General features: G+C 75.1%; 96 protein-coding genes and 3 pseudogenes (1 of these 99 running past the window's edge). 40 read left to right on the top strand and 59 right to left on the bottom strand.

Going from position 1 to position 114289, the window contains the following annotated elements; all coding sequences use genetic code 11:
• Nucleotides 1-603: the 3' portion of a hypothetical protein gene (locus AB0D10_RS04710; RefSeq protein ID WP_360251223.1), read on the top strand. The gene continues 306 nt to the left of window position 1, outside the view; 603 of the gene's 909 nt are visible here — the last part of the coding sequence; its start codon lies off the left edge, out of view; the stop codon is at nt 601-603.
• 332 nt (nt 604-935) lie between these two features.
• Here the strand turns inward: AB0D10_RS04710 and AB0D10_RS04705 are convergent, their stop codons facing one another.
• Nucleotides 936-1253, bottom strand: coding sequence for a zf-HC2 domain-containing protein (locus AB0D10_RS04705; protein ID WP_360251220.1), 318 nt, complete (start codon nt 1251-1253; stop codon nt 936-938).
• A 55-nt stretch (nt 1254-1308) separates the two neighbouring features.
• On the opposite strand from AB0D10_RS04705, the gene AB0D10_RS04700 reads away from it, so the two are divergent.
• The 4 genes from AB0D10_RS04700 to AB0D10_RS04685 all read left to right on the top strand — a co-directional run bounded on the left by AB0D10_RS04700 (nt 1309) and on the right by AB0D10_RS04685 (nt 6226).
• Complete coding sequence (locus AB0D10_RS04700; protein WP_360251217.1) at nt 1309-1872, top strand: sigma-70 family RNA polymerase sigma factor; 564 nt, start codon at nt 1309-1311, stop codon at nt 1870-1872.
• Between the two features lie 347 nt (nt 1873-2219).
• Nucleotides 2220-3593, top strand: a complete 1374-nt coding sequence (locus tag AB0D10_RS04695; protein WP_360251214.1) for an MFS transporter — start codon at nt 2220-2222, stop codon at nt 3591-3593.
• A gap of 33 nt (nt 3594-3626) precedes the next feature.
• Complete coding sequence (locus tag AB0D10_RS04690) at nt 3627-5042, top strand: cytochrome P450 (RefSeq protein WP_360251211.1); 1416 nt, start codon at nt 3627-3629, stop codon at nt 5040-5042.
• Between the two features lie 158 nt (nt 5043-5200).
• On the top strand, nt 5201-6226 hold the full coding sequence (locus tag AB0D10_RS04685; protein WP_360251208.1) for an isocyanide synthase family protein: 1026 nt from the start codon (nt 5201-5203) through the stop codon (nt 6224-6226).
• Nucleotides 6227-6365: 139 nt separating this feature from the next.
• Here AB0D10_RS04685 and AB0D10_RS04680 read toward each other — a convergent pair whose 3' ends face one another.
• From AB0D10_RS04680 to AB0D10_RS04670, 3 genes are read right to left on the bottom strand one after another with little or no spacing between them, the layout of a single operon-like run.
• Complete coding sequence (locus AB0D10_RS04680; RefSeq protein WP_360251205.1) at nt 6366-7166, bottom strand: ABC transporter ATP-binding protein; 801 nt, start codon at nt 7164-7166, stop codon at nt 6366-6368.
• Nucleotides 7163-8200, bottom strand: a complete 1038-nt coding sequence (locus tag AB0D10_RS04675; protein WP_360251755.1) for an iron ABC transporter permease — start codon at nt 8198-8200, stop codon at nt 7163-7165. The genes AB0D10_RS04680 and AB0D10_RS04675 overlap by 4 nt, the downstream gene beginning before the upstream one ends.
• Before the next feature lie 57 nt (nt 8201-8257).
• A complete protein-coding gene (locus AB0D10_RS04670; RefSeq protein WP_360251202.1) occupies nt 8258-9346 on the bottom strand; it encodes an ABC transporter substrate-binding protein in 1089 nt (362 codons plus the stop codon).
• 161 nt (nt 9347-9507) lie between these two features.
• Here AB0D10_RS04670 and AB0D10_RS04665 point away from each other — a divergent pair, with 161 nt between their 5' ends.
• Entirely contained in the window at nt 9508-10383 is an 876-nt protein-coding gene (locus AB0D10_RS04665) for a helical backbone metal receptor (protein ID WP_360251199.1), read from the top strand.
• Nucleotides 10384-10922: 539 nt separating this feature from the next.
• Here the strand turns inward: AB0D10_RS04665 and AB0D10_RS04660 are convergent.
• From AB0D10_RS04660 to AB0D10_RS04650, 3 genes are all read right to left on the bottom strand, one after another.
• On the bottom strand, nt 10923-13295 hold the full coding sequence (locus AB0D10_RS04660) for a hypothetical protein (protein WP_360251196.1): 2373 nt from the start codon (nt 13293-13295) through the stop codon (nt 10923-10925).
• Nucleotides 13296-13501: 206 nt separating this feature from the next.
• Entirely contained in the window at nt 13502-15088 is a 1587-nt protein-coding gene (locus AB0D10_RS04655; RefSeq protein WP_360251752.1) for a lipase maturation factor family protein, read from the bottom strand.
• A gap of 402 nt (nt 15089-15490) precedes the next feature.
• A complete protein-coding gene (locus AB0D10_RS04650) occupies nt 15491-16567 on the bottom strand; it encodes a GAF domain-containing protein (RefSeq protein WP_360251193.1) in 1077 nt (358 codons plus the stop codon).
• A gap of 416 nt (nt 16568-16983) precedes the next feature.
• On the opposite strand from AB0D10_RS04650, the gene AB0D10_RS04645 reads away from it, so the two are divergent.
• From AB0D10_RS04645 to AB0D10_RS04625, 5 genes are all read left to right on the top strand, one after another.
• A complete protein-coding gene (locus tag AB0D10_RS04645) occupies nt 16984-18246 on the top strand; it encodes an acyl-CoA dehydrogenase family protein (protein WP_360251749.1) in 1263 nt (420 codons plus the stop codon).
• 539 nt (nt 18247-18785) lie between these two features.
• Complete coding sequence (locus AB0D10_RS04640; RefSeq protein ID WP_360251189.1) at nt 18786-20972, top strand: ATP-binding protein; 2187 nt, start codon at nt 18786-18788, stop codon at nt 20970-20972.
• The gene (locus AB0D10_RS04635; protein ID WP_360251186.1) at nt 20972-21403 is read left to right on the top strand and encodes a roadblock/LC7 domain-containing protein; all 432 of its coding nucleotides are present in this window, start codon (nt 20972-20974) and stop codon (nt 21401-21403) included. Before AB0D10_RS04640 ends, AB0D10_RS04635 begins: the two co-directional genes overlap by 1 nt.
• On the top strand, nt 21400-21783 hold the full coding sequence (locus AB0D10_RS04630; RefSeq protein WP_360251183.1) for a DUF742 domain-containing protein: 384 nt from the start codon (nt 21400-21402) through the stop codon (nt 21781-21783). The genes AB0D10_RS04635 and AB0D10_RS04630 overlap by 4 nt, the downstream gene beginning before the upstream one ends.
• Before the next feature lie 111 nt (nt 21784-21894).
• Nucleotides 21895-22470 (top strand): ATP/GTP-binding protein, encoded by a 576-nt coding sequence (locus AB0D10_RS04625; RefSeq protein WP_360251180.1) that lies wholly within the window; start codon nt 21895-21897, stop codon nt 22468-22470.
• A gap of 186 nt (nt 22471-22656) precedes the next feature.
• Here the strand turns inward: AB0D10_RS04625 and AB0D10_RS04620 are convergent, their stop codons facing one another.
• From AB0D10_RS04620 to AB0D10_RS04585, 8 genes are all read right to left on the bottom strand, one after another.
• Nucleotides 22657-23109, bottom strand: coding sequence for a MarR family transcriptional regulator (locus AB0D10_RS04620; protein ID WP_360251177.1), 453 nt, complete (start codon nt 23107-23109; stop codon nt 22657-22659).
• A 107-nt stretch (nt 23110-23216) separates the two neighbouring features.
• Nucleotides 23217-25193, bottom strand: coding sequence for a hypothetical protein (locus AB0D10_RS04615; protein WP_360251174.1), 1977 nt, complete (start codon nt 25191-25193; stop codon nt 23217-23219).
• Nucleotides 25194-25195: 2 nt separating this feature from the next.
• Complete coding sequence (locus tag AB0D10_RS04610; RefSeq protein ID WP_360251171.1) at nt 25196-29008, bottom strand: DUF5682 family protein; 3813 nt, start codon at nt 29006-29008, stop codon at nt 25196-25198.
• A 4-nt stretch (nt 29009-29012) separates the two neighbouring features.
• Entirely contained in the window at nt 29013-30209 is a 1197-nt protein-coding gene (locus tag AB0D10_RS04605) for an AAA family ATPase (protein WP_360251168.1), read from the bottom strand.
• Nucleotides 30206-35290 (bottom strand): hypothetical protein, encoded by a 5085-nt coding sequence (locus AB0D10_RS04600; RefSeq protein WP_360251165.1) that lies wholly within the window; start codon nt 35288-35290, stop codon nt 30206-30208. Before AB0D10_RS04600 ends, AB0D10_RS04605 begins: the two co-directional genes overlap by 4 nt.
• Nucleotides 35287-36135 (bottom strand): DUF4132 domain-containing protein, encoded by an 849-nt coding sequence (locus tag AB0D10_RS04595; protein WP_360251746.1) that lies wholly within the window; start codon nt 36133-36135, stop codon nt 35287-35289. Before AB0D10_RS04595 ends, AB0D10_RS04600 begins: the two co-directional genes overlap by 4 nt.
• A gap of 339 nt (nt 36136-36474) precedes the next feature.
• Nucleotides 36475-37257: an ABC transporter ATP-binding protein gene (locus AB0D10_RS04590; protein ID WP_360251162.1), complete on the bottom strand. Its 783-nt coding sequence runs from the start codon at nt 37255-37257 to the stop codon at nt 36475-36477.
• 26 nt (nt 37258-37283) lie between these two features.
• Nucleotides 37284-38285, bottom strand: coding sequence for an iron-siderophore ABC transporter substrate-binding protein (locus tag AB0D10_RS04585; RefSeq protein WP_360251159.1), 1002 nt, complete (start codon nt 38283-38285; stop codon nt 37284-37286).
• A gap of 117 nt (nt 38286-38402) precedes the next feature.
• Between AB0D10_RS04585 and fhuB the strand changes: the two genes are divergently transcribed.
• The 3 genes from fhuB (at nt 38403) to AB0D10_RS04570 (ending at nt 42681) form a co-directional block, all read left to right on the top strand.
• Nucleotides 38403-40583, top strand: coding sequence for a Fe(3+)-hydroxamate ABC transporter permease FhuB (fhuB, locus tag AB0D10_RS04580; protein ID WP_360251156.1), 2181 nt, complete (start codon nt 38403-38405; stop codon nt 40581-40583).
• 21 nt (nt 40584-40604) lie between these two features.
• On the top strand, nt 40605-41732 hold the full coding sequence (gene fes, locus AB0D10_RS04575) for an enterochelin esterase (protein WP_360251153.1): 1128 nt from the start codon (nt 40605-40607) through the stop codon (nt 41730-41732).
• A 94-nt stretch (nt 41733-41826) separates the two neighbouring features.
• On the top strand, nt 41827-42681 hold the full coding sequence (locus AB0D10_RS04570; protein ID WP_360251150.1) for an MBL fold metallo-hydrolase: 855 nt from the start codon (nt 41827-41829) through the stop codon (nt 42679-42681).
• A gap of 24 nt (nt 42682-42705) precedes the next feature.
• Here AB0D10_RS04570 and AB0D10_RS04565 read toward each other — a convergent pair whose 3' ends face one another.
• From AB0D10_RS04565 to AB0D10_RS04550, 4 genes are read right to left on the bottom strand one after another with little or no spacing between them, the layout of a single operon-like run.
• Nucleotides 42706-43299: a Uma2 family endonuclease gene (locus AB0D10_RS04565; RefSeq protein WP_360251147.1), complete on the bottom strand. Its 594-nt coding sequence runs from the start codon at nt 43297-43299 to the stop codon at nt 42706-42708.
• A gap of 25 nt (nt 43300-43324) precedes the next feature.
• Nucleotides 43325-44725 carry a DHA2 family efflux MFS transporter permease subunit gene (locus tag AB0D10_RS04560; protein ID WP_360251743.1) on the bottom strand — a complete coding sequence of 467 codons (1401 nt, stop codon included), beginning with the start codon at nt 44723-44725 and terminating at the stop codon, nt 43325-43327.
• Nucleotides 44725-44910 carry an MbtH family protein gene (locus tag AB0D10_RS04555; protein WP_360251144.1) on the bottom strand — a complete coding sequence of 62 codons (186 nt, stop codon included), beginning with the start codon at nt 44908-44910 and terminating at the stop codon, nt 44725-44727. The genes AB0D10_RS04560 and AB0D10_RS04555 overlap by 1 nt, the downstream gene beginning before the upstream one ends.
• Nucleotides 44907-52358, bottom strand: coding sequence for an amino acid adenylation domain-containing protein (locus AB0D10_RS04550; RefSeq protein ID WP_360251141.1), 7452 nt, complete (start codon nt 52356-52358; stop codon nt 44907-44909). Before AB0D10_RS04550 ends, AB0D10_RS04555 begins: the two co-directional genes overlap by 4 nt.
• A gap of 120 nt (nt 52359-52478) precedes the next feature.
• Between AB0D10_RS04550 and AB0D10_RS04545 the strand changes: the two genes are divergently transcribed.
• Nucleotides 52479-53621, top strand: a complete 1143-nt coding sequence (locus tag AB0D10_RS04545; RefSeq protein WP_360251138.1) for an amidohydrolase — start codon at nt 52479-52481, stop codon at nt 53619-53621.
• 79 nt (nt 53622-53700) lie between these two features.
• Here the strand turns inward: AB0D10_RS04545 and AB0D10_RS04540 are convergent, their stop codons facing one another.
• The 8 genes and pseudogenes from AB0D10_RS04540 to AB0D10_RS04505 all read right to left on the bottom strand — a co-directional run bounded on the left by AB0D10_RS04540 (nt 53701) and on the right by AB0D10_RS04505 (nt 61586).
• Nucleotides 53701-54510 carry an AMP-binding protein gene (locus AB0D10_RS04540; RefSeq protein WP_360251135.1) on the bottom strand — a complete coding sequence of 270 codons (810 nt, stop codon included), beginning with the start codon at nt 54508-54510 and terminating at the stop codon, nt 53701-53703.
• Entirely contained in the window at nt 54510-54734 is a 225-nt protein-coding gene (locus AB0D10_RS04535; protein WP_360251740.1) for a phosphopantetheine-binding protein, read from the bottom strand. Before AB0D10_RS04535 ends, AB0D10_RS04540 begins: the two co-directional genes overlap by 1 nt.
• Nucleotides 54735-54739: 5 nt before the next feature.
• Entirely contained in the window at nt 54740-55471 is a 732-nt protein-coding gene (locus AB0D10_RS04530) for an isochorismatase family protein (protein ID WP_360251132.1), read from the bottom strand.
• Between the two features lie 30 nt (nt 55472-55501).
• The gene (locus tag AB0D10_RS04525; RefSeq protein WP_360251129.1) at nt 55502-57160 is read right to left on the bottom strand and encodes a (2,3-dihydroxybenzoyl)adenylate synthase; all 1659 of its coding nucleotides are present in this window, start codon (nt 57158-57160) and stop codon (nt 55502-55504) included.
• Nucleotides 57157-58359 carry an isochorismate synthase DhbC gene (dhbC, locus tag AB0D10_RS04520; RefSeq protein ID WP_360251738.1) on the bottom strand — a complete coding sequence of 401 codons (1203 nt, stop codon included), beginning with the start codon at nt 58357-58359 and terminating at the stop codon, nt 57157-57159. The genes AB0D10_RS04525 and dhbC overlap by 4 nt, the downstream gene beginning before the upstream one ends.
• A gap of 243 nt (nt 58360-58602) precedes the next feature.
• On the bottom strand, nt 58603-59385 hold the full coding sequence (locus AB0D10_RS04515) for a 2,3-dihydro-2,3-dihydroxybenzoate dehydrogenase (RefSeq protein WP_360251126.1): 783 nt from the start codon (nt 59383-59385) through the stop codon (nt 58603-58605).
• Between the two features lie 559 nt (nt 59386-59944).
• Nucleotides 59945-60334 (bottom strand): annotated as a pseudogene (locus AB0D10_RS04510) (hypothetical protein); the annotation flags it as partial.
• Nucleotides 60335-60437: 103 nt separating this feature from the next.
• Nucleotides 60438-61586 (bottom strand): CapA family protein, encoded by a 1149-nt coding sequence (locus tag AB0D10_RS04505; protein WP_360251123.1) that lies wholly within the window; start codon nt 61584-61586, stop codon nt 60438-60440.
• A gap of 250 nt (nt 61587-61836) precedes the next feature.
• Between AB0D10_RS04505 and AB0D10_RS04500 the strand changes: the two genes are divergently transcribed.
• The 4 genes from AB0D10_RS04500 to AB0D10_RS04485 all read left to right on the top strand — a co-directional run bounded on the left by AB0D10_RS04500 (nt 61837) and on the right by AB0D10_RS04485 (nt 65988).
• The gene (locus AB0D10_RS04500) at nt 61837-62754 is read left to right on the top strand and encodes a universal stress protein (protein WP_360251120.1); all 918 of its coding nucleotides are present in this window, start codon (nt 61837-61839) and stop codon (nt 62752-62754) included.
• 134 nt (nt 62755-62888) lie between these two features.
• Complete coding sequence (locus AB0D10_RS04495) at nt 62889-64181, top strand: M48 family metalloprotease (RefSeq protein ID WP_360251117.1); 1293 nt, start codon at nt 62889-62891, stop codon at nt 64179-64181.
• A 30-nt stretch (nt 64182-64211) separates the two neighbouring features.
• Nucleotides 64212-64634, top strand: coding sequence for a MarR family transcriptional regulator (locus AB0D10_RS04490; RefSeq protein WP_360251114.1), 423 nt, complete (start codon nt 64212-64214; stop codon nt 64632-64634).
• A gap of 97 nt (nt 64635-64731) precedes the next feature.
• Nucleotides 64732-65988, top strand: coding sequence for a PP2C family protein-serine/threonine phosphatase (locus tag AB0D10_RS04485; protein WP_360251111.1), 1257 nt, complete (start codon nt 64732-64734; stop codon nt 65986-65988).
• An 84-nt stretch (nt 65989-66072) separates the two neighbouring features.
• Here AB0D10_RS04485 and AB0D10_RS04480 read toward each other — a convergent pair whose 3' ends face one another.
• Together AB0D10_RS04480 and AB0D10_RS04475 are read right to left on the bottom strand one after the other, a co-directional pair.
• Nucleotides 66073-67491 carry an ABC transporter substrate-binding protein gene (locus AB0D10_RS04480; protein WP_360251108.1) on the bottom strand — a complete coding sequence of 473 codons (1419 nt, stop codon included), beginning with the start codon at nt 67489-67491 and terminating at the stop codon, nt 66073-66075.
• Nucleotides 67482-68075, bottom strand: a complete 594-nt coding sequence (locus tag AB0D10_RS04475) for a hypothetical protein (RefSeq protein WP_360251105.1) — start codon at nt 68073-68075, stop codon at nt 67482-67484. Before AB0D10_RS04475 ends, AB0D10_RS04480 begins: the two co-directional genes overlap by 10 nt.
• A 105-nt stretch (nt 68076-68180) precedes the next feature.
• On the opposite strand from AB0D10_RS04475, the gene AB0D10_RS04470 reads away from it, so the two are divergent.
• From AB0D10_RS04470 to AB0D10_RS04450, 5 genes and pseudogenes are all read left to right on the top strand, one after another.
• Nucleotides 68181-68861 (top strand): hypothetical protein, encoded by a 681-nt coding sequence (locus AB0D10_RS04470; RefSeq protein WP_360251102.1) that lies wholly within the window; start codon nt 68181-68183, stop codon nt 68859-68861.
• Nucleotides 68862-68867: 6 nt separating this feature from the next.
• Nucleotides 68868-71963: pseudogene (locus AB0D10_RS04465) on the top strand (ATP-binding cassette domain-containing protein).
• Nucleotides 71963-72655 carry an ATP-binding cassette domain-containing protein gene (locus AB0D10_RS04460; RefSeq protein ID WP_360251099.1) on the top strand — a complete coding sequence of 231 codons (693 nt, stop codon included), beginning with the start codon at nt 71963-71965 and terminating at the stop codon, nt 72653-72655. Before AB0D10_RS04465 ends, AB0D10_RS04460 begins: the two are co-directional and overlap by 1 nt.
• A 130-nt stretch (nt 72656-72785) precedes the next feature.
• Complete coding sequence (locus tag AB0D10_RS04455) at nt 72786-73313, top strand: ferredoxin (RefSeq protein ID WP_360251096.1); 528 nt, start codon at nt 72786-72788, stop codon at nt 73311-73313.
• 300 nt (nt 73314-73613) lie between these two features.
• Nucleotides 73614-74060: a hypothetical protein gene (locus tag AB0D10_RS04450; protein ID WP_360251093.1), complete on the top strand. Its 447-nt coding sequence runs from the start codon at nt 73614-73616 to the stop codon at nt 74058-74060.
• A gap of 322 nt (nt 74061-74382) precedes the next feature.
• On the opposite strand, the gene AB0D10_RS04445 is transcribed toward AB0D10_RS04450, so the two are convergent.
• Nucleotides 74383-75159, bottom strand: a complete 777-nt coding sequence (locus AB0D10_RS04445) for a GNAT family N-acetyltransferase (RefSeq protein ID WP_360251090.1) — start codon at nt 75157-75159, stop codon at nt 74383-74385.
• Nucleotides 75160-75163: 4 nt separating this feature from the next.
• Nucleotides 75164-75652 (bottom strand): MerR family transcriptional regulator, encoded by a 489-nt coding sequence (locus AB0D10_RS04440; protein ID WP_360251087.1) that lies wholly within the window; start codon nt 75650-75652, stop codon nt 75164-75166.
• A 70-nt stretch (nt 75653-75722) separates the two neighbouring features.
• Between AB0D10_RS04440 and AB0D10_RS04435 the strand changes: the two genes are divergently transcribed.
• Entirely contained in the window at nt 75723-76700 is a 978-nt protein-coding gene (locus AB0D10_RS04435) for an NAD(P)-binding domain-containing protein (protein WP_360251084.1), read from the top strand.
• 311 nt (nt 76701-77011) lie between these two features.
• Here the strand turns inward: AB0D10_RS04435 and AB0D10_RS04430 are convergent, their stop codons facing one another.
• The 3 genes from AB0D10_RS04430 to AB0D10_RS04420 all read right to left on the bottom strand — a co-directional run bounded on the left by AB0D10_RS04430 (nt 77012) and on the right by AB0D10_RS04420 (nt 79751).
• Complete coding sequence (locus AB0D10_RS04430) at nt 77012-77647, bottom strand: 3'-5' exonuclease (protein ID WP_360251082.1); 636 nt, start codon at nt 77645-77647, stop codon at nt 77012-77014.
• A 126-nt stretch (nt 77648-77773) separates the two neighbouring features.
• The gene (locus AB0D10_RS04425) at nt 77774-78565 is read right to left on the bottom strand and encodes an SDR family NAD(P)-dependent oxidoreductase (RefSeq protein ID WP_360251079.1); all 792 of its coding nucleotides are present in this window, start codon (nt 78563-78565) and stop codon (nt 77774-77776) included.
• Between the two features lie 256 nt (nt 78566-78821).
• Nucleotides 78822-79751, bottom strand: a complete 930-nt coding sequence (locus AB0D10_RS04420) for an NADP-dependent oxidoreductase (RefSeq protein ID WP_360251076.1) — start codon at nt 79749-79751, stop codon at nt 78822-78824.
• 148 nt (nt 79752-79899) lie between these two features.
• Between AB0D10_RS04420 and AB0D10_RS04415 the strand changes: the two genes are divergently transcribed.
• The 3 genes from AB0D10_RS04415 to AB0D10_RS04405 all read left to right on the top strand — a co-directional run bounded on the left by AB0D10_RS04415 (nt 79900) and on the right by AB0D10_RS04405 (nt 84928).
• A complete protein-coding gene (locus AB0D10_RS04415; protein ID WP_360251073.1) occupies nt 79900-81357 on the top strand; it encodes a helix-turn-helix transcriptional regulator in 1458 nt (485 codons plus the stop codon).
• A gap of 80 nt (nt 81358-81437) precedes the next feature.
• Nucleotides 81438-81947 carry a protein phosphatase gene (locus AB0D10_RS04410; protein ID WP_360251070.1) on the top strand — a complete coding sequence of 170 codons (510 nt, stop codon included), beginning with the start codon at nt 81438-81440 and terminating at the stop codon, nt 81945-81947.
• Between the two features lie 5 nt (nt 81948-81952).
• The gene (locus AB0D10_RS04405) at nt 81953-84928 is read left to right on the top strand and encodes a HEAT repeat domain-containing protein (protein WP_360251067.1); all 2976 of its coding nucleotides are present in this window, start codon (nt 81953-81955) and stop codon (nt 84926-84928) included.
• A 104-nt stretch (nt 84929-85032) separates the two neighbouring features.
• On the opposite strand, the gene AB0D10_RS04400 is transcribed toward AB0D10_RS04405, so the two are convergent.
• The 11 genes and pseudogenes from AB0D10_RS04400 to AB0D10_RS04350 all read right to left on the bottom strand — a co-directional run bounded on the left by AB0D10_RS04400 (nt 85033) and on the right by AB0D10_RS04350 (nt 93682).
• Nucleotides 85033-85440: a hypothetical protein gene (locus AB0D10_RS04400; protein ID WP_360251064.1), complete on the bottom strand. Its 408-nt coding sequence runs from the start codon at nt 85438-85440 to the stop codon at nt 85033-85035.
• Between the two features lie 307 nt (nt 85441-85747).
• A complete protein-coding gene (locus tag AB0D10_RS04395; protein WP_360251735.1) occupies nt 85748-86710 on the bottom strand; it encodes an urease accessory protein UreD in 963 nt (320 codons plus the stop codon).
• 44 nt (nt 86711-86754) lie between these two features.
• Nucleotides 86755-87375, bottom strand: a complete 621-nt coding sequence (gene ureG, locus AB0D10_RS04390) for an urease accessory protein UreG (RefSeq protein WP_360251061.1) — start codon at nt 87373-87375, stop codon at nt 86755-86757.
• Between the two features lie 63 nt (nt 87376-87438).
• Nucleotides 87439-88119 (bottom strand): urease accessory UreF family protein, encoded by a 681-nt coding sequence (locus AB0D10_RS04385; protein ID WP_360251732.1) that lies wholly within the window; start codon nt 88117-88119, stop codon nt 87439-87441.
• Between the two features lie 122 nt (nt 88120-88241).
• Nucleotides 88242-89966 carry an urease subunit alpha gene (ureC, locus tag AB0D10_RS04380; protein WP_360251058.1) on the bottom strand — a complete coding sequence of 575 codons (1725 nt, stop codon included), beginning with the start codon at nt 89964-89966 and terminating at the stop codon, nt 88242-88244.
• A complete protein-coding gene (locus AB0D10_RS04375) occupies nt 89966-90403 on the bottom strand; it encodes an urease subunit beta (RefSeq protein WP_360251055.1) in 438 nt (145 codons plus the stop codon). Before AB0D10_RS04375 ends, ureC begins: the two co-directional genes overlap by 1 nt.
• Nucleotides 90404-90426: 23 nt before the next feature.
• Complete coding sequence (locus tag AB0D10_RS04370; RefSeq protein WP_360251052.1) at nt 90427-91269, bottom strand: cobalamin biosynthesis protein CbiX; 843 nt, start codon at nt 91267-91269, stop codon at nt 90427-90429.
• 3 nt (nt 91270-91272) lie between these two features.
• Complete coding sequence (locus AB0D10_RS04365; RefSeq protein WP_360251049.1) at nt 91273-91578, bottom strand: urease subunit gamma; 306 nt, start codon at nt 91576-91578, stop codon at nt 91273-91275.
• A gap of 57 nt (nt 91579-91635) precedes the next feature.
• Nucleotides 91636-91782: pseudogene (locus AB0D10_RS04360) on the bottom strand (urea transporter); the annotation flags it as partial.
• Nucleotides 91783-92014: 232 nt separating this feature from the next.
• On the bottom strand, nt 92015-92749 hold the full coding sequence (locus AB0D10_RS04355; RefSeq protein ID WP_360251046.1) for an alpha/beta hydrolase: 735 nt from the start codon (nt 92747-92749) through the stop codon (nt 92015-92017).
• Between the two features lie 177 nt (nt 92750-92926).
• Nucleotides 92927-93682, bottom strand: a complete 756-nt coding sequence (locus AB0D10_RS04350) for an alpha/beta hydrolase (RefSeq protein WP_360251043.1) — start codon at nt 93680-93682, stop codon at nt 92927-92929.
• Between the two features lie 223 nt (nt 93683-93905).
• On the opposite strand from AB0D10_RS04350, the gene AB0D10_RS04345 reads away from it, so the two are divergent.
• From AB0D10_RS04345 to AB0D10_RS04335, 3 genes are all read left to right on the top strand, one after another.
• Nucleotides 93906-94439 carry a SigE family RNA polymerase sigma factor gene (locus AB0D10_RS04345; protein ID WP_360251040.1) on the top strand — a complete coding sequence of 178 codons (534 nt, stop codon included), beginning with the start codon at nt 93906-93908 and terminating at the stop codon, nt 94437-94439.
• On the top strand, nt 94436-95338 hold the full coding sequence (locus AB0D10_RS04340; protein WP_360251037.1) for a hypothetical protein: 903 nt from the start codon (nt 94436-94438) through the stop codon (nt 95336-95338). Before AB0D10_RS04345 ends, AB0D10_RS04340 begins: the two co-directional genes overlap by 4 nt.
• A 139-nt stretch (nt 95339-95477) precedes the next feature.
• The gene (locus AB0D10_RS04335; protein ID WP_360251034.1) at nt 95478-95957 is read left to right on the top strand and encodes a hypothetical protein; all 480 of its coding nucleotides are present in this window, start codon (nt 95478-95480) and stop codon (nt 95955-95957) included.
• 78 nt (nt 95958-96035) lie between these two features.
• Here AB0D10_RS04335 and AB0D10_RS04330 read toward each other — a convergent pair whose 3' ends face one another.
• Nucleotides 96036-97271 carry a glycosyltransferase gene (locus AB0D10_RS04330; protein WP_360251031.1) on the bottom strand — a complete coding sequence of 412 codons (1236 nt, stop codon included), beginning with the start codon at nt 97269-97271 and terminating at the stop codon, nt 96036-96038.
• A gap of 153 nt (nt 97272-97424) precedes the next feature.
• Here AB0D10_RS04330 and AB0D10_RS04325 point away from each other — a divergent pair, with 153 nt between their 5' ends.
• Nucleotides 97425-98231: a nucleotidyltransferase domain-containing protein gene (locus AB0D10_RS04325; RefSeq protein WP_360251028.1), complete on the top strand. Its 807-nt coding sequence runs from the start codon at nt 97425-97427 to the stop codon at nt 98229-98231.
• 72 nt (nt 98232-98303) lie between these two features.
• Here AB0D10_RS04325 and AB0D10_RS04320 read toward each other — a convergent pair whose 3' ends face one another.
• On the bottom strand, nt 98304-98429 hold the full coding sequence (locus tag AB0D10_RS04320; protein ID WP_360251025.1) for a hypothetical protein: 126 nt from the start codon (nt 98427-98429) through the stop codon (nt 98304-98306).
• Between AB0D10_RS04320 and AB0D10_RS04315 the strand changes: the two genes are divergently transcribed.
• Nucleotides 98406-98981: a hypothetical protein gene (locus AB0D10_RS04315; RefSeq protein ID WP_360251022.1), complete on the top strand. Its 576-nt coding sequence runs from the start codon at nt 98406-98408 to the stop codon at nt 98979-98981. The genes AB0D10_RS04320 and AB0D10_RS04315 overlap by 24 nt on opposite strands.
• A 7-nt stretch (nt 98982-98988) precedes the next feature.
• Here the strand turns inward: AB0D10_RS04315 and AB0D10_RS04310 are convergent, their stop codons facing one another.
• Nucleotides 98989-99486, bottom strand: coding sequence for a hypothetical protein (locus AB0D10_RS04310; RefSeq protein WP_360251019.1), 498 nt, complete (start codon nt 99484-99486; stop codon nt 98989-98991).
• 126 nt (nt 99487-99612) lie between these two features.
• On the bottom strand, nt 99613-100098 hold the full coding sequence (locus tag AB0D10_RS04305) for a YbaK/EbsC family protein (protein ID WP_360251016.1): 486 nt from the start codon (nt 100096-100098) through the stop codon (nt 99613-99615).
• 162 nt (nt 100099-100260) lie between these two features.
• Between AB0D10_RS04305 and AB0D10_RS04300 the strand changes: the two genes are divergently transcribed.
• Nucleotides 100261-100704: an FCD domain-containing protein gene (locus tag AB0D10_RS04300; RefSeq protein ID WP_360251013.1), complete on the top strand. Its 444-nt coding sequence runs from the start codon at nt 100261-100263 to the stop codon at nt 100702-100704.
• Nucleotides 100705-100843: 139 nt separating this feature from the next.
• On the opposite strand, the gene AB0D10_RS04295 is transcribed toward AB0D10_RS04300, so the two are convergent.
• Nucleotides 100844-101083, bottom strand: coding sequence for a hypothetical protein (locus AB0D10_RS04295; RefSeq protein WP_360251010.1), 240 nt, complete (start codon nt 101081-101083; stop codon nt 100844-100846).
• A gap of 431 nt (nt 101084-101514) precedes the next feature.
• On the opposite strand from AB0D10_RS04295, the gene AB0D10_RS04290 reads away from it, so the two are divergent.
• The 5 genes from AB0D10_RS04290 to AB0D10_RS04270 all read left to right on the top strand — a co-directional run bounded on the left by AB0D10_RS04290 (nt 101515) and on the right by AB0D10_RS04270 (nt 107466).
• A complete protein-coding gene (locus AB0D10_RS04290) occupies nt 101515-104700 on the top strand; it encodes a nitrate- and nitrite sensing domain-containing protein (RefSeq protein ID WP_360251007.1) in 3186 nt (1061 codons plus the stop codon).
• Nucleotides 104700-105164 carry a roadblock/LC7 domain-containing protein gene (locus tag AB0D10_RS04285; protein WP_360251004.1) on the top strand — a complete coding sequence of 155 codons (465 nt, stop codon included), beginning with the start codon at nt 104700-104702 and terminating at the stop codon, nt 105162-105164. Before AB0D10_RS04290 ends, AB0D10_RS04285 begins: the two co-directional genes overlap by 1 nt.
• Before the next feature lie 119 nt (nt 105165-105283).
• On the top strand, nt 105284-105649 hold the full coding sequence (locus AB0D10_RS04280; RefSeq protein ID WP_360251729.1) for a DUF742 domain-containing protein: 366 nt from the start codon (nt 105284-105286) through the stop codon (nt 105647-105649).
• Between the two features lie 2 nt (nt 105650-105651).
• Nucleotides 105652-106272, top strand: coding sequence for an ATP/GTP-binding protein (locus tag AB0D10_RS04275; RefSeq protein ID WP_360251001.1), 621 nt, complete (start codon nt 105652-105654; stop codon nt 106270-106272).
• Between the two features lie 60 nt (nt 106273-106332).
• Complete coding sequence (locus tag AB0D10_RS04270) at nt 106333-107466, top strand: FAD-dependent monooxygenase (RefSeq protein ID WP_360250998.1); 1134 nt, start codon at nt 106333-106335, stop codon at nt 107464-107466.
• Nucleotides 107467-107499: 33 nt separating this feature from the next.
• Here AB0D10_RS04270 and AB0D10_RS04265 read toward each other — a convergent pair whose 3' ends face one another.
• The 7 genes from AB0D10_RS04265 to AB0D10_RS04235 form a co-directional block, all read right to left on the bottom strand.
• Nucleotides 107500-108192, bottom strand: coding sequence for a DUF4328 domain-containing protein (locus tag AB0D10_RS04265; RefSeq protein WP_360250995.1), 693 nt, complete (start codon nt 108190-108192; stop codon nt 107500-107502).
• Nucleotides 108193-108212: 20 nt separating this feature from the next.
• Nucleotides 108213-109436, bottom strand: a complete 1224-nt coding sequence (locus AB0D10_RS04260) for a transferase (protein WP_360250992.1) — start codon at nt 109434-109436, stop codon at nt 108213-108215.
• An 80-nt stretch (nt 109437-109516) separates the two neighbouring features.
• Entirely contained in the window at nt 109517-110281 is a 765-nt protein-coding gene (locus AB0D10_RS04255; RefSeq protein WP_360250989.1) for a serine hydrolase, read from the bottom strand.
• A 24-nt stretch (nt 110282-110305) separates the two neighbouring features.
• Nucleotides 110306-110488, bottom strand: a complete 183-nt coding sequence (locus tag AB0D10_RS04250; protein WP_360250986.1) for a DUF397 domain-containing protein — start codon at nt 110486-110488, stop codon at nt 110306-110308.
• Nucleotides 110489-110553: 65 nt separating this feature from the next.
• Nucleotides 110554-110739, bottom strand: coding sequence for a DUF397 domain-containing protein (locus AB0D10_RS04245; RefSeq protein ID WP_360250983.1), 186 nt, complete (start codon nt 110737-110739; stop codon nt 110554-110556).
• A gap of 2 nt (nt 110740-110741) precedes the next feature.
• Entirely contained in the window at nt 110742-111395 is a 654-nt protein-coding gene (locus tag AB0D10_RS04240; protein ID WP_360250980.1) for a DUF5753 domain-containing protein, read from the bottom strand.
• Between the two features lie 2 nt (nt 111396-111397).
• A complete protein-coding gene (locus AB0D10_RS04235; protein ID WP_360250977.1) occupies nt 111398-111613 on the bottom strand; it encodes a helix-turn-helix transcriptional regulator in 216 nt (71 codons plus the stop codon).
• A 130-nt stretch (nt 111614-111743) separates the two neighbouring features.
• Between AB0D10_RS04235 and AB0D10_RS04230 the strand changes: the two genes are divergently transcribed.
• Nucleotides 111744-112205: an ATP-binding protein gene (locus AB0D10_RS04230; protein ID WP_360250974.1), complete on the top strand. Its 462-nt coding sequence runs from the start codon at nt 111744-111746 to the stop codon at nt 112203-112205.
• 216 nt (nt 112206-112421) lie between these two features.
• On the opposite strand, the gene AB0D10_RS04225 is transcribed toward AB0D10_RS04230, so the two are convergent.
• Both AB0D10_RS04225 and AB0D10_RS04220 read right to left on the bottom strand, forming a co-directional pair.
• Nucleotides 112422-113270, bottom strand: coding sequence for a class I SAM-dependent methyltransferase (locus AB0D10_RS04225; RefSeq protein WP_360250971.1), 849 nt, complete (start codon nt 113268-113270; stop codon nt 112422-112424).
• Nucleotides 113271-113480: 210 nt separating this feature from the next.
• Nucleotides 113481-114149 (bottom strand): TetR/AcrR family transcriptional regulator, encoded by a 669-nt coding sequence (locus tag AB0D10_RS04220; RefSeq protein WP_360251726.1) that lies wholly within the window; start codon nt 114147-114149, stop codon nt 113481-113483.
• Nucleotides 114150-114289: the final 140 nt, after the last annotated feature.

Below are 114289 nucleotides of genomic sequence, written 5' to 3'. Positions count from 1 at the left end.
TGGACCTCCCTGCTGCTCTGCAACCCGGACCACGCACCCGGCGGACTCTCGCCGGTCGAGCTGGCACGGATGGCGGGCCTCGACCCGGCCACCCCGCCGGCCACCGGCGGCCTGCGCCCCATGGCGGGGATGCACCACGGGGCCGCGGGGGCGGGCGCCTCCGCCGACGGGGCGGCCGTGGACACGGGCCTGTCGGGGATGGCGGGCATGCCCGGCATGTCCCACCCGATGCCCGGCGGGATGCCCGACGCAACGACGGTCGGCACGGCGCACGACATGGCGGGCGGCGTGGCGGGCGACCTGTCCCACGGCATGGCGCCGGGAATGGCCGTCGCCCACGTGCTGGCCGCGCTGGCGTGCGCGCTGCTGCTGTGGCGCGGCGACGCGGCACTGGTCCGGCTCTTCGACCTGCTCTCCGCGCTCGGCACCGTCCTCGCCGGAGTGCTGCTGCTCCCGCTGCTGGCGCTGTTCGTGCGCCCCCTCGGCCACCGGGCCCCGACACCGCCCCGGCCCGCCGACGACCGGGCCCGGCCACCCCGCTCGGTGCTGCTCACGCACGCCGTCGTCCGGCGTGGACCGCCGGCGTTCGACCTCGCCTGCTGACGCGCCCGCCGCTGCGCTCCCCCGGCCACCTCCGGCCACCGGAACCCCCGCGACGGGCAGGTCGCCCTGCCGTACGGCCGCACCCTCCGCCGCCGTACCGCCAGGGTGCGGGCCCGCGCCCGCCGCCGTGCCACTCCCGTTCCCCGGGAGGTTCGGTGCGCCGCGCGGCTGCCCACGGACGCCGACGGTGCCGCCGTGAACGGTGCCGTCCCCAGCCCTCCCCTCGGGACCTTTCCATGCCTGACTACGACGGCGCACCGGCTGCGGCCGGCGCCACCGTCCTGCCGCTCCACGCCCGGCGGGCCTCCTGGAGCGCGACCGCCGGCCTCGCCCTACGGCCCGATGCGTTCCTGCCCGGCGCTTTCCTGCCGGATGCCCTTCGGTCCGGCGACTTCCTGCCGGATTCCCTTCGGTCCGGCGTCCGCGCGCCCGACGGCCGGGAGCCCGGCCGGCAGGCGGGCCGACCACTCGGGCGACGGCCCGTCGGCGGCGACCGCCCGGACGTGGCCGCTCAGCCGCTCGGCCCGGTCCAGCCAGTCCCGGCAACCCGTGCAGCGCGCGACGTGCTTGTCCAGCCGGGCCTCCGGCAGCCCGCTCGGTTCGCCGTCGAGCCGGGCGGACAGAGCGGTACGGAACTGCGCGCATCTCATAGGACCATCGTCCCGCACAGCCGTCTTGGCGGGACCGGCCGGGTCGGAGGCCGCCGTGGATGACGAGCAGCTCACCGCACTCGCGCTGACCGCCCGCGCCGGCCGGGCCGCGGACGTCGAGGCCTTCGTCCGCGCGACCCAGCGCGACGTCTGGCGCTTCGTCGCCCACCTGACCGACGTACAGTCCGCCGACGACCTCGCCCAGGAGACCTTCCTGCGCGCACTGCGCAGCCTGCCGGCGTTCGCGGGGCGCTCCTCGGCCCGCACCTGGCTGCTGTCGATCGCCCGGCGCACGGTGATCGACCGGTACCGGATGGCCGCCGCCCGGCCTCGCTGCGCGGCGCTGCCGGACTGGCAGGAGGCGGCGGAACGGCAGTGCGGTGCGCCGGAGGCCGGGTTCGAGGACGGCATCGCGCTCGACGACCTGCTCGACCGGGTGCCCGCCCAGCGACGGGAGGCCTTCGTGCTGACCCAGGTGGTCGGGCTGAGCTACGCCGAGGCGGCCGAAGTCGCCGGATGCCCCGTCGGCACAGTCCGCTCCCGGGTCGCCCGGGCACGGGAGGAGCTGGTGGCGCGCCTGCAGGCGGCGGAGGCCGGGGAACTCGCCACCGCCTGCTGAGCGGTGACGCGGCAGCCGACCGACAGGCGCCAGGTCGGCGGTGGGCGGTCGGCAGTCGGCAGTCGGCAGTCGGCAGTCGGCAGTCGGCCGGTAACGACTGACAGATGACAGCCGACAGATTTCGAAATCTGTCAGCTGTCATCTGTTCGCCCGCCGACCGCCGCCCGCCGCCCGAACCCGCCATCCGCCTTGCCGCCCGCCACTGCCACCGCCGTCCACCACCGGGCGTCGCGTCCGAAAAATTCCCCCATGTGTTCGGAACCGGAGCCGTCGCGCCCCCGACTGCTGTACCGGACCCCGCCGCCGAGGCGGTGTCCGCTACCGCAGGACGGGAACGGAGGGACTCCATGGCAGCGCGACAGCCCACGGCTTCCGCATCGCTGACGCCCCATCAGGCCGGGCCCGTCGACCGCTGGAGCCTGGTCGTGGCCGCAGGCCTGCTGTCGTTCGTCGCGATGCTCGACATGAACGTGGTCAACCTCGCGCTCACCGACATCGCGACCGGCCTGAAGGTCTCCCCCGGGGTCGCGCAGTGGGCTGTCCTCGGCTACCAACTCCCCCTCGTCGCACTCCTCCTGCCCGCCGGCCGCTGGCTGGACCAGGTCGGCACCCGGTCCGCGCTGCTGCTCGCGGTCGGGTGCTTCGCCGGCTGCAGCGTGCTGGCGGCCGGCGCCCCGTGGGCGGGCTGGCTGATCGCCGCCAGGCTGCTCCAGGGCGCCTTCGGGGCCGTGCTGTTCGTCCTGATGCCGGTGCTCGCCGCGACGTCCGTGCGGCCCGAACTGCGCGGGCGGGCGATGAGCGTGCCGGCCACCCTCGGCCCGCTCGGCGCCGTGACCGGCCCGGTCATCGGCGGCCTGCTGCTGGACCACCTCGGCTGGCGGGCGATCTTCCTGGTCAAACTGCCGGTCTGCCTGGCTGCCGTCCTGATCGTGCGCCGGCACGCCCCGCGGCGCGGCGGGCTGCGTCCGCCGGACCGGGGTTCGCTCGGCGACGCCGCCCTGATCGGCGGCGCGGTGGCCGCCGTCCTGCTGGGGCTGACCCTGGCACCGACGGCGCCCCTCTGGCTGCTGCTGGCGCTGCCCGCCGTGCCACTCGTCCTGCTGTGGCTGCGCCGCCCCGGCGGCCGGCCGGTGGCCGGGGCGCTGCGGGCCGCCGGCACCGCCGGGGTCAACGCCTCGGTGCTGGCGCTCGCCGCCGGATTCGCAGCCTGCCACTACCTGCTGGCCCAGTACCTGCGCGGCCCCCGGGGCGAGAGCGCCACGGCCACCGCGCTGACCATGCTGGCGTTCCCGCTCGGCATGGTGCTGGCCGGGCGGCTCGGCGGCCGGCTGGCCGACCGCTGGGGCGCCCGTCCGACCGCGCTCACCGGTGCCGCCGTCACCACCCTCGGCCTGGCCCTGCTCGTCCCGCTGGACACCGGCTGGTCCGCCGTCGACATCGCCGCCCGGCTCGCCCTGGCCGGCGCCGGGATGGGCCTCAACGGCGGCCCCACCCAGGCCCTGGTGATGACCGCCTCCCCGCCAGGGCAACTCGCCACCGCCGGTTCCGCCGTCCAGCTCGCCCGCAGCCTCGGCTTCGCCCTCGGACCGGCCCTCGCCACCGCGGCCGCGCTCGCCGGCGACCGCGCCGTCACCGGGACCCGCGCCGGGATCGTCCTGGCCGTCCTGGTCGCGGCGACCGCCGTCCTGCTGCTCGCCCTGCACCGCAGACCCCAGACCTGACAGTCCCCGCGCCGCACCGAAGGACCTTCCCGGATGACCGACCCGACCCCTGCCACTGCCCCGGCCCCGGCTCTTGCCCCGGCCTCCGCCCTGACCCCGGCCCCGGTCCCTGCTCCCGTCCGTGTCGATGCCCCCGACCCGGCGGCGACCGACGACGCCCCACGCTGCCCGTACGGGTACGACCGGCTCCCCTCCCCCGTCCCGCTGTACGGTCCGGCGTACAAGAGCGACCCGTACCCGCTGTACCGGCGGATGCGCGAGGCCGGGCCGGTGCACCGGGTGGAGTTCCCGAGCGGCATCCACGCCTGGCTGGTCACCGGCTACCGGGCCGCCCACGCGACCCTGAACGACCCGCGCCTCGGCAAGAACCACGCGCTGGGCAACGAGAACTGGCGCAGACTCGCGTCGATCATGCCCGAGCCGCAGCACTCCCGCCTCCAGGTCCACCTGCTCCACCAGGACCCGCCCAAACACACCTCGATGCGCCGGCTGGTCCTGGACGCGTTCGCCCCGCGCCGGGTGGAGGCCCTGCGCCCCCGGCTGCGGGAACTGGCCGACGCGCTCGTGGACGAACTGCCCGAGACCGGCGGCGCCGACCTGGTGACCGGCTTCGCGGCCCACTACCCCTTCCGGGTGCTCGCCGAAGTCATCGGCCTCCCGCCCGAGTTGGCGGACCGCTTCGACCGCGACTGGGGAAAGGTGGTCCAGCCCGTCGGCCCGCAGGACCCGGGCCGTCCCGCCTACGAGGCGCGGCTGCGCGGCCTGCAGACCTACATCGCCGACGTCGTCACCCGCAAGCGCGCCGACTGCCGGGAGCCCGGCTGGACGGAGTCCGCGGACCTGCTCGGCCGGCTCGTCGCCGCCCACGACGCGGGCGAGTTGAGCCGCGCGGAACTGGACTCCATGGTGTTCCAGCTGCTCGTCGCCGGTCAGGAGCCGGTCACCAACCAGATCACCACCATGCTGATCACCCTGCTGCGCCACCCCGAACAGCTCGACCGGCTGCGCGCCGGACTCGACGAGCCCGGACTGCTCGCCCGCGCGGTGGAGGAACTGCTGCGCCACGACGCCGCGTTCGAGCTCACCACCTGGCGATTCTTCGCCCGGGACAGCGACCTGTTCGGCACGACCGTCCCGGCCGGCGACTCGGTGATCGTCTCGCTCTGCGCCGCCAACCGCGACGACTCGCAGTTCCCCGGGGCCGACCTCCTCGACCTCGACCGCTCCCCCAACGCCCACCTCGCCTTCGGCCACGGCATCCACTACTGCCCCGGCGCCGCCCTGGCCCGGGCCGAACTCCAGATCGCCATCGGCACCCTGCTCACCCGCCTGCCCGGACTGCGCCCGGCCGAGGCCCCGGGGGACGGCCTGGCGGACCTCGCCTGGATCCCCGCCGTGCTGGCACGCGGAGTCAACCGCCTGCCCGTCGCCTACGACCGGCGCCACTGACCCGGACGCCCCGGACCCGCCCGGACCGGCTCGCCCACCGGGACGGGCTCGCTCCACCGGGACCGGCTCGCCCCGCCCGTACCACCTCGGCGTGCCCGGCAACACCGGCTCCGCCTGCCCGTAGCCCGCACCACACCACCATCCGTGGAGGACCCACCATGCCGCCCGTCGGCACCGCGACCGCTCCGACCGCTGCCACCACCTCCGGTACAGCCACCGCTGCCACCGGCACCGACCCCAGCACCGACCCCGGTACCGCACCCGGTCCCTCGGCCGATCCCGGGCGCCTCGCCGCCCGCGTCCTGGGCCTCCTGCTGCCGCACCGCCGCGCCGCCGACCCGGAGTTCGACGCCCGGCCCGAGCACTTCCCGCTCCAGCTCGCACAGTTGGCGGACTTCATAGCCGCCGGTGAGCCGATCGTCTTCACCCTGCCCGGCTTCCCCTGCAAGTCGCCGAACCCGGCGAAGGTCCTCGGCCACCTGCCCGACGAGGGCGAACGGCTGTCGCTGACCTTCCTCGACCGGCTCTGCGCCGAGATCGGCCGCCTCCACCCGCCCGGCGCCCGGATCCTGATCTGTTCCGACGGGCACGTCTTCGGTGACCTGATCGACGTCCCGGACGACCACATCGACGCCTACTCCGACGAGTTGGCAGCGATGATCGACCGCGAGGGGCTCGGCCACCTCGCCACGTTCGACCTGCGGACCGTCCTCGGCGACCTCCCGTACGACGAGAAGCGCGCCCGGGTGCACGCGCGCTACGCCCCCACCGTCGAGGAGTTGCGCGAGCAGGTGCTGACCGAGGAGGAGACCCTGCGGCTCTACCGCGGCATCACCCGTTTCCTCACCGAGGACGCCGTCGGCTTCGCCGGAACCCGCTCGGCCCTGCAGCGGGAGTGCCGCCGCCGCGCCTACGGGGTGATCCAGCGCAGCCGCGCGTGGGGCGAGTTGATCGCCGAGCACCACCCCCGGGCCGTCCGACTCTCCATCCACCCGCAGCCCGCGGGGGTGGCGAAGTTCGGCATCCGGCTGCTGGCGGCGGCCGACGCATGGACCACACCCTGGCACTCCTCGGTGCTCCACCGGGAGGACGGCGCCTGGGAGTTGCTGCGCAGCGAGGAGGCCGCGCGGCTCGGCCGGCTCGTGCTGCGGGACGACCGACCGAGCCACTACGAGGGCCGCTGAGACGCGCGGTCGCGAGGACCGGCGCGAGAACCAGCGGAAGGACCGGCGCGAGGACCGGCGGAAGGACCGGCGCGAGGACCGGCCGGACGAGCGGGCGGACGAGCGGCGCGGAGCCCGCCGGTGGCCTCCGCGGAGCGGACTACGCCCCCACCGCGGAGGCCACCGCGCCGGCCGGGGTGCGGTGGTCGAAGGCGATCAACGGGTCGCCGGTGAGCGGGTGTTCGACGACCGCCGCCCGCACCCCGAAGACCTCCGCCAGCAGCCCGGGGGTCAGCACCTCGCGCGGCGCCCCGGAGGCCACCAGGGCGCCGCGGTGCAGCACGTGCAGCCGGTCGCAGACCGAGGCCGCGGCGTTGAGGTCGTGCAGGGCGACCAGCGTCGTGCGGCGCTGTTCCCGCAGCAGGGCGAGGAGTTCGACCTGGTGCCGGACGTCCAGGTGGTTGGTCGGCTCGTCCAGCACCAGGACGTCGGGCTGCTGGGCGAGCGCCCGGGCCAGCAGCACCCGTTGCCGCTCCCCGCCGGACAGCTGGGCGAAGCGGCGGTCGACGGCATCCGCCATGCCGACCCGCACCAGCGCCTCGGCGGTGATCCGGTGGTCCTCGGCGTCGTCGGCAGCGAAGGCCCGCTTGTACGGGGTGCGGCCCATCGCGACCACCTCGCGGACGCTCAACTCGAAGTCCCCGCCGCGTTCCTGGGGCAGCGCGCCGATGTGCCGGGCGGACTGCGCGGGCCGCAGCTCCGCCAGGTCCCGGCCGGCCAGCAGGACCCGCCCGGCGCTCGGCCGCAGGTGCCGGTAGACGGTGCGCAACAGGCTGGACTTGCCGCTCCCGTTGGGCCCGACCAGTCCGGCGATCTCGCCCTCCTCGGCGACCAGGTGGACCCCGGCCAGCACCGTCCGCCCGGCCATGGCGACGCTCAGGTCCTCGACGGCGATCCTCACGTGCGCTCCAGTCGTCGGTCCAGCAGGTAGAGCAGGGTGGGTGCGCCGAGGACGGCGGTGACCACGCCGATCGGCAGTTCCTGGCCGTCCAGGGCGGTGCGGGCCACGGTGTCGACGACGACCAGCAGCAGGGCCCCGGTGAGGGCGGACAGCGGCAGCAGGCGCCGGTGGTCGCCGCCGAGGAGCAGGCGGCAGACGTGCGGCACCATCAGGCCGACGAAGCCGATCGCGCCGGAGACGGCGACCAGGACGCCGGTGAGCACGCTGGTGACGACGAAGACCTCGCGGCGCAGCCGGCCGACGTCCACGCCGAGCCCGGCGGCCGTCTCGTCGCCCATCAGCATCGCGTTGAGCCCCCGGGCTCGGGCCTGCAGCAGGGCCAGGCCCAGCGCCACGGCCACCGCGGGCACGACGAGTTGGGCCCAGACGGCACCGCCGAGGCTGCCCATGAGCCAGAACAGCACGCCCCGGGTCTGCTGCTCGTCGCGGGTCTGCAGGACGAGGTAGCTGGTGACGCCGCCGAGGAACTGGGCGATGCCGATGCCCGCGAGGACCAGGCGCAGCGGGGAGAAGCCTCCGCCGCGCCGGGCCATCAGCCAGACCAGTGAGAACGCGGCGAGCGCACCGGCGAAGGCCGCCAGGGAGACGGTGAGGCCGAGCGCGCTGCCGAAGGACAGCTGGAGCCCGAACGTGGTGCCGAGGACGATAACGGCGACCGCCCCGAGCGAGGCGCCGGAGGAGATGCCGAGCAGGTACGGATCGGCGAGCGGGTTGCGGACCAGGGCCTGGACGGCGGTGCCGACCAGACCGAGCCCGGCACCCACCACGGCGGCCAACAGGGCGCGCGGGACCCGCAGTTGCCAGACGATGAGGTCACGGGTGCCCGGTTCGACGGCCCGGCCGGTGAGGCGGCGGGCGACCACCGACCAGACCTCGCCGGGCGGGATGTCCACCGAACCGAAGGACACGGCCGCGGTCAGCGCGAGCACCAGGGCGACGGTGAGGGCGGCGGCCAGCGGCCCGGCCCGCAGCAGCGTGCAGGCCGGGCGGCGGGTGTCGACGCCCTTGGCGGGCGCGGCCGACGTCACGGCCTACTGCCCGTTCTTGACGAGGTCGGGGTGGACGGTCGCGGCGATCTGCCGGACGGCCTCGGCGTTGCGCACGCCCGCGATGGTGGTCACCTCGGAGCCGAGCCGGACGAAATGACCCTCCTGGACGGCCTTCAGCCCCTGGGTCGCCGGGAAGCCCTTCAGGAACGCCTCCGCGTCGTCGAAGGCCTTGCGGGTGGCCTCCGCGCTGCCCCGGTTGCGGACCGCGAGCTGGATCCAGTCCGGGTTCTTGGCGACGACGTCCTCCCAGGAGCCGGGCTTGAAGTCGGCGTCGCAGTCGGCGAACACGTTGCGCGCCCCGGCCTGGGTGATCACCGCGTTGGCGACCTGCCGGCCGCAGACCGCCACCGGCTGCTTGGTGCCGGCGTCGAAGTCGAAGACGAAGTAGCTCGGCCGCCGGTCCTCCGGGACGGCGGCGACCGCGTCGCGCACCTCGCCGATCTGCTTCTCCATCCCGGCCACCAGCTCCTCCGCGCGGGCGGCGGTGCCGGTGACGGCGCCGAGGCGGCGGATGTCGTCCTCGATCCCCGCGAGGTCGGTGCGCGGCGCCTTGGCGGCCTTGGGGGTCCCGGCGCAGGCGGTGGAGAGCAGGAAGACGTGCTGGATGCCGGCCGCCGCGTACTCCTCCTCACTCGGCCCGGTGGCGCCACCGCCCATCATCGGCATCGCACTGAAGGTGTCGACGTAGAGGTCGGCGCCGGAGCCGAGCAGCTTCTCCTTGGGAATGACCTTCTCCCCCAACACCGGTATCCTGTCGCCCTGTTCGGCGATGTCCGCGGGCAGGGTGCCCTTGCCGGGCGGGAAGCCGGTGCCGATCACGCGGTCGCCGGCACCGAGTCGCAGCAACATCTCCAGGCTGGACGCATTACTGGTGACGATCTTCGTCGGTGTCCTGGCGATGACGGTCTCCTTGCCCGCGCAGTCGGCGACCGTGACGGGGTGGGCGCCGGCGCCACCGGCCTGGGCGGCGGCGGTGACGGATCCGCGCTGCCCACCCCCGCCCCCGCTTCCGCAGGCCGTGGCGAACAGGGCGACGGCGGCCGCGATTCCGCAGACAACGCGAGGGCGCATGACAACTCTCCTGGTCGGTGATCCGTGCGAGGGCCCGTGCTGCGGACCCGGACCAGGTAGTCGGACGGCCGGAGCGGCGGGTTCCCGGGGATTCACGGACCGCTTCCGCCGGCGCGTACCGCCCTGACCGGCCCGCCGGATCCGGGACGTAGGCTGGCCGGATGGCCGACCCCACCCGCCCGCGCGACGACCTCGACCTCCCCGTCCGGCTCGGGCCGCACCCGCCCCGCCGGGTGGTCTCGCTGGTGCCCTCGCTGACCGAGGCGGTCGCCGCCACCGCAGCCGGACTGCTGGTCGGCGCCACCGACTGGTGCACCCACCCCGCAGACCTGGCCGTCACCCGGATCGGCGGCACCAAGAACCCGGACGTCCCGGGCATCGTCGCGCTCCGACCGGACCTCGTGATCGCCAACGACGAGGAGAACCGGCGCCCCGACCTGGACGCACTGCGGGCAGCCGGCATCCCCGTCTGGGTCACCGACATCCGCGCCCTGGACGACGCCTTCCGCTCGCTCGACCGGTTGCTGACCACCGCCTGCCGACTGCCGCGCCCCGCCTGGCTGGACGAGGCAGAAGCGGCCTGGGCGCCGGTCGGCGAGGACCGGACAGGCCGGGCGGACGGGGCGGACGGGACGGACGGGACCGACGGGACGGACGGGACGGACCCGGAGCCCGGAGGCCCGACAGTGATCGTGCCGATCTGGCGCCGCCCGTGGATGGTCCTCGGCCGCGACACCTTCGCCGGAGACCTGCTGCGCCACCTCGGCCTCCGACTCGTCCACGCCGACCACCCCGAGCGCTACCCCGCCGTCCCCCTGCCCGAACTGCTCGCCGAGCAGCCCGAGTTGGTGGTTCTACCGGACGAGCCGTACCGCTTCACCGCCGACGACGGCCCCGAGGCGTTCCCGGGCACACCGGTCGCCCTGGTCAGCGGACGACACCTGACCTGGTACGGGCCGTCCCTCGTCACGGCACCGGCCGTCCTGCGACAGGCGATCGACCGCCCGTTCACCCGAGGGCGGACCGGCAGCTCGTAGGGTGCCCGCCACTCGCCGGGACCGCCTCTCCGACGCGGACGACGCGGACGGCGCGGACGGCGCCGGACCCGTCTCGGCGAGGTCTGCCGACATCGGCGGCGGTGTACGGCCGGTGCGGCGGAAGGGCGGGGTGGAAGGACGAGCTGAAAGGGCCACCCCGGTCGCACCGTCCAGGACCCTGCCGTCGGCCGCGCCGACGAACAGGCGGCCGGGCTCGGTAACAGTGAGTGCCAGCGGGATGACGGGCACACCAGCCAAGGTCTGCCGGTGGCGCCGGCGAAGGGTGCCGCCGTGGAGGTCACCGAGGACGTGAAGGACGCGCCGCGGGGAGGTCCTGCCGAAGATCCTCCCGGCAGCCGGCATCGGGCCCTCGCCGGGGCGAGGCCCGGCGGCCGAACTGACCGCACGCCGCCCGGCGCGGACGGCGATGTCCGGTCGCCACCGGAACGCATCCGGACTCACCAGGGGCCGCGGAAGACGGCGGGGCCCGGGACGCACGATCGCGTCCCGGGCCCCGCCGGTCGTACGGTGTCCCCTCGTCAGGCGCGCGCCGCGGTGACGGCGGCGCCCAGCGCCTCCTTGATCCGGGGGCCGAGACGGGCGAAGCCCAGCTCCTTCATGGCCGCCCGCAGCAGCTCCTCCTCGGACCGCTCGACACCGTCGCCGTCCACCCACCGCACGACGGCGAGCAACTCGTCGGCCGAGTAGGCGGTCACCGGGCGACCGGGCGTGAAGTCCGGCTTCGCCGGACGGGCACCGGCCTCGGCGACGGGGGCGTCCTCGGCGACGGGGGCCGCCGCCTCGACAACAGGCTCCTCGGTCGGCTCCTCAGCGGGAGCCTCGGGCTCGGCCACCGGCTCGGCTTCGGCAGCCGGCTCCTCGGCCTCGACAGCAACGGCCTCGGCCTCAACGGCCGGCTCCTCGGCGACAGCCTCGGTCACCGGCTCGGCCTCGACGACGGGGACCTCGGCCTCGACGGCCGACTCCTCGACGACAACGTCAGCCACCGGGACAACCTCGGCTACCTCTTCGGCAACAGCCTCGGTCAGCTCGGCAGCGGGCTCCTCGGCCTCAACGGCCGGCTCCTCCAACTCGACAGCAACGGCCTCGACCTCAGCGGCCGGCTCCTCGGCGACGGCCTCGGTCACCGGCTCGGCCTCGACGGCCGACTCCACGGCAACGACCTCAGCCACCGGCTCGACCTCGACGACCTCTTCGGCAACAGCCACGGTCACCAGCTCGGCCTCAGCGGGCTCCTCGGCAGCGACGGTCTCCACCGCCACCTCCTCGGCAGCCTCGTCAACCTCGGCGGCGGACTTGTCGGTGACGACGTCGGCCTCGGCGGCCGGTTCCTCGACGACGACCTCGGTTTCCGTGACCTCGGCCTCGGGCTCGGCCGGAGTGGGCTCCTCGACCTCGACGGCCGGCTCGGTCTCCGCCACGGCGTCGACCGGATCGGCGGTCGCGGCGGCGACCAAGTCGTCGGCGGCCGGGGAGGGCGCGGGGAGCGAAACCACGGCAACCGGGGTCTCTTCCTCCGCCGACGCCTCCTCCGCCACCAGCTCGACGTCAGCGGCGTCCTGGTCGACGCCCGAACCCGTCACCGCCTCGACCTCGGCGACCTTGACCTCGGCGACCTCGGTCCCTGCCTCGGCGCCGGTCCCTGCCTCGGTCCCTGCCTCGGTCCCTGCCTCGGTCCCTGCCTCGGTCCCTGCCTCGGGCTCGGCCTCGACAACGGCCTCGACAACGGCCGCAGCCTCAACCTCGGCCTCGGCACCCGCCGCAACCTCGTCGGTTTCCTCGACCGGAGCCGACACCGGGACCTCCTCCACGAGGCCGTCCCGCTGTCCACCGGCCAGCGCCTGACGCGCAGCTGCTTCGGCCTCGGCGTCAGCCACGGCCGCGTCGTCTGCCTCCGTCGTCGGCGCCTCGACCGCGCTCTCCTCGGCGGCGGCCTCCTGCGCCAGCCCGTCCCGCTGCCCGCCGACGAGTGCCTGGCGGGCGGCGTACGCGGCCTCGGCGGCGCGGCGGTCGGCCTTGGTGGCGGCGAGTTCGGCGAGCAGGTCGCCGAGGCCGGCCTCCTCCAGGCCGGCGCGCAGGCCCCGGATAGTGGGGAGGCGGTAGAGGGTGCCCTCGTCGGCGGCGAGCCGGTCGACCAGGTCGACGAGCTCGGTGAAGGGGAGCCCGTCCAGGTCGTGGTCGGGCAGCAGGCGGGCGAGGTCGCGCAGGCCGCTGTTGATCGCCTCGAAGGCCTGGGCGGTGCGGTCGACCAGGGCGCCGTCGGCGGGCGCGGTCGGGAGGGCGCCGGCCGGGGCGAGGGCGGCCCAGGCGCGGCGCTCGATCTCGGCGGAGGTGAGGGCCTCGTGCAGGTCCTCACGGCGGATGCGGCGGTCGGTGGCGAGGGCGGTGGCCTGCTTGCGCAGCGAGCGGCCGCGCAGCCAGGATAGCTTGACGCCGTTCTCGCGGCGCCAGGTGCTGTCGGCGGTGGCGGCGGCGAGGGCGCCGAGGTCGGCGTCGTAGGCGGCGCTGGTGAGAGTGGCGGAGGTGCGGCGCACCCGCTGGAGCATCTCGACCAGCAGCACGGTCTTGGCGACGGTGTCCGGCTCGTCCAGCTTGGCCTCGGCGGCGAGGGCGGTGACGGCCTCCCAGGTCTGCTGGAGGTCGTGTCCGCGCAGTTCGGCGAGCGCGGTGGAGGCGGCGCGGGCGTCCTCCGGGGTGGCGACGGTGTCGACGGCCGCATACCAGGCGTGGGTGTCGGCGGTGAGGGTGAAGGCCCCGAGTTCGGCGTAGCGGCCGAGGTCTTCGCGGAGGTCGGGCTCCGCGGCGGCGTCCTGGGGGTCCTTGACGTCTGCGGCGTCGGCGACGTCCGCCGGGTCGGCTGCGTCGGCGTTGCGCGAGTGAAGCACTGTCATGTGAGGTCCGGTTCTGGGCGACGACGGCGGGGCTGGCGGCGAGGGGGCGGCGGACCGGTTGCGCGGGGTGCCCCTGGGGCGGGGCGAGGGGGCGCGCGGTCGGGCTGCCGGTTGTGGAGGCCCAGAATACGGGTGCCCGTTCGAGCGTTGCACGCACCCACCGCCCCGACGGGTCGGTGTCGTCTGCCATACCGCCCACCTGGCCGCTACTCGGGTGACCCGCCCGGGTGGTCCGGCGCTGGTCCGGACGGGTGGCCGGGCCGCCGAACGGTGGACGGGCCGGGGCGCCGGCCGGGCTGCCGGGGCCGTTCCAGCGGGACTTCGCGGACGCTGCGGGGCGGTCGGCCCGGCGGTGGCCGGTACCCGGCCCGGCCGAGGGCGGGCAGGTCGACCGGCGCGAGGTACTCGTGCAACGCGGTGCGGTGCCACCACGCTCCGGTCTCCCGCAGTTCGCGCCAATCGGTGAACCGGTAGTGGTAGAGGGTCGCCCGGACGTGGGTCGGCGGAGCGTCCGGGAACGGGTTGTGGCGCAGCAGGCGCAGGGTCGCCGGGTCACCGGCCAGGAGGCGGGCGACGAGGGGCAGGAACCAGGGGCGGGCGTAGCCGGGCGAGATGCCGGCGAACCACATCAGCCAGTCGAGCCGCAGGTGGTAGGGGGCGTACTGGCGGGGGAGCCGGTGGACGTCGCCGGGTTTGCCCTTGAAGCCGTACTCGCGCCAGACGGTCCGCGGGGTGAGGACCGCCTCGTCGGTGCCTTCGACGACGACCTCCTGGCGGAGGCGGTTGACGCTGCCGAAGGCGCCGTAGGTGTTGACGAGGTGGAGCCGGTTGAAGGAGCGGTTCATGACCTGGCCGCGGGAGATCATGTTCCGCACCGGCCAGTAGCTGAGGACGAGGACGGCGGCGGTCAGCGCGATCACCAGGGTCTCGTACCAGAGCGGGGCGTCGGGGTAGCCGCGGGCGTGGACGGGCAGGCCGAGGCGGGCGGGTTCGACGGCGGCGAGGGCCAGGGCGACGGTGAGCCAGTTGAGCCAGGCGAAGTTGCCGGAGGCGATCAGCCACAGCTGGGTGGCGACGACGGCGCAGGCGGCGTAGCTCGCGATCGGCTGCGGGAGCAGCAGGCAGACCGGTACGACGAGTTGGACGGCGTGGTTGGCCGCGGCCTCGATCCGGTGCAGCGGGTCGGGCAGGTGGTGGAAGAACCAGCTGAGCGGTCCGGGCATGGGCTGGGTCTCGTGGTGGTAGCGCAGGCAGGTCAGGTCTCGCCAGCAGCTGTCGCCGCGCAGTTTGATCAGTCCGGCGCCGAACTCGACCCGGAACACCAGCCAGCGCATCAGCCACAGCACCAGGGCGGGCGGGGCGGTGTCGGCGTTGCCCAGGAAGGCGGCGAGGAAGCCGGCTTCGAGCAGCAGGGACTCCCAGCCGAAGGAGTACCAAGTCTGCCCGACGTTGACGATGGAGAGGTAGAGGACCCAGAGCACCGCCCAGAGCACGATCGAGGCCCACAGCGGGACGGCGTCACCGAGCCCGGCCGTGACGGCGGCGGCGAGGGCGGCCCCGCTCCGGGCGACGGCGGCGAAGAAGCGGTCGCTGTAGTGGAGGTGGAACAGGCCGGGCGACTGCCGGAACGGGACGCGGGCGGTGAAGCGCGGCACCGGGAGCATGCCGTCCGTGCCGATGAGCGCGCGGAACTGGGCGGCGGCGTTGAGGAATCCGATCAGGTACAGGGCGGCGAGCAGGCGTTGGACGAGCAGCCGGCTCAGCCAGTAGTCGGGGGCGGCGAACCAGTCCATGCGGCCCATGCCTACCACCGCCGCGCGGCGGGCGGGCCCGGCCGGGACGCGGGCGGCCGACGGTTCACCCACTCGGCCCGGCGAACTGCGCCGCACGGCCCGGACTGCCGTCGGACCACCGTTGGACTGCCGCCGGACCGCCGTCGAACGGAATCGGAACGGAACCGGCCCCGGGCGGCAGCGTGGCGGGGAGCCTCTCCTCGGGGGTGAGAGGCGCCCCGCCACGGCGGTGAGCGGTACGGGTGGTGCGGTGATGCGGGTGATGCGAGTGGCGCCGGTGGCGCGGTGGTGCAGGCCGTACGAGCAATGCGGGTAATTCGGATGATCCGGATGGAGCGGACGGACGGTGAGGACGGTGAGGACGCGAACCCCGGTGCCGCACGCGGGCGGGCGGTCGGCGGTTCAGCCCGGCAGGACGAGGCCGGATCCGCCGGGGATGCCCGGGCGGCCGGTCGCGGTCGCGGTGCCGTTCTGCTGCAGCCGGTCGACCAGCAGGGCGGCCAGCGTGCCGAGTTCCTCCTCCGTGCGGGACTGGGCGGTGACGTCCATGCCGACGGTGAGGACACCGTTGACCTGGCCGGTGCGCGCGGTCCGCAGCGGGGTGCAGGTGAAGCTGAAGATCTGCTGGATGCGCTGGGCCTCGGGGCGGGTCGACTGCACCCGGACCTCGTTGAGGACCGTGGTGCGGCCGGTGCGGTAGGCCTCGGAGACGGCCTGCTGGAGGCCGGCCACGCCGAGTTGCGGGTAGGCCTGCCCGATCGCGCCGTACGCCACCGGGGCGCCGAAGGTGTCGGCGTGCTGGGCGTTGGCGTAGCGGATCTCCTGGCCGGGGCCGTCGGTGAGCATGATGGGGAACGGGGAGCCGTCGAAGGCGGCGAACATCTCCTGCTGCTGGGCGAGGAGGTTGTCGCGCAGCCGGATCTCGGAGAGCAGCGCCTCGGCGAGGTGCTGGATGTCGCGGAGCCGTTCGCGCCCCCACTGCCGGGGTTCCCGGTCGAGGACGCAGACGGTGCCGATGACGGTGTTGGTGTCGTCGACGAGCGGGGCGCCGAGGTAGGCCCGGACGCCGAGTTCGTCGACGACCGGGTTACCGGCGAACCGGGGGTAGGCCAGGATGTCGTCCAGCGCGAGGGGCGAGCGCTGGGCGACGACGTGCGGGCAGAAGCCGTGGCTCATCGGCATCTGACGGGTCGGGAGGTCGAAGGCGATGCCGCGATCCGCCCACGAAGCTCCCTCTTCGGCCGCGACCTCGGCCGAGTTTGGCGGAATGTAGAGCCCCCGGAACATCTGGCGCTCGTCGTTGATGAAGTTGACCATCGCGATGGGAGCGCGGGTGATGCTGGCTGCCAGGTGCGCGAAGCGGTCGAAGGCCTCGTCCGCCGACGGTTCGTTGAGACCCAGGCTGCGCAGCCTGCGAGTCCGCTCGGACTCCCCGGCGGCACCCGGGAACTGGCCTTGAGTGCTCATCACATCAGTCATGGCGCACATGTAATCAGACATCCGGGCCCTTCGGTGCTACCGGTACCAGTCACCACCCTTGCTGATGAACAGTCAAAGCCGCATGTGAACGGCCGCTCAGCCGGATCGTGAGGAGGGGGAAGATCACTCCCCCGTCCGCACGGGAACGAAACCAGTGAGTAACAACGACGACTGGAATCCCGCCAATCCAAGATCAACTAGGTGTGAAGGGGGTGTTCACATATGACAATGAGCCCTGCCGAAGACACGGACGGTATTCCTCTCCCCCCGGGAAGCCGCGCCAGGGTCCGCATGCACCGATTGCAAGGGAGCGATCGGCCGTCACCCCCACCGATTCCCCGCGGGGCGGCCGGAGCGGCATCGACGGCATGGACGGAGGCACGACACCCACTGAAATGAGAGGACCAAGCATGGCTATGGACTACTTCACCGACGAGCGACACGAGAGCCTCCGGGCGGAGGTCCGAGAGTTCGCGGAGAAGGAGGTACGTCCGCAGGTCGCCAGAATGGAGGCCGACCGCGAGGTCGAGTTCGAACTCTCGCGGGAGATCGCCCGCCGCGGCTGGATCGGCGTGACGATCCCCAAGGCGTTCGGCGGCCTGGGGCTGGGTCATCTCGCCAAGACCATCATCGTGGAGGAACTCGCCCGCGTCAGCGGCGCGATGGGCGCCATGGCACAGGCCTCCCAGCTCGGCGTCGCCAAGGTCATCCACTTCGGTTCGGACGCCCAGCGGCGCGAGTGGCTGCCGAAGTTCGCCTCGGGCGAGTCCCTGCCGACCATCGCGGTCACCGAGCCGGAGTCGGGGGGCCACGTGCTCGGCATGGCCGGCACCGCCCGCCGCGAGGGCGACGAGTACGTGCTGAACGGCCGCAAGTGGTTCGTCGGCAACTCCCACATCGGCGACGTGCACGGCGTGGTCTTCCGCACCGACAAGGGCAGTGGGGGGCTCTCCGCGTTCCTCGTCGAGAGCGACCGCCCCGGCTTCCGCACCGGCACCCTCGGCACCCAGGGCGGCCTGCACGGCTTCAGCTTCGGCGAGCTGATCTTCGAGGACTGCCGCATCCCGGTCGGCAACCGGCTGGGCGAGGAGGGCCAGGGCCTGGACGTCGCCTACTCCTCCTCCACCCTGTACGGCCGGCTGAACCTGGGCGCCGTCGCGCTCGGCATCCACGTCGCGATCGTCGAGGACGTCGTGCGCTACGCCGAGGAGCGGGTGCTGTACGGCAAGCCGCTCAACCAGCTGAACAGCGTCGCGCTGAAGCTGGGCGAGCTGCAGTCCAAGCTGATGACCGCCAAGCTGGCCGCGTACCACGCCTCGCACCTGCTCGACCACGGCAAGCCCTGCGACGCCGAGCTGATGAACGCCAAGCTCATCAACACCGAGTACGCGATGGACTCGGCGCGCAGCGCGATGGAGATCCTCGCCGCCCGCGGCACGCAGGAGGAGTTCAACATCATCCGCTACCTGCGCGACGCCACCCACATCTACGCCCCGGCCGGCACCTCGGACGTCCAGAAGCTGCGGCTCGGTCAGGTCGCCTCGGGCACCTACGGGAAGCAGTGGTCGGCCGAGCTGTCCGACCTGGCGAGCTGGGCGTGGACCGAGCTGAACCAGTTGGAGGCCGAGGGCCGCGACGAGCAGGACGGACAGGTGGTGCGGATACCGCTGGCGGGCTGACCACCGGCACCGGAGCGGGCCGAACGCCGGCACCCGGAGCGGGCTGACCGCCGGCACCGGAGCGGGCTGACCGCCGACACCGCGCCGGTCGTCGGCTCCGGACCGGGCCGAACGCCGGTGTCCGCGGTCCGGGCGGGACCCGGCCGGACCGGCCGGCGGCGATCCGTCGGCCCACGACCGCTTGACCTGTTCCTGACGGCTCTCCGGGAGGCGCACCCCACCTCCCGGGGAGCCGTCCGCATGTCACGGTGAAGGCGCTGAGCTGCGGCGATCCGCCGGCGAACGCTTCGCCCTGCAGGACCCGGCAGAGCCATCAGCCGTTCACATATCGTCAGTTGATGTTGCGATGAGGGCACCTGGGACTGATAGGTTTCCTGCCGTCGGCGGCCGTGGCTGTACTCCGCCCGGACGGTGACACCGCGTCACCCCGTCCGGCAACCCCGGCCTCGGCGCCCTGAAGCCCGCCCGGGCCGCACGGGCCGACCCGCCGTTAGGATCCGCGACCCGGCCTGCAACTCGGCCCTGCACCAAGGAATCAGATGCCAGGCATATCGGCCCCCCGCACGGGCCACCGCGCCGGCCGGTCCGGCTCCCTCCGCGGCTCGCTCCTCGCCCTCGTGCTGGTCCCCAGCCTGGGCCTCGCCGCGGCCTGGGGCTACGCCGCCTACCTGCTGCGCGACGCCGGGAACAGCACCGCGGTGCTGATCGGCACCGTCGTCGTCGCCCTCGTCCTGCTGTTCAGCCTGATCCGCGGGATCCGGGCCGCCCGGGCGCTGTCCGGCCGCCTGTCCGGACTGCGCGCCGACACCCTCGCGCTCGCCCAGAGCGAGATCCCCGAGGTGGTCGGGCGGCTGCGCGCCGGCGAACCGGTGCCCACCCCGCCCGCCTGGGCCCCCTCCCGCCGGATCGGCGACGAGGTCCAGCAGACCGCCGACGGCCTCGCCGCCGTCCGCCAGGCCGCCGTCGCGGCCATCGTCCACCAGGCCCAGGGGCGGGAGGGGACGAAGAAGGTCTTCCTCAACATCGCCCGCCGCACCCAGATCCTGATCCACCGACAGATCAGCATGCTGGACGCGCTGGAACGCGAGCACGAGGAACCCGAGCTGCTGCGCGAGCTGTTCGCGGTCGACCACCTCGCCACCCGGATGCGGCGCAACGCCGAGAACCTCGTCATCCTGGGCGGCGCCCTGCCCGCCCGCCGCTGGCGCAACGCCGTGCCCATGGTCAACGTGCTGCGCAGCGCCGTCTCCGAGACCGAGAACTACGCCCGCGTCGTCGTCCAGGGCGTGCCGCGCGCCTCGCTCAGCGGGCAGGCCGTCGCCGACGTCATCCACCTGGTCGCCGAGCTGATCGAGAACGGCACCACCTTCTCCCCGCCGTACACCCAGGTGCAGGTCTCCGCGCAGGAGGTGCCCAAGGGCCTGGCGGTCGAGGTCGAGGACCGCGGCCTCGGCATGACCGAGGACGAGTACGAGCGGCTCAACGAGTACCTGGCCAACCCGCCGGAGCTGGACGTGTCGGCGCTCGGCGACGACCTGCGGCTCGGCCTGTTCGTCGTCGCGCGGCTGGCCGCCCGGCACGACATCCAGGTCACCCTGCGGCCCTCGCCGTACGGCGGCACCCGAGCCGTGGTGCTGGTGCCCTCGGCGCTGCTGGAGCAGGCCGAGCAGGCGGCCGCGGTGCCCGGGCTGCCCTCCGGGGCGCGGGTCACCCGCACCCCGGCGCCGGAGGCCCGGCCGACGGCGGAGAGCGACCCCGGCGAGGTCGACGAGGAGCTGTCGGGCGCGCTGGCCGGAGTGCTCAGCGGACTGCTGGGCACCGGGCCGGGCGGCGGCGGCGCTCCGGAGGCCCCCGAGGGGAGCGCTCCGGGAACGGCCGCCGGGCCCGTCGCGGGCGACGGCGGTGTGATCGCCGGCGAGCTGGTCGTCCCGGGCGCCGCGGACGGCGGTTTCCTCGACGGCGGCCTGCTGGAGGGTGGCCCCCTCGACGGGGTGCTCCTCGACGGGGTGCTCCTCGACGGCGGCCTGCCGGAGGACGGCCCCGCGGGACCCGCCAACGGCGGACTGCCCGTCGGTGCCCAGATCCCCGGACTGCCCGGTGCCGTCGTCGTGCCCAGGCCCGTGCTGCCGCGCCGGTACGACATCCCGGGCGACACCACCGGCGACGGGACTGCGAACGCCCCGGGGAACGGGCCGACGGCCGGCCGCCACGGCGCGGACCTCCCGGCCGAGCTGGCCGCGGCGCCCTTCGACGGGGTCCCCGCCGACCACTCCGCGCCGACCCACGAACGCCCGCAGGAGGACAACGTGGAGCACGGCCCGGACGGCGAGCTGCGCACCCCGCGGGTCCTGCCGCAGCGGGTCCGCAACGCCAGCCTCGCCGAGCAGCTCCGCGAGGCCCACTCGCCCGGTGCCCTGCCGTCGTCCTCCGTCGGCCGCCCCGGCCCGGCCGGGCCCACCGGCCCCGCCGCACCGCCCGCACCGCCCGCCCCGGCCGCGCCGCTCGCGCCCCGGTACGGCGGCGCCGAGGCCGACACCGAGGACACCTCCCCGCAGCGCTCCCGCGCCACCATGGCCGCCATCCAGCGCGGCACCCGGACCGCCCGCGCGGCCGCCACCGAACCGGGCGCCCCGGACCCCACCGCGCCCGCCGCCCCGCACACCCCGGCCGCACCTTCCGCCGCTCAGGAAGCCTCCGCCGCTCAGGAAGCCAAGGAACAGCAGTGATGACGCAGCACACCGAAACCCAGCGCGACCTCAACTGGCTGCTGGACCAGCTGGTCGCACGGGTACCCGAGACCCGGCACGCCATCGTCCTCTCCGAGGACGGCCTGCTGGTCGGCATGTCCCGGAACCTCGACCGGGCCGACGCCGAGCACCTGTCCGCCGTCGCCTCCGGCCTGCAGAGCCTGGCCCGCGGCGCCGGACACCGCTTCAACGGCGGGCGGGTCCGGCAGACCGTGGTGGAGATGGACCAGCTGTTCCTGTTCGTCACCACCGCCGGGCAGGGCGCCCGGCTGGCCGTCCTGACCAGCGAGCAGGTGGACGCCGGACTGATGGCCTACGAGATCAACATGCTGGTCAAGCAGGTCGGCCAGTACCTCACCGCGGCGCCGCGCAGCGATGCCGGCCAGGTCGGCGCGGGTGGCGGTGCGTGACCACCGCCGACGCCGACGAGGGCTGGTTCTACGACAAGGACGCCGGCCACCTGGTCCGTCCTTACGCGATCACCAACGGGCGCACCGGCCCGGTCCGTGACGGCTTCGCGCTGATCACCCTGGTGGTCACCGCCGACCCGCGCGCCGACACCAGCCGGCTCACGCCCGAACCGGCCGCGATCATCGACCTGTGCCGCGAACGCCCGCTGGCCGTGGCCGAGATCGCGGCCACCCTCGACCTGCCGGTCAGCGTGGTCAAGGTGCTGCTGGACGACCTGGCCGAGGCCCGGCTGATCCTCACCCGCGCCCCGGTCCAGCTCGCCGAGGCACCTGACATCTCGCTGATCCAGGCCGTGATCGAGGGCGTCCGCCGGCTCTGACGGACAGGCGTCCCCGTCACGGTCGCACGCGTCCGGCGGGGCGCCGCCCCGTCGGCGCCCCGGTCGCACCCCTTGCCCCCGTTCTCCCCGTTCCCTTCCAGGAGACCCGAATTGACGACCCAGAGCCTGGTGCCGGGCGCGGTCAAGATCCTCGTCGCCGGCGGCTTCGGCGTCGGGAAGACCACCATGGTCGGCTCGGTCAGCGAGATCGAACCGCTGCAGACCGAGGAACGGATGACCCGCGCCAGCATCGGGGTCGACAGCCTCGAAGGCGTCCAGGACAAGTCCACCACCACGGTGGCCATGGACTTCGGGCGGATCACCGTCCGCGAGGACCTGGTGCTCTACCTCTTCGGCACGCCGGGGCAGTTCCGCTTCTGGTTCATGTGGGACGACCTCGCGCTCGGCGCCCTCGGGGCGATCATCCTCGCCGACACCCGGCGGCTCGAATCCAGCTTCGCCGCCGTGGACTTCTTCGAGCAGCGCGGCATCCCGTTCGCGATCGGCGTCAACTGCTTCCATGGGCGCCGCGAGGCCAGCCCCCAGGAGGTCCGCCGCGCCCTGGACCTCGGGCCGGAGGTCCCGGTCGTGCTCTGCGACGTCCGGGAACGGTCGTCCAGCAAGGACCTGCTGCTCGCCCTGCTCGACCGGGTGCACCAGGACGCCCTCGCCGCCGGGCGGCGGTGAGGGCCCGCTTCCGGTCGGGCGGTGCGGGCGGGGCGGGATGACCTTCCGGGGCGGGATGACCTTCCGGGCCGGCCCGGGCCGGTGGCATGGACGGCCCTGCGGGACGGCCCTCCCCACCGGATTCAGGCGTGGCCCCGAATGCCGCTCCCGGGCGTGGGCCTCAGGTACGGGCCTCAGGCGTGGGCCTCAGGTGCGTGCCGGGTGGAGCTCGGCGAGCGAGCCGACCAGCGGGGCCAGTTCCGGGACCTCGGTGGCCTGCGCCAGTGTCGCCTCCAGGGCGGCGTCGTGCACCGGACGGGCGGCCGCCAGCAGGTCACGGCCCTCCTGCGTCAGCTCGGTGTAGATGCCGCGCCGGTCGTCCGCGCAGAGGTAGCGGCTCAGCAGGCCCCGGTCCTCCAAGCGGCTCACCAGCCGGGTGGTCGCGCTGCTGCTCAGCGCCGCCGCGCGGGCCAGCTGCTGCATCCGCATGTGCCAGCCGTCCTGACGGGAGAGCGCTTCCAGCACCGTGTACTCGACCACCGAGAGCTTGCACTCGGCCTGCAGCGCCTTCTCCAGCGCGGTGTCGATCATCCCGTGCAGCGCGGCGAGCGTGCGCCAGCCACGGGCCCGGATCTCGGCCGCGTCGTCCCGGATCCCCATGGCGCGCCGTCCTTTCCGCTGCACCGCGTGTTCGGTGCCTCCCTCGTCCCAAGTATGCCAGTAGGCGCGGATTACCGGTCCCTGCAAACAGTTCGGCGGCCCACGGTTCACCCCTCCCCGGTCCAGGCCGCCGAGCAGAGCGCCGAGGCCAGTTCCTCGGTGTACCAGGCGGCCGCCAGCCAGGCGGTGGCGTAGGCGTCGTGGTCGTCCGCGACGATCCGGCCGAACACGTCCCGTCGGCGGTTCGCCGCGGCCGCCCGCAGACCGTCCAGGAGTTCGGCGGCGGTGGCCAACCCGGCGGCACGCAGCAGGCCCCGGTCGGCCGCCGCCGTGGCCTCGCTCGGGGCGAGGGCGTTCCGGCCGGTGGTGACCGTCTGCTCCACCCGGCGGCCGAGCACGTGCACGGGCGGGCCGTACGGCGCCGAGGGTTCCGGTCGCTCCGGCGGCGTACCGGCGACCCCCTCGGGGGGCGTGGGGCCGGCGGTCCCGAGGTCCGTGGACCCGAGGTCCGCAGTCCGAAGGTCGGCGGTCTGCATGCGTTCGAGACCGAGGTTGACCCGGCCCGCGCGGTCGGCAGGCAGCGCCAGCGGGTCCGGCGTCTGCACGTCGGGCGCCTGCGGGGGCGTGCCGATCGCCAGCAGGCGCAGCTCCGGGCGGTCCGCGCGCTCCAGACGGCCGACCACCCGCAGCCGTAGACCGGGCGCGGTGGCGAGCAGCGCGAGGTTCGCCCGGAACGGCAGGTCGGGGTGCTCGTGCGCCGCACGCAGGGCGAGCACCGGGCCGCCCTCCGTGCAGCGCGCCCGCAGTTGCGGCACTCCGCCCGGGCCGGTGGGGGCCGTGCCCAGCAGCGTGACGTCGAGGAACAACAGGTCGCTCCCGGCCGGGCGGTTCTCGTACGGCAGGTCCTGCACCGCGAGCGCCCGTGCCACCTGGGCGGCCGTCGGTTCGGACCAGAGCCGGGCCGCCGGCTCCGCCGTCCACGCCGCGCCCGCGGCGCGCACGGCCCGGACGGCGGCGCCGGCGCCCAGTCGCCCGGTGGCGGAGCGGGTCGCACCCTGGACCACCAGCCCGGCCCGGCTGAACTCCCGGTGGCTGAGCGCGGTGTCGCCCAGCCGGACCGTCCGGTTGCCGGCCCCGACCGCCTGCGGGACGGCGGCGGCCGCGTCGTCGTGCGGCATGACCTCGGCGATCGTGCTCAGCCGCCCGTCGGCGTCCACCGCCCAGCTGACCGCGCCCGCGTGGGTCGCCGTCAGCACCGGCTCGGCGAAAAGCCCGTGGAGCCGCAGGCCGCCCTCCTCCCGGTAGGCCTGCCGCGCGGTGCCGCGCAGCTCGGCGACCGGGCCGGTGCCGGCCGTCAGGGCCGTGGTGAGGCCCAGCAGTTCGCGCAGGCCGGCCACCAGGTCGGCCAGCCGGTGGTCGGGGGCGCCGGACCGGGCGGCCCGGACCCGGGTCACGACGGCGACGGCCGCCGCGGCCGGGCGGTACAGGCCCGCGACCCGGGCCCGGTGGGCGGCGCGCAGGAGTTCGGCCTGGGAGACGGCGCCCGCGCCGCTCACCCCGGCGGCGAGGACGGCGGCCGCGGCCCGGTGCAGGTGCCGGGCGGCCTCCAGTTCGGCGGCGGTGAGGGAAGCGGGCGCGGTCGGCCCGGCCGCCTCCCGGGCTGCCCCGGTGTCCGCCGCGCCGGCCGCTCCGGTCGGCGTGCTCGGCCCCGCCTCCCCGGTCGGCTCCGTCGGCCCTGGCGGCCCTGCCAGCTCTTGCGGCCCTGGCGGCTCCGTCGGCTCCGGTGCCTCGGCGAGCGGGCAGAGGGTGACGGCCGCGGCCCGGTGCACGCAGTCCGGGGCGAGCAGGCAGCCGCAGCGGACGTCCGCCTGGTCGGTGACCGTCCCACCCGGGGCGTGCAGGACGAGCAGCGTCTCCTCGTCCACCTCGACCCGCCACTCGTCGCCCTCCCGCACCACCGGACGCTCCGCCAGCTTCGCCGCCGCACCGTCCAGCCGCTTCTGCAGCCGGGCGCTCAGCCCGGCCACCACCTCCGCGACCACCTCCGGCCGCACACCGGGCCAGTCGTTCGTCCGATCGGTCACGCTCATCGCACCTTCTCCCCCACCCAGCGGGCCAGTTCCAACGGGCTCAACGCCGCCACGGGCATTCCGGCCGCCACCAGCCGGCCCGCGACCGCCTTCGAGTAGCGGGCCGTGCCGGTGTCGTCCAGCGCCGCGCAGCCGAGCAGGTGCACACCGGAGTCCACCAGCGCGCGGGTCTGGGCCAGCAGCCCGGCGACCGGCCCGCCCTCCTCGAAGTCGCTGACCACCGCGACCAGCGTGCGGGACGGCACCGTCACCAGCTCCCGCGCGTAGCGCAGCCCGCTCGCGATGCTGGTGCCGCCGCCGATCCGCACCTCCAGCAGCAGGCTCAGCGGATCCTCCACGCGCTCCGTGAGGTCGACGACCTCGGTGGAGAACGCGACGAAGTGAGTGCTCAGCGAGGGCACCCCGGCCAGGATCGAGGCGGTCAGCGCCGCCCAGACCGTGGAGGCCTCCATCGACCCGGAGACGTCCACCACCAGGATCAGCCGCCAGTCGTTGGCCTGCCGCGCCCTGGTCCGGAACACCGGGCGCTCGGGCACGATCAGGGTGCCGCCCTCCGGCGAGGGACGGGCGGTGGCGAGATTGGCCCGGATCGTCCGGTCCAGGTCCAGCCCGCCGCCCGGACGGCGGGACGGGCGCGGCACCGCGATGCCGGTCAGGGCCGGGCGCAGCCTCGTCGCCAGCTCCCGGGTCAGTTCCTCCACCAGGCGCCGCACCAGCGGACGCAGCCGCGCCAGCCGGGCCTCGGGCAGCCCGCCCGCGTGCTCCAGGACGGTGCGCAGCAGATCGACGGACGGGCGGACCGCCGACGGGTCGACCGCCTCCAGGACGTCGGTGCGGCCCTGCGCGACGGCGGCTGCCAGCACCTCCTCCCGCAGGCCCGGGCCGAACAGCGACTCCAGTTCCTCCGCCCACTCCCGCACGCCCGGGTAGGGGGCCTCGCGGCCGCCCCGGTTGCCCCGGCTGTCCGCTCCGGGGCCGGAGCCTTCGCCGTGGCCGCTGCCGTACAACTCGTCCAGGGCGGTGGCGAGTCGGGCGCCGCGGCCGGTCAGGCCACCGTTCCCGGGGCGGCCCAGGAGCAGCCGCCAGCGCTCGGCGGGGAGGAGGGCGTGCTGGTGGACCGGGTCGGCGAGGTCGGGCCGGGCGGCCGCGGTGGGATTGTCGGGCTTCTCGGCCGTGTCTGCTTCGTCGGCTCCATCGGCCCGGTCGACGGTCCCGCGGCCGGGCCGCGGCCCGGGGGCTGCCGGTGCCGCCGGTACTGCCGGTGCCGGTGCCGGTGCCGCCGGTGCCGCCGGCAGCAGGCCGCGCCGGGCCAGTGCGGCGCGGGCCGCGAGGTCCGCGCGCACCCAATCGGCCACCACGGCGGGGCCGGCCTCCTCGGGCAACGCGGTGAGCCGGGTGCCCAGGCGTTCCTCGACCAGGGCCAGCAGCCGGTCGCGGGCCGCCGGGCTGAGCGTGTCGAAGCCGCCGCGCAGCGCGGGCAACCGGTCCAGGAAGGCGCCGTCGGGCAGCGAGGTGACCCGCTCCAGGACCGGCTCCAGTGCCTCCGGCGCGGCGTCGAACAGTCCCTCCGCGGCCGTCAGCAGGCCGACCAGCGAGCGCCCGAGCACCTGCCGCGTCTCCGGACCGGTCGCGCCGTCCACCCAGGAGGCCGCCCGGCCGCCCAGCACCCCGGCCTGCTCCTGCCCGAGCAGCACCCGCACCGCCCCGGCCGCTCCCCGCACCAACGGGCTTCCGTGCGTCCCGAGTTCGGCCAGCACGTACGCCAGCCGCACCCCGCCCAGCCGGTCCGCCCGCCGCACCAGTTCCACCAGTGCCCGGGCGTCCTGCGGATCATCCGACCCGCCCAGCCCCTCCAACTGCCGTACCGCGGCGACCGTCAGGACCTCACAAGCTTCGGTCGGCGACCCGGCGGCGCGGTGCGATTGGTCGGCACCGGCCGCGCCCTCCGCAGCGCTTGACGCTCCGCCACCGGGTGGCGCGGCAGCCGCCTCGTCGTCGCTCCCGGACGCGTGGGCGCCCGCGTCGGGTGCGCCGCCGCCCGGACCGCCGGTCGTGCTCGGGGCCGCCGCCGCGTCCGGGGTGCGGACCGGGAAGTGGCCCGCGGCGAGGCGGTCCAGGAGGGCGAGGGCGTCGAGGAGTTCGGGGAGGGTGCCCGAGGCGGGGAGGGTGGTGGTGAGTCGGGTGAGGCGGTCCTCGGTGAGCGCGGGGAGGGCGCAGGAGGCGGCGGCGGTGAGGCCGTCGATGATCTCGCGCGGGCCGGGGTCGGCGCCGAGGCGGATGCGCAGGGCGCCCTCGGCGGCCTGGGCGGGGGTGACGCCCCGGGTACCGGCGACGGTCAGCATGGCCGCGGTGGCGGGCGTCCAGTGGACGCGCCAGCGGGTGCCGAGGGTTTCGGTGCCGCCCGCACCGGTGCCGGCGACGGGGTCGGCGTACGGGACCTCGCAGGCGGTGAGGCGGTGGAGGAGGATCTCGCGGCGGCGGTCGAGCGGGCTGCGCAACGGGTCGAGCCGCAGGTCGCGCGGGCCCGGGTCGGCGGGGCCGGGGAGGCCGAGGTCGGCGAGCAGGGTCTCGACGGCGGGGGCGAGCCCGCTGCGCGGGGCGGCGGGGGTGGGCCGGCCGGTGCGGGTGCCGACCAGGACCTGTTCCAGGGCGCGGGCGACGGCTCGGCCGCGGCCGAGCGGTTCGCCCTGGGCCAGGACGGTCTGCACCGCTTCGACCAGTTCGCCGCGGCCGGGGGCGGCGTGGCCGCGCAACCGGGCGAGGTCACCGGCGAGGCGGACGATCTCGCGGGCGTCGGCCGGTCCGCTGGGGTGGTCCTGGGCGCGCAGGGCGGCGCAGATCCGGACGGCGGTGGTGGTGAGCGCGTCGGCGAGCCGTTCCGGGTCGCCGCCGGCGTCGAGCACGGTGTGCTGCCACTCCGGGTCGCGGATGCCCGCCGGGTAGCCGGAGCGGGCATCGAGCAGCGGGTAGGTGTACGGGATCAGGGAGAGGACGTGGCCCGGTTCGTCCGGGTGCGGCGGCTCCTCGCCGGCGGGCGGCCCGTCCAGCAGGGCGGGGGCGTGGAAGGCACCGATCACGGCGGCGATCCGGCGCCCGCCGGCCGCGGCGTCCCGGATGCGGGCGCGCATCCACTCCTCGCGGCGCAGGTCGTACGGGTCGACGCCGGGGCCGGTCTCGGCGTCGTGGCGCAGTGCCCAGCCGACGAGCAGGGCGGCGCGCCGGACGGCTTCCGGGGTGGAGCCGGGGGCGGCGGTCTCGACCAGCCGGTCCCACAGGTCCTCGTCGGAGTCCCGGCCGGTGAGCCGGTGGCGCAGCGCGTCGGCGACGCCGGGCGTGCCGGCCACGCCGGGCGCCTCGGCACCGGGATCCGCGGGGCCGGGCCGGCCCTCCCCGGAGCGGGCGGCGCGCCGGGCGAGCGGGAGGTCACAGGCGATCACCTCCACCCCGTTGCGCCGGGCCCACCGCAGGGCGGCCAGTTCCGGGGAGAAGTCGGCGAACGGGTAGAAGGCGGGCCCGCCCGTCTCCTCGGGCCCGGCGGGGGCGGCCGCGAGGGCGACCGGGGCTTCGGTCGCCTCGTCGGCGAGCAGGCCGAGCCAGGGCTGGAACTCGGCGGGCAGTTCGACCAGGACCGCCTCCGGCCGGGCGGCGTCGAGCAGCGCGGGGACGACCGCACTGAGGGACGGCGCGTGGTGGCGTACGCCGATCAGGTAGGGGCCCGGTCGGCCGGCGCCCGAGGCGGCCAGCCGGTCGGCCTCGGTCCGGACCCTGCGGTCCGCGTCGTCCGGGACGGGAGTCACCGCGCTGCTCATCGGATCAGGCCTCCAGTGCCGAACGGAGGTCCCACAGGGTGCGCCAGGTGGCGGCGCCCTGCTCGGCGCGGCGCCGGACCGGGCCGTCCCAGTAGCCGAGCAGACGGGCCGCGTCGGCCGGGTCGTCCTTGCGGACCACGCCGAGGAGCTGTCCGGGGAGGCGGCCGAGCAGGTCCCCGCCGTCGGGCAGGTAGGCGGCGGTGACGCCGAGCGCGGTGGCGACCGAGACCGCCTCTGCGGTGCTCATCACGGTGGACGGGCGCTCGACGTCCCAGCCCTCGGTGGAGCGGCCGGTGCGCAGGTCGCGGAAGGCGGTGACCAGGGCCTCCAGGACTGCGTCGTCGACCCCGTAGGCGGCGCCGGCCCGGGCGACGGCGACGGTCGACTGGCGGCGGACCAGGTCGACCTCGGCGGCGAGGCTGCCGATCGGGCCGACAGTCTCGAAGTTGAACCGCCGCTTGAGGGCCGCGGACATCTCGCTGACGCCCTTGTCCCGCAGGTTGGCGGTGGCGATCAGGGTGAAGCCGGCGGCGGCGTGCAGTTGTCCGTCCGGGGTGCCCGCCAACTCGGGTACGGCGATGCGCCGTTCGGAGAGCAGGGAGACCAGGGCGTCCTGCACCTCGGGCAGGCAGCGGGTCACCTCCTCGACCCGGGCGACCGCCCCGGTGGTCATCGCGGTGAGCACCGGGGAGGGGACGAGGGCCTCGCGGCTGGGGCCCTTGGCGAGCAGCAGCGCGTAGTTCCAGCCGTACTTGAGCTGGTCCTCGGTGGTGCCGGCGGTGCCCTGGACGGTGAGCGCGCTGCTGCCGCAGACGGCGGCGGCGAGCAGTTCGGAGAGCATCGACTTGGCGGTGCCGGGCTCGCCGACGAGCAGCAGGCCGCGCTCCCCGGCGAGGGTGACGACGCAGCGCTCGACCAGGGCGCGCTCGCCGACGAACTTGGGCTCGATGACCAGGCCCTTGCGTCCGGCCTTGAGCTTCTCGCCGCCGCTGCCCATCACGAAGGTGACGACGGCGCGCGGGGTGAGGCGCCAGCCGGGCGGGCGCGGGCCGGCGTCGTGCGCGGCGAGGAACTCCAGCTCGGCGGCGTACTTCTCCTCCGGCGGGACGACCTGCCGCTCCGCGGGGGCCGGAGCGGGCGGCGTACCGGTGGTGGTCCCGGGGGTCGTGGTCCCGGGGGTCGTGGTCTCGGTGGCGGTCATCGGCGGGCCTTCCTGCGCTTGCTGGTCTGGAGCTCTTCGTAACCGGGGGCGTCACCGTCGACGGTGCGCTGCCAGGCCCGGGCGAACAGCTCGGGAACGGGCAGGGGCGCCAGCACCGGATGGTGGGTGGGCAGTTCGTACAGGGCGGCCTTCCAGGTCTCGGCCGGCAGGGCCGGGGACTTGGCCTCCTGCCAGCCGCCGGGCAGGAAGAGGGCGCGGCCGGCCCGGGCGCGCTTGGCCTCCAGCACCAGGTCGGTGGCGGCGAGTTCGGCGCGGGCCTTCTTCAGCCGGGCGGGCTTCCAGCCCGTCCAGCGGGCGACGTTGCGGTCGGTGGGGTCGGGCAGGGCGAGCAGCTGGAGGTAGAGCGCGGCCGCGTCCTCGCCGAGGCCGTGGGTGCGGGCCGCCTCGGCGACCAGCTCGGGGGCGGACAGGTGCGGGTTCTGCAGCCAGGCGGGGGCCTCGCCGGTGGGCGTCACCCCGGCGGCGGAGGCGGCAAGCCGCTCCGTTTCGCCGCGCAGGACGGACTCGATGGCGACGCGCTCCAGGGCGAACCAGTAGCTGTCGGAGAGCCCGTCGACCAGGTCGAGCAGCGGGTCGTCCGGGCCGCTGAGGCCGGCCGGGCGCAGCCAGACCCGCTCGAAGCCCTCGTAGCCGGGGCCGATGACGAGCGCCGGGCCGCAGCGGACCAGGCCGTCCGGGTCGGCGCCGCCCTCGGTGGGCAGCCCGAAGTGGGTGCGCAGCACGGCGGCCAGCGGGGTGCCCTTGGTGGTGCGGAGGAGTTCGAGGTCGAGCAGCAGCTCCGGGTCGGCCAGGCGCCGGCGCAGCGCGGCGGCCGCCTCGGGCAGCAGCGGGCGCAGCGGGCTGTCCGCGGGCAGGTGGTAGGCGAGCCAGCGCAGGGCGTCGACGGCCTTGTCCAGCGCGCCGGACTCGGGCACCGCGGTGATGTCCGCGGGCAGCAGCCGGGGGGTGTCCCGGCCGTCGTTGCTGAGCCGGAAGGTGGTGGTGCCGGTCAGCCAGCGCGCGCGGGCGGGGTTGAGCATCTCCTCGATGGTGGTGATGGACACGCCCTGGACGGTGGCGTGGGCCTCCTCGGGGAGGGTGACGAGCCGTCCGAAGCGCCGGATCCAGGCCTCGGCCCCGGCGGCGACGTCGGGTCCGTCGGTCCACAGCGTCTTCGGGTCGGCGGGCATCAGGGCGCTCCAGACGGCGGCGACGCCGGCGTGGTCGTGTCCGCGCAGCCAGCTGTGGGCGGCCCTGGTCTCGGCGGTCTTGAAGCCGAACTCGGCGGGCACCTCGATGTTGCCCCAGTGCAGCAGCCCGGACGGCGGGCAGAGCAGCAGGGTGGCGCGGGTGGTGCCGATGCCGGTGAGCGCGGAGAAGGCGGCGGCCCGGTCCGCGTCCCAGGGGACGGTGCCGCTCAGCGCGGCGGCCTGCCGGAACGCGGTCGCCCAGGTGGCGTCGACCCGCTCCTCGGTGCCGCGCTCGGAGACGGTGGTGAAGTGCGCGACGGGGCCGAACTCGCCGCTGGGGTCGTGGTCGGCGGCGAGCCAGTGGACGGTGCCGTCGTGGTTCTGGCCCCGGTGACCGAGGATGACGACGGTGCGGTCGCCGTGGCGCAGCACCTCGCCCTGGCGGTGGGTGGCGGGCCGGCCGGTGGTGTCGCGTTCCGCCGGCTCGGAGAGGACGATCTCGCGCAGGGTCGCACCGCGGTCGGCGAGCGGGGCCCCGGTGAGTTCGTCGATCAGCAGGAGCAGCGAAGGGCGGTGGGCCGTCCGGGTGAGCGGGGAGGCCACGGCGTGGGCGAGGACGTCGATCCGGCCGAGCAGCCCCAGCCAGCCGTGGTTGGTGTCGCCCCCGCGCAGGGTGACGGTGACCGGGGTGCTCCAGCCCTCGGCGCTCGCGGCGGGCGGGGCGGCCAGGACGGCGGTGACGGTGCGCAGGTTGTTGAGCACCCAGCACTGGTCGGAGCTGCCCCAGCCGCCGCCGAAGCCGTCGAGCTCGGGCAGGACCCCGCGGACGGCGTCGCGCAGCTCGTGGTCGCGGCCGTGCTCGGGCTGCCAGACGGCGGCCTCCGCCTTGGTGGGGCGCTCGGCGTCCGGCTGCGGGACGAAGCGGGCGGCCCTGTCCAGCAGGTCTGCGGCGGCGCGGGCGAGCCCGGCCACGCCGGCGAGCAGCAGCGGGTGGGCGATCCCGGGCAGGACCGTGCCGACCGCCTCGACGGGCAGGGTGTGGCGGGCCTCGCCCCGCTGGGCCACCGGGCGCCGGACGCCCTGGACCGTCAGCCAGCGCTGCTCGTCCTCCGGGACGGGCTCGGGGTCGACGGGCCAGGCGAGGTCGATCAGCCGGGCGGCCTGCCCGGTGGTCACGGTGCGCAGCACCCGGGAGCCGGCCTCGTCGCGGGGTCGCAGGGCGTGCCAGTGGTCGTACGGCGGGATCAGCGCGGTGCCGGCGGCGGAGAGGTCGCCGCCGCGGCAGGGGCGCAGGTCGGTGGTGCGGGCCGAGCGGTCGGTGAGGTCGGGCAGGTTGAGGGAGTAGTGGTCGTCGCTGTCATGGCTGACCACCGGGGCGGCTTCGCCGGGCAGGGTGAGCCGGCCGACCGGCACGGTGTCCGTCCGCTGCCGGCCGTCCAGCGGCAGGACGATCCGTCCGCCGTCGGCGGTGAAGGTGGTGACGGCGCGTCCGGCGTCGGCGCGGACCCAGCTGCCGAGGACGGTGCCGTCGGTGCCGAGCGGGGTGCCCTCCAGTCCGGGCTGCAGCGGCAGCAGGTGGGTGCGGTCGGTGACGAGCCGGCCGGCCCCGGCGGTGGCGGCGATCACGGGCGGTTCGGCGATCCGGCCCAGGGTGCCGGTGGCCGGGTCGAGTTCGCGCAGGACGCGGCTGCCGTCGGTGGCGTGGCGCAGCGTCCAGTGGCCGGTGCCGTCGCCGAGGACGCGGCGCTCCTCGGGCATCCGGGTGTCGCCGGGGTGCAGCGGGCGCTCGCCGGTGGTGCGGCCGCCGCCGGACAGCGGGAGCGAGGGGGCCTCCGGAGAACGCTCGCCGTAGTAGTAGCCGGCGATGCTCCGGCCCTCCAGGAGGAAGGTCTGCTCCGGCCGTCCGGACCAGTAGGCCCGCTGCTCGCCCTCCTCGTACCAGACGACGAGGAGTTCGCCGTCGACGAAGCGCAGTCGGGGCCGGTTGCGGGTGCCCTGCAGCGGGGGCACGCGCAGGGTGTGCTCCAGCAGGATGCCGTCCGGGCCGACCACGACGGCCCGGTCGAGGCGGGCGAGGACGAGGTACGGCCAGGCGTCCTCGACGATCAGGTCGTTCAGGCCCCGGGGGCGGTGGCCGGGGGCGGTGACCGGGAGGGCGTCGGCGGCGGGCGGGTCGGCGAGCTTGGCGAGCGCGTCCTCCAGGGCGGGCCAGCCGAGTTCGTCGAGGATGCCGGTGGTGAGGGCGCCGGTGAGCAGGCCGGTGACGTCGAGTGCGGCGATCCGCTCGGCGGCGGCCGGGGCGACCGTGCGGATGGCGGTGCGGTGCTGGCCCAGGGCGCGGACCAGGTCGGCGGCGGCGGCCAGGCCGCGGGCGGCGGCGACCTCGTCGGCGCGGGCCTCGGCCCACTCCGCGAACAGCTCGTTCAGCAGCGGCAGCGCGGGGGCCTGGCGCTTGACGGCCGTGTCCCAGGCGCCCGGGGTGGCGCGGCGCAGCAGCGGTCGGAAGCGGTCGTCGGCGGCGACGGCCGCGAGGCCGGGGCTGTCCGCGCCGGTCTGGGCGACCCAGTCGCGCAGGTCGAGGCCCAGGCCGGCGGGCGGGTCGGCGACCGGGACGCCGGCGGCGAGCAGGAGCTCCAGCAGGTCGATGCGGGTGTGGCTGGCGCGGACGCCGGTGAAGAGGTCGACCGGGACGGCGTCGGCGCGCAGCCGCTCGACCATCCGGCGGACCAGGGCGACGGTGGCCGGGCAGCTGGGCCGGCTGCGCCAGCCGCGGCCGAGGTGGTGGCTCCAGCGCTGGAGCCAGGCGGCGGCGGGTTCGGCGCCCTCGGCGCGCGGGCCGGTGAGCAGTTCCTCTGCGCCGGTGGCGGTGAGGACCTCCAGCCAGGTGGCGTCGTACGGGGAGTCGGAGCCGGAGCCGCCCGGGTCGGGCAGCAGCTCCAGCAACCGGGTGCGGACGGCGGCGTCGCGCCGGCCGAGGTCGAGCAGTGCGCCGTGCCAGGACTTCCAGAACGCGGCGGGTGCCCGGTTGACCGCCGGGGAGTCCAGCAGTTCGGCGAGCAGGGCCTGTTCGTGCTCGGTGCGGTCCAGTCCGGCGGCCCGGATCAGGGCGCGGGCGTCCTCGGCGACCCCGGCGTACGGGGCCATGCCGGCCGCGGAGCGCTCGGTGCACAGCTGGCGGAAGCGCTGCCAGGCGGTCAGCGGGTCGAGCCGCTGGGCGAGCTCCTTGACGTACTGGCGCAGGGACTTGACGGTGAGCGCGCCGGCCAGGGCGAACTCCAGGAAGACGGCGCGCAGCCGCTCCTCGTCCACCGTCAGGCCGTGGGTGCGCTCGGCCTCGCGGGCCTTGCCGAACCAGGCGGCGGCGTAGGTCTGGTTGCCGCAGCCGAGGAAGATCCGGCCGACCTCCTCGCAGAAGGTGGGCAGGAAGTGCGGGACGGCGCGGCCGAGGCGGGTGGCGAGCGCATCGAAGCCGTCCTTGGCGGCGCCGGGCTTGGAGGTGGCCTGGCGGGCCAGCCGCTCCATCTCCTTGACCAGGGCGAGCGCGTGGTGGCCGTTGGCCGGGTCGTGGACCAGCGCCCAGGCGGGGAAGCCGAGCGCCTCCTGGCGGACCTGGCCGACCTCGACGGGCTCGGCGTCGGGCGTCAGGCCGAGGAAGTCGAGGGCGAGGTCCTCGGCCCCGCCGAGCGCGCCGGGGACGAGCCGGACGATCCGGCGGCCGTCGAGCGCGGGATGGGCGTAGGTGCGGGCGGTGAGCAGGTCGGCGGCGCTGTCGGGGCGGCCGGCGTCGGCCAGGGTGCCGGTGGGCAGCACGGCCCCGGCGTCGAGCAGGGCCTCGGGCGTGGCGGTCGCCGCCGGGCCGGTGGTGGTGGTGTTCGAGCCGGTGGCGGTCATGCGGCGTCCTCCCCTTCGATGGTGCGGCCGGCGTGCAGGGCGGCGGCCATCCGCATGCCCTCGGACCAGGCGACCGGTCCGACCTCGGTGAGCGGCAGGGCCCGGCCGTCGGGGCCCGCCCAGCTGAGCGCCCCGGTCTCGCAGGCGTCGTACTCGTAGTAGTCGCCGACCCAGACCCGGGCCTCGACGGTGCGTCCGCCCTCGGTGATCGACTGGACGGCGGAGCCGCCGCGCACCCGGCAGCCGAGCCGGTTGCAGCGGCCGACCAGCTCGCGCAGCTCGCGGTAGCGGCCGCCGGCGTAGGTGGTGATCTCGGTGCCGCCCGGCAGCTCCGCCGGTCGGTGCCAGACCTCGCGGTAGAGCTGCTGGACGCGCTGGGAGACGCCGAGTTCGACGGCGAACTCGCGCAGTTCGTCGAGGTCCTCCAGGAGGACGGGGTGCGGTATCAGGACCTCGCCGTCGGTGAGGCGGACGGTGTCGCCGTCCAGATCGACCAGGCCGAGGCCGCGCTCGGCGTCCGCGCCGCGCAGGAAGCCGGCGACCGCGCCGTCCGCGCCGGTGACCACCAGGTCGCGCAGCACGGCCTGCCAGGCCGCGTCGGGCCACACGGCGGTGATCACCGCGGCGGGCACCGGCAGTGAGCGCACCATCCAGCGCTCGACGTCGTCCAGGCAGCTCCGCTCGTGCGCGGACAGCCACTCGGCGAGCTGCTTCAGCTGGGTGACCACCGGGTCGTCACCGAGCTTCGACGGAACGGACTTGAGCTCACGGCCGGCCGCGTTGCGGCACACCACCCGGCCCTCACCGTCGAGTGCGACGCGGTACCCTCCCGCGCCCGTCTCCACCCATGCCACGGCCGTACTCCTCCCACCGGGGAACCACCCGGGAACCACGTCTCGATCGCCTGCTGACCAGCGATGCGAGGAACGTAGCGAGGCCCACTGACAACGCGCCGGGCAGGGTGGAGACGACCGGGGGAAGGGAAGTCGAAACCGCTCGAACGGGTGATCGAAGCAGTGCCGGGCTCGGGCGGAGGGAGCGGCCGCGGCGGCCCGCCGCACAGCCCGCGCCCCCCGGCAAGCACGGCAAGCACGGCGAGCACGGCGAAGGCAGCAACCACAGCGGCCACGGCGAAGGCGGCGCCGTCCGGAAGGAACGGCGCCGCCTGACCGGCCGCGCGGGCGTCAGCCCACCGGCGCCCGCGGCACGATGACCGGCGCGCCGTCCCCCGGCGCCGTGAGGACGTGGCTGTCGATGTCGTACAGCGCCCGCACCAGCGGCGCGTCCACCACCTCGCGCGGCGGCCCGCAGGCCACCACCGCGCCGTCGCGCAGGGCGACCAGCAGGTCCGCGTAGCGGGCGGCCGCCGCGAGGTCGTGCAGCACCATGACCACCGTCCGTCCGTCCGCCGCGACCCGGCGGACCAGCTCAAGGACCTCCACCGCGTGCCCGAGGTCGAGCGCGCTGGTCGGCTCGTCGAGCAGGACGACCGGGGTGTCCTGGGCCAGCACCATGGCGAGCCAGCAGCGCTGGCGCTGGCCGCCCGAGAGGCGGTCGAGCCGGCGGTCGGCGAGTTCCTCGACGCCGGTGGCGCGCAGGGCCGCGGCGGTGAGCCGCTCGTCGTCGGGCGACCACTGGCGGAACAGGCCCTGGTGCGGGTGGCGGCCGTAGCGGACGAGTCCGGCGACGGTGACCGCCTCCGGTGCCTGCGGGCTCTGCGGCAGCAGCGCGATCCGGTGGGCGGCCTGACGCGGGCGCAGCCGCCACACGTCCTCGCCGCCGACCAGGACCCGCCCGCCGTCCGGCCGGTGCAGCCGGGCGACGGCCCGCAGCAGGGTGGACTTGCCGCAGCCGTTCGGCCCGACCACGGCCACCACCTGCCCGGCCGGGACGGTGAGGTCGACCCCGCCGAGCACCGGGCGCCCCGGGCCGTAGCCGGCGGTGAGCCCCTCGATCGTCAACTCCATGGCAGCCTCCCCCGGTCCGGCCTCGCTCAGTTCCCGCCGAGCGCCTTGCCGAGGTCGCCGATGACGACGTCGGCCGCGAGCGGGCCGCCCCGGGTGGACCAGACCGAACCGTCCACGGTGACGACGTGGTTGTTCTTCACCGCGTTCAGCTCCTGGTACGCGGGCTTGGACTGGACGTCCTTGAGCGCGGACCTGCCGTCGTCGGTGAGGGTGGACAGGAACAGCCAGTCGCCGTCGATCTCGGAGAGCTTCTCCAGGCTGAGCGCCGGGCTGTGCGCGTTGCCGTCCTTGTCCTGCGCCGCCGGGCGGGTGAGGCCCATGTCGAGGGCGACGCCGGCGGCGAACTGCTTCTTCTCCATCCAGCTCGGGCCGGTGGGGTTCCAGCGGACGATCGAGACGGCGGCGCCCTTGTTCCCGGTGAGTTCGGCGCCGGCCTTGGCGGCCCTGGCCTCGTAGTCGCCGATGACCTTGTTGGCCTGGTCGAGCTTGTCGACGGCGTTGCCGATGCCCCGGAAGGCCAGCTTCCAGTCGTCGGTGGGCGCCATGGTGACCAGGGTGGCGGGGGTGATCTCGCGCAGCTGCTTGAGCACCTGTTCGTCCTGCATGTCACCGGCGAGGATGAGGTCGGGCTTGGCCGCGATCACCTTGTCCATCACCGGCTGCAGCAGGTTGCCGACCACCGGCACTCCCTGGACCTTGTCCTTCAGGTACGCGGGCGGCTCGTTGAGGCCCTGGCCGTTGGTGATGCCGGCCGGCTTGACGCCGAGGGCGAGCACCGCGTCGAGGTCCTCCTGGGTGAGGGTGACGATCCGCTTGGGTTCGGCGGGGACCTCGACGGCCTTGCCGGTGGCGTCCTTGACGGTCCGCTTGCCGCCGCCCGCCGCGTCCGCCGCCGGGGCGGAGGGGGCGGCCGAGGAGGAGCCCGAGGAGCCGCAGCCCGTGAGCAGGAGGGCGGCCACCCCGGTGACGGCCAGCACCTGGGCCGCGCGGCGGCGGACGGGGCTGAGCGAGCGGCGGGCGAACGGCATGGGTGCCTCCGGGCAACGGTGGTACGTGAGTTGGGCGGCGTCCGGGCAGCGCGATGCGACGGGGTGCCCGGTGCGGGACCCTGCGGGACGGCTCGGCCCTTAGGTTAGCCTTACCTTATGACATTGTCGCAAGCGGGCGTGCACGCAGCGTCCCCCGCCACCGCGCCGGACGATCCGCCGCCGCGGAAGGACCCCCGCCGGACCGGGACCGGCCGGCCCACCTGGCCGGTCGCCGTCGGAGCGGTGGCACTGCTGCTCGCCCTGGCCGCGCTCTCGCTGACGGTCGGCGCCGGCGAGGTCGGCCCCGGCCGGGTCCTGGACTACGTGCTGGACCGCGGCGGCGCCCGCGCCGACGGCCGGCTCGCCCTCGTCGTCGGCGACCTGCGACTCCCCCGCACCCTGACCGCCCTGCTGGTCGGCGCCGCCCTCGGCGTCGCCGGCGCCCAACTGCAGTCCGTCACCCGGAATCCGCTCGCCGAGACCGGCCTGCTCGGCGTCAACGCCGGCGCCTCGCTCGGCGTCGTCCTCGGCATCGCCGTGCTCGGCGTGCAGACCTCCTACGGGTACCTCGCCTTCGCCTTCGGCGGCGCGGTGCTCGCGAGCACGCTCGTCCTGCTGATCGCGGGCAGCCGGGGCGGCGGATCGCCCATGCGGCTCGTCCTGGGCGGCTCGGCGGTCGGCGCGACCTTCGGCGGACTCACCGGCGTCCTGATCGTCAACTCGCCCGAGGCGTACGACCGCTACCGGGTCTGGGTGCTCGGATCGCTGTCCGGGGTGGAGGGCTGGACCCCGCTGCGCCAGCTCGCCCCCGTCCTCGCCGCCGGCTTCCTGCTCGCCCTGCTCACCACCCGGCCGCTCACCGCCCTCGCACTCGGCGACGACCTCGCCCGCGGCCTCGGCCACCGGCCCGGCGCCACCCGCGCGGCGGTCGCCGCCGCCGTCACCCTGCTGACCGCCTCCGCGGTCGCCCTGGCCGGGCCGATCTCGTTCCTCGGTCTGCTCGCCGGATTCCTCGCCCGCGCCGTCACCGGCCCGCGGGTCGGCCGGCTGACCCTGCTCGCCGGGCTGTTCGGCGCCGCCGTGCTGACCGGCGCCGACGTCCTGGCGCGCGTCGTCGCCCGGCCCTTCGAAGCGCCGGTGTCGGTCATCGTCGCCCTGGTCGGCGCCCCGGCCCTGATCGCCATCGTCCGCTCCCGGCGCTCCGCCGCCCTCGTCCTGACCGACCCGGCCGAGTCCGCCGCACCGCCCGCCCGCCGCGCCGAACCGCCCGCCCCGAAACCGGACCTGGCCCTGCGGTACGGCGCCTGGTCGCTGCTGCTCCCCCGCCGTGCGCTCGCCGCCTCGCTCGGCCTCACCGCCGCGCTGCTCGCCGCCGTCGTCGTCTCCGCGCACGCCGGGCAGGGCGAACTCGGCCTCGGCCGCACCTTCCAGGCCGTGTTCGGCTACGGCGACCGCCTCGACGTCCTGCTGGTGCAGAAGTTCCGGCTCGGCCGGATCGTCGCCGGGCTCGCCGCCGGAGCCGCGCTCGGCCTGGCCGGCTGCCTCACCCAGACCCTCGCCCGCAACCGCCTCGCCACCCCAGAGCTCCTCGGCGTCAACGACGGCGCGACCGCCGCCGTCCTCATCTCCGCCACCGCCTCCGGCACCTTCGGCGCCTGGTGGGCCGGACCGCTCGGCGCACTCGCCGCCGCCCTGGTCGTCACCCTGGTCTCCGGCGGGCTCGGCGCGCGCGGCTACCGGGTGCTGGTCGTCGGGCTCGCGATGTCCGCCCTCGCCTCGGCGGTCGTCCAGGTCGCGCTCGCCCGCCGCTCGCTCGACTCGGCCGGCTCGCTGTACGTCTGGACCTCCGGCAGCCTCAACGGGCGGGACTACGCGATCGCCGCGCCCGTCCTGACCGGGCTCGCGGTGCTGGTGCCGCTCGCCCTGGTAGTGGCCCGACGGCTGGCCGTGCTGCGCTTCGACGACAACGTCGCCTCCGCGCTCGGCGTCGACCCCGGCCGGGTCCGGCTCGTCTGCCTGCTGCTGGCCGTCGCCCTGGCCGGGCTCGCGGTCGGCGTCTGCGGACCGGTCGGCTTCGTCGCCCTGGCCGCGCCCGTGATCGCCGGACGCCTCGCCGGGCCCGCCCGCGTCCCGGTCCTCGGCTCGGCGCTGACCGGCGCCCTGCTCGTCGTCCTCGCGGACACCCTCGGACGGGTGCTGATCGGCGGGGTCGAGATCCCCGTCGGCATCGTCACCACCGTCCTCGGCGGTCCGTTCCTGCTCTGGGTGCTGCTCGGCCGCAAGGGCACCCCCGCGTAAGCCCCTCCAGGAGTCCACACCATGGAAACCCCGCCCCTCGTCGCCCCCGACCCCGTCGACCCCGCCTACCGCCTGGTCACCCTCACCCACCGGGGCGGACCGTGCGACGGCGTCCTCGCCCTGCTCCACACCGTGACCGACAGGGACCGCCACGCCGGCGACCTCACACCGCACCTGATGACACGTCGGGACGACGGCTCGTGGACGATCACCTACCGGCTGCGCGCCGACCACCGCGCCTCCTACCAGCTCCACCCCTTCCACGGCGACGCCCCCGGCACGGCCCGCCCCGACTGGCTGCGCGTCCTCGACCACGCCCGCCCCGACCCGTACGACACCGAACCCCGGCTGCCCGCCCGCGACGGCCGCCACCCGGCCTCGGTGCTCAGCCTGCCCGAGGCTCCCGCGCAGCCCTACGTCCGGCGGCGCGAGGGCGTGCCGCGCGGCCGGACGGTGCCGCACACGGTCGCCGGCCGGCGCGTCGACGTCCACCTGCCGGCCGGCCACGGGGACGGCCCCCACCCGGCGGCCTTCCCGGTGGCCGTCCTGCTCGACGGTGAGATGTGGGGCGAGGTGCTGTCCGTCGGCGACACCCTCGACAACCTGACGGCGGACGGCGCGACCCCGCCCACCGTCGCCCTGCTCGTGCACACCACGGGCCCAGGCCGGCCCGACGACCTCAGCTGCAACCCGGCCTTCGTCGACCTCCTCGCCGACCGCCTCCTCCCCTGGGCCGCCCAGGAGTTCGGCGCGACCACCGATCCGGCCCGCACCGTGATCGCGGGCCAGAGCGCGGGCGGGCTCACCGCCGCCTACGCCGCCTACCGGCGGCCCGAACGCTTCGGCAACGCGCTCTCCCAGTCCGGCTCCTTCTGGTGGCCGGACGAGACCGAGTTCGACGAGGGCAGCGAGTGGCTGACCCGGCAGTTCGCCACCGGGCAGCAGCGCGCGGCCCGCTTCTACGTCGAGGTCGGACTGCAGGAGTGGATGCTGCTCACCCAGAACCGGCACCTGCGGGACGTGCTCGTGGCACGCGGCTACGACCTCGCCTACCGCGAGTTCAACGGCGGTCACGACTACGCCTGTTGGCGCGGCGGACTCGCGGACGGGCTGGCGCACCTGCTCGGGTCACCCGAAAGGACGAAGTAGGGCCGGGCCGCCCACCCGCCCGGCGGCCGGGCCCCTAACGTTCGGGGGACCCGCCGTCCGGGGCGGACGGGCGGACGACCTGACGGGAGAAGCCATGACTGCCGGTGCGCCGGTCGCCCGCCCGCTGGAGGCGCGGTGGATCCACGGGTCCCCGTCGGCGAAGCACAACACGGACCCCGAACTCCAGGTCCACGCCTACGACGAGCACACCGTCATCCTGCGGCAGAACAAGGCGACCCACTACGAAGCGCCGTTCCTCTACCTGCTGTTCGGGGCGGACCGCGCCCTGCTGCTGGACACCGGCGCCACCGCCGACCCCGCGTTCCTCCCGCTGCGCGCGGTCGTCGACGGGCTCGTCGACCGGTGGCTCGCCCGCAACCCCCGCGACGGCTACGAACTCCTCGTCCTGCACACCCACGACCACGACGACCACGTCGCGGGCGACCGGCAGTTCGACGGCCGCCCCGCGACGACCCTGGTGGACGCGCACCCGGACGCCGCCTGGCCCTACTTCGGCTTCGACCGGGACCCGGAGGCGGTCGCCACGGTCGACCTGGGCGGCGGACGCGTCGTGGAGTGCCTGGCCACCCCCGGACACCACGCCTCGGCCGTGACCTACTACGACCCGTGGACCGGCTTCCTGCTCACCGGCGACACCGTCTACCCCGGCCGGCTCCACATCGACGACTGGCCCGCCTTCCGCCGCACCGTCGACCGCCTGATCCGCTTCACCGCCACCCGCCCGGTGACCCACGTCCTCGGCTGCCACATCGAGATGACCTGCCACCCGGGGCTCGACTACCCCGCCGGCACCACCTACCAGCCCCACGAGGCGCCCCTGCAGCTCACCCCCGACCACCTCCACCAGATCCGCGCCGCCCTCGCCCGCCTCGGCGACCGGCCGCGCCGGCACCGGCTGCCGGACCTGATCCTCTGGCCCGAGGGCTGAGCCGGACCCGGCGGGGCGGCGGGGTCAGTCCCGGTACGGGACGAGCCGGGACAGGTCCGGCTCGAAGCCGAACGGCTCGGGGATCCGGAGGGTCTCGCCGAACTCCCGTTCCGTCCGGGTGTGGTAGCGGTCGCGGTTCGGCTCGGAGAACAGCGTCACGGTCTTCTGCCGGGGGTCCACGATCAGGTAGAGCGGGAATCCCATCCGCGGGAAGTCGCGGACCTTCCCGGTCCGGCCGTTCTCGGGATTGGACGGCGAGACGATCCCGACCGCGACCAGGGCCAGTTCGGCGGGGACCTCACGGCCCAGCTCGATGACCTCCTCGGGCAGGTAGGTGAGGTCGGGGTTCCGCACGGAGCCGACCTCCGGCGAGGAGAGGTCACTGTTCCCGGACGGGAAGTAGCCGGGCGGGCAGTGCGCCTCGAACCGGCGCTGGACGATCGCCGGGTTCAGCTGGTGGATCGGGGACGGCGAGGCCTGCATGACGATGAGGTCGCCGGACAGTTCGACCTCGTAGCCGTCCGGGAGGCTGCGACGGACCTCTTCCGGCAGGCGGTAGCGCTCAGGGTTCCTGCGGGCTCCTCCGGTGCTCCGATCACCGTAACGGCAGCCGGGCACCGGAGGAGACGGTCCCGCGCCCCCGTCAGTCCTCCGGGGGCGGCCCCGGGGCCCCGGCGGGCAGGCGGGTGGCGAGGAGGGCGCCGGCGGCGACCAGAGCGGCCGTCAGCAGGAGGGCGAGCCGGTAGGGGGTGGTGCCGGAGTCGGCGGGGAGGGCGCCGATGAGGGCGGCGGTGCCGGCGATGCCGAGGGCGCCGCCGAGGGTGCGCAGGATGGTGAACAAGCCCATCGCACGGCCCATCGCGGGCGGGGGGACGTCGGCGAAGCCGGCGATCTGCACGGTGAGGACGGCGGTGCCGAGGATCAGGCCGACGCCGAACATCAGGGCCCGGACGAGCCACGGGTCCTCCGCGAAGCCGAGGGCGGCGAGGACCGCCGCGGCCGACAACAGGGCGGGCAGGGCCAGGCGGCGCGGGCCGAGGCGGGGCAGCAGCCGGTCCACCACCTGGGAGGCGGCCATCAGGCCGATCGCTTCGGGGAAGACACTGAGCCCGGCGTCGAGGGCCGAGGCGCCCAGGGCCGCCTGGTAGAGCAGCGGGAGGGCGAACAGCGCGCCCATCAGTCCGGCCGAGGTGAGCAGGGCCAGTCGGCTCGCCGTGCCGAAGGTCCGGTCGGCGAGCAGCCGCAGGTCCACCAGCGGCTCCCCGGCGCGGAGTTGGTGCCGGACGGCGGCGGCCAGCAGGGCCAGGCCGGCGATCCCGCCGAGAGCCACGCCCGGGGACGACCAGCCGTGGGCCGGGCCGAAGCCCAGCGCGTAGGTCAGCAGGCCGAGGCCGGGGGTGGCGAGCAGGAATCCGGTGGTGTCGAAGCGGCCGGCCGGGGGTTCCTCGGCGCCACGCAGGCCGACCAGGCCGATGGCGACGGCGACGGCCCCGACCGGCACGTTGACCAGGAACAGCCAGTGCCAGGAGAGGTGTTCGGCGAGGAGGCCGCCGAGCGGCGGCCCGAGGGCGGGCATCAGCGCGGTGGGGACGATCAGGATCCGGCCGAGGCCGGCCCGCTCGTGCGGGGCGAAGGCCCGGAACAGCAGCGTCATCCCGACCGGGGTGAGCAGTCCGCCCGCCACGCCCTGGACGGCGCGCGCGGCGGCCAGCGATCCGAGGCCGGGGGCGGCGGCGCACAGGGCGGAGGCGAGGGTGAAGGCGGCGAGCGCGCCGAGGAAGACCCGTTTCACGCCGTACCGGTCGCCGAGCCAGCCGGCGACCGGGAGACCGAGGGCGAGTCCGACCAGGAAGGCGGTCTCGACGGCGTTGGCCGCCGAGACCGGCCGACCGAAGTCCTCGGCGATGGTGAACAGCGCGGGGTTGACGATGGTCGAGTCCAGGCCGTTCATGCACATCGCGGCCGTGTAGACGACGACCACCGCGGCGCGCCCCGCGAGCAGGGGGCGCGCCGGGGCCTGCGCCGCGGGGGCCTCGGGAGGGATCACAGGGCGGTCCAGTGCGCGGTGATCCACTCCAGGGCGGCGGCCCGCTCGCACGGGCCGTGGGCGACGTCCCAGCCGGCCGGGACGGCGGCGAAGGCGGGCCAGAGGGAGTGCTGGCCCCCGGGGTTGACCAGGGCGAGGAACTCGCCGTCGGCGTCGAAGGGGTTGGCGGGGGCGTCACTCATCGGAGGCCTTCTCCATCGTCGGTCTTCTCCAGGTGGTCGGCGATCACGCTCGCGATGTGCGCGATCGGGGCGGGCAGGGTCATGTCCTTGTGGGAGCAGGCCACGTCGGTGTTGGCGATCCGGCCGGTCACGTACGGGGTCCACAGCTCGGGCACCAGGGTGTCGTCGATGGTGTCGACGGTGGCGCGGAAGAACAGCACGTCGCCGTCGAAGCGACGGTGGTCGTAGCCGCGCACCAGGTGGTTGGTGTTGAGGTAGATCCGGTTGAGCGCGGCCACGGTCGCGTCGTCGAGTCCGGCGAGCGGGCTGCCCTCGCGGCGCAACAGCTCGGTGACGGCGGCGAGTTCGAGCGGCCGGCCGGCGAGGTCGGCGGGGCCGTAGCCGCCCATGGTGAGCAGTGCTTCGAGTGCCTCGGCCTGGTCGGGGACGGTCAGCTCGCGGAAACCCTCGGCGGGGTAGGCGTCCAGGATGGCGAGCAACTCGACGTCCTGGCCGACTTCCCGGAGCCGGACGGCCACCGCGTGCGCGATGATCCCGCCGGTGGACCAGCCGAGCAGCCGGTACGGCCCCTCGGGCTGGACCTCGCGCAGCCGGTCGGCGTAGTGCGCGGCCAGGTCCTCCAGGGTGGCGGGCAGCGGTTCGGCGGCGGTGGCGGCGCCGACGCCCTGCGCCTGGAGGCCGTAGATCGGGACGTCGCCGGGCAGGTGGCGGATCAGGCCGGTGTAGCACCAGCCGAGGCCGCCGGCCGGGTGCACGGCGAACAGCGGGCGCTGCCGTCCGGGGGCGACCGGCCGCAGCGGGAGCAGGACGTCCAAGGCGTCGGTGTCGTCGGTGCCGGCCGCGAGCGCGGCATCGAGGGCGGCCACCGTGGGGGCCTGGAAGAGCGTGCCGATGCCGACGTCCAGTCCGAGCACCTCGCGGATCCGCCCGGCGAGGCGCACGACCAGCAGCGAGTGCCCGCCGAGGGCGAAGAAGTCGTCCTCGACGCCGACCGCGGCCGTGCCGAGCACCTCGGCGAAGAGTTCGCGCAGCTGCTGTTCGCGCGGGGTGCGCGGCGGCCGGCCGGCGCCCGCGGCCGGGGCCTCGGGGGCGGGCAGGGCGCGGCGGTCGAGCTTGCCGTTGGCGGTGAGCGGCAGGCGGTCGAGCAGGACGACGGCGGACGGCACCATGTGGACGGGCAGTCCGGCGGCGGCGTGGGCGCGCAGATCGTCGGGCGTCGGGCCGTCGGCCACCGCGTAGGCGACCAGCCGCTTGTCCCCCGGCACGTCCTCGCGCACCACCACGGCGGCGTCGGCGACGGCGGGGTGGGCGGCCAGCACGGCCTCGATCTCGCCGAGTTCGATCCGGAAGCCGCGCAGCTTGACCTGCTGGTCGGCGCGGCCGAAGTACTCCAGGACGCCGTCGGCGCGGCGGCGGGCGAGGTCGCCGGAGCGGTACATCCGGGTGCCGCGTTCACCGAACAGTGCGGCGTACGGGTCGGCGACGAAGCGGGTGGCGGTGAGCTCGGGGCGGCCGAGGTAACCGCGGGCCAGGCCCGCCCCGGCCACGTACATCTCACCGGTGACGCCGGGCGGGACGGGCTGCAGGTGCCGGTCGAGGACGTAGACGCGCAGGTCGGGGATGTTGACGCCGATGGTGCTGCTGCTTCCGGCGGCGGCGCTCGCCCGGTCGAGGGCGACGTACGAGACGTGCACGGTGGTCTCGGTGATGCCGTACATGTTGACCAGGGTCGGCGCGTCCTCGGCGTGCCGGGAGTACCAGTCGTCCAGGCGGCCGAGGTCCAGCGCCTCGCCGCCGAACACCACGTAGCGCAGGGCGAGTTCGCTGCCGGGGCGGTCCCGGTCGGCGGCGCTGAGCTGGTAGAACGCGGACGGCGTCTGGTTGAGCACGGTGACGCGTTCGCGGGCGAGCAGGTCGAGGAAGGCGGCCGGGTCGCGGCTGACCAGGTGCGGGACGACGACGAGCCGGCCGCCGTGCAGCAGGGCGCCCCACAGCTCCCAGACGGAGAAGTCGAAGGCGTATGAGTGGAAGAGCGTCCAGACGTCGTCCGCGTCGAAGCCGAACCAGTGGTCGGTGGCGGTGAACAGCCGGACCACGTTGCGGTGGGTGACGGGTACGCCCTTGGGGCGGCCGGTGGAGCCCGAGGTGTAGATGACGTACGCGGTGTCGTCGGCGCGCAGCGGGCGGGTGCGCTCGTGCGGGGCGAGCGGCACGGCCGGGTACCGCTCGGCCTCCGGTCCGTCGACGAGGAGTCGGCGCACGTCGTGGGCGGGCAGTCGGGGCGCGGTGTCGCGATCGGTGAGCAGGGTGGCGGGGGCGGCGTCGGCCAGCATGTAGGCGAGCCGGTCGGCCGGGTAGTCGGGGTCGAGGGGCAGGTAGGCGGCGCCGGACTTGGCCACGGCCAGCAGGGCGACGACGAGTTCGAGCGAGCGCGGCAGGGCGAGGGCGACGATGGTGCCGGGGCCGATGCCCTCGGCGGCCAGCAGGCGGGCCAGCCGGTCGGCGCGGGCGCCGAGTTCGGTGTAGTCGAGCCGGTCGCCGAGGTGACTCACGGCGATGGCTTCCGGGTTGGCGTCGGCGGCCGCCTCGAACAGCTCGGGCAGGGTGGCGTCGGGCGCGGCGGCGTCGGGAGCGGTGGGTCCGGGACCAGTGGCGTCGGGCGCGGCGGCGGCCGGGCCCGCCGGGGCCGGGCCGGCGTTCCACTCGACCAGGGCACGCAGCCGCTCCTCCTCGCCGATCAGCGGGAGCCGGCCGATCGGGGTGTCGGGGGCGGTGGCGGCGGCGGTGAGCAGCCGGGTCAGGCGTTCGCCGAGGGCGGCCACGGTGGTGGCGTCGAAGAGGTCGGTGCGGTATTCCAGGAAGCCGCCGATGCCGCCGCCGGGCCGTTCGCCCGCGTTGAGGGTGAGGTCGAACTTGGCGGTGCCGCTGGGGACGGCAGTGGTCTCGGCCGCGAGGCCGCCGCCGAGGTCGGTGCGCTCGTCGGGGCGGCTCTGCCAGGCGAGCATCACCTGGAACAGCGGGTGGCGGGCGAGCGAGCGGGCCGGGTTGAGCTCCTCGACCAGGCGGTCGAAGGGCAGGTCGGCGTGCTCGTGGGCGCCGAGGACGGTGGCGCGCACGCGGGCCAGCAGCTCGCGGAAGGTCGGGTCGCCGGAGGTGTCGGTGCGCAGGACCACGGAGTTGACGAAGTAGCCGACCAGTGCGGCGGTCTCCTCGTCCTCGCGCCCGGCCACCGGGGTGCCGACCGGGATGTCGGTGCCGCAGCCGTGCCGGGTGAGCAGGGCGGCGAGGCCGGCCTGGACGGCCATGAAGACGGTGCTGCCGGCGGACCGGGCCAGCGCGGCGAGGGCGGTGTGCGCCTCGGCGCCGAGGGCGAAGGGGACGGTGGCGCCCCGGTGGCCGGCCACGGCCGGGCGGGGGCGGTCGGTGGGCAGTTCCAGCTGGTCGGGCAGTCCGGCGAGCGCGGTGCGCCAGTACGCGGCCTGCCGGACGGCGAGCGGACCGGGTGCGTCGGCGGTGCCGAGGCGCTTGCGCTGCCAGGCCGCGTGATCGGCGAACTGGACGGCCAGCGGGGGAAGTTCGGGTTCGCGTCCGGCGAGCCTGGCGGTGTAGGCGGCGGCCAGGTCGCGGACCAGCGGGGTGGTGGAGGCGCCGTCGCCCGCGATGTGGTGGAGCAGGAGGAGCAGGGTGTGCCGGGCGGGCCCGTCGGTGAACAGGGTGGCCCGCAGCGGCGGTTCGGCGGCCAGGTCGAAGGAGTACCGGACGGCTTCGTCCGCCTCGACGGAATCGTCGTGCAGTTCGACGGGCGCGGCGGGCAGGATCCGCTGGTACGGCGTGCCGTCCGGCTCCTCGCCGTAGACGGTGCGCAGGACTTCGTGCCGGGCGACCAGGTCGGCCAGGGCGAGGGTGAGCGCGGGACGGTCCAGCGGGCCGGTGAGGGTGAGCGCGAGCGGGATGTTGTAGGTGGGGCTGGGGCCTTCGAGGCGGTGCAGGAACCAGAGGCCGCGCTGGGCGGGCGAGATCGGCATCCGCTCGGCGCGCGGGACGGGCCCGAGGACGGGGTGCTCGTCCTGCGGCAGACCGGCTTCGACCCGGGCCCCTTCGGCCCGGACCCCTTCGGCCCGGACCGCCTCGGCCCGGTCCCCTTCGGCCCGCTGCACCTCGGTCTGCTCCGCTTCGGCCCGGTCGCCGAGCAGGGCGGCGAGGCCGGCCGGGGTCGGGTGGCGGAACACGTCGGCGAAGCCGGCCCGGGTGGCGAAGGTCTCGCGCAGCCGCGCGGCCAGACGCCCGGCGAGCAGCGAGTGGCCGCCGAGGTCGAAGAAGGAGGCGTTCCGGCCGGGTGCCTGCGACAGGCCGAGGACGTCCGCGAACAGCCCGCAGACCAGCTCCTCCCGGGGCGTCGCCGCCGAGGCGCCCTCGGCCTGCGCGGCCGGCTCCGGCAGGGCCCGGTGGTCCAGCTTGTCGTGGGCGGTGCGCGGCAGTTCGTCCAGCAGCAGGACCGCCGCCGGGACCATGTGCGCGGGCAGCCGGACGGCGAGTGCGGCGCGCAGCCCGTCCGGGTCCGGGGCGGCGCCCGGCCCGGGGACGGCGTAACCGAGCAGGCGCTTGCCCTGCGGTCCGGGGCGGGCGATCACCACGGCCTGGGCGACGCCGGGCAGTTCGGCGAGGACGGCGGCGATCTCACCGGGCTCGACCCGGAAGCCGCGGATCTTCACCTGGTCGTCGGCGCGGCCGAGGAACTCCAGGGTGCCGTCCGGTCGGCGGCGGGCGAGGTCGCCGGTGCGGTACATCCGGGCGCCGGGCGGGCCGAAGGGGTCGGCGAGGAAGCGTTCGGCGGTGAGGTCGGGGCGGCCGAGGTAGCCGCGGGCCAGGCAGGCGCCGGCGACGTACAGTTCGCCGGTGGCGCCGTCGGGCGCGGGGCGCAGCGAGCCGTCCAGGACGTAGGCGCGGGAGCCGCGCACCACCCGGCCGACGGGGGCGCCGTCCGGGCCCGGGGTCCAGGCGTAGGCGTCGACGGTGGTCTCGGTCGGGCCGTAGAGGTCGACGGGGTGCAGGCCGGGGACGGCGGTCAGGCGCTGCCAGAGGGCGGGCGGGGTGGCCTCGCCGCCGACCACGAGGACGGACGGGCGGTGCCGTCCTTCGTCCAGGACGCCCTCGGCGACGAGGACTTCGAGGTAGGAGGGGGTGAGGTCGAGGTAGTCGATGCGCTCGCGGTCGAGGTGGTCGGCCAGGGCGGCCGGGTCGCGGTAGGTGGCGTCGTCCAGCAGGTGCAGCTCGTGGCCGTGGACCATCCAGAGCACCGGGTCCCAGGAGGCGTCGAAGGCGAACGAGGCGCTGTGGGCGACGCGCAGGCGCTCGCGGCCGGTGCGGCGCACGGCGGGGGCGATGTGGTCCTCGGCGAGGCCGGCGTGCAGGTTGGCCAGTGAGGCGTGGGTGACCACCACGCCCTTGGGGCGGCCGGTGGAGCCCGAGGTGTGCAGCACGTAGGCGGGGTCGTGGAGCCGGGGCGCGGGCGGGGCGGTGTCCGGCTCGTCGTCGGCCTCGCCGGGCCGGACGGCGGGCAGTCCGGCGGGCAGGTCGAGTCCGGCGAGGGCCTCGGCGGTGCCGACCGCGCAGACCGGGCGGGCGTCGGCCAGGACGGCGGTCAGCCGCTGCGCGGGGTGGGTGAGGTCGAGGCAGACGCAGGCGCCGCCGGCCTTGAGGACGGCGAGCATCGCGACGAGCGTGTCCGCGCCGCGCGGCAGGGCGATCGCGACCGGTGCGCCGTCCCGTACGCCGAGGGCGGTCAGGCGGTGGGCGAGCCGGTTGGCGGCGGTGTCCAGCTGTCCGTACGTCAAGGCGGCCGTGCCGCAGCGGACGGCGACGGCCTCCGGGGTGCGGGCGGCCCGGGCGGCGAACAGCTCGGGCACGGTCCGCTCGGCCGGGGGTTCGGTGCGCCCCTCGGTGGCCCGGCGCAGTCCGTCGGCGTCCAGCAGGTCGATCCGGGCGATCGGCGTCCGCGGGGCGGTGAGCAGCAGCTCGGCGAGGGCGTCTAGGTAGCGCAGCAGGCCGTCGCGGTGGGCGGCGAGGGAGTCGGCGTCGTGGCGGGCCGGGTCGGCGTCGATGACCAGGCGCAGCGCGCCGTCCGGGCCGGGTGAGACGTTCAGGGCGAGGTCGTCCACGGGGCCGGCGGCGAGGTTGCGGACGGTGCCGGGCAGGCCCGCCAGGTCGAGGTCGCCCTCGAAGGCCTTGATGTTGACCATCGGGCCGAACAGCGCGCGGCGGTCACCGGTGCGGCCGAGGTCGCGGCGCAGGTCCTCCAGCGGGTAGCGCTGGTGGCGGCGGACGGCGCGCAGCTCGCGGACGACCTGGCGCAGGAGCGCCTCCGCACTGTCGGCGGGCCGGACGGCGAGGCGCAGCGGGAGCACGTTGGCGGTGGCGACGGGGGTGCGCAGGGCGGCCGGGCCGCGGCGGTTGGCGAGCGGCAGGCCGAGGACGACGTCCCGGCTGCCGGAGAGGCGGTGCAGGTAGCCGGCGGCGGCCGCGAGGAGCAACTCGGCCCAGGTGGCGCGGACGGCGGTGGCGGCGTGCTCCAGGCGCCCTCGGGTGCCGGCGGGGAGTTCGGCGGTCAGGCGCAGCGGGGACGTTCCGGCGTCCGGGGCGGGCGCGCCGGGCAGGGTCGGCGGGGCGTCGGCGTCGGCCATCCGGGCGGACCAGTGGGCGCGGTCGGCCCGGTACTCCTCGCCGTCGCGGTAGGCGGCTTCCTCGGCGGCGGCCACGGCGAGGCGCGCGAACGGGCTCGGGGCGGGCTCGGCACCGGTGACGTGCACGCGGTACAGCTCGGCGACCCGGTCGCCGAGGAGGGTCAACGCGTAGGCGTCGACGGCGAGGTGGTGGATCCGGCGGTACCAGAGCCGGCGGTCGTCGGCGAGCCGGATCAGGGCGTGGGTGAACAGCGGGCCCTCGGCGAGGTCGGCCGGCCGGGCGAGGTCGGCGCGCATCCAGGCCTCGGCGGCGGCCCGCGGGTCGGCCGCGGCCGCGGCGCCGGTGGCGGCCTCGGAAGCGGTGTCGGCATCGGAAGCGGTGTCGGCGTCGGAAGCGGCATCGGAAGCGGCGTCGGTGTCGGTGTCGGAAGCGGAGCCCGCCCGCAGGTCGAGGCGGTGCAGCGGCCACGGGCGGCCGGGCCTGAGCCGCTGACGGGGTGTACCGTCCGGGCCGGTGACGACGACGGCGCTCAGCGCCTCCGCCTCCTCCACCGCCCGCCGCAGCGCCTGTTCGAACCGGGCCTCGTCGAGCGGGCCGGTGATCTCGACGGCGTCACCGGTGTTGTAGACCGGGTCGGCGGGGTCGAGCGCCTGGGCGTACCAGATGGCGGCCTGGGCGGCGAGCAACGGAACGTCGACGGCCTGGGTCTCGACGATCCGGGTGTCACCCGTCCGGGTGTCACCGGTCTGGGTCTCGGCGGCGGGCATGGTTCGGAGAGCTCCTCGGGGATCCGGAACGCCTTACTTAGGTTAGCCTAATCTAACTTCATACGATCTGGTCAACGGCCCGGGGCAGCCCGGGCCCTGACACCGTCGGAGGCGCCACCCATGCCCCTGTCCGCGACCAAGCAGGCCGTCCGCGAGCGCGTGCACGCGCACCGGGACGAACTGCTGGCGCTCAGCCGCCGCATCCACGCCCATCCTGAGACCGCCTTCGAGGAGCATCGCGCGGCCGCCTGGTGCGCCGAACTGCTGCGCGGCCACGGCTACACCGTCACCGCGCCCGCGCACGGCCTGGCCACCGCGTTCAGCGCGACCCTCGGCAGCGGGCCGGTCACCGTCGCCCTGGTCTGCGAGTACGACGCGCTGCCCGGCCTCGGCCACGCCTGCGGACACAACCTGATCGCCGCCGCGGGCCTCGGCGCGGCCCTCGGACTCGCCCCGTACGCCGATCGACTCGGGCTCACCGTACGGGTGATCGGCGCGCCGGCCGAGGAGCGCGGAGCCGGCAAGGCCCTGCTGCTGGAGGCGGGAGCCTTTGCCGGGGCCGACGCGGCCATGATGGTCCACCCTTGCCCGGTCGAGGTCGCCGACTTCCGCTCCTTCGCCCTCGGCACGCTGTCCGTCCGCTACACCGGGCGCGCCGCCCACCCGAGCCTCAACCCGCACGACGGACGCAACGCCGCCGACGCGCTCACCGTCGCGCAGGTCGCGATCGGACTGCTGCGCCAGCAACTCCCGCCGCACTGGCGGGTGCACGGCGTCACCACAGCGGCCGGGACGGCACCGAACCTGATCCCGGACAGTGCCACCGCCGAGTACGAGATCCGGACCTCGGCGGCCGAAGACCTCGCGGAGCTGCGCGCCCGGGTCGAGGACTGCTTCCGCGCCGGGGCGCTGGCCACCGGGTGCGGGGTGGAGCTGACCCGGCCCGAGCCGGACTACCTGGACATGCGGTCCGACCCGGGCCTGCTGGACCTGTGGCGGTCCAACGCCGCGGCGCTCGGCCGGCCGGAGCCGGTCGAGCGCGGGCCGTTCGCCTGCACCGACATGGGGAACGTGTCGCACGTGGTGCCCTCGATCCATCCGGTCCTGGACATCACGGGCGGCGCCTGCGCCCCGCACGAGGCGGCGTTCGTCGAGGCGGCGCTGGGCGCGGAGGCAGAGCGGGCGGTGCTGGACGGCGCGGTGGCCATGGCCTGGACGGCGGCGGACCTGGCGGCGGCACGACGCCCACCGGCGGGCCGGTGACGGATTTCGGCTGACGACTTCCGGCGAACGGAGGTCATCATCCGTTCGCCGGAAGTCGTCGCCCGGGAACCGCCCGCCCTCACCCGCCCAGCAGCGCCGTCGGCGCCACCCGCACCGCTGTCACGCCCAGCTCCCGGACCAGCGCCCCGACCTCCCCCTCCCGCTGCGGGTCGGCGAGCACCACGGCGGCGCCCGTCCGCAGCGGCCAGAAGAACTCCCAGAACGGCAGGCCCAGTTGCAGGACGCGGTCACCCGGCCCGAGCGGATGCTCGGCCTGCAGCTCGCGCACCCGCCGGTCCGCCTCGGCATGGGTGACCCGGACGGCCGTCGGCCGCCCGCCCGGACCGTATCCGACGCAGAGCAGGTGCTGCGGCGTGAGCGCCCGCGGCGGGTCGGTGGGCAGCTCGCCGGCCGTCTCCAGCCCGGTGAGCGCCCCCGGCACGCCCTCCCCCAGCACGCACACCGGCGTGTTCTCGGCCAGCAGCCGCTCCCGCCGCCTGGGCGCGTCCGCCGGGTCCAGCGGCAGATAGGCCGCACCCGACTTCACCACCGCCAGCAGCGCCGTCAGCAACTCGGCCGGGCCGCAGGCGCCCGCCAGGCCGACCACCGCGCCGGGTCGGGCCCCCCGGGCGGCCAGGACGCGCGCCAGCCGGTTGGCCGAGGCGTTCAGCTCCCCGTAGCTGACGGTCCCCCCGCCCGCGAGCACCAGCGCCGGCGCGTCCGGCGTCCTGGACGCCTGCGCCTCGACCGGCCCCACCAGTGTGGTGGCCGGGTACGTCACCGCGCGGCGGGGCAACGCGGGCATGACGGTCAGCGCCTCCGCTCGGACCGGTGGGCGGGCGTCCTGCGGCACCGCCCCGCGGGCGGCCTCCCGTACGAGCGCCTCCATCAGACCGCGCCCAGCAGCTCGGCCCAGGCCTCGACCGCCGGATGCTCCGCCAGCCGGACGAACGCCACCTCGGCGCCCTCCGCCCGCCAGCGCTCGGCGAGCGTCATCAGCCGGATGGAGTCCAGCCCCCAGTCGACCAGGTTCTCGTCCAGCGGGATGTCCGCCGGGTCCTCGCCGAGCAGGTCGGCGACCTCGGCCCGGATCCGCTCCACCGTGAAACCCACGCCCGTCACTTCCCGTCCACCTCGTCCGACTTCTTCGATCCGGCCGGCTTACTCGACTCGGCCGTGCCGTCCCGCTCGGCCGCGCCGTCCCGCTCGGCCGCGCCGCCCAGTCGGGCGCGCACGGCCTCCGTCGTGGTGACCACGCCGCAGCGCCCGGCCACCCACTCCAGCGCGGCCCGGTGCTCCGCCGGACCGAAGTCGGCGACCGCGTCGGCCACCACGAACGCCTGGACGTCCCGCATCCAGGCGTCGCAGGCGGTGACCTGCACCCCGATGTGCGCGTACACCCCGACGATCACCAGTTGGTCGCGGCCCTGCTCGCGCAGCAGCCGCTCCAACCCGGTGCGCACGAAGGCGCTGTACTTCCACTTGGTCAGCACGGTGTCACCCGGCGCCGGCGCGGCGGCGTCGGCGATCGCGGTGGCCCGCGGGTCGTCCGGGATGCCCGGACCCCAGAAGTCCTGCTGCAGTCCGCGCTCGGCCGGGCTCTGCCCGCCCAGCTGCGCCGAGTACACGACCGGGACACCCGCGGCACCGGCCGCCCCGGTCAACCCGGCCACGTTGGCGAGGAGTTCGGGCACCGGGGCGGCCCCGGTGTCGTAGCCGCCCAGGAAGTGGTTCTGCAGGTCGTGCACCAGCAGCACCGCGCGCGCCGGGTCCACCGTCCAGGAGACCCGGTCGGCGGGCAGCTCCTCAGCGGTGGGCAGGGGATAGGAGGGAATGCGGGGCAGGCCCACGGTGGTCGTTCCTTAGCAACTAGGGTGAAATCACTTGGCGGTGAGGGAGGCCGCGATGGCCGCGCGCAGGTCCTTCTTGCTGACCTTCCCGATGCCGGTGGCCGGGAAGGCCTCGACGAACTCGACCCGGTCCGGCACCTTGTAGTCGGCCAGCCCGCGCTGCCGCACGAACCGCTTCAACTCGACGCCCTTCGGCGGCTGTTCGCGATGATCGGCACGGAGCACCACGTACGCGCAGGTGCGCTCGCCCAGGTAGGGGTCGGGCATCGACACCACCGCCGCGTCGTGCACGGCGGGGTGCGCGAGCAGGTGGTTCTCGATCTCCTCCGCGGCGACCTTCTCGCCGCCCCGGTTGATCTGGTCCTTGGCCCGCCCCTCGACCACCAGGTGGCCGGTCGGGGTCCGCCGGACCAGGTCGCCGGTGCGGTAGAAGCCGTCCGCCGTGAAGGAGTTCGCGTTGTGCTCGGGCGCGTTCCAGTAGCCGCGGATGGTGTACGGGCCGCGCGTCAGCAGGTGGCCGGTCGCGCCGTTGGGCAGGTCCCGGTCCTGGTCGTCGACCACGCGGACCTCGTCGTCCGGGGAGATCGGACGGCCCTGAGTGGTGGTGATCAACTCCTCCGGGTCGTCCAGCCGGGTGTAGTTGACCAGCCCCTCGGCCATCCCGAACACCTGCTGGAGCGTGCAGCCCAGCACCGGCCGCACCCTGCGGGCGGCCTCCGTGCTGAACTTGGCCCCGCCGACCAGCAGCACCTCCAGGCTCTCGTACCCGCGGGCGCCGCGCGCGGCGGCGTCCAGCCAGAGCAGCGCCAGCGGCGGCACCAGGCCGGTGATGGTCACGCCCTCGCGCTCGATCAGCGGGAAGGCCGTCTCCGGGTTGGGCTGCGGACACAGCACGACCCGGCCGCCGGCGTACAGCGTGCCGAGCGAACCCGGCGAGCTGAGCGGGAAGTTGTGGGCGGCGGGCAGCACGCACAGGTACACGCTGTCCGCGTCCTGCGCGCACAGCTCGACCGATCCGCGCAGCGAGTAGATGTAGTCGTCGTGGGTGCGCGGGATCAGCTTCGGCACGCCGGTGCTGCCGCCGGAGAGCTGCAGGAAGGCGACGTCACCCGGCTCGGGTCCGCTCGCCGGTCCGGGCCCGTCGCAGGGCACGTCCGCCAGCCGGACGTGCTCCCCCGCGTCCTCCCCGGCCACCAGGACCAGCCGCAGCGCGGGGCTCTCCGCCCGGACCCGGGAGGCGAGTTCGCGGTAGTCGAAGCCGCCCTCGACGGCCGGCACGACGTACGCCGCCGCCCCCGTGAAGGAGCAGAAGTACCCGATCTCGGTGTACCGGTGCGCGGGCAGCGCGAAGACCGGCAGCGCGCCGATCCGGAACAGCGCGAAGACCACCTCGAAGAACTCGGCGGCGTTCGGCAGTTGGACCACGACGCGGTCCCCGGCCCGGATCCCCCGGGCGAGCAGCCCGGCGGCCATCCGGTCGGCTCTCAGGTCGAGTTCGGCGTACGTCCAGCGCCGCTCCGTCACGGCCGCCGAGTGGCCGCCCGGGTCGACGACGGCGGTCCGCCCGCCGTGCGCGGCGGCGCGTTCGCGCAGCATCCGCCCGAAGGTCTCGCCGCGCCAGTACCCGGCGGACCGGTAGCGCTCGGCGAACTCGGCGGGGTACGGGGTGAACCCGTCCGACGGCGTCACCGGGACACCCCTGCGGCGTCCAGGAAGGTGCGGAACTTGGCGCTGGTCTCGGCGAGTTCGGCCTCCGGTCGGGACCGGTCGACCACCCCCGCGCCGGCGTACACCCGCAGCGTCCGCTCATCGGCCTCCGCGCACCGGATGGTGACCACCCACTCGCCGTCGCCGGCCTCGTCGCCCCAGCCGACCATGCCGGTGTACAGGCCCCGGTCGAACGGCTCGACCTCGCCGATGACCCGGCGCGCGACCTCCGTCGGGGTGCCGCAGACGGCCGGGGTCGGGTGCAGCGCGCAGGCCAGTTCCAGGGCGGAGACCGCCGGGTCGGCCAGCTCGCCGCTGATCGTGGTGGCCAGGTGCCACATCGCGGCCGTCCGTACCAGGGTGGGCCGTTCGGGCACCTCCAGGGTGCGGCAGTAGGGCGCCAGCGCCTCGCGGATGGCGTCCACCACCACCGCGTGCTCGTGCAGGTCCTTGGGCGACTCCAGCAACGCGGCGGCGCGCCGCACGTCCTCGCCGAGGTCCTCGCTGCGCGGCACCGAGCCCGCCAGCGGGTTGGCCAGCACGGCCGTTCCCCGCCGGGAGAGCAGGAGTTCGGGGCTGGCGCCGATCAGCGTCCGACCGCCGCCGGCGGGAACGGCGAAGGTGTAGCCGCCCGGGTCACGGCGGCCCAGCCGCTGCAGGATGGCCGGCAGGTCGAGCGGCTCGGCGGCGCTCAGCTCCAGCGTCCTGGCCAGCACCACCTTGCCCAACTCCCCGCCGCGCAGCCGCTCGACGGCCACCGCGACACCCGCACCGTACGCCTCCGGCTCGGGCACCGGCCGGATCCGCCACTCGACCCGCTCGGCGGGCGGCGCGGGCAGCGCGATCAGCGGGTCGTCCCGCATCGCCCCGGCGGTCCGGACCCGTTCGGGCACGGCGAGCTCGGCCCGGCTTTCCCGGTCGAACGCCACCGCACCGACCACCAGCGGCCGTTCGACCCCGGCACGGGCCGCCTCGGCCAGTGTCCCGGCGACCCGCACGGGCAGTGGCCGCCCGTCCTGCGGCACCCGGGCGCGCACGCCGGAGGCGAGCAGGGTGCGGGTCGGCGAGGCGAAGAACGCCTCGTCGGAGGCGGCCCGGTACTGGCCGAGCAGTCCGCTGGCCGCGCCGATGACGGCATGGTCGGGGCCGTCGGCGAGGGGGGCCGCCGGGGCATGGGGCACCGTGGTCACGGTGGGTTCTCCAGTCTGGGACGGGTCTACGGGGGAGGTCGCGGTTCTTCGAGGCCGGCGGGAGTCCGGGGGGCCGGCGGGCCTTCGAGCAGGCGGCGGGCCTTCGGGGAGCCGGCGAGCCTTCGGGGGGCCGGCGAGCCTTCGGGGAGTCGGAGGGCCGGGGGCCGGCGAGCCGGGGGAGGTCGCGGAGCCGGGGCGAGCGGCGGTTAGACGCGAACCGCCGGGCGGGCGGGGTCAGGCGCGCAGGGTCGCGCCGCCGTCCACGTACAGGTCGTGCATGGTGATGTGCCGCGCCCGGTCGGAGGCCAGGAACACCACGGCCTCCGCGATGTCGGCGGGGGCCGCGATCCGTCCGAGCGGGATGCCGACCCGCCAGGCCGCCGGATCGCCCTCGATCACCCGCCGTTCGGCCGCCACCGCGTTCTCGCCCCATAGCGCGCGCTGCATCTCGGTGTCGGTCGAGCCGGGCGAGACGACGTTGCACCGCACGCCGGACCGGGCGAGTTCCAGCCCCAGGCAGCGGGTGAACATGGTGGCCGCCGCCTTGGACGCCGCGTAGGCGGCCATCCCGGCCCGGGGCACCCCGGCGGCGTTGGAGCCGACGGTCACGACGGCCCCGCGCCCGCGCTGCGCCATCCGCCGCCCGACGGCGCGGCCGGTGTGGAAGACCCCGGTGGTGTTGACGGCGAAGGTGTCCGCCCAGTCGGCGTCGGTGAGTTCGACGACCGGAGCGGTGCGCAGGATGCCCGCGACGTTGGCGAGCGTGGCGATGGGGCCGAGCCGGCTCTCCACCGACTCGACCACGTCGCTCACGGCCCGGGCGTCGGACACGTCCAGGACGTAGGGTCTGACGGCCGGGAGCTCCGCCGCCAGGGCGTCGAGCGGACCGGCCTTGCGGTCCACCGCCGCGACGACGGCTCCCTCGGCCACCAGCGCCCGGACCACGGCCGCGCCGATGCCCTGCGCGGCTCCGGTGACCATCGCGACGGTACCGGCGAATTCGGACTGCTGCTGCACAGGACATCCCCTCCGACCAGCAAGATTAGGCAAGCCTAACCTAACACAGTTGTTCGCCTACGCCGAGATCCTGTGCGACCGTCACTTCGAACTCCGGCCCCGTCCCGGCCGCGGGAGGGGGCCGGACGATCCGTCTCACCGAGCGCGCGCCACCACCCCGGGCTACGCACCCCGCCCGCCGACGGACACGGCCGACCGCACCGCGGACGGACCACCGGCCACCGAAGGCCGACCACACCGGGACCGGCGACGACCGGCCGCACGACGACCGGCCGCACGACAACCGGCCACACGACACCGGGCCGCACGACACCGGGCCGCCGTCCGGATTCCGCCCAAGTCCCCCTCGCCCCGGCCGGGTTCACCCGACTGCCCGGCGGCGCCCGACTGCCCGGCGACTCCCGGATGCTCGGCGGCGCCGGGGCTACCGCCCGGCCGGACGGTGACAGATCCGGTCGAAGCCGTCGTAGCCCTCGCCGTCCAGGTGCTCGGCCCGCAACAGGCCGGCCCGTAGGGCCATCCGCCGGGAGGCGACGTCGGCGGGGCGGACGCGGGCGATCAGCGGGAGACCGGGCTCGGCGGTGCCCGCCCAGGCCACCACGGCGGTGGCGGCCTCGCTCGCCAGACCCGGCCCCGGGCGGCGGGGGCGAAGCGGTAGAAGAGGTTCAGGACCGGCAGACCGTTCGGCTCCATCGGCTTGACGCCGCAGAAGCCCAGCACGGCGGAGTCCTCGTGCGCCCGGACGGTCCAGTAGCGGTAGCCGCGGCGCCGCCACACGGCGTCCCGGCTCCCTGGCGCCCTCGGCCTCGGCCCGGGTGGCGAGGGCGTCGAAGGGGTTGTGGAGGCAGGCGGCCGGGTCGCCGTGGATGGCGAGGACGGCCTCGACGTCACCCGCGGCCGGCCGCCGCAACGAGAGTCGACGGATCGTCAGTTCCTCGTGCCCGGTCACTGGGTGATGGTACGAGGACGTCACGGCGCTGCGGTTGCGGTTGCGGCTGCGACAGCGACAGCGACAGCGACAGCGACAGCGACAGGCGCAGCGGGCCTTCGTCCTACGGCGAGGCGGGAGCAGCCGCGGGGGCCTTCGGCGCCGGGGTGAGGCCCGCGCAGCCGCGGAGGCCGTCGCGGCGCTTGAGGGCGGCCTCCGCGGCGGCGCCGGTGACCGGCTGCGGGACGCCCTTGTCGTCGATGGTGGCCGGGTCGAAGGCCTCGCCGGTCACCTTGCCGTCGGCGGTGAGGGTGAGGGTGGTGACGCCGCTCTCGTTGGAGTTCGGGTAGTTGGAGGTGCCGTACCAGAGGAAGTTGCCGAAGCCGTACCCGACGTAGGTGTTGCCGAGCATGCCCGAGCCGACCATGGTGTGCGCGTGGGTGCCGACCACGGCGGTGGCACCGGCGGTGGCGAGCTTCTTGGCGATGGCGGTCTGCGGGGCGGTCGGGCAGGCCTTGCCCTCCTCGCCCCAGTGCAGGTAGACGAGCACGACCGGGGCCTGCCGCTTCGCCGCCTCGACCGCCTTGACCAGCGCCGGGACGTCCAGCGCGGAGGCGATGCCCGGCTTGTTCGCGCCGGCCCGCCACTTCTGGTTGGTGAGGTCCTCGACCTGGCTCGCGGCGACCACGGCCACCTTCACCCCGCGCACGGTGCTGACGTAGGGGGCGTACGCCTCCTTGGCGTCGCGGCCGACGCCGACCACCGGGATCGGCGAGGAGTCCTTGGCGGCGAGGGTGTCGGTGAGGCCGTCGGCGCCGAAGTCGACGGCGTGGTTGTTGGCCATCGAGACGACGTCGACGCCCGAGTCCTTGAGCGCCGAGAGCGCCTTGGGCGAGGTGCGGAAGGTGTACAGCTTGGGCTCCGGGGCGCCGCGCCCGGTGATCGCCGTCTCCAGGTTGAGGACGGACAGGTCGGCGTCGGCGAGGCTGCGGGATATCGGGCCGAGCGCGGGCTCGGGCGGCTGGACGGCCAGCCGGGCCTCGGTGCGGCCCTCGAAGTGGACGTCCCCGGCGAAGGCGACGGTGATGGTGCCGTCGGGCCGGGGCGCGGCGCTCTTGCTCGGGGCGCCGGAGGACGGGGCGCCCGGGGTCGGGACCGTGGCCGTCGGGGCGGGAGCCGCGCCCGCCGGCGCCGGGTCGGGGTCGTCCGGGCCGCAGGCGGTGACGGTGGTCAGTCCGACGAGCAGCGCGACGGCAGCCGCGACACGGCGCATGAGTGGTTCCCCCCGAGGACGATGCGAGATCGGTCAGCCTACGCCACCGAATCACCACCCCTTCAGCCCTCACCCGCAACATTCCGGCCACAAAAGGACACCGGCGGCCCCACCCGTGGCCCGCCCGTCCCAATCGCCGCGCCCGTCCCGGCCACGGTGTCCCTGGCGCGGCGGCGGGCGGGCGCGCAGCGTGGTGGTACGGGGAGCCGGTGGTGCCGGTCCCGCGCCGATGCGGCGGAGGTGTGACGTGATGGGTAGCAACGAGGACGGCAGCGCGGGCGGCGGACCGGTCGGCCGCCGCGTCGGCGGCCCTGCCGGCAGCCGGGCCGACGGCCCGGTCGGCAGTCCGGTCGGCGGCGTCCCCGGCAGCCGCGCCCTCCCCGCCCGGGAGTGCCGGATCGTGGTCGGCATCGACGGTTCCGCACCGTCGAAGGCCGCTCTGCGCTGGGCGGTCGGCCAGGCCGTCCTGACCGGGGCGTCGGTGCACGCGGTGGCCGCCTGGGAGTACCCGTCGCTGTACGGCTGGTCCGCGCCGATGGTGGACGACGGCTTCGAACAGACCGCCGGCCGCACGCTGAGCGCCGAGATCGACGAGGTCCTCGGCCCGGAGCGCCCGGTGGCGGTCCGGGAGAGCCTGGTGCTCGGCCACGCCGCCGAGGTGCTGCTGGACGCGGCCGAGGACGCCGACCTCCTGGTGCTGGGCAGCCGCGGCCGGGGCACCTTCGCCCGGACGCTGCTCGGTTCGGTCAGCGCCCGCTGCGCGGTGCACGGCAGCTGTCCGGTGGTGATCGTCCGCTCCGACGGGACGGCCACCGCACCGGCCGCGGCCGGGGCGGTCGCGGGGACGGTCGCGGGGACGGGCGCCGGGGCGGGGACGGAGCCGGAGGAGGACGTCCGGTCCACCGGGGCCGGCGGGCCCGCCGTGCGCACCAAGGACTGGCAGCTCACCCTGCACGTGGTCGAGGACCGGGACACCACCCGGGTGCACGCCGCCCTGGACGCCGACGGCTACGTCCTGCACAGCGACGCCCACTCCCGGCGCAACCCCGGCGACGCCCCCGCCCCGCGGATCGGCGACGAGTTCGCGGTCGGCCGCGCCCTGGTGGACCTCGGACACCAGTTGCTGCGCGCGGGCGTCCACGGCGCGACCGGGCCCGCGGAGGAGTGACCGCCCGCGGCCGGAGCCCCGCCGGGGCGCCGGATCCGCCCCGGCACAGGAGTGCGCACCGCCCCGCCGGGTACGCCATGCTGAACCGCGACACCCGACCGGAAGACCGGACGACCGGAAGAGCCGCCCCCGCCATGGACACCACCCCCGACCGCCGGGCCGCCCCGGACCCCGACGCGGGCCCCGGCCCCGACGCGGGCCCCGGCCCCGACGCGTCCACCGCCGCGTCCGGGTCCACCGCCGCCGACGCCCCCGACTTCACCCCCGCCGAGCGCGCCCGGGGCCGCGCGTTGCGCCGCGCCCAGCTGCCGTGGGCGCTGGGCGGCCGGCTGGCGGGTCTGGCCCTGACCCTGCTGCTCGGCCTCACCCCGGCCGGCGCCGGCCTGGTCACCGCCGTCGGCCGCTGGTTCGGCGGCTCCCGGACGGCCACCGTCCTGGCCGGCGCGGCGGCCCTGGTGGTCCTCGGCCAGGTGCTGCGGCTGCCGTTCGGCGCCGGGGTGCGGACCGTCCGCGCCCGCTACGGGCTGGTGACCCAGGGCTGGGCCGGCTGGGCGCTGGACGCCGTGCGCGGCCTCGCGCTCGCCCTCGCCCTCTTCCTCCCGCTCGCCCTCGGGCTGTTCGCCCTGACCGCCCGGTCGCCGCAGCACTGGTGGCTGTCGGCGGCGGGCGCGGCGGCGGTGCTGACCGTCGCCCTCTCCTTCCTCCACCCGCTGCTGATCGAGCCGGTGTTCAACCGCTTCGCGCCACTGCCGCCGGGCGGGCAGCGCACCGCGCTGCTGGCACTGGCCGAGCGGGACGGCGTCCGGGTGCGGGACGTCCTGGTGGCGGACGCCTCCCGCCGCACCACCGCACTCAACGCGTACGTCTCCGGGTTCGGGGCGACCCGCCGGATCGTCGCCTACGACACGCTGCTGGCCGCCGCCGAGCCGCGCGAGGTCGAGCTGGTGGTCGCGCACGAGCTGGGCCACGTCAAGCACCGGGACGTGCCGGTAGGCACCGCGCTGGGCGCGGTCGGGGCGGCCGTCGCGGTGGCCGTCCTCGGCCTGCTGGCCGACTGGCAGCCGCTGTTGGACGCCGCCGGGGTGACGGACGCGGCGGACCCGCGGGCGCTGCCGCTGCTGGCGGCGCTCGCGGCGCTGCTGGGCGCGCTGTCGGGGCCGGTGCAGTGCGCGGTGAGCCGCCGGATCGAGGCCCGGGCGGATCGGCACGCACTGGAACTGACCGGTGACGCCGAGCAGTTCGTGGCGATGCAGCGCAGACTGGCACTGGTGAACGCCTCCGATGTCGACCCGCCCAGGCTGCTTGAGCTACTGTTCGCCACTCACCCGAGTGCGACCCGCCGGATCGCCGCCGCCCGCGCCTGGCAGGCCGCGCCGGGACGGCCCGCACCGGAGCAGCGCGCCACCCCCGGCGAATCCGTTGTATAGTGCAACAAATTTCGAGGAGGTAGGAACGCCGTGCCCGGCCGCCAGTCGTCCATCGACACCATCCAGCGCGAGCTGACCGCCTTCGCCCGCCGCGCCCGGCACAAGGCCTCCCAGCTGCACCCCGACCTCTCCCTGGTCACGTACAGCATCCTCGACCTGATCACCGAGCGCGGCGGCTGCCGGGCCGCCGACGTGGCCACGCACTTCATGCTCGACAAGTCCACCGTCAGCCGCCAGGTCACCGCCCTGGAGAAGCTCGGCCTGCTGGCCCGCGAAGCCGACCCGGACGACCAGCGCGGCCAGATCCTGCGCGCCACGGAGGCCGGGCTGACCCTGCTGCGGGACGCCAACGAACAGCGCCGCCTGGCCTTCACCACCCGCTTCACCGACTGGTCCGACGAGGACGTCGCCCGCTTCGCCGCCTACCTGGCCCGCTACGGCGAAGAGGGCTGACCCGGCACGGCCGGCAACCCGGCAGCACGGCCCGGCGGAAACGCCCGGCAGCCCTCCCGGGGTGCGCCCCTCCACCCCCACGGTGTACAGAGGAGAGGTGCCCCTCCGGCAGCGACCCGATGCGCCGCACCCACCCGACCGCCGCCGCGCCTGGCGGCCGGACCCCCGGGTGCTGACGGCGCTGACGCTCGCGCTGATCGTGCTGATCGCCGTGGTCGACATCCTCTCCCCGCCGGACATCCACCTCGGCCCGCTGCTGATCGTCGCGCCCGCGCTCACCGCCTCCTTCGCCGGCCCCCGGGCCACCTTCTGGGTCGCCGTGCTCGCGCTCGCCGCGCTGACCGTCATCGGCACCCTCCGCGACAGCCTGACCAGCGCCAACATCGAGACCCAGCTGAGCGCACAGGTCGCCGTCTCCGCACTGATCGTCGGCCTGCGGGTGCTGCGCGAACGGCACGAGCGCGAACTGGCCCGGGTCCGGTCGGTGTCCGAGGCCGCGCAACGGGTGCTGCTGCGCCCGCTGCCGGAACGGATCGGACCGCTGCACCTCGCCTCCGTCTACCTCGCCGCCGAGGCCGAGGCCCAGGTCGGCGGCGACCTGTACGCGGCCGCCCGCACCACCACCGGCACCCGGCTGCTGGTCGGGGACGTGCGCGGCAAGGGCCTGTCCTCGCTCGGCGACGCGGCCCTGCTGCTCGGCGCCTTCCGCGCCGCCGCCCACCTGCACGCCGAACTGCCCGACCTGGCCGCCTACCTGGACGGCAGCGTCAGCTGGGACCTCGCCCAGCTCTCCGAGCAGTCCCGGCAGACGCGGGAAGCCCAGCAGGATTGGCGCGCCCTGCCCCGGGCGACCCCCAGGGACGCCCCCGAGGAGGCCGTGGAGTCCGGCGAGTCCTTCATCACCGCCGTGCTGCTCGACATCCCCGACGACGGCTCACCGGTCCGCCTGATCGACTGCGGCCACCCGCCCCCACTGCTGCTGCGCCCCGAGGGCATCACCACCCTCGCCGCCCGTCAGCCCGCCCCGCCGCTGGGCCTCGGCGAGCTCGCCCCGGTGCGGTACGAGGTGGAGACCTTCCCGTTCCGGCCCGGCGACCGGCTGCTGATCTACACCGACGGCGTGATCGAGGCCCGGGACGCCCAGCGGCGCTTCTACCCGCTCACCGAACGCGTCGCCGCCTGGAGCGCCGAGCGCCCCACCGTCCTGCTCCACCGCCTCCGCCGGGACCTGCTCGCCCACGTCGGCGGCCGGCTGGACGACGACGCGGCCATGGTGGTGGTCGAGCGGCTCCCGGACGACGGTCTGCGTGGGAGCCGCCCCACGGACGGCCCCACGCCCCCGGACGGGCCCTGAACGCCGGACGGGCTCTGGACGCCGTACGGGCCCTGAACGTCGACCGGGCACGGCCCCGGGCGGCACCCGGGGCCTGTCCGGGACCTACGGCTTGTACGGCAGCTGCGGCACCTCGTAGCAGTTCGTCGTCATCGACGGCACCTGGGTGACCCAGCCGCCCCGGCCGCCCTGCGCCGAGTCCTGCCAGCGGGCGGCGTTCAGGCAGGCGCGGGTCAGGCCGGTGGGCGGCGGCTGCGGGACGAAGGAGGCGGGCAGGATCAGGCCGTGCGCGTCGTACGGCTCGGCGCGGTCCATGAACGCCCCGACGCAGGCGCGGGTCGGGGCGGCGCCGCAGGAGTCCACCGCGTCGGTCAGCCACAGCGCGCCCGCCCAGCCCTCCAGTTCCCAGGCGGAGAGCTGCCCGGCCCGATCCGGGTAGTAGCGGGCCATCGCGGTGCGGAAGTCGTGCACCGCCGGGTACTGCTCGTCCTCGTAGTTCAGGCTCGACGAGGTCGCCCAGAGCACGTTGCGGCAGTTCGGCGAGGACTGGTAGTCGGTCCGTACCGACTCCGACCAGTTCTGCACGTTGGTGACCTTCGCCGTGACGGTCACCCCGGACTCGTCCAGCGCCCGGCACAGGGCCGCGTTGCCCCGGGTGTCCATGGCGTCGAACAGCAGCTGCGAGCCGTCGGCGCGCACGGCCGCGGCCACCGCCTGGAAGTTCGGCAGCGCGAAGTCCACCGTCTGCAGCAGCACCCGGTAGCCCTCCGCCTCCAGTCCGGCCTTCAGCTGCCCGGCGTAGCGCGCCGAGTCGGCCTGGTTGTACGCGACCACGGCGGCACTGTCCGTCCCCAGGCGCTGCTTGAAGAAACGGAACACCTCGGTGCTCTGGTAGAGCGTGCCGTTCCAGCCGACGGACTGCCCGTCGCGCGGCGCGGCACTGCCGTAGATCCCGTACAGGTGCGGCCAGCGGTCGTACGCCGTGCCGATCGGCTGGCCGCCGACGTCCGGCACGGCCTTCCCGCTCACGTACGGGGCGCCCGCGTAGTCGAGGACACTGCCGCTGACGAAGGCGAACACGTGCTCCTGGTCGATCAGCCGGTGCACGCAGTCCTGGTTGCCGACGCCGCTGCCGCCGTCGTCGCAGGTCACCACCCGGACCGTGCGGCCGTGCAGGCCGCCCCGGTCGTTCAGGGCCTGGAAGAAGGCCAGCGCGCCGTACCGGGGGCCGCTGAAGACCTCGCTGCCGACCGGGCTGGTCAGGGAGGTGACGATGCCGATCCGGATCTCGCCCGCCGTGACCCCGGTGTCGGAGGCCGGATTGCCGCTGGTCGCCCCACCGGTCGGGCCCGGGGTCGGGGCCCGGGTCGCCCGGGCGGTGAAGGCGCCCTCGGGCAACCGGGTGCCGCAGCCGGCCGGCACCGCGGACAGGAGCAGGGCGAGGACCGCCGCCACGACGCGGCCGGGCCGCCGGCGCGCGAACGCGTCGGCGGCCCGGCGCCACGGGCGGGTCGTCAGCTGCATCCGGGAATCGGGGTCCCGCTGGCGCCGCCCGCCTGGGTCAGCAGCCCGCACAGGGTCGAGCGGGACACCTTCCAGGTGCCGTTCTCCAGGACGGCCTGACCGGAGGCGCTGGGCTCGACCACCGTGCCCTGGAGCGACAGCGAGTAGGTCACCGTCGCGTGGGAGGCGTCGGCGAACGAGACGTCGGTGACCTTCGCCTGCACCTGGCCGACCCGCGGGTCCTGCGAGAAGCCCTGCAGCACCGGGAGCAGCTGGTCACCGCCCTGGAGCAGCATGGCCTTGTCCGGGATCGGGGTCGCGGGGTCGAAGAACTTCTCCCAGTTGGTGGTGATCTCCGTCTTGGCGGCGGCCGCGTCGGCGGGGGCACTGCCGGTCGGGCTCGCGGCGGCGGTGCCGGTGGCGGTGCCCGTCGGACTCGCGGCGGCGGTCGAGCCGACGCTCGCCGGGGAGCTCGCCGAGGACCCGGACGTGCTGCTGCTACTGCACGCGGCCGCCGTTCCCGCCAGCACCAGGGCGAGCAGCACGCTCGCCGTCCGCAGGGCCCGGCCGCCGCCCGTGGGGGCGCCGCTTCGCGTCACGTGCATGGTGTTCCCTCTCGACTGCGCCGCCCGGGCCGGTCTCCCGGTCTCCCGGATGCTGTTCCAGGCCGATCCTGGAAACGTCTCAGGTGACACCATGAAGGCGGATCCATGGACGAATCGCAATCCGACGGAGAAATCACCCGTAACGCCCCAAAGGGTTCCCCCTTCCGGGGCGGCGCGTTCCGGGGCGGGGCGCTCCGGGGCGCGCGCGAGTGGGTGGGCTGGCTGCTCGTCGCGGCGGGGGCCGTGCTGTGCGTGCTCGGCTGGTACGGGGTCTCCGGAGAACCGTTCGTCGAACAGCAGGTCCCCTACCTGGCCTCGTCCACGATCCCGGGCGCGGCACTGATCGTGGCCGGCGCCGTCGTGGTCGCGCTACGGCCGCCGGCCCCGCCGGAACACGGCGGCCTGACCGACCGCCGGGTCGAACGGCTCTACGAGCTGCTCGTCGAACCGTCCGGCACCGGAGCCGGTACGGGCAGCACCGGACGGGATCCCGCACCGGACCCCGGGCAGGCCACCGGGCAGAACGCCGGACCCGCCGTCGTACCGGACCCCGCCGACACGGCCGACACGGCCGGACCGGACGCCCGGGCGTGGCTGGCCGTCCCCGAGGGCACCCGCTACCACCGTCCGGACTGCCCGCTGGTCACCGGGAAGGCCCGGGCCGCACCGGTCGGCCCGGACGCCGTCCGGGCCCGGGGCCTGACGCCCTGCCCGCTCTGCTCGCCCCGCCCGCCGGACCGCGGCCCCGACACCCGTCCGGGCGGATCCGCCCCGCCGGCCGGGTGAACGCCCATGACCACCGCACTGCTCACCGCGGCCCCCGAGTCGCTCGGCCTGACCGTCGACCTCGCCCTCGCCGGCCTCACCGTCGGCAGCGCCGCCGCTCTCAGCGGCATCGGCCTCGTCGTCTGCCACCGCGCCACCGGAGTGCTCAACGTCGCGCAGGGCGCCCAGGCCATGGCCGTCGCCTACCTGCTGCGCGACCTCGTCGTGGTGCGGCACTGGCCGGTCTGGCCGGCCGTCGCCTGCTGCCTGCTGGTCGTCGCCCCCGCGCTGGGCGTCCTGCTCGACGTCCTGGTGTACCGCCCGCTGCAGCGGCGCGGCGCCGGACCGGCCGAGACCATGGTCGCCGGGCTCGGCGTGTTCGTGCTGCTCATCGGCGTGGCCGTGCTGCTCTGGGGACCGGCACCGCTGGCCGGCGCCCCCTCCCCGCTCGGCGGCGCCGCGATCCGCCTGCCCGGCGGACACGGCCTCCGACCCGACACCGTCGCCCGGCTCGCCGCCATCCTCGTCCTCGGCCTCACCGTCTTCGCCACCACCCGGTGGACCCGCTTCGGCCTCCGGCTGCGCGCCGTGGTCGACGACCGCCGCCTCGCCGCCCTCACCGGTGTCGACGCCGACCGGGTCTCCGCCGTCGGCTGGGCCTTCGGCACCTTCACCGCAGGCCTGGTCGGCATCGCCCTCGCGCCGTACCTGCTCCTCGACCCGTACGGGCTGCCGCTCCTGGTGATGGAGACCATGGCGGTCGCGGTCGCCGCCCGGCTGCGCAGCATCCCGGTCGCCGTCGCCACCGGGCTCGCCCTCGGCATCGCCCAGTCCGAGCTCACCCGGCTCCACCCCTCCGGGCAGTTGCTGCCGCTGGTCCAGGCGGTGCAGTCCAACCTGTTCGTGATCGCGCTGCTCGTCACCGCCCTGCTCGCCGGACCGCACCTCGGCGGGGAACGGACCGGGACCACACCACTGCCCGCCCGCCGCCCGGGGAGCGGGCGCGGACGCCAGGCCGGGGCCGTCTGCCTGGTGCTGCTCCTGCTGCCGCTCGGCTTCCGGGGCAACGACCTGCGCAGCGCCCTGCTCGTCCCCGCGCTCGCCCTCGTCCTGCTGTCGATCGTCGTCGTCACCGGATACGGCGGGCAGATCTCGCTCGGCCAGGCCGGGTACGCGGGGCTCGGCGCGCTCGGCACCGGACTGCTGATGTCCGGACGCGTCCCCGGCCTCCCACCGCTGCCCGCCGCGCCCGCGCTGCTGATCGCCGTCCTCACCACCGCGCCGCTCGGCGTGCTCACCGGCTGGCCCGCGATCCGACGGCGCGGGCTCGCCCTCGCCCTGGTCACCTTCGCGGTGGGGATGGCCATGAGCCGCTTCGTCTTCCAGCAGCCGTACGCCACCACCGGGCTGGTGCTCGACCGCCCCTCCTTCCTGACCGGCGACCGCGCCTTCTACCTCGCCGAACTCCTGCTCCTCGGCCTCGGACTGCTCGCCGTCCGCGGCCTGCACCGGGGCCGCCTCGGCCGGGCCCTGACCGCCGTACGGGACCACGAACCGGGCGCCGTCGCGGCCGGCGTGGACGTCCCCGGCCTCAAGCTCTTCGCCTTCGTGGTGGGCGCGGCCCTCGCCGCACTCGGCGGCGGCCTGATCGGCCTCGCCGGACGCGCCTTCGACCCCTCCGACTTCGACCCGGTACGCGGCCTCCTCTGGTTCGCGGCCGTCGTCGTCGCCGGCGCCGACAGCGCCCTCGCCGCAGTCCTGGCCGCCGCCCTCATCATCGGCCTCGACGCCGGCACCGTCGCCGGTGTCTCCGCCGTCGCCGTCGGCGCCCTCGCCACCGTCATCGGCCGCCTCCCCGGCGGCCTCGCCGCGCTCCCCCTCCCCCGGCACCGCCCACCTCCGGCGCGGCCCCCGGCGCTCCCCCCGTCCCGGCTCAGCCCGGCGGGGCGCCGCGTACGGGCGGCGATCGCCGCGCGGCAGGCGAGAGGGGAACGGACGTCATGAGCAACCCTCATGACACCCCGAGGAACCGCGCGGCGACGCCCCATGAGCAGCGCTCATGCCATGGCACCGGGGCCGCGAGCAGCACCGGCACCCGTGCCCGCACCCGACGAGGGGCCATGAGCAACGCTCATCCCCCCGTCGGGACGGGACACCGAGCAGCCATGAGCACCACTCATACCGCCGCACGGCCCGCTGCCCGAGCGGCGGTCTCGGCACACCGATGGGGTCCCCATGAGCACCACTCATGACCGGCCCGCCGCACGCCTCACCGCCCGGGGCATCGTCCGACGCTACGGGGGGATCGAGGCGGTGGCCGGGGTGGACCTGGTGGCGCTGCCGGGGCGGATCACGGCGCTGGTCGGACCGAACGGGGCGGGCAAGAGCACCCTGTTCGACTGCCTCGCCGGCACGGCACGCCCCGACGCCGGACGCGTGCTGCTCGGCGGGCGGGACGTCACCGGGCTGCCCGCGCACCGGCGGGTACGACTCGGATTGGCCCGTACGTTCCAGCAGATCGCCGTCTTCCCCACCCTCTCGGTGGCCGACAACGTCCGGGTGGGTGCCGAGCAACGGACCGGGCGAACCGCACGGGCCGGGCGAGCTGGGCGAGTCGGGCGAGCTGGGCGAGTCGGGCGAGTTCGGCCGACCCGACTGACCGGGTGGCTCGGGCTCCAAGGGCGGACCGCAGCCGTCGAGGCCCGGGCCCTGCCGGAGCGGGCCTCCCTGACGGTGCGGGCCTCCGTGACGGAGCGGACCGCCGGGGCGCTGCGGCTGTTCGGACTGCAGGACGTCGCCGCCGAGCCGGCCGGGGAGCAACCCACCGGCGTGCTGCGCCTGGTGGAACTGGCCCGGGCCCTGGCGAGCGGGCCCCGGGTGCTGCTGCTGGACGAGCCCGCGGCCGGGCTCGACGCCGCGCAGACCGCCCGGCTGGTGTCCGTGCTGCGGGGCCTCGCCGAACAGGGCATGGCACTGTTGCTGGTCGAGCACGACGCCGAGCTGGTCGCCGAACTCGCCGACGCCGTCTACGTGATGGCCGAGGGCCGGATGATCGCGGGCGGCCCGGCCGCGACGGTCCTCGCCGACCCGCGTGTCACCCGGGCCTGGGGGGCGGTGGCCTGATGCCCGTCGAAGCCGCCCTCCGCGCCGCCCGGGTCCGGTACGGCCCGCTGGAGGCCCTGCACGGGGTCGACCTCGCGTTCCCCTCCGCCGCCGTGACCGTCCTGCTGGGCCGCAACGGCGCCGGGCGGACGAGCGTGCTGCACGCCCTCGCCGGGGTCGTTCCGCTGTCGGGCGGGCGGGCGGTGTGGCGGGGCCGCGACGTCGGCGGGCTGTCGGTGCACCAGCGGGTACGGCGGGGACTGGCCCTCGTCCCGGCCGAACGCGGGGTCTTCGCGTCGCTGACCGTCGCCGAGAACCTGGGCCTGGGCGGGCCGGGGCAGCAGGAAGCGCTGGAGCTCTTCCCGGAGTTGACCGCGCTGCTGCACCGCCGGGCGGGCAACCTCTCGGGCGGCCAGCAGCAACTGGTGGCCGTCGGCCGGGCCGTGGCGGCGCGGCCGTCCCTCCTCCTGCTCGACGAGCCCGAACGCGGACTGGCCCCGGCCGTCGCCGCCCGGCTGCACGCCCGCCTGCTGGCCGACGCCGCCGCCAGCCGTACGGTCGTGCTCACGGCGCGGTCGCTGCCGCGCACGCTCAGCGGGGCGGCGGTGGTGCACGTGCTGCACCGGGGTGAGGTCGTCTTCTCCGGTGAGCCCGGGGAGACCACCGGCCTGCCGACCGAGATCGGCCGCCACGACCTGACGGACGTCCCATGAGTCGAGGAGTCAACGGGCGAGTGGGTGGGTCCGGTGCGTTCAGGCACTCCCCTTCTCCCATTCGATCGAGCACTCCCCTCCTCCCGCCGGTGGCCCGTCCCGGCGCGAACGGATGTCCTAACCTCGGCAGATGACGCTCTACTTCGACCCGGTGGCCGTCCTCGGCGACGACCGCGATGCCTTTCGGGGCCGTTGGGAGGACCGGCTGTGGCTCAACGTCCCCGGGCCCCTCTACGGCGGGGAGACCGACAACTGCTGGACAGGGCGGCTTTCGGCACCCTCCCATGTCCTCTACGGAGGCGACTACCTCACCGAGTACGTCTACCGCCAGCCCCGAACGCCTGCGGACACGGCCCTGCTGGTCGAGGCGGCGGACGACGACCCGTTCCTCGGGTACGGCTGTGACGGCGACTCACGGTGGACACCGAAAGCCGTCCGGGAGTGGTGGCGTGACCGCGGCCGGGTCCTGCAGTACCTGACCGACCACCGGAGCACATGGGACGAGGGCGATGCCTGGGCGCTCCAGGACACGGCCGCTGCCGTCCGCAACTTCGAGCGCTACATCGCCGGTGGCCTGGCAACCGACCTGCGGATCTACCTCTACTGGCTGGAGGAGCGGCGGTCCCCCACGCCCGCTGACCGGTTGCCCGAGCTGTAGCCTCGCGCGGCGAGTGCGTGGGCTCGCTGGGACCGAGCCGTGGCCTCGTCGTACGATGTGCCGGTTCTGTCGTCACGGACGTGCCGCGCGGTCACGGCCTTCTTCCTGCCGGACGGGCCTCGGTGGGTCCTGTCAGGGGGGAACGAGCGGTGAACCACTTCCGCGTCCGAACGGACGCGCTGCCGTGGCCGGCGCACGCGCTGCGGCGTCCGGGCACCCGGATCGACGGCGGCGCCGGGCAGGAGTGCGGGCGTCGGAAGCCGCACCCCGCCGGCGGCGCCCCGGACTGGCACCGGTCGTATGAGTGAAGGACAGCGCCCCCCGCTCCGGCTCCGGGCCGGCGGCCCGCTGCTGCTCGGCGGCTTCGGATGGGCGTTCGGCGTCCCGGCCCTCGTCGCGGACGGCACGATCCACGGGCTCGTGAGCCGCTGCCACGACAGCCCCGGTGCCCCGGCGCCGGTGCTGCCGCTCGCCTGGGCCGGACTGGCGCTGGGCATCGCCGCGGTGTGCTGGGGCGGTGGGCAGCTCGTCGTCGCCGTCCGGCGCAAGGCGCTCCGGATCGGGGCGGGGCACGCCCTGCTCTGCGTGCTGCTGCCGGTGGCGGTGATCGGCGTGCCACTCCAGTACGCCCTGGCGCAGACCGCCGCGCACGACACCGGGGTGCAGCACAGTGCCTGCTTCGGGCAGGGCCGCCTCGCGGGCGAGGACGATCCGGCGGCCGTCCGTCAGGTACGGTTCCGGGTCTGACCGCTGCCGGGCGGGCACCCACCCGAACGCGACTCCGAGTCCGGCCCCGAGCCCGACACCGAGCCCGACACCGACAGCGATCCCGAGAGCGATCCCGAGTTCGGCGGCGTGGCGAAGGAGGAACACGCTGCGGCTCCCTTCCCGGGTGCCCCGACGGCCCCCGTTCGTGATGCCTCGACGATGCCCCCCGTCGCCCCTCCCCCACATGTACCGAACGGCACAACCTGCGCGGCAACACCCCCTGTGCCCCTGCCGATCGGCAGGGGCACAGGAACCTCGAAGGGCCCCGGCGCCCCGCGGGCGGGAGGCGGGGCACCACCCCCTACGGCCGGTACACGTACGGCGTCGTCGTGCTCAGCCGGGCGAAGCCGAGGCGCTGGAGGATGGGGCGGCTGTCGTCGCTGGCGTCGACCTGCAGGTAGTGGTAGCCGAGGTCGGCGGCGAGGCGCGCGCGGTACGCGACGAGGGCGCGGTAGATGCCCCGCCCGCGCCAGTCGGGGGCGGTGCCGCCGCCCCACAGGCCGGCGAATCCGGTGCCGGGGTTCAGTTCCATCCGGGCCGCGGACACCGGGCGGTCGCCGGCCAGGGCCACGACCATGCTGACGGTGTCGGTGCCGTGCCGGAGGTGGTCGAGCAGGCGCTGCCGCAGACCCGGCCGGTCCGTGCCGAAGGCCTGCGCGTGGGCCTCCACCACGAGGTCGACCCCGGCCGGGTCGTTCACCGGGTGCAGCCGCACGCCGTCGGGGACGACGACCTCGGTGGGCAGGTCGGCGATCCGGGCGATCATCAGCGCCTCGTCCGGCTCGGGCGTGAACCCGGCCGCGCGCAGCCGGTCCCCGAGGTCGGCGGGGCGGTCGTGGGAGTAGGCCTTCCACTCGAACTCCAGGCCCAGCGCGGTGAAGTGGCGCACCTGTCCGGCGATCGCCGCGTCCGCCCCGGCCTCGTCCAGGCCCGACCACACCACGCCGTTCCAGTCGTCCGGTCCGCCCACCTGCCGCACCACCGCCCCGTCGCGCTCGACGCGGACTCCGGGGCCGTCGGACTGCGCGTTGCGCCGGACACGCTCGTCGAACAGGGCGAGCACCTCGTCATGATCCATCCGCTCACTCCAGCACGGCCCGGGACCGCACGCCATCGAGTTTCCGCCCGGTCGCCTCCCCGGGGCCGGCCGACGAGGACGAGGCGGACCCCACCGCGGACCGCGCGGCAGCCGGCCGGGCCGCAAGGATCACCTCGCTCGGCGCGTCCGCGCCCATGATGGTGTCCAGCAGGGCGCGGGCCGCGGCGAGTTCGTCCATCTGCCGGGTGATCCTGGCGCGTTCCCGGGCCAGGCCCTCGCGCAGTTCCGGGCAGGTCGGACCGGGGCGGCGGCGCCCCGGGGGCGGCAGTCCCGGCAGGATCTCGGCGATCACCGCGCTGTTGAGGCCGGCCGCGAGGAGGGTGCGGATGCCGTGGACGGCGTCGACGTCCCCCTCGTCGTACGCGCGGTAGCCGCTGGGTCGGCGCTCGGGGGCGAGCAGGCCCTGTTCCTCGTAGTAGCGCAGGGCGCGCGGGGTGACCCCGGTCCGCCGGGCGAGTTCTCCGATCCGCATCGCTGGCACCTCACGTGGCCGGTCGTCCGCCTTGACTCTGCCGTCGGCGTGAAGGTCTAGCGTAACCGCCGTGCCGAACCGACGATCTCCCTCAACCACCCTTTCCCGTCATGCCGTTGCCGTCCTGGGCCTGGGCCCGATGGGCCGGGCGCTGGCCGGTGCGCTGTCGGCCGCCGGTCACCCGACCACCGTGTGGAACCGCTCCCCGGGGCGGGACGTCGAACTGCTCGCCCTGGGCGCGCGGTCGGCCGCAAGCGCCGCCGAGGCGGTGGCGGACGCCCCGCTCGTCCTGCTCTGCGTCCGTGACCGGGCGGCAGCCCGGGCCGTGCTGGACGCCGCCGGGCCTGCGCTGCGCGGCCGGACCGTGGTCAACGCCACCTCGATCGCGCCGGACGAGGCCCGGGCCGATGCCCGCTACGCCGAGGCCCGGGGCTTCCGCCTCCTCGACGCCGCGGTCCTCACCCCCACCCCGACCATCGGCGGCCCCGAGGGCACCGTCCTGCTCAGTGGCGACCCCGAGACCTTCGCCGCGCACGAGGAGACGCTCCGGGCCCTGGGCACAGTGCGTCACGTGGGCGCGGACCCGGGGCGGGCGGCGGCCTACGACGCGGCCCTGCTGGACCTGTTCTGGACCAGCGTGCACGGGTGGGTCCACGCCCTGGCGCTCGCCCGCGCCGAGGGCATCAGCGGCGCCGAACTCGCCCCGTACGCCCAAGGGTTGCCGCGCATCCTGGCCCCGCTGATCGACGACTTCGCCCAGCGCGCGGACGACCGCCACCACCCGGGCGACCGCAGCAGCGTGGCCTCCGCCGAAGCCGGCCTGACACACGTCGCGCACACCGCCCGGGCACGCGGCCTGGACTCCTCCGTCCTGGACGCCGCGCTCGCCCTCACCCGGCGGGCGGTCGACGCGGGGCACGGGCCCGACGGCGTGTCGGCCCTGGTCGAGCTGCTCTCCGTCCAGGTGCCCTCGCCGACGACCGGCGAACGGACCGGCGAACGGACGGGCGAGCGAACCGGCGAACGGACCGGCGAGCGAACCGCGTAAGCGGACCGGGGCGGGCCCCGGATCGAGCTCGCAGATCTCCGTCCCGGCGAACGACGTACGGTCCCGGTCGAGTTGCAGCCACACCCGGGGGGCCTCGTCGTCGAGGTGGATCCAGGCGTTGCCGGCACGGGTGACCGGAGCCGTTCGACGGTAGGCGCAGGCCGGGCCGCACCGACACCGGCACCGGCCGTGGAGGCGCAGCCCCGCCGCGACCCGGGCCGGACCGGGCCGGTTCCCGGAGGCGGGCTCCACCTCCGGGAACGACACCAGCGCGGGGTGGACGTCCGCGAGCAGCGGCGGTTCGGTCCCGCTCATCCCGCCGGGCCGTGCGCACGGTCCACGCCCGCCGGGCCGTGCGCGCCGTCCGGACCGTCCTCGCCTCCCGGGGCCTGCGGCCAGTCGCCGCGCGCCGCCAGGTCCAGGACCAGGGCCGCGATGTTCCACGCGTCGTCGTCGCCCCGGTGGTGGCGGCCCTCCAGCGGCAGGCCCGCCAGCGTCAGGGCCTGGGCCATTCCGGGGCGCCGACGCAGGACGTGGGAGGCGGTGAAGACGACCTTCGCGTTGGTGTGGCGGTGGCCGAAGGGGTACGGCGTACCGGTCTGCCGGCACTGACGGGTGAACTGGTTGCGGTCGTAGTCGCCCCAACTGGCCCAGGGCGTCGAGCCGGTGCGGTGCCGGGCCGCCAGTGTCCGGCAGGCTTCGGCGAAGGAGAGTCCGCCGTCCACCTCGGCCTGGGTGAGCCCCGTCAGCTCGGTGCAGAAGGGGCTGACCTTCGATCGGGTCGGGCGCACCAGCAGCCGGTGCTTGGCGAGGCGTTCGCCCGCGCGCAGGTCGACGACGGTGAGCCCGATCTCGATGATCTCGCTGACCTGACCGGGCGGCGGCTGCCCGTCCCAGCACGTGGCTTCGACATCGACCACGTTCAGCAGGTGCTCGTTGACGTCCATGGGGGTGAGCGTAGGGAGGCGCCCCGCACCGGGGCACCCGGTTTTCGGTACCCGCCCCGCCGTGCGTCCGCCCCCGCGTCGGCAGCACGGCCGCACCGCCCACCACTGCGCCGGCCGCGCCGCGGGTCACTGCGCCAGGTAGCCGCCGTCGACCGGGAGGACGGCGCCGGTGATGAAGGAGGCGTCGTCGGAGGCGAGGAAGAGGACGGCGGCGGCGACTTCGGCCGGGTTGCCGAGGCGGCCCATCGGGTGGAGCTTCTCGATCGCCGCGAGGTACTCGGGGCCGCCGGGTTCGTCGCCCAGGCGGGCGACGCGTTCGGTGGTGATGGTGCCGGGGGCGACGGCGTTGACCCGGATGCCGCGGCCCGCCCATTCGACGGCGAGATGCTTGGTGAGGCCGGAGGCGACGAACTTGGCTGGCCCGTAGACGGCTTGGCCGCGCTGGCCGGCCTCGCCGGAGATGGAGGAGAGGCAGACGACCGAGCCGCCGGGCCGTTCCTGGGCGGTCATCGCCTGGATCGCGTACTTGCAGGTGAGGAACATGCCGCGACCGTCCACGGCCATCACGTGGTCCCAGTCCTCGGCGGTGGCCTCGGTGATCTCCATCAGGGGGAGCACCCCGGCGTTGGCGACCAGGACGTCCAGGCGGCCGTGCCGCTCGACGGCGGCCTCGATCATCCGGCGGGCGTCCCCGTCATCGGCCACGTCGCCGACCAGCGTACTGACAGCGCCGGGGAGTTGCCCGGCCAGCCGGTCCAGCCCCGCGGCGTCGATGTCGGTGGCGACCACCGACGCGCCCTCCAGGACGAACCGCTCGGCGACGGCTCGTCCGATGCCGCTCGCCGCCCCCGTCACCACGCAGGAGCGACCGGCCAGCCGACCGGTCGCGGGGCTTCCCGCCGCGTTCTCCGCCACCATGGGCGCGACTCTACCCACCCGAACGGGCGGAATTCGGGCTTCCGTCACCGTCCCGCCCTTTGGCGCGTCGGCCGGGTGACGCACCCGGGGAGACCGACCGGGCACGCATCACCCGGGACACGCCGCGGCAGGGGACGGACGCCGCCCACCGCGGCCGCCCGCCCGGTCCGGCCGGTGGGCGGTGCGGCGGGCGGCACGGCGGAGTGCGGGGTGCCGGGTTCCGGGTGCGGCGTGCCGGGTACGGGCGCCGCCGCCGTCAGACCGTGAGGACGATCTTGCCGCGCAGGTGCCCCTGCTCACTCACCCGCTGCGCCTCGGCGGCCTCCGCCAGCGGGAACACCCGGTGCAGCGGCAGCCGCAGGGTGCCGGCCTCGTGCAGGGCGATCGCGGCCGCGTAGGCGCGCCGGTGGTGGAACTCGACGCCGTCGGCGCCGCCGGTGAAGCGGACGCCGTACTGCTCCGCGCCCACGAAGTCGGCGATGGTCAGGACCCGGTCCGCGCTGCCCGTCAGCTCGACGGACAGCGGCAGCACCCCGCCCTGCCCGGCCGCGTCCAGCGCGCGGTCCACCCCGCCCGGGGCGGCTGCCCGCACCCGCTCGGCCAGGCCCTCGCCGTACGTCACGGGGATCGCGCCGAGTTCGCGCAGGTGGTCGTGGTTGGCCTCGCTCGCGGTGCCGATCACGGTGATCCCGCGTGCCCGGGCGAACTGCAGCAGCACGGTGCCGACCCCGCCCGCCGCGCCGTGCACCAGCAGGGTCTCGCCCGCCCGCACGCCGAGGACGTCGAGTGCCCGCTCGGCGGTCTCGGCGGCCACCGGGATCGCCGCCGCCTCCTCCCAGCCGAGCGAGGCCGGCTTGCGGGCCAGCATCGCGGCGGGCACCAGCGCGTGTTCGGCGTAGCCGCCGCCCATCACGGCGCCGAACACCTCGTCGCCGGGGGCGAAGCCGGTCACGCCGTCACCGAGGGCCTCCACCACGCCGGCCAGCTCGTAGCCGTTCACGGCCGGGAAGGCGACCGGGAAGAGCCCGGCCATCGCGCCGCTGCGCACCTTGTGGTCGAGCGGGTTGACGCCCACCGTGCGGACCGCGACCCGGACCTGGCCGGGCCCGGGGGCGGGCAGCTCGATGTCGATCGGGCGCAGCACGTCCGCGCCGCCGTACTCGTGGAAGGCGATCGCCTTGGTCATGGAAGGTCCTTGGGGTTCGGAGGAGTTGCTTCTTGCGACGGTTCCCATCCTGGTCCGGGCCCGATGACCGGGGACCCAGCCGTTCGGCCGGTTCGACCTGTCCGAACGGCCAGGTCGATCCGGTCGCGACCGGACTAGGCTCGGCCCCATGGATCGTGTGGACGGCGTGCGCGGGACGAGCGGCACGGGCAGGACGACCGGCGCGGACGGCACGGGCGGTACGGACGAGGCGTGGCGGGAGTCCTGGGGCCGCCCGGAGGACGCGCTGGCGCGGGCCGTCGAGGTGCTGCGCACGCCGCGGCCCGACCTCCTGCTCCGCCTCTCCCGGATGCTCGGCACGCTCGTCCCGCACGTGGCGGTCGCCCAGCTCAGCGGCGTCTGCACGCACTCCCCCACCCACGCCCACGGCCTGCCGGAGCTGACCGAGGGGGTCAGCAGCCTGGAGCTGTCCCGGCTGGCCGAGCGCACCACCGCGACCACCTCGGCCGGCCGCCCCTGGCAGGGCGAGGCCGAACTCGCGGGCCGCACCCGGCCGGTGGTCGTCGTCTCGGCGGCCTCGGGCGGTGCGCAGGGCGACGACGAATCGGACACCGCCGCCGCACCGGGCCACGCCGGCGGCGCCGTCCTGGTACTCGTCCGGGCCGACACCACCCCCGTGCCGCCGGGGGCACTCGCCGTCCTGCAGCACCTGTGGGAGCTGGTCATCGCCCATTCCGACCACCGCGCCACCGACGCCGGGCCCAAGCACGCGGCGGTCTCCCGTGCCTCCGCCACCGCCCGCGCCCGGGCGATCGCCGAGTTCACCGGCACGCACAGTGCGGCGCTCAGCGCGGTCCTGGCGCCGTTGCGCTCGGCCGACCTGGACGACGCGACCGCGCGCCGCAGTGCCACCGAACTGGCCGTCACCGCCCTGCTCGACCTGCGCCGGGGCGCCGATCTGGACCGCACGCTCAGCGAGGAGCCCGCCGACGCCGCCTTCGCCCGGCTCGCCCGGGAGCTGCGCCCGCTGCTGCGGCACACCCGGGTGCGGCTGGACGCGGCGCCGCCGGCCGGGGCTGCCCGCTCGGTGCCGGCCGATGCCGCACGCACCGCCCGGGAGGCCGTCCGGGCGGCCGTCCTGCTGATGCTGGAGCAGGAGAAGCCGACCCGGCTGCACGTCAGCTGGCAGTTCACCCCGGAGGACGCCCTGCGGGCGGTGGTCCGCGGCGACGGCCTGGGCGTGCTGGCCGTCGACGCCCTCGCCGTCCACCGCACCGACGACCGCATCGCGGCCCTCGGCGGCCGCTGCACCGTCGAGGCCGTTCCCGGCTGGGGCACCACGGTGACGGTCGACCTGCCGCTCTCCCTCCCCGAGCCGGCTCCCGGCCCCACCACCGATCCCGTGGACGGTCTCCAGCCGAGGGAGTCGGAGGTGCTCGACCAGCTCGCCCAGGGCCGCCGCAACCGCGAGATCGCCGCCGCACTGCACATCAGTGAGTCGACGGTGAAGTTCCACGTCGCCAACATCCTGGCGAAGCTGGGCGTGGCCTCGCGCGGCGAGGCGGCCGCCCTGGCCCATCGCGCCAGGCTCCCCGGCGGGAGGACGGGCCTGCACGTGGCGTCCTGAGCCCGGGCTGCCCGTACCGGGCGGCGCCGCTCCGGCCCGCTCCGGTCCGCTCCGCTCCGCTCCGCCCACAGAATGGTTCCATGACCGACCCGACCGACCCGACCGGCCCAGCCGCCCCGAAGACCCCGACCGACCCGACCGACCCGACCGGCCCGGTCTCCCCACCGACCACCTGGCCCGCCGACACCCCCGGCCTCCTGCGGCTGCCCTCCGGCCGCCTGCTGCGCGGCCGCGGCCTGAGCCGCCCGCTGCCGCCCGGGCCGCGGCCCGACTTCGGCCTCTACCTGCTGGGCCGCCCGCCCAAGGGCCTCCCGTGGGAGCGGCGCTGGGTCCGCTGGCCCGACTTCCGGCTGCCGAGCGACCGCGCGGACGCGGCCGACGCCTTCCGCGAGGCCTGGGAGCGTTCCGCCGCCGAACGCGTCGAACTCGCCTGCGCCGGCGGGCGCGGCCGCACCGGCACCGCCCTCGCCTGCATCGCGGTGCTGGACGGCGTCCCGGCCGCCGAGGCGGTCGCGTACGTGCGCGAGCACTACAGCCGGCACGCCGTCGAGACGCCGTGGCAGCGGAAGTTCGTGGAGCGGCTAGCCTAGGCGGCATGGGTGGGGATCCAGAGGTTTCGGCGGTCAACCGGGTCACCGTGGACACGATCGCGGGCCATGTCCTCCAGGCCGGAACGATCAACCTGACCTGCGCGGACGGGCCTCCGGTCACCGCCGGTTCGGTGGTGGCCGCCTGCGCCGCGTACGCGCGCCGGGTGCGGGAGACGTACGGACGCCTGGACCTGGAGGTGCTCACCCCGCTCTCCGATCAGGGCGAGCACCCGGTGGTCGAGCTACGCGAGGTGTTCGTCACCCCGCAGGTCCGGGAGGACCCGCCGCCGGTGGAGCTGCCCCGCGAGCTGTACCGACGGCTGCTGGCGGACCGGGAGTTCACCGGCGAGGAACTCCCGCCCGGGCTGGGCCGGTCGGCGCTCGAACAGCTGCGTGACGACTACCTGGACCGCCCGACCGAGGACGCGTTCGCCGCCCTGACCGGGCCGCGCGGCCAACGGGTCGTCCTGCTCGGCGACCCCGGTTCGGGCAAGTCGACGCTCGCCCGCTACCTGGCCCTCACGCTCTCCCAGGACGGCGCCGGGCCGCTCGCCCCGCTGGACGGGCTGGTGCCCCTGGTGGTCGAACTGCGCCAGTACGCCGAGGGGCTGTGGCGCGAGCGCACGTTCGAGGACTTCCTCGACCACCGTCACCGCGTCGCCGGGATGTCGCTCCCCGGGCCGGAGTTGCGCCGTCTCCTCGACGAGGGGCGGGTCGTCATCGTCTTCGACGGACTGGACGAGCTCTTCGACCCGGGGGTCCGCGCCGCCGCGGCCGAGCGGATCGCCGCCTTCGCGGCCCGGTACGACCGGGTGCGCGTCGTCGTCACCTCGCGGGTCATCGGCTACCAGCGCGCGGCCCTCGGCGGTGCCGGCTTCACCCACTTCATGCTGCAGGACCTGGATCCCGGCCGGATCGCCGACTTCGCCCGCCGCTGGTACGCGATCGCCTGCCCGGCGGATCCGGAGCTCGCGGCCCGCCTGGTCGACCGCATCACCGGCGCCGTGAACGCCTCCCGTCCGATCCGCGAACTCGCCGGGAATCCACTGCTGTTGACGATCCTCGCCATCATCGGGCGGCGCCGGACGCTGCCCCGGGACCGGCGGGGCGTCTACGAGCACGCGGTGCGGGTCCTGGTCGCCCACTGGGACCGCGACACCAAGCACCTGAGTGCCCCGCTGAAGTCCGGTGCCGCCGAGGCGATCGAGCTCCTCGACGACCGCGAGCGCATGGAGCTGCTGCGCCTCCTGGCCCGCCGCATGCAGGAGGGCACCGGCGGCATCGCCGGGAACCACATCCACGCGGCCGAGCTGGAGGCGGTGTTCCAGGAGTACTTCACCCAGTTCGGCCTGCCGCCGCACCAGTGCCTGGCCGCCGCCCGGGCCCTCAGGGACGAGTTGCGCGAGCGCAACTTCATCCTGGCCCGCTACGGCGGCGAGGTGTACGGCTTCGTGCACCGGGCGTTCCTGGAGCACCTGGCGGCGGAGGACGTCGTCCACCGTTACACGGTGCGGCGGGAGTGGACGCCGCAGGGCCTGATCGAGGAGGTCTTCGCGCGCCGGGCGGACGATCCGGCGTGGCACGAGGTGCTGCTGCTCGTCGTCAACCAGCTGAGCGAGCCGGACGCGGCCGCGGTGATCGACCACCTGCTGGACCGGCGCGACGAGTCCTCGCTGGTCCTGGCGATCCGGTCGTTGGCCGAGGTGCGGAAGATCGGGCTGCTGCGCGCGCAGAGCGACCGGGCGGTCGACGACCTCACCGGCTTCCTCGCGGAGTACACCTCCTTCGCGTTCCGGGTGGACGCGCTCCTCGCCGCGCTGTCCGCCCTCAGCGCGGTTCCCTCCTGGACCGGGCGCGACCGCTACCTCCGGTGGTTCCACCTCCGGGGCCAGTTCACCTCGTCGACCAGTGTGAAGATCACGGCGGCGGTCACCTGCCACACCGTCATCGGACGTTCCCTCGCCCTCGCCGCCTTCACCTCCCCGAACAACAAGGGTTCCGCCGTCACCGCGCTGGCCCGCCGGTGGGCCGACCACCCCGACATCGTGCCCGCACTGCTGGCCCTGGCCGCCGAACGGTCCACCACCTCGCTCCGGCACAAGGTGCTGGTCGAACTGGCCGAGGGGTGGCCCGACCACCCGGACGTCAGGCCCCTGCTGCCGGAGATCGAGGCGGCCGCGGCCCGGCCGCTGTTCTCCGGCAGCGCCCTGGAGAACCACCGGCCGGCGGACGTCCCGGTCGAGGCCTTCCGCCCGAGGGAACCGGGTGACCCCACGGTCCTGATGGACCTCGCCGCCAACGGCCGAACGGGTTCCGTCCGGTCCGACGCCCTCCAGTCCCTCGCGGAGTCCTGGACACGGCACCCCGGCGTCCTTCCGCTGTTCCTCGACCGGGCCGTCGGCGACGTGCAGAACAGCGTGCGGGAGGCCGCGGTCCGCGAACTGGCGCGCTGGCGGACCGACGCCCCGGCCGTCCTGCCGGTGCTGCGCGATCGAGCCCTGCACGACCGCAGCCCCAGCACCCGCCGCCGCGCCCTGGAGGGGCTCGCCCGGCTGGACTCCGACGGCCCCGGGACCGTGCTGCTGCTCACTCGGACCGCGACGGATTCGGAGAACTCCCGGCTGCGACTGACGGCCCTGGACCTCCTGGCCCGGTACCGGGGTTCGCACCCCGAGACGCTGCCGGTCCTGCTCGACCGCGCCACCGCCGACTCCGACGCCACCGTCCGCGCCGCGGCGCTCAGCCACTACGCGGTGCTCGCCCCGGACGACGCCGGGGCCCTCGTCCTCGCCCGGGCGTCGGGCGACCCCGGCCGGAACGTCCGCAGCCAGGCGCTGACCATGCTGGCCTGGCAGTGGCCGGACCACCCCGGGACCTCCGCCGCTCTGGAGCACGCGGCCGCCTCGGACCCGGAGGCGTACGTCCGCGACACCGCCCGGGAATGCCTCGAAGCCGTCACCCGCCTCGCCGCCTCCTCCTGAGCCCACGGACAGGGATCCGCGACCACCACGGCCGCCGTTGGCTGCGACCGGAACGGGATGCCCGCACCCCGGCACCCCGCACCCCCGCGCCCCGGTCGGGGGGGTCACTCCTCGCGCAGGAGCGTGAACTCCGCCGGCTCGCCCTCCATGGTGAAACGCCGTGGCGCGCCCGGCTCGTCGGGCCGCCAGCCGGCGGCGAGGCCGGCGCGGATCAGGGCGGCGGTCAAGGCGGGTGTGACGGGGGCGAGTTGGAAGACCTCGGCGATGCGGTCGGCGGGGGCGGTCAGCAGGACGCCGAAGTTGAGCCAGGGGTCGTCGAAGCGGCGCGTGACGTCCAGCGGGCGCCCGGGGCGTCCGGGCGGATCGCCGGGACCGCCCGGACCACCAGGGTTGCCAGGGTTGCCAGGGTCGAGCCAGGCGCGCACCACCACGTGCTCGGCGTCGCGGAAGCGGACGACCCAGCGGTAGTCGCGGCCGTCGACGTGGATCCTGCGCGGTGTCCTCTGAGCCATCCCGCCACCGTAGCCCTCGGCGCCGCGCCGCCGTCACCCCGCCGGTGCACGCGCTCCGCCTCGGCGCTTCCCCGGTCTCAGAGCTCCCAGGCCGGGCCGACTGGGCAGCCGTCTTCGCCGAGGACAGCGAGGACGAACTCTCCTTCCTGCTACGGCACATGAACCGCACGGTGGAACTCGGCCACCGCCAGATCGCCCGCCTGGCGGAGGCCGACCGCCGGGTCGACGCCCAGGCCGACCACCACGCCGACGCCCGAGCCGATCCCCGACCGCCGAACTCGACCCCGAACCCGGCCCCGGCCGGGCCTCAGGTCTTGCGGAGTCCCGGTGCCGGGGCGCCGATCAGCAGCCGGCGCACCGCGTCCCAGGCGGACCGCAGCGCGGCCGCGCAGGCGCGGGTGTCGGAGCCGAGCAGGCGCAGCCAGGCGCCACTGTCCCGGGGGAGCACGCTGACGCCGTAGAGCAGGCCGCAGTCGGCCAGTGCCTCGTGCAGGGCGTCCGCGACCCGTCCGGGCGGGGCGAGCGGGCTCAGGACGTAGAGGCTGGACATCACGTCGTGCCCGGCGAGGACGGCCGGACCGGTCACGCCGCTGCCTGCGCCGGCGACTCCACTGCCGCCGGCGCACCCTCGCGACGGCTCCAGCCGCACCGCGTCCAGGGCCACCAGGCTGCCGTCCGGGCGGCGCACGTCGAGGTCCGAGGCGAACACCCGGTAGGCGTTGCGCTCGCCCCGGGCGAGGCGGCCGGCCAGGACGGTCTCGCTCGCCAGCACGGTGGCGTCCGGGTCGACGGTCAGCACGGTGCGCTGGTAGAGGCGGGAGTCGACGAAGGGGATCACCGGCTCGGGCAGGTACTCGACGTAGGCGCCGGGGCCTGCCGTCAGGTGGACGAGCTGCGTCGCGTAGTCGTGCTCCATCCGGTAGACCTTGGTGGCCGCCTGGGTGGTGAGGTGGACGGCCGTGCCGGCGCCGCAGCGCACGTCCGTCCGCAGCCGGTCGGCCTGCAGGATGCCGCCGCCGGTGGACAGCAGGAAGGTGACGGCGAGGTCGGGACGGGCCGGGTCGTAGTACAGCGGGCGCATGATCTGCAGCGGCGACTTCTGGTAGTGGCCGGTGAGTTCGGTGCGTCCGCCGATCCGCTCGAAGGCGAGTTCCAGCAGTCCGACCTTGCCGGGGCGCCCGACCGCGAGGGTGTCGGGCGTCCCGGCGTGGCGGCGGACCTCGTGCGGGATGCGGGCCGGCTCGTAGTGCCGGGGGTCGAGCCGGGGCACCGCCGGTGGTGCGGGGTCCTCCTCGGCCGCGGTCACGGTCACGGTCACGCGGGCACCTTCCGGAAGGTCTCCAGGAACGTCGCGATCTCCTCCAGCCCCTCCCCCGTCAGGCAGTTGGTGAGGGCGACCGGGCCGCCCTCGCGCACCCGGCGGGCGTCGGACTCCATGATGCCGAGGTCGGTGCGGACGTACTGGGCGATGTCGATCTTGTTGATGACCAGCAGCTCCGACTCGGTGATGCCCGGGCCGCGCTTGCGGGGCATCTTCTCGCCCTCGGCGGTGTCGAGGACGAAGAGGAACAGGTCGACCAGCACGGGACTGAAGGTCAGCGTGAGGTTGTCGCCGCCGGACTCGAACAGCAGGGTGTCGACGTCCGGGAAGCGTTCCAGGAGTTCGGCCCCGGCCGCGAGGTTCATCGTCGGGTCGTCCCGGACGGCGGTGTGCGGGCAGGCGCCGGTCTCCACGCCGACGACCCGCTCCGGGTCCAGTACTCCGGCCAGGGCGCGGCGCACGTGCTCGGCGTCCTCCTGGGTGTAGATGTCGTTGGTGATGACCGCGGGGCGGTGGCCGCGCGCGATCAGTACCGGGACGAGCGCCTCGATCAGCGCCGTCTTGCCGGAGCCCACCGGTCCGCCGATGCCCACGCGGAGCACGTTCTCGGTCAACTCTCCTCCTCTGGTGCGAAATTGCCGGCTCGAAGGTGCTCAGTGGTGCACGGAGCCGCGGATTCAGGTCGCGAACAGCCGGGCCTCGGCCCGTTCGTGCCGTCCGGACATCGCGTCGGCGACGGGCACGCAGCCGCCGAGGTCGGACGATTCCCTTTCCAGCGCGGCTGCCACGACCTCCCGGATGACCGGCGCGGCGGCCCGCAGCACCACCTGCGCCCGGCGGTGGTCGGTCAGCCGCAGGCGCAGCGCCGCGCCGACGAAGCTGGTACAGAACGCGAACAGGTCGCCGGTGACGGCCTGTTCGACGGGGACGCGGGCCGCGGCGTAGGCCACCCCGGCGGCCACCGCCTGGCAGCCGGGGGCGCGCTTGTCCGCGACCAGTGCCGCGTACCGCTCCAGCGGTTCTCCGCCGACCGACTCCTGGGCGATGTCCAGGAGTTGGCGTCCGGTCCGGGTGGCGGCCAGGCGTAGCTCACGGTTGAGCTTGGTGGCGTGCAGCCGCTGGTCGGTCTCGGCGAGCAGGTCCCAGTCACCGGCCGAGGCGGCGCGGTGGGCCAGCGCGAGCGCGGTGGCGTCGGACGGTCCGACGCCGTGCCGGAGCAGGTCGGCGAGCAGGTCGGGGAGGGTGTCGGGGGTGACGGCCCTGGCCTGGGCGTAGCCCTCCAGGCCGTGCGACAGGGTGTAGAAGCCACTGGGGAAGGCGGAGTCGGTGAGCTGGAGGCAGACCAGCAGGGCGTCCAGTCGGTCCTCGGCGGCGCTGCCCGCGCCCGGGGCGGTAGGGGCGGACCCACCGACACGGACGGGTCCGTCCGCCCGGGAGGCCGCGCTCGCGCGAGGCGTGCCGTCCGCCGGGGAGGCCGCGCTCACGCGAGGTAGAACAGGTGGTTGAGCGGCAGTTCGCGGGCCGGCTCGATGGTCGCGGGCTCGCCGTCCAGGGTGACCTTGTACGTCTCCGGGTCGACCGCGATCTTCGGCAGCGCGTCGTTGCGCACCATGTGCTGCTTGCCGACCGACCGGCACCGCCGCACCGGAAGGACCCGGCTGTCCAGCCCGAGCCGCTCCGGGACGCCGAGGTCGACCGCGGCCTGTGACATGAAGGAGACCCGGGTGGCCTGCCTGGCCCGTCCGTACGCGCCGAACATCGGCCGGTAGTAGACCGGTTGGGGCGTGGGCAGCGAGGCGTTCGGGTCGCCCATCAGCGCCCAGTTGATCACCCCGCCCTTGATCACCATCTTGGGCTTGGCGGCGAAGGAGTTGATCGGCCAGAGCACGATGTCGGCGAGCTTGCCGGGCTCCAGCGAGCCGATGTGGTCGGCGGTACCGGAGGCGACGGCCGGGTTGATGGTGAGCTTCGCGAGGTAGCGCAGCACCCGGACGTTGTCGTGGCGTTCGCTGTCGCCGGCCAGTTTGCCGCGCTGGTCCTTGCAGTGGTGGGCGGTCTGGAAGGCGCGGGTGAAGGTCTCGCCGATCCGGCCCATCGCCTGCGAGTCGGAGGAGAAGATCGAGATGACGCCCTCGTCGTGCAGGACGGTCTCGGCGGCGATGGTCTCGGCGCGGACCCGGGAGTCGGCGAAGGAGACGTCCTCGGGGACGTCGTGGCTGAGGTGGTGGCAGACCATCACCATGTCCAGCAGTTCGTCGACCGAGTTGACGGTGTAGGGCAGTGTCGGGTTGGTGGAGGACGGCAGGACGTTGGGCTCGCCGGCGATCCGCATGATGTCGGGGGCGTGGCCGCCGCCCGCGCCCTCGGTGTGGAAGGTGTGGATGGTGCGGCCGTCGATCGCGGACAGGGTGTCCTCGAAGTAACCGGACTCGTTGAGGGTGTCCGTGTGGATGGCCACCTGGACGTCGTACTCGTCGGCGACGCCCAGCGCGCTGTCGATCGCGGCCGGGGTGCTGCCCCAGTCCTCGTGCACCTTGAGGCCGCACACGCCCGCCTCGACCTGCTCGCGCAGCGCGCCGGGCAGCGAGCCGTTGCCCTTGCCGAGCAGCCCGACGTTGACCGGGAGGTCCTCGACAGCCTGGTACATCCGGCCGATGTTCCACGGGCCGGGGGTGCAGGTGGTGCCGTTGGTGCCGTCGGACGGGCCGGTGCCGCCGCCGATGAGGGTGGTGATGCCGTTGCTGAGCGCCTCCTGCACCTGTTGCGGGGCGATGAAGTGGATGTGGGTGTCGATGCCGCCGGCGGTGGCGATCAGGTGCTCGCCGGAGATCACCTCGGTGCCGGGGCCGATCACCAGCCGCGGGTGCACGCCGCTCTGGGTGTGCGGGTTGCCGGCCTTGCCGACGGCGGTGATGAATCCGTCCTTGACGCCGATGTCGCCCTTGACGACGCCGAGCACCGGGTCCAGCACGACCACGTTGGTGATGACCAGGTCGAGCGCGCCCTGGGCGGAGGTCGCGGCCGGGTCCTGCGCCATGCCGTCGCGGATGCCCTTGCCGCCGCCGTAGACGGCCTCGTCGCCGTAGTGGCCCTGGTTGAAGTCCCGTTCGACCTCGACCACCAGGTTGGTGTCGGCGAGGTGGAAGCGGTCGCCGACGGTGGGGCCGAACAGGTCGGTGTACTGCTTGCGGGAGAGGACGGCCATCAGCGGGCGCCTTCCTGGTGGATCTCGGTGTGGAAGTCCCGGGGCCGGTCTTCCTTGAGGTCGAGGTTGGTGCCCTTGAAGCCGAGGGCGATCGCCCGGTCGATGGCCCGGGCCCGGGTGGCGGGCGCGGTGGTGCCGCCGTCGACCAGGTTGCTGAAGCCGACCAGGCGGCGGTGGCCGCCGAACTCGGCGAGCGTGACGTCCTTGGTGTCGCCCGGCTCGAAGCGGACGGCGGTGCCGGCCGGGATGTCCAGGTGCTTGCCGAAGGCGGCGTTGCGGTCGAAGTCGAGGGCGCGGTTGGCCTCGAAGAAGTGGTAGTGGGAACCGATCTGGATCGCCCGGTCGCCGGTGTTGCTGACCGTGACGGTGGCCTTGGCGCGGCCGGCGTTGATCTCCACCGGGTCGTCGCCGTACAGGTACGCGGCGCCACCGGACATGGTTGGCCTTCCTCTCTGCCGGTTCAGTGGGGGGTGGGTGCGGGTGCGTGGGGGTGGTGGTGCGGCTGCCGGGGGTACGGGCTCTGCGGGTGCGGGTGGCCGTGGTGGGGGTGCGCTTCGCCCGGCCCATGGCCGTGGCCGTGGGCGTAGCCGTGCCCGTGCTCCGCGTCGAGGCCGGCCGCGATGCCGTCCTCCCCGTGCCCGAGCAGGTGCAGCGCCGCCGCCGTCCGGGCGGCGACCACGCCGGCGAGCGCGGCCGGCCGCAGCAGCGGACCGCCGTCGCGGACCACGGACGGTGCCGGGTGCGGGGCCGGGCCGAAGGAGGCCGGAACGGCCGTCACCTCGCGGGCTCCGAGCAGGCGGCAGCGTTCGGCTCCCTCGACCGGGTCGGGGTCGCCGCCCTCGAAGGCGACTTCCACCCAGCGGTGCCGCCCGTACTGGCGGACCAGCCGGGCGATCCGGAACAGCTCGGCGTCCTCGAAGGGGCCGGCCGCCGGGGCGGTGACCAGCAGCGCGCCGTCGGGGGCGGGGCCGGCCGCGGCGCGCAGCCAGCCGACCAGGTGCTCGGCGGCGCCGAAGGGTGCGGTCAGGGCGAGCCGGCCGCGGCCCTCCCCGGCGGCGAGCCAGCGCAGGGACCGGGCGGCGTCGGCCACCAGCCGGGGGTCGCGGCCGAGCGTCATCGGCACGACGCACACCGGACCTTCGCCGTCGGCCAGCGCCGACCGCACGGCCTCGGTGAGGGGGCGTCCGGCGGGGGCGGCGGCGTGCACGGCGGGGTCGGCCGCCACCAGCGCGGCCAGGTCCCGTCCGCCGTGGCTCTCGTGGCTGCCAGCCAGCACCACGGTGGCGGGCTGCGGTCGCGCCACGGTTCAGGCACCCACCGGGTCGTGGCAGGAGACGAGTTTGGTGCCGTCCAGGAAGGCGGCCTCGACCTGGAGCAGCGGCAGCATCTCGCGCACGCCGGGCATGACGTCCGCGTTGCCGACGACGTGTTTGCCGATCTCCATGCACTCGGCGACGGTGCGGCCGTCCCGGGCGCCTTCCATGATGGCCTCGCTGATCAGTGCGCAGGCCTCGCTGTAGTTCAGTTTGACGCCTCGGTCGCGGCGTTTGCGGGCCAGGTCGGCCACGACGTAGATGTACAGCTTGTCCATCTCACGCGGCGAGAGATTCACGGGAATCACTCTTCCTTTCCGAGGATCCGATGAAATGCAGGGGAGTTGGACGGAGAATCAGACCCGGCGCAGACGGGGAACGGCCGGCACGGCCGCCAGGAACAGCATCGCGGTCAGCACGAACGGCCAGGTGAAGGCGTGGCCGCCGAAGGGCGCGCAGATCGCGGCGAGCGCCGGGGTCAGGACCGTCGCCACGGCCGCGCCCTCCCCACCCTTGACCTGACCCATGCTTCGCACCAATTCCCGGTACGGCCGGTGGATTTGGAAGAACCCCCGGCGATTCCTCCGGAACCGTACTCCGGCGGATTGCGAACCAGAATGCGCACGGGGAGCTACGTCAAGTCGACGAAGCGTGACGATCAGGCCGCTGAGCTGCAACATTTTGTTGAAATGACGGCCGGTGAGGTCGCTGAAGAGGGAAATTCTTTGCGAAGTTTTACTCGGTGATTCCCAAGTGCCGGACCAGGAACCGCTCCGAGGCCGCCACCTGGAACTCCGGCACCTCCAGGTGCCCGCCCGGATTGGCGTGCAGCGTCTTCTCCCGCGAGCCGAACGCGTCGAACAGCGCCAGCGCCGCCCCGCGCGGGACCAGCTCGTCGTCCCACTGCAGGACGAACTCCGTCGGCACACCCACCCGGCCCGCCGCCTCCACCTGCGCGGCGGCCCCCGTCAGCCCGAACACCGCGGCGGCGATCCGCGGTTCGGCCGCCGCGAGCGGGATGCCGACCACGCTCCCCAGCGACAGCCCCCAGAACCCGACCGGCCCGAAGCCCTCCCCCGCCCCGCCGAGCGCGTCCAGCACCGCTACCCACTCCGGCACCGCCCGCTCCGCGAGGGCCGCCGTGTGCCGCGCCACCCAGGCGCTGATCGGCCGCCGCGCGGCCAGCAACTCCCCGATCTCCGTGACGAACCGCTCGTCCTGCGCACTGCGCGGCCGCTCCCCGTGCCCCGGGGCGTCCAGCGCCACCGCCGCGAAGCCGTACCGCGCGGCGCACCGCCGGGCCCGCTCCGCCATGCCCAGCTTGTCGCCGCCACCACCGTGCCCGAGCAGCACCAGCGGCCGGCCGCCGAGCGGCGGCCCCTCCGGCTGCCACAGCACACCGGGCACGCCGTCGACCGTGAAACCGCGCTGCGAGACGCCGTCCGAGCTGATCTCCGAGATGAAGTGCACCCGGCCATGATGGCGCCCGACACACGTTCGAGTCCCGGGTTTCGCCGCCGTGGCCGATAGTCGCCGGGCCCGCACTCCTCCGCGCGCGCCCGCGACCGCGCGACCCCGCTCCGCCGTGACCGGGCCCGGGGCGCCGGTCCCGGCCGCCGCCCCACGCCCCGCCCGCCGGACAAGGGCCTAGACCTGCGCCGTCTCCCGCAGGAAGTCCAGCAGCAGCGCCGTCGTCTCCTCCGGCCGCTCCAGGTTCGGCAGGTGGCCGGCCCACGGCAGTTCCAGGTGCCTGGCGTTCGGCAGGACGGTCGGGAGGTGCGCCGCGATCCCCCGGAAGTCCGGCACGTCGTGGGCGCCGCCGACGACCAGGGCCGGGGCCGTGATCAGCGCGAGGTCGACCTCCTCCCGGTCCGGGCCGACCGTGGCGTCCGCCTGCACGTCGAAGGCGTGCCGCTGCATCCGCCGCACGCTCGCGCGGGCCGCCTCGTCCGCCTCCGGCCCCAGCCAGGTCTCGACGTTCAGCTCGACCGCCCCGTCGATGTCACCGGCCTCGATCAGCTCGTCCTCGCGCCCTCCGAAGGCCCGCAGCTCCTCGCCCGGCCGGTGCCCGGGCATGCCTGGCGCGAGCAGGGCCAGCGCGGTCACGGCCGCCGGACGCAGCCCGGCCACCGTCAGGGCGATCCGCCCGCCGTGCGAGGCGCCGACCAGCGCCGCGGACTCGATGCCCAGGTGGTCCAGCAGGGCCAGCACATCACCGGCGTCGCTGTACGGCGCCTGCGCGAGCGGCGATTCGCCGAACCCCCGGAAGTCGCCCCGCACCACCCGGTACCCGGCGTCGGCCAGCCGCTGCCACTGCGCGTCCCACATCCGCCGGTCGCACACCGAGGAGTGCAGCAGCACCACGGCGGGTCCGCTGCCCGCCACGTCATGAGAAATGATCATTCGGCGGATGCTAACGGCCCCTTCCGCGATCGCCAAGCGATTCGGGCGCACCGCGGTTCACCGGCCCGCCGCACCTCACCCCCTCCCGGCGCGGGTCCGCCGCTCCCGCCGCACCTCACCGAGCCCCGGCGGCCGGTCCGCCCGTAGCACCGGATGAACGGCCCCGGGACGGAAGTAAGCGCTTCCGGCCGCGCACGGGCTCTGAGCGGGTGAGGAGGTGCTCATGGGAGATACGAAGAGCGGGCGGGACGAGGAGTTCCAGGCGTTCGTCGTCGCGGTCTGGCCACGTCTGGTGCGAACGGCGTACCTGCTGGCCGGGGAGCAGTACGCGGCGGAGGACCTCGTGCAGTCCGCGGCGGAGAAGGCCTGCGCGGCCTGGTCGAAGGTCCGCCGCGCGGACGATCCGTACGCCTACGTGCGGCGGATCCTGGTCAACCAGCACGCCCGCCGCTGGCGGCGCCGGCCGCCGGAGCTGCTGGTGGACACGGTGCCGGACGCCGCGGCGGTGGATGACGGGTACGCCCGGTCCGACCAGCGCGGGGCGCTGCTGGCCGCGCTCGCCACCCTGCCGCCGCGCCAGCGGGAGGCCGTGGTGCTGCGGCACTGGGAGGACCTGAGCGACAGCCAGACCGCGGCGGCCATGGGCTGCTCGGCGGGCGCGGTGCGCAGCCACGCGGCGAAGGGCATCGCGCGGCTGCGGCAGGTCACCGAACTGGTGGGACTCAAGGACACGACACACATCGGAGGAACGGTATGAGCGCGCACGTGGACGGCGACAAGGACCTGTGGGTCGGGCTCGGCCTCGCGGAGGCGGCGGCCGGCGCGAAGGTCGGTCCGGCGCCGGTCGCGGACATCGTGGCGGGCGGCCGCCGGCTGCGGAACCGCCGCCGCACGGTGGTCGGCGCGGTGGCACTGGCCTCGGTGGTGGCCCTGTCGGGCGGGGCGCTGACCCAGCTGCGCCCGGACCCGGCGGCCACGGGCGCCGCCGTCGCCGCCGGCAGCGGTCCGGTCGCCGTCGGACCGGCCGCCGCTCCGGCGACCACCGCCGCCCCCGGGGTGCGCGACCCGTTCACCCCGGTCCGGGTGCGGCTGGGGCAGGGCGTCGCCAACGGCAAGACCTGGGAGATCTGGCAGGCGCTCTGGCCGCTGGCGCCGAAGGACCGGGCGTACGAGCAGGCGCTGGCGGTGTGGCAGGAGCGCGCGCCCTTCGACTCGAACATCGCCAAGCCGACTCCGGCGTTCGTCGCCCAGTACTGGCAGGCCGACTCGGATGTCATCGACACGTACTTCGTCGTGGACGGGGTCCGCATCGGCCACGACTCGGCGGGTGACACCCCGGCCCCGGGCCGACTGGACCCGCGCAGCGCGGCCGACTTCAGCGGCGGCCTGTTCGGCCGCAGCAGCAAGGACGGCATCGTGCCCCCGGTGGACGTGGTCGTCATCTCCCTGGGCCCCGACGTCGGCCGTGTGGTGGTGCACTGGGCGGACGGCACGAGCACCGAGCCCGAGGCCGTCACCGTCGGAGACTCCCCCACCCGCCGCATGGTGGTGGCGCGCCCGGGGACCGTGCGGGCGAAGTCCTGGGAGTTCTACGACAAGGCCGGCAACCGGCTGCAGGACCGCGACGCCAAGTTCCTGACCGAGCCGGCTTCCTGACCGGGCCGAGTTTCGTGACCGGGCCGACTTCGTGACCGGGCAGGTCCCGTGACCGGGCAGGTCCCTTGACCGGCAGGCCCGGTGGCCGGATCCTCGGGGCGCCCGGCGCGCGAGCCCTTCCGCGTGGTCTCCTGGACGGATGACGGTTCAGGGGGATGCGGGTTCCGGCGCGGACGCGGATGCGGTCGCGGTGTCGACGAGGACGGCGGCGGGCCGGTGGGGGTGGGGCTCGCTGGGGCTCTTCCTGCTCGCCTTCGCGGTGTTCGAGGCGGTGAAGCACACCGGTTCCACCGTCCCGCTCGCGGTGGCCGGGCTGCTCGTCCCGTTCGCGGCGGGGCTCGTTCCGGAGGCGGGGAGCGCGCTCGCCCGGCACCTGCTGCTCCGGCCGTGGGTGCCGCTGGTGGTCGCCGCGGTCTGCACTGCGGTCCCGGGCCCGCCCGAGGACACCGCCGCGCCCTTCGCCCTCGGGCTGGCCTGGCTGGCCCACCTCGCCCTGCGCGCAGCCCTTCGCGACGACCGGCGCGGCGTGCTTCACGGCGTGCTTCACGGCGTGCTTCGCAGAGTGCCTCGCGGAGTGCCTCGCGGGGACCGGACGACGGCGGGACCGGCGGGCCGGTAGCAGTCCGGCGGCGAGCCTTCGGGAGTGGGAAGTCGGCAGGACCGACGTCCCACTCCCGCGGTGGTCCACCGGTGGCCGTCAGCCGGCGGCGGCCTCCAGCAGCAGCTTCGCCGCCACCGCCGCCCCGTCGTCACGGATCCCACCCGCGACGGCCGCGGCCCGCTCAGCGATGCCGGGCGTCAGGGCCTGCCGGAGGGCGGCGGACAGGGAGTCGGCCGTCGGGGTCGGGCCGTCGTGGGCGACGCCGATGCCCAACGCGGCGACCCGGGCGGCCCAGTACGGCTGGTCGACGATCTGCGGCACCAGGACCTGGGGCACGCCGGCCCGGGCGGCCGTCGTGGTGGTGCCCGCGCCGCCGTGGTGGACGACGGCGGCGACCCGGGGGAACAGCGCCTGCTGGTTGACCTCGTCGACGGCGAAGCAGTCGGCCGCGCCGTCGGCCTCGGCCAGCCGGGCCCAGCCGCGTCCGAGCAGGACCCGGCGGCCCTGGGCGCGGACGGCGTCGACGGCCGCCCGGGCGGTGGCCGCCGCGTCGTGCAGCGGCATGCTGCCGAAGCCGACGTACACCGGCGCCTCACCGGCCGTCAGGAAGGCCTCCAGGTCGGCGGGCAACGGGCGGTCGTCCGGCAGGATCCACGCGCCGGTGTGCACGACCTCGCGGTCGGCCGGGAGCAGCCAGGGGCCGAGGGTCGGGTCGGTGGCCAGCCACGGCCGGTCGGTGAAGACGTGGTCGCGGACGTTCTCGGCCACCGGCAGTCCGACGGCCGCCCGGTGGCCGTTGACCGCTTCGCCGAACAGCGCGTTCATGGCCTCGATGTTCAGGGCCCACAGCTCCCGGTTGTCGGTCACCTCCGCCGGGTAGGGCCGCATCGGGTACTCGAACGGCGGGTGGTGCGGGGAGGGCAGCATGGTCGGCTGCAGGGCGACGTACGCGAAGTGCGCGCCCAGCTTCTCGGCTGCCGCCTGCGCGCCGGCGACGGCCGGGAACAGTCCGGTCGCCACCACCGCGCCGCCGGGTTCGGCTGCCGCGAGGACCGCCTCGTGGAACTGCTCGACCAGCACGGCGGCCCGCCGGGGGAAGTCCGTCGGCGCCGGGCGCGGCCCGGTCACCAGTGAGCGCACCGACTGCCCGACCGGCACCACCTCCACACCTGCCTCGGCCAGCCGGGCCGCGAACTCCTCGTCCGGCGGCGCGCACACCCGCACCCGCGCACCGAGCGCGCGCAGTTGCACCGCCAGCCCGGCCAGCGGCTCGACATCCCCGCGCGACCCGTACGTCGACAACACCACTCGCACGTCGTGACTCTCCCGCATTTCCCTGGTCCTGGCTTCGAGTCGGTGATTCTGCGGCACGACCGGGGCCTTGCGGCAAGTCCCCCCGTGCGTTGTAGGTTGAGGGTGGCGGGGAGTGGGTGCACCTCCCCGGCCACCCGGGGCCCGCTCCGGACGGTCTGTCAGACTCCTTCCATGCGGGCGATCATCGAGGACATGGCCGGGCAACTGACCGCGGTGCCGGGCGTGGTGGGAGTGATGCTCGGGGGAAGCCGGGCGCGGGGCGAGCACGGTCCGGCGTCGGACTGGGACCTCGGGGTGTACTACCGGGGCGACGGCCTCGACCTGGCGGCGCTGCGGGCGCTCGCCGGGCCCGGGGTGGAGGTGGCCGGACCGGGCGGGTGGGGGCCGTGGGTGAACGGCGGTGCGTGGCTGCGGGTCGACGGGGTCGCCGTGGACTGGATCCTGCGCGACCTGGACCGCGTCGAACGGGTGTGGGCGGACTGCCGCGTGGGCCGCTACGAGGTGGGCGTGCAGCCCGGCCACCCGCTGGGGTTCTGGTCGCCCTGCTACGCCGGCGAGGTGGCCTGCGGGCAGGTGCTGGCCGACCCGACGGGCAGGCTGGCGGAACTGAAGCGGCGGACCGCCGACTACCCCGAGCCGCTGCGCGCGGCCCTGACGGCCGCGGCGTGGGAGGCGGGATTCCTGCTCGACGTCGCCGCGAAGGGCGCGGCCCGCGCGGACGGCCTGTACGTGTCGCTCTGCCTGTCCCGGGCGTTCGGGGTCCTGGTGCAGGCGCTCCACGCCCACGACCGCCGCTGGTGCCTGAACGAGAAGGGCGCCCTGGCCGTCGCCGAGCGGCTCCCCGCCGCGCCGGCGGACTTCGGCCCGCGCGTGCGGGCCCTGCTGGCCGCGCCGGGCGGCACGGCCGGGGAGCTGTCGGCGACGGTCGCCCGGGCACGGGAGCTGACCGAGGAGACCGTCGCCGCCCTGGAGTGCTGAGCCGGAACGCCGAGTTGGAGCGCTGAGTTGGAGCGCTGAGTTGGAGCGCCGAGTTGGAGCGCTGAGCCGGACTCAGGCCGTCGGGCCGAAGGCCTCCTGGTAGGCGGGCCCGGCGATCGGCCGGCGGTCGTAGAAGGCGTCGGGCAGGTCGAAGGCGTCCACCAGCGCGAGCGGGTGCTCGGCCAGGCGCTGCACCACCTCGACGCCGCGGTGACGGCCGGCTACAACGACTGCCTGGAGCTGCACGCGCCCGCCCTGCTGGCGCACCACGCCGATCCCCGCTTCCGCGGGGCGTACCAGCGGATGCGGATCACCATGGCGGACCTGGACGAACTCCAGTGGCTGCACCGGGAAGTGGTGATCATGTCCCAGGAGGCCACCCAGGCGAGCGTCGACAACATCGGCCGCCGCGACACCGGCGTGTCCCTCCTCCCGCAGGCCCCGCTGCCGACCCGGGTGCCCGACACCCCCGGCATCCTGTGCGCCCGCCTCGAACTCACCGCGGTGCAGACCGCGCTCCGCCGGGCCGCCTGGAACGCGGACGTCAGCCGCAGCTCCGGCAACACCAGCCTCAGCCTCATCGACGACACCTGGGACTACCCCGGCGCCCGCCACGACGCCTGGCACGCCGACGTCCTGGACACCCGGCGCGAACAGGCCGCCGCGGCCCGGGCGTTCGTCGAACGGCCGGGACTCTCCACCCTGCTCGTCCCATGCCCACCGCTGGGCTCGCTCGTCTACCCGGCCTGAGTCCGGCTCACCCGGCCGCCGCGACGCTGCGGACCCAGACGGGGAGGGGTGGAACCTCCGGGCCCTCGCCGTTCTCGCCGTTCTCGCCGTTCTCGCCACACGGGCCGCCGTCGCCGTCGCCGTCCGTCAGCCTGATCACGCCGGGCTCCTCGTCCGCCAGGAAGTCGGCGACGATCGGCGCGAGGTCGTCGACCGGAACGTACGCGCCGCCGAACGGCAGCTCCTCCGGCCCCACCGAGCCGGTGGAGCAGCGCAGTTGCCCGGCCCGGTCGTCGTGCCAGACGTAGAACGTCGCCGGGCCGGTGTGGCCCAGCCCGCCGACCCGGGCCCGGAGCAGCAGGGCCGTCCGCTCGAAGGCGGCGACCACCTCGGCGACCGTCGACGCCCGCCGGTCCTCGGCCTCGGCGCTCAGCCACCAGGTGTTGGTCTCCCACTCCACCCGGCGGTCGTCCGGTTCGAGGTCCAGCGGCTCGTCCGCCAGCTCGGCGATGTACGGCAACAGCATCGCGCCAGTATCCCCCGTACGGGGCAGCAGCCCGCCGCGTACGACGGGCTGCTGTCCGGGTCGCCGTACCGGCCGCGGTCCGGCCCGCTGACCGGATAGCGCTCCGGGGGCGGGTCGGGTCCGCGGTCAGTCCACCGTCACGGCGGACGGGGTTCCGTCCGTCACCCGCAGCAGTTCCGCGTAGGACATCGGGACGACGGTGTGCGGGTGCCCGGCGGCCGTCCACAGCACCTCGTACCGCTGCAGGGCGGTGTCGACCACCATGCGCAGCGGGGCGGGGTGGCCGGTGGGGGCGACGCCGCCGATGGCCTGGCCGGTGGCCTCACGGACCCGGTCGGCGCCCGCCCGGGCGATCCGGCCCGAGCCCAACTGTTCGGCCAGGTAGTCGGTGTCGACGCGGTGGGCGCCGCTGGTCATCACCAGCAGCGGCTCGCCGTCGCAGAGGAACACCAGGCTGTTGGCGATGGCCCCGACCTCGCAGCCGAGGGCCGCCGCGGCCTCGGCTGCCGTACGGGCGGAGTCGGGCAGGACGACGATCTCACCGGCGACACCGGCGGCTGCCAGCGCCTCGGCGACCGCCAGGCTTCGGGCGGGGAGAGAGGAGGACGTCATCGGGTCATCATGCCTTTCGCTCATGAGCGCCGTTCATGCCCCTGGCCCATGAGCCCCGCTCATGGCGCCTTCCATGAGCGCCGTTCATGCCCCGCGCCCATGAGCCCCGCTCATGGGCTTCCACGAGCGCCCGCCCATGAGACTCCCTCATGAGGTCACCCCATGAGCCCCGCTCATGGCCACCCGTCCCCCGGCAGCGCGAGCACCAACACCGACACCTGCACCTGCGCCGGCACCGACGTCGGCACCGGCGGCCCGGCCCGCCGCACGGAGGCGGACCTCGTCACCCTGGATGCGGCCCTGGCGGCCCGCCACGCGGCGGGCGGGGCGGACGACACCGCCTTCGTCGACGCCGACATCGCCCTGCACACCGCCGTCGTGGCGGCCGCCCACAACCCCGTCCTGGATGACCTCTTCACCCAGTTCGCCCCGGTGCTGCGCGAGCAACTGGTCGGCCTGTTCGACATCCGCGCCGAGGACCCGAACCAGGGCTACGACTCACACGCCGCCCTGGTCCGCGCCGTCCGCGACGGCGACCCGGAGGCCGCCGGCCGGGTGCTGGCCGCGGAGCTGGAGGCCACCCGCTCCCGCCTCCTGGCGGACTGAACCCGACGCGCACCCGAGCGGGCCGGACGCCGCGACCTCCCCGGCCACCCCGAACTCCCCGGCCACCCCGCGCCATGACCATCCCGACCGCAACCGCCCCGACCGCAACCCCGCCCCACCGCCACCCCGCCCCACCGCTTCACCGCCCCACCACTTCACCGACCCGGGCACCACGGTCCACGACCTCGCCGGCGAGAGCATTGGCCCACTGCCCGGCCTGCGGCGGCTGCACTGCGACGGCTGCGGCCACGCCCGGGACGAGCGCCAGGATTGCCGGGCCTTCGGCGCCGCCGTCGATCCGTACGTCCGCCTGCCGCTCCGGCCGGCGGCCGGCTGCTGCGGCCGACTGCTGCGGCGGCCGGGTGCCGTGGGCGCACAACCCGGCCCATCTCGATCCACTGGAGGGTCATGTCGTCGCCGGGCTGCGTGAACGCTCGGCGACCCCCGGGCCGTCGAGTCTGATGGAGCGGTTGTCGGCCTCGCCGAAGTCGGCGAAGCACCGGGACGAGCTGCTGCGGACGATCCGCCAGTCGCGCGCCTCGGTGCGGCAGCGTCCTGCCCCCGACCGAACGATCGGGACGGACGAACGGGTCCCAGCCCCGGCGTCACACAGTTTTCACACGGCGGCCATCCACCGGCCGCGCGAGCCGTTGACACTGTGTCAAGCAAGTCCGGATCGGCCTGCTCCGCATACGTACAGTCAATGACTGAATGACATTGTGTCGGATACGTGTGCAAGCACCGCTCAGGCAGCGAACGGGCTTTCACTCCAATCACACGGTATGACTAGTATCGCTTCGTCAAAAGCCCGTGCCCGGACGGCCCGCCCCTCACCGGCCGGCCGCCAGCCCCAAGGAGTCTGCTCTGCGCGCGCGTGCGAATCGGCGGCCCCCGACGCCGAAGGGCCCCCGCAGGCGTCCACGCCTGTCCCTGCGGACGGCGCTTCTCGTCCTGGCCGTCGTCCCCAGCCTCGCCCTCGTCGCCCTCTGGGCGGTCACCAGCGGCGAGACCGTCTTCGACTTCCAGCGGCAGGCCGCCCAGGGCCTCCTGGCCCAGAAGGCCGGCCAGCCGTCGAACATCGTCTACTACAACCTCCAGGAGGAGCGCCGGCTCAGCGCCGAGGCCCTCGCCCGGCCCGGCGCCGGCACCGACCAGTTGCGCCGCCAGCGGCAGGCGACCGACGACGCGGTGCGCCAGTTCCAGGCCCTGTCCGGCGAGACCGCCGACAGCGCGCCCGACGAGGTGCGCAGCGCCGTCGCCGAGGCCCGCCAGGCCATGGGCAAGCTCGCCGAGCAGCGCGCCGCCGTGGACCGCGGCGCGGTCGACCAGCAGACCGTCTACGCCTACTACACCGACCTGATCGCGGTGGACCTGCGGCTGTTCACCGCGCTCAGCCACGTGGACACCGGCGAGGTCACCTGGATCTCCAAGACCCTGGTGAACGCCTTCTGGGCGAAGGAGATGCTGGCCCGCGAGGACGCGATCCTGGCCCGCGGCTGGCCCTCCGGCCGGCTCAGCACCGCCGACTACCAGGCCGTCCAGCAGGCCATCGGCGCGCAGGACCACCTGCTCACCGTGCAGGTCGTCCCGTACGTCCCGGACGGCGAGGCGACCGCCTGGCACGACCTGATGAACAGTCCGGCCTGGCAGGCCAAGGCCGCCGTCGAACAGCAGCTGACCAGGCCGACCGCCGCCGACGCCAACGGCACCGTCAAGCTGCCCGCCGCCCAGGACCAGTGGCGCCAGGCGCTCGACCAGGTCAACCCTGTGCTGGTCAAGGCGATCGAGACCCGCACCAGCGGCATCGTCGAGGTCGGCAAGGGCGCCATCCTGCACCTGCTGACCCGGGTCGTGCTGACCACCGTCATCGGCCTGATCACGGTCATCGCGGTGGTCATCGCCTCCTGGCGGCTCAGCCGCTCGCTGCGCCGCCGGATCAAGGAACTGCACACCCAGGCCGAGGAGATGCAGCGCACCCTGCCCGAGGTGGTCGAGCGCCTCGGCCGCGGCGAGCAGGTGGACGTCGAGGCCGAGGCCCGCACCATCACCGAGGGCCCGCACGGCAACGGCACCGACGAGCTGGCCCGGCTCGGCCAGGCGCTCAACCTGGCCCGCTCCTCCGCCCTGGCGGCCGCCGTCGGCCAGGCCGAGCAGCACCGCGGCTTCGAGCGGCTGCTGCAGCGCATCGCACGCCGCACCCAGCTGTTGATCGGCCGCCAGCTGCGCAAGCTGGACGAGCTGGAGCGCAGGCACGAGGACCCGGAGGTCCTGGAGGGCCTGTTCGACCTCGACCACCTCACCGCCCGGCTGCGCCGCTACGAGGAGAACCTCGTCATCATGGCCGGCGGACAGCCGCAGCGGCGCTGGCGCAAGCCGGTCCCGCTGCTGGACGTGCTGCGCGCCGCGCAGGGCGAGGTGCAGGACTACCGTCGGATCATGCTCGACGTGGAGGGCCACCCGTGGCTGTCCGAGCGGGCGGTCGGCCCGGTCGCCCACGTGCTCGCCGAGCTGATGGAGAACGCCACCACCTTCTCCAAGCCGCCCACGCCGGTGGAGGTCCGGGCGGCCATCGTCGGCCGCGGGCTCGCGATCGAGATCGAGGACCGCGGGCTCGGCATGGACCCGGAGCAGTACGACGCGGCGAACGAGCTGATGAGCCGTCCGCCACGGACGGACGTGCTGGCCCGGGCCGACGACATCCGCCTCGGCTTCCACGTGGTGGCCCGCCTCGCCTCGCTGCACGGGCTGAAGATCGAGTTCCGCCCGTCGGCCTTCGGCGGCACCCGGGTCGTCGTGCTCGTTCCGGACGAGCTGGTCATCGACGGTGATGCCGGCCTGCCGGACGGCGGCGTCGGCGTCATCGGCGCGACGGCCGAGCCGATCCCGCTGGTCCGGCGCTCGCGCCGGGCGGTGCGGTCGGCCTCGGACGACGTGCCAGTCCAGGCGCCGGCCGGACCGCCGGTCGCGCCGGTGGAGTCCTTCGGGCAGGGCGACTTCGGCCCGCAGGCGGCGCCGGTGCCGCTGCCGCTGGTAGCGCAGCTGCCGCCGGAGGTCCCGGACGCCCCGTTCCCGGAATCGCCGTTCCAGGAATCGCCGTTCGCGCAGTCGCCCTCCCCGGAATCGCCGTTCCCCGAGGCGCCGTTCCCGGTGGCCCCGTTCCCGGAGGCGCCCTCCCCCGTGGCACCGTTCCAGGAGACTCCGGCGCACGAGGCCTTCCCGCCCGTCGCGGCGCAGGAGGCCCCGTACCTGCCGGCGCCGGTCCAGGAGACCCACCCGCCGTTGCCGTCGGTGTCCGCGCAGCAGCCCGCGCAGCGGCAGCCCTTCCCGTCCGAGGAGCCGTTGCGGCCCGAGCAGCCGATCGAGCACAGCTCCCCGGCCGAGCCGGTGCCCGCACGCGAGACCCCGGCCTACCCGGACATCGCCTACGCCCGGGTCACCGAGGCCGAGGCGCCGTACGCCGACGAGCAGTACCGCCCGGCCGACCACTACCGGCTGGCCGAGCGGCGCGGCACCCGCGAGTACCCCACCTCGGTCCCGTACAGCCCGGCCGAGGGCGGGCAGCCGCCGCTGCCGCAGCGCGTGCGGCAGGCCAGCCTGGCCGCCGAGCTGCGGGTGCCCCCGCCGGCCGGCTCGCAGTGGGTCGAGCGCCCCGCCGAGCGCCCCGCCGAGGACCCTGCCACGGGCGCCGTCGCGGGCGCCCGCGACGGTGTCGGCGACGTCATCGGCGCGGGCACCGCCGAGGGCGCCGTGCCGCCTCCCGCGGGCCCGTTCCAGCGCGCCGAGCGCCCGGTGCGGCGCTCGGGTGCGGCGATCGGCGCCTTCCAGCGCCAGTCCCGTGCCGCCCGGGCCCAGGACAGCGGCGAACACCGGCTGCCCGCGGCCCTCACCCGGCCGGCTCCCCCCACCCCCTCCGGTCCCCCGGCTCCCCCGTCCGGCCCCTCCCCCTGGGCCCTGCCCGCCGCGGACCCCCGAACCACACGAACGGATGACCAGTGATGAACCGCACGATCGCCACCCACCAGGACCTGGACTGGCTGCTGGACGGACTCGTCGACTCGGTACCGGGGACCAGGAACGCCGTCCTGCTCTCCGACGACGGCCTCGTCGTCAGCCACTCCCGGACCATCGAGCGGGCCGACGCCGAGCGCCTGGCCGCCGTCGCCACCGGCCAGCAGAGCCTGGCCCGCGGGGTCGGGGTGCTGTTCGACGGCGGGCCGGTGCACCAGGTGATCGTCGAACTCGCCGAGTGCTGGCTGTTCATCATCGCCGCCGCCCAGGGCACCCACCTGGCCGTGGTCGCCTCCCAGGAGGTGGACGCCGAGGTGATGTCCGTGGCGATGCACACCCTGGTGCAGCAGGTCGGCCAGAAGCTCACCACCCCGGCCCGCGCCGAGGCCGCGCCCGCCGCCCTCGGCGCTCCCGCCTCGTTCGACGTCTTCGCCGCCCGGAACCGGGGCTGACGCAGGTGGGCCCGTACGGGAACGACGCCTGGGGGGCCGGCCGCGACGACGGCCGGCGGCGCGACGCGGTGCCGCACTGGAGCGAGCTGGAGGAGGACGCGGAGGACGAGACGGGCAGCATGGTCCGCCCGTACACGATCACCCGCGGCCGCACCGCGCCCGAGCGGGACGACCTCACTCTCATCACCGTGCTCACCACGGTCGAGGAGGAGGCCGCCAAGGCCCTGGCGCGGGGCAGCCGCGCCGGTGCCCGCGGCCTCCAGCCCGAGCACCGCCTGATCCTCGAACGCTGCCGTCGTCCGGCGGCCGTCGCCGAGGTGTCGGCCGGCCTGGACCTCCCGGTCTCGGTCACCAAGATCCTGCTGGGCGACCTGGTCGCCCAGGGCCTGCTGAAGGCCCGGGCGCCGCTGTCGGTGGCCCGGGCCGCCGGGGGCGTGGACCTCGGCCTGCTCACGGCCGTACGCGAAGGACTCCGGAGACTCTGAACATGGCAACACCCCACTCCGCCATCGGCGACCCCACCGCCACCCACACCGCCGCCCCGGCCGCCGCCCCGGCCGCCGTCAAGATCCTGATCGCGGGCGGCTTCGGCGTCGGCAAGACCACCCTGGTCGGCTCCGTCAGCGAGGTGACCCCGCTGCGCACCGAGGAGTACCTGACCCGGGCCAGCATCGGCGTCGACGACCTCTCCGGCGTCGACCAGAAGGACACCACGACCGTCGCCCTCGACTTCGGCCGGATCACCGTCAGCCCCGAGCTGGTGGTCTACCTGTTCGGCACGCCCGGCCAGGAACGCTTCTGGTTCATGTGGAACGACCTGGTCAACGGCGCCCTCGGCGGGATCGTCATCGCCGACACCCGCCGGCTGGAGACCAGCTTCGCCTCCATCGACTTCTTCGAGAGCCGGGGCATCCCGTTCGTGGTCGCGATCAACTGCTTCCACAACACCAACACCCGCACCCCCGACGAGATCCGGGCCGCGCTCGACCTCGACCCGCAGGTCCCGATGCTGCTCGGCGACGTGCGCGAGCGCGCCTTCGGCCGGGACCTGCTGCTCGCCCTGGTCGACCACCTGATGGAACTCGCCGCCGTCTCCCCCGCCGGCTGACCCCCCTTCGGCCGCACCCGTCCCCCGGCTGAACCTCACTTCTCTGGGAGCACCACACCCATGACAACACCCCTGCGCGTCCTCGTCCACGGCGGCGGCATCGGCGGCCTCACCCTCGCCACCGCCCTCGCGAAGCGCGGCCACCACGTCGACGTCGCCGAGCTGCGCGAGCAGCCGGAGGCGCTCGGCGTCGGCATCATCCAGCCCTCCAACGCCCTGCACGTGATGCGCGAGATCGGCGTCCTGGACGACTGCCTGGCCGTCGGCTTCGAGTGGGAGGTGCTGACCATCTGCGACCCGGCCGGCGCCACCCTCGCCAAGATCCCGCAGCCCCGGATGGGCGACGCCCCGTCCAACAACGGCATACCGCGCCCCGCGCTCGCCCGCGTCCTCGCCGACGCGGCCACCGCCGCCGACGCCGCCCTGCGCTTCGGCACCACCATCGCCTCGGTCACCGACGACGGCGAGGGCGTCGACGTCACGCTCACCGACGGGCACGCCGGCCGCTACGACCTGGTCGTCGGCTTCGACGGCATCGGCTCGCCGCTGCGCCGGCACCTTTACGGCGAGGCGTACGCGCCCGAGTACACCGGCTTCGCCAACTGGCGCGTGACGCTGCCGCGTTCGCCCGAGGTGCGGGGCGTGGTGATGTCCGCCGGCAACACCGCGGCGAAGGCACTGCTCACCCCGATCAGCGAGGAACTCATGTACCTGGGCTCGGTGTTCGCCGAAGCCGAGGACTTCCGCCCGGACCCGGAGCGCGCCCACGAGCAGCTGCGCGAGCGCCTGGCCGGTTTCGGCGGCCCGATCGCCGAGGCGCTGGCGCAGGTCACCGACCCGGCCGCCGTGGTCCACTCGCGGATCTCCCAGGTCACCGTCGAGGAGCCGTGGCACGTCGGCCGGATCGTCCTCGCGGGCGACGCCGCCCACGCCTCCACCCCGCACCTGGCCCAGGGCGCGGCGATGGCCGTGGAGGACGCGCTGGTGCTCGCCCTGAGCCTGGACGCCCACGACACCGTCCCGGCCGCCCTGGCCGCCTGGGAGGGGCGCCGCCGCCCGCGCGCCCTGTGGGTCCAGGCCCTGTCCCGGGCGGTCCTCAAGCAGGAGACCGGCGCGCCGACGTCGGCGGAGGAGGACGAGCTGCTGAAGGTCGGTATCCCGGGCGCCGCGCACGTCCTCGTCCAGCCGTACTGACGGCCGCACCGACGGCGCCCCGCTCCGGCCCGCTCAGCCGGTCGGTGCGGGGCGCCGCTGCGTCTGCCAGGCGCTGATCCGGTGGACGGTGTAGAGGATCAGCACACCGGCGAGCACGTAGAGCACGGTGGAGACGGTGGAGAGGTACACGGCGCGACGCAGGTCGTCCTCCGTCAGCGAGTCCTTCATCACCAGGTACGTGTAGCTCTGGCCGACGTACCCGCCGATCACCCACGCCCCCCACCAGACGGCGAGGAGCGCGCCGGGGGCCGACCGCCGGGGCGCGCTGGCCTTCCAGACGTCCGTCACGATCACGAGCGGGATCCACAGGTTCGCCACCGGGGTCATCCAGGAGCCGACCGTCCACCCCCGCGCCCGGCGCTGGCTCCCCGGGCCGCCCAGCGACTCGGCGTTGAGCCTCGCCCGCCACAGCCAGACCAGGAACACCACCCCGGTCACGAGGATGACCAGCAGGCCCTTCCACCACGAGAAGAAGCTTGAGAAGTCGTCGGCGGCCTGGGCCTCCTCGATCGTCGCCGTGCCCGCCAGGAAGTGCTCGACGACCAGGTAGACGCGCCAGTCGGCCACCGTGAGCAGGACGCTGTACAGCAGCGCCAGCAGGACGAGGACCGTCACGGCCACGCTCAGGCCGGTCACGGCCCGGTACGGCCCGGCTTCGGCCCCGTCGGCGTTCGCGGACGGGACGGCTCGGTGCGGATGCTCCACGTTTCCCCCAGGGTTCGTGTTCACCAGAGTGCGATCAACTGCGCGGCCCGGTAGGCGAGCCAGCCCGCCAGGGCCAGCGCGAGGGCGAGTCCGAGACCGGTCAACTGCGACTGCGAGGAGAGCCGGGTCCTCCAGAGCATCGTCCGGCGGCGGCGTCCCACGGACGCCAGGGCGGCCTGCACCGCGCGGGCCAGGTGCAGCGTGGACGTCTCCACCGCCCCGAAGCCCGGGCTCCGCATCCAGGACCGCCACCCCGTGCGCCGCTGCCCCACCGGGAACACCCGGGGCGTCCAGGACTCGTCGAAGACGACGACGGCGGAGACCCAGTGCTCGTCCGGGCCCGGCTCCCGGAGCGGCACCGGCGTCGGCAGGTGGTCGTTCAACCGGGCCATCAGGTCGGACGGGCCGCCCGGCGTGAGCAGGACCAGCTTCCCGGCCGGCTGGGTCGCCCGCACCTGCTCGACCTCCCACCACAGCCCGTCCCCCTGCCCCAGGCGCAGGACGATGAGCTGGGACAGGTCCATCAGCCGCAGCACCGTCGGTTTCCAGTCGTCCAGCGGCAGGTAGAAGCGCGCGGCGCCGAGGCGCGGCAGGGGCTCCGCGGGCTGCCCGACCGCGATCACGGGGCCGAAGACCCCGAGCGCGCCGACGAACTGCTCCTCCCGCGTGTTGATGTTGAAGTCCGCGCCGTCCTCGACCTGGGCGGCGATCTCGTCGTCGTCGAAACTGCGCAGGTAGAGCACGGGTTCGCGGCCGTCCCGCAGCAGCGCCCGGGCCGCCGGGCGCCCCGCGTACGGGCGGGTGCGACGCAGGACCAGGAGGCCGGCCCCGGTGGCCGCCAGACCGCCGAACAGCAGGAGGAACTGCGACTCCATGGGCATGGTGTGGCCCCGCTGCTCCGACATGGTGACGGCGTAGGTTCCGGCCCCGAACAGCATCAGACCGATGCTGTTGGCCGTCCGCAGCGTCCTGTTCCACCGCGGCCGGAGCGGGACGAACCGGCTGACGAGGCCGACGAGTTGCGCGGCCCCCGACCGCCGACGGTGCCGCAGCCACAGGGCCGGCCACGCCAGGACCAGGGCCGCCACCGCGAGCCACAGGGCGACCGCGGCTTCGAGGTCGGACCCCTCACGTCCGCCCGCCCCGTCGATGCCCACGTCGATCGCCAGCTGCAGCGCGACGTAGGCGGCCGCGACCGCCAGCGCGGTGACCAGCCGGGCAATGTTCCGCAGACGCGACGACACCTCGGCTCACCCCCAGGCTCTCCCCCGACAGCGTGAGTGGAATGCCTGGAGTTCGTACCGCATTCAACTGATCATCATGCTCATGCAGATGGGCGGATCTCATGGCGCCGCGTCCACACCGCCGCCGAAACCCGGGCCAGCAGACGGGCGGCCGGGTCGATGCGGTCGGCGCCCGAGGCGAGCGGGCCGGTGTAGCAGACCGCGATCAGGTACGGCGGGCAGTCGTAGGGGTGGACCAGGCCGACACAGTGCCGGGCACCCGGGATCCAGCCGTTCTTGAACGCGATCCGGGTGTTCGGCGGGAGACCGGCGGCGAGGTCCACCCGGAAGTCGTTGTCCTCCAGGAGCCCGAGCAGTTCCGGCTCGTCGGCGAGGGAGCGGATCAGGCGGACAAGGTCGCGGGCACTGACCAGGTTGTTGACGCCGACCGCCCGCGCCGCGTAGTCCTCGATCCCGCGCGGGGTGGAGCTGCGGGTCGCACCGGCGCGGCGCCAGACGTCGGCGACCGCCCGTGGAGTGGTACGGGCCAGGCAGAGGTTGGTCGCCAGGTTGGAGGAGTGCGTGATCATCCGCTCGGCGAGCAGGCTGAGCGGGACGTGCGAGCCCAGCAACTCCCAGGGCAACGGGTCGCTGTCGTAGTCCTGGTTGTTGCCGAACTCCCCGCCGACGGCCGACTCGAAGTGGTTCACCACCGGCACGTCGGCGTCCAGGTTCACACCGCTGCGCCACAGCGCCGCGAGCACGGCCACCTTCATCGTGCTCGCGGCGTCGTGCAGGACGTCCGGATTGCGCACGAACACCGGCTCCGCCACACCCGCCCAGGGGGCCACCACCACAGACAGCATGGAGGAAGGGTAGGGGATATTCGGTCAGACCCGGGCATTGGCCGCGAAGGCCACGAATGCCCGCCACGCGGCGGGTTCGAAGGTGAGGTGCGGGCCGTTCGAGTCCTTGGAATCGCGCACGAGGACGGCCTCGCCGGTCTCGGCGACCTCGACGCACTCGCCGCCCTCGCTGCCGCTGTGGCTGCTCTTGAACCAGAGCAGTTCCATGCCTCCTGACGGTACGCCAACGGCCCGCCGCCAGGCAGACGGTGGGCCGTTGAGAGGAGGTCCGGTCAGACCTCGGCAGTGGCGGCGAACGAAACGAACGCCTCCCACGCGGCCGGCTCGAACGCCAACTGGGGACCGCTCTTGTCCTTGGAGTCACGCACGTGGACGACACCGGGGGTCTCGGCCACCTCGACGCACGCGGCGTCCTCGTTGGTGCTGTGGCTGCTCTTGAACCACGCCAGTTCTGACATGCCTATCGCTCTCCCAGAATCTGTTCGATCAAGGCCAGTGTCTCCCTCAGCCCCAGGGCCTGGGCCCGGATGCTGCTGTACCGTGCAGCCATATTACGGACCTCCACGGGGTCCGTGATCAACCGATTCACGTGCTGTGCCGCCACATAGCCGATCTGTGGACGACTGTTGGGCGTGAGCAGGATGAACGAGCCGCCCATTCCGGCGTGGCACATTCGGTCGAGCGGCATGACCTGGAGTTCGGGGCCCCTCATCTGCCCGATCTTCAGCAGGTGTCGGAGCTGCTCCGTGTGCACGTCCCAGCCACCCATCGGGCGGCGGAGCACGCTCTCGTCGATCACCCACGTGATGACCGGCAGCGGCCAGCGAGCCAGGATTTCTTGTCGGGCCAGTCTCGCTGCCACCCACTCGTCGATCTGCTCGGGCGAGAGAAGCGGCCGACGCATCTCGTACAACGCGCGGATGTACGCCTCGGTCTGGAGTAGTCCCGGGATCACCATCGTGCTGTAGTCGTGGATCTCGACGGCCCGGTTCTCCTCCGACGTGAAGGCCTTGGAGAAGGCCGGGTGTCGCTCGCTGACCCGGATCTTCGCCTTCATGACATCGTCCGCGACGGCCAGGAGCAGGCCTCCCGCGTTGAGGACCTTGTCGACCACCGTCAGGTACTCGATCCGAGGGTCCGGATACCACGTTCGACCGCGCCCACGTGGTCCTCGCTGTAGCCGGTCAGCCCGGCCAGTTCCTTCTGGGTGATGCCGGCCCGCTCGCGGAGGATCTTGATCTGTTTCCCCACCGCTCGATAGAACTCCGCTACCCCGTCCGAGAGTTCTGCCGTCTCACCGTCATCGAACACCGTGCGCTCGACACCGCTCATAGGTATCACTCGCCCCCTTGCCCAATTGATCCAGGCCGACCGCCATGCCGACCCTCCACATCCGTACAAGCACGCTCCGTGCTTGCCGAACTCGTAGTCAGGGTACGTCCGCGCCGTCACGCTTTCTCCCATGACGACCGAAATCCCGCTCGACAACCCCCGCACCCACACCACCAACCTCGCCGCCACTCCCCGGGGTGCGGCGATCTGCCGGCGCCTCGCCAGACGTCAACTCACGCTCTGGGGGCTGCACTCGGCGCACACCGAGCCGTTCTACTCCGCGTTGCTGATCGTCGCGGAGCTGGCCGCGAACGCGATCACGCACGGCCGCGTTCCGGGGCGCGGCTTCGAGCTGCACCTCGCGCTCACCACCACCGCGCGCCGGGGCACCACCCTGCGCATCGCCATCAGTGACCCCAGGGGCGACCGGCTCCCCCTCCTCCCCACCGTCCACCTCCCCAACGCCCGGTCCGGCCGGGGCCTCACCCTGATCGACGCCCTCTGCGACCGCTGGGGCACCATCCCCCGCCACCCCAACGCCAAGACGGTCTGGGCCGAACTCGACCTCATCCCCGACCCCGATGCTTCCTGAACCCCGCCATACCGGGGGCCACGCGACCCTCTGCACCCTGCTGCCCTTCGCGCTCCTCCTCGCGCTGCTCGCCTGGGCTCACCCCCTCGTCGCCCGGCGGGGCGACCGGCACCGTCCCGCCCTCACGGCGACCCCAACCACCCACCCGTAGCACGACATCGGAGTGGGAAGTCGGCCGATCCGACTTCCCACTCCTCTCGCATGGCCTGCCCGGTCTCACGACCGCCGGACGCGCAGCACGCCGGTCAGCATGGGGAGGACGAACGCGCCGTCGGCGGTCTCCGGCCGGCCCTCCAGGTAGGCGCGGGTCCGGCTCAGCAGGGCCTCCCGCTCCCGCTCCGGCATCACGAGGACGCCCGCCTTCGTCCCGAGCGTCGCAACGAGGGAGTCGGCGGTCCGGCCCTGTCCGTGCGGGAACTCGGCCTGCTCCGGCAAGTCGAACCGGGCGCCCCCGCCCTTCCGGGGGAGATGCATGCCGGCCGCCTCGACCCGCCAACTCTGGGGCACGTCACGCGGACCGATGGCCGCGCTCCCGGTGACGGCCGCGAGCCCGGCCACCCAGTCGACCCCGTCGTCGAAGACGTTCCACAGGCCTGCCAGTACTCCGCCGGGTGCGAGGACCCTGGCGATCTCGGGGCCCGCGAGGTCCATGTCGAACCAGTGCATGGCGTTGCCGGACAGCACCGCGTCGACGGACCCGTCCGGCAGCGGGATCGCTTCCGCGCTGCCCGCCAGGGCCTGCACCGCCGGGATTCCCCGGCGCAGTTCGGCGAGCATCGCCGGGTCGGGCTCGACCGCGACGACGTCGACGCCCATCGCGAGCAGCGTGCCGGTGAGTTTGCCGGTCCCGGCGCCGAGGTCGAGCACCCGCGGGCCGGGCGCGGGTTCGAGGGCCCAGCGGACCGCGGCCTGCGCGTAGTCCGGGCGGTGCTCGGCGTAGGCGCCCGCCGCCGCGCCGAACGACGAGCCGTGGAGCCGCCGTTCGTCGTCCGGTAACCGCTGCCCTCCGCCCCGGCTCTCCTCCTGGCGCCGGTTCCGCTCCGGACCGTTGTCGATCCGCCTCATCGCAGCTCCTCGGGTGAGCGGGCCACGCCCCACGCGCAGCCCTCGGTTGGCCGACCCCGGGCCGACGGGCCACCGGCGGCGCGAATCCACCGGACCGTGACCCGACACGGCGCCATCTGTCGCATCGGCCGCCGAGGCTGATGACGACCGGGCGCGCCGGCGCGTTCCGGACCTATCGCCGGTCCGCCGGACACCCCGGGTGAGTCGACGTCACTGCCGGGCGCCTCGCTCGGCTGCGTCGAAGGCGGGCGCGAGCGGGGCCAGCGCTGCGCGGAGCCGGTCGGACAGTGAGCCTGAGGGCACGACCAGCCCTCCGGTGCCGGGGCTCCCGGCGCCCCCCGCGGTCTCGGGCGACCGGAGCCAGCCGTCCACCGCGATGCGCACCGCCGCGGCCACGCTTGCCGCGAGCACCCGGGCCGTGGGTGCTGCGGCGTCACCGATGCGTTCACCGATGCGTTCGGCGATCACCGCCGTGAGCGGGGGCTCGATTCCGGCGGTGGCGTCGAGGAAGGCGTCGCGCAGCGCGGTCCGGGCGGTGATCAGCAACAGCGCCTCGTGTTCGCGCTCACCGGTGTTCGTGTACTGCTCGACCACCGCTTCGGTGACGGCGTCGGCCAGGCGCACTCCTGCGGGACGGGCCGCGACCGCCGCCGCGACCCGCACCTCCCGGTCCGCGGTGACGGCGGAGACGATCGCCTGCTCACGGCTGGCGAAGTAGTTGTTGTAGGTGCGCGGCGAGACCCCGGCCGCCTCGGCGATGTCCTCGACCCGCACGTCGTCCGGGCCGTGCTGCACGGCCAGGCGCAGGGCCGCCTCCCGCAGCGCCTCGCGCGTGGCCTGCTTCTTCCGCTCCCGCAGCCCTGGTGGTGGTGTCGTCACGGCGCCAGCGTTCCACACAGGGCTGCGCACGCGCAAACTTTCCTTCGCGCAAACTTTCTCACACGCAAACTTGCGTGTGCGCATTTTTCCTGTCAGCCTCGACCCCACCGACCGGACCGACAGAAGGGGCACCACCGTGC

The sequence above is a fragment of the Kitasatospora sp. NPDC048545 genome (genome assembly GCF_040651155.1).
Lineage (GTDB): Bacteria > Actinomycetota > Actinomycetes > Streptomycetales > Streptomycetaceae > Kitasatospora.
The sequence above is the reverse complement of the archived record's forward strand: the minus strand, read 5'-3'. Positions and strand labels throughout refer to the sequence as shown.

What these genes read in the sequence shown, in the direction of transcription:
- AB0D10_RS04705 (WP_360251220.1), bottom strand. Translation starts at nt 1,253, where the DNA reads ATGAGATGCGCGCAGTTCCGTACCGCTCTGTCCGCCCGGCTCGACGGC.
- AB0D10_RS04695 (WP_360251214.1), top strand. Translation starts at nt 2,220, where the DNA reads ATGGCAGCGCGACAGCCCACGGCTTCCGCATCGCTGACGCCCCATCAG.
- AB0D10_RS04690 (WP_360251211.1), top strand. Translation starts at nt 3,627, where the DNA reads ATGACCGACCCGACCCCTGCCACTGCCCCGGCCCCGGCTCTTGCCCCG.
- AB0D10_RS04685 (WP_360251208.1), top strand. Translation starts at nt 5,201, where the DNA reads ATGCCGCCCGTCGGCACCGCGACCGCTCCGACCGCTGCCACCACCTCC.
- AB0D10_RS04670 (WP_360251202.1), bottom strand. Translation starts at nt 9,346, where the DNA reads ATGCGCCCTCGCGTTGTCTGCGGAATCGCGGCCGCCGTCGCCCTGTTC.
- AB0D10_RS04665 (WP_360251199.1), top strand. Translation starts at nt 9,508, where the DNA reads ATGGCCGACCCCACCCGCCCGCGCGACGACCTCGACCTCCCCGTCCGG.
- AB0D10_RS04660 (WP_360251196.1), bottom strand. Translation starts at nt 13,295, where the DNA reads ATGACAGTGCTTCACTCGCGCAACGCCGACGCAGCCGACCCGGCGGAC.
- AB0D10_RS04655 (WP_360251752.1), bottom strand. Translation starts at nt 15,088, where the DNA reads ATGGACTGGTTCGCCGCCCCCGACTACTGGCTGAGCCGGCTGCTCGTC.
- AB0D10_RS04650 (WP_360251193.1), bottom strand. Translation starts at nt 16,567, where the DNA reads ATGACTGATGTGATGAGCACTCAAGGCCAGTTCCCGGGTGCCGCCGGG.
- AB0D10_RS04645 (WP_360251749.1), top strand. Translation starts at nt 16,984, where the DNA reads ATGGACTACTTCACCGACGAGCGACACGAGAGCCTCCGGGCGGAGGTC.
- AB0D10_RS04640 (WP_360251189.1), top strand. Translation starts at nt 18,786, where the DNA reads ATGCCAGGCATATCGGCCCCCCGCACGGGCCACCGCGCCGGCCGGTCC.
- AB0D10_RS04635 (WP_360251186.1), top strand. Translation starts at nt 20,972, where the DNA reads ATGACGCAGCACACCGAAACCCAGCGCGACCTCAACTGGCTGCTGGAC.
- AB0D10_RS04620 (WP_360251177.1), bottom strand. Translation starts at nt 23,109, where the DNA reads ATGGGGATCCGGGACGACGCGGCCGAGATCCGGGCCCGTGGCTGGCGC.
- AB0D10_RS04610 (WP_360251171.1), bottom strand. Translation starts at nt 29,008, where the DNA reads ATGAGCAGCGCGGTGACTCCCGTCCCGGACGACGCGGACCGCAGGGTC.
- AB0D10_RS04605 (WP_360251168.1), bottom strand. Translation starts at nt 30,209, where the DNA reads ATGACCGCCACCGAGACCACGACCCCCGGGACCACGACCCCCGGGACC.
- AB0D10_RS04600 (WP_360251165.1), bottom strand. Translation starts at nt 35,290, where the DNA reads ATGACCGCCACCGGCTCGAACACCACCACCACCGGCCCGGCGGCGACC.
- AB0D10_RS04590 (WP_360251162.1), bottom strand. Translation starts at nt 37,257, where the DNA reads ATGGAGTTGACGATCGAGGGGCTCACCGCCGGCTACGGCCCGGGGCGC.
- AB0D10_RS04585 (WP_360251159.1), bottom strand. Translation starts at nt 38,285, where the DNA reads ATGCCGTTCGCCCGCCGCTCGCTCAGCCCCGTCCGCCGCCGCGCGGCC.
- fhuB (WP_360251156.1), top strand. Translation starts at nt 38,403, where the DNA reads ATGACATTGTCGCAAGCGGGCGTGCACGCAGCGTCCCCCGCCACCGCG.
- fes (WP_360251153.1), top strand. Translation starts at nt 40,605, where the DNA reads ATGGAAACCCCGCCCCTCGTCGCCCCCGACCCCGTCGACCCCGCCTAC.
- AB0D10_RS04570 (WP_360251150.1), top strand. Translation starts at nt 41,827, where the DNA reads ATGACTGCCGGTGCGCCGGTCGCCCGCCCGCTGGAGGCGCGGTGGATC.
- AB0D10_RS04555 (WP_360251144.1), bottom strand. Translation starts at nt 44,910, where the DNA reads ATGAGTGACGCCCCCGCCAACCCCTTCGACGCCGACGGCGAGTTCCTC.
- AB0D10_RS04550 (WP_360251141.1), bottom strand. Translation starts at nt 52,358, where the DNA reads ATGCCCGCCGCCGAGACCCAGACCGGTGACACCCGGACGGGTGACACC.
- AB0D10_RS04545 (WP_360251138.1), top strand. Translation starts at nt 52,479, where the DNA reads ATGCCCCTGTCCGCGACCAAGCAGGCCGTCCGCGAGCGCGTGCACGCG.
- AB0D10_RS04540 (WP_360251135.1), bottom strand. Translation starts at nt 54,510, where the DNA reads ATGGAGGCGCTCGTACGGGAGGCCGCCCGCGGGGCGGTGCCGCAGGAC.
- AB0D10_RS04505 (WP_360251123.1), bottom strand. Translation starts at nt 61,586, where the DNA reads ATGCGCCGTGTCGCGGCTGCCGTCGCGCTGCTCGTCGGACTGACCACC.
- AB0D10_RS04500 (WP_360251120.1), top strand. Translation starts at nt 61,837, where the DNA reads ATGGGTAGCAACGAGGACGGCAGCGCGGGCGGCGGACCGGTCGGCCGC.
- AB0D10_RS04495 (WP_360251117.1), top strand. Translation starts at nt 62,889, where the DNA reads ATGGACACCACCCCCGACCGCCGGGCCGCCCCGGACCCCGACGCGGGC.
- AB0D10_RS04480 (WP_360251108.1), bottom strand. Translation starts at nt 67,491, where the DNA reads ATGCAGCTGACGACCCGCCCGTGGCGCCGGGCCGCCGACGCGTTCGCG.
- AB0D10_RS04475 (WP_360251105.1), bottom strand. Translation starts at nt 68,075, where the DNA reads ATGCACGTGACGCGAAGCGGCGCCCCCACGGGCGGCGGCCGGGCCCTG.
- AB0D10_RS04470 (WP_360251102.1), top strand. Translation starts at nt 68,181, where the DNA reads ATGGACGAATCGCAATCCGACGGAGAAATCACCCGTAACGCCCCAAAG.
- AB0D10_RS04460 (WP_360251099.1), top strand. Translation starts at nt 71,963, where the DNA reads ATGCCCGTCGAAGCCGCCCTCCGCGCCGCCCGGGTCCGGTACGGCCCG.
- AB0D10_RS04455 (WP_360251096.1), top strand. Translation starts at nt 72,786, where the DNA reads ATGACGCTCTACTTCGACCCGGTGGCCGTCCTCGGCGACGACCGCGAT.
- AB0D10_RS04450 (WP_360251093.1), top strand. Translation starts at nt 73,614, where the DNA reads ATGAGTGAAGGACAGCGCCCCCCGCTCCGGCTCCGGGCCGGCGGCCCG.
- AB0D10_RS04445 (WP_360251090.1), bottom strand. Translation starts at nt 75,159, where the DNA reads ATGGATCATGACGAGGTGCTCGCCCTGTTCGACGAGCGTGTCCGGCGC.
- AB0D10_RS04440 (WP_360251087.1), bottom strand. Translation starts at nt 75,652, where the DNA reads ATGCGGATCGGAGAACTCGCCCGGCGGACCGGGGTCACCCCGCGCGCC.
- AB0D10_RS04430 (WP_360251082.1), bottom strand. Translation starts at nt 77,647, where the DNA reads ATGGACGTCAACGAGCACCTGCTGAACGTGGTCGATGTCGAAGCCACG.
- AB0D10_RS04425 (WP_360251079.1), bottom strand. Translation starts at nt 78,565, where the DNA reads ATGGTGGCGGAGAACGCGGCGGGAAGCCCCGCGACCGGTCGGCTGGCC.
- AB0D10_RS04420 (WP_360251076.1), bottom strand. Translation starts at nt 79,751, where the DNA reads ATGACCAAGGCGATCGCCTTCCACGAGTACGGCGGCGCGGACGTGCTG.
- AB0D10_RS04415 (WP_360251073.1), top strand. Translation starts at nt 79,900, where the DNA reads ATGGATCGTGTGGACGGCGTGCGCGGGACGAGCGGCACGGGCAGGACG.
- AB0D10_RS04410 (WP_360251070.1), top strand. Translation starts at nt 81,438, where the DNA reads ATGACCGACCCGACCGACCCGACCGGCCCAGCCGCCCCGAAGACCCCG.
- AB0D10_RS04405 (WP_360251067.1), top strand. Translation starts at nt 81,953, where the DNA reads ATGGGTGGGGATCCAGAGGTTTCGGCGGTCAACCGGGTCACCGTGGAC.
- AB0D10_RS04400 (WP_360251064.1), bottom strand. Translation starts at nt 85,440, where the DNA reads ATGGCTCAGAGGACACCGCGCAGGATCCACGTCGACGGCCGCGACTAC.
- ureC (WP_360251058.1), bottom strand. Translation starts at nt 89,966, where the DNA reads ATGGCCGTCCTCTCCCGCAAGCAGTACACCGACCTGTTCGGCCCCACC.
- AB0D10_RS04375 (WP_360251055.1), bottom strand. Translation starts at nt 90,403, where the DNA reads ATGTCCGGTGGCGCCGCGTACCTGTACGGCGACGACCCGGTGGAGATC.
- AB0D10_RS04350 (WP_360251043.1), bottom strand. Translation starts at nt 93,682, where the DNA reads ATGATCATTTCTCATGACGTGGCGGGCAGCGGACCCGCCGTGGTGCTG.
- AB0D10_RS04345 (WP_360251040.1), top strand. Translation starts at nt 93,906, where the DNA reads ATGGGAGATACGAAGAGCGGGCGGGACGAGGAGTTCCAGGCGTTCGTC.
- AB0D10_RS04340 (WP_360251037.1), top strand. Translation starts at nt 94,436, where the DNA reads ATGAGCGCGCACGTGGACGGCGACAAGGACCTGTGGGTCGGGCTCGGC.
- AB0D10_RS04335 (WP_360251034.1), top strand. Translation starts at nt 95,478, where the DNA reads ATGACGGTTCAGGGGGATGCGGGTTCCGGCGCGGACGCGGATGCGGTC.
- AB0D10_RS04330 (WP_360251031.1), bottom strand. Translation starts at nt 97,271, where the DNA reads ATGCGGGAGAGTCACGACGTGCGAGTGGTGTTGTCGACGTACGGGTCG.
- AB0D10_RS04325 (WP_360251028.1), top strand. Translation starts at nt 97,425, where the DNA reads ATGCGGGCGATCATCGAGGACATGGCCGGGCAACTGACCGCGGTGCCG.
- AB0D10_RS04310 (WP_360251019.1), bottom strand. Translation starts at nt 99,486, where the DNA reads ATGCTGTTGCCGTACATCGCCGAGCTGGCGGACGAGCCGCTGGACCTC.
- AB0D10_RS04305 (WP_360251016.1), bottom strand. Translation starts at nt 100,098, where the DNA reads ATGACGTCCTCCTCTCTCCCCGCCCGAAGCCTGGCGGTCGCCGAGGCG.
- AB0D10_RS04300 (WP_360251013.1), top strand. Translation starts at nt 100,261, where the DNA reads ATGAGCCCCGCTCATGGCCACCCGTCCCCCGGCAGCGCGAGCACCAAC.
- AB0D10_RS04285 (WP_360251004.1), top strand. Translation starts at nt 104,700, where the DNA reads ATGAACCGCACGATCGCCACCCACCAGGACCTGGACTGGCTGCTGGAC.
- AB0D10_RS04280 (WP_360251729.1), top strand. Translation starts at nt 105,284, where the DNA reads ATGGTCCGCCCGTACACGATCACCCGCGGCCGCACCGCGCCCGAGCGG.
- AB0D10_RS04275 (WP_360251001.1), top strand. Translation starts at nt 105,652, where the DNA reads ATGGCAACACCCCACTCCGCCATCGGCGACCCCACCGCCACCCACACC.
- AB0D10_RS04270 (WP_360250998.1), top strand. Translation starts at nt 106,333, where the DNA reads ATGACAACACCCCTGCGCGTCCTCGTCCACGGCGGCGGCATCGGCGGC.
- AB0D10_RS04255 (WP_360250989.1), bottom strand. Translation starts at nt 110,281, where the DNA reads ATGCTGTCTGTGGTGGTGGCCCCCTGGGCGGGTGTGGCGGAGCCGGTG.
- AB0D10_RS04250 (WP_360250986.1), bottom strand. Translation starts at nt 110,488, where the DNA reads ATGGAACTGCTCTGGTTCAAGAGCAGCCACAGCGGCAGCGAGGGCGGC.
- AB0D10_RS04245 (WP_360250983.1), bottom strand. Translation starts at nt 110,739, where the DNA reads ATGTCAGAACTGGCGTGGTTCAAGAGCAGCCACAGCACCAACGAGGAC.
- AB0D10_RS04235 (WP_360250977.1), bottom strand. Translation starts at nt 111,613, where the DNA reads ATGAGCGGTGTCGAGCGCACGGTGTTCGATGACGGTGAGACGGCAGAA.
- AB0D10_RS04230 (WP_360250974.1), top strand. Translation starts at nt 111,744, where the DNA reads ATGACGACCGAAATCCCGCTCGACAACCCCCGCACCCACACCACCAAC.
- AB0D10_RS04225 (WP_360250971.1), bottom strand. Translation starts at nt 113,270, where the DNA reads ATGAGGCGGATCGACAACGGTCCGGAGCGGAACCGGCGCCAGGAGGAG.